Below are 115,343 nucleotides of genomic sequence, written 5' to 3'. Positions count from 1 at the left end.
GAAGGATTTCGTTAAAAACTACAACTACCTGCTGATCACCATGGTCATCAATAGTATGGAATGGCTCGCGGAGCAAGACTATGCCTTGAAGGTATTGCTGCTATCGGATTTGTCGCCGACAGAGGAAAGCTTTTTAGCGAAGCAGATCAAGGAGTATGTTTTTGGAAATATCTCGATCGTTCATTTTGAACAATTGTCGGTAGGGACGGCTCAGCTGTTGGATGAATTGAGGCGCTATGATTGCTTGATCACCACAGGCTCTTCGGAAGGAATCCCAGAAGATTATCCGGTCGTCGTGATCGATCCCTTTTTGACGACTCAAAGCACGCGGCTGATTCAAAAAATGATCGGTGAAATTGCTGAAAAAAAAGATGCAGAATTGGCGAATAAATAACAAAATAAAAGAATTGCTTATTGGAAAAATCAACGGGAAATTGCCTCCGTTGATTTTTTTGTTTTAAAACTATTCACTGGATTAGAAAAAAAGTAAAAAAAAAAATACTCTTTCTTTTTCACAAAAAGAAGAAATAAAAATAATAAAACACCGTGTTTTTCGGTTTGCTTGATTCTATTGATTTCAGTCAACTTTAAATAACTTAAGAATTGTTTTTTACGGAAATTGACGATTTGGTATGCTATAGGGGCTAAATCTGCACTAGTTGAAGGAGATGTGAGAGATGGGAAAAAGCAAAGCGTTGATCGGATCATTGTTTCTTTTAGTCATCATCATCCTGAGTATCGTCGTTCCGACTATCACCGTCTTAGGGGAGACGGTGGCAACGGCAGAGGTGACGACGAAGACGACGGAAGAAATAACGACAAGCACGATGAAAGAAAAAACGAAAGAAACGACAAAAAAAACCACGGCGAAAGCCACTGAAAAGAAAGCGACAAAAGCATCAACAAAGAAGACGTCGGATCAACCGATGGTCAATGAGGCTAAACTGCCGCAGGGGCCTCAAATACCAACCCTTGGGAAAAGCTATGAACCTATTTATACGAATAAAAAACCGGATTATCAAACAGACGAGAAGGGAACCTATCCGACATTTGCGTGGCAGCCTGAGGGTCAAACGAATGTTTTGAATCATCAAGGGGGGATCAACGAGCAGACGGGTTGGGACAAGGTGACGTCGTGGAATGTTTTGGAGAATGATTATACGCACTCGTACATCAAATACGGAGCTGATGCAACGAATCCAGATGTTCAGTTACGGAAATATGCCCAGCAGACAGACCGCGAGGAAGAATTTAAAATCAAATTGAATGTTCGCGGGAATACGACGCAAAATGCTGGGGTGGACATCGTCTTCTTATTGGACAACTCTGACTCGATGAACAATACGGAAACTGGCGAACCACAGAATCGAAAAGCCTATGCGAACGAGGCATTGGATAAGATCATCACGGAATTAAAAAATGTTTACGCTTCTTCAGGAGAATCGATCCGGATCGGCGGGCACATTTTTTCTGACTATACCAAAAATGCTTGGGGGGATAAGCAGGGGCAGATCCCAACATTTCAATTGTCTAACAATGTAGCCGATTGGGATAAATTAAAAGCGGAATACGCACGGGCTTATTCACTGGGGGCGACCTTCACCCAGCGAGGCTTGACCGTAGCGAAAGATGTTTTTGATGCAGCACCGAACTCGGAAGGACGGCGTCAATTGTTGTTTGTTTTGACGGATGGCGCGCCGAATTTGAGCTGGACGACAAAGGATAAAGGAACACCGAACAAAGATATGTTCGTCGATCGCCTGCATTTTACTGATTTTAACAAGGGAACGAAGGGAAGCTACAACCCTGGGGATGTATTAGGGACCAAAAGCTATAAGACGACGATCATTCCTGCATACAATGGCGTGATCAACAGTCATATCACCACGACGAACTCGACAGCGATGGATATAAAAAATGCCGGAGTCGAGATCCATACGATCGCGATGCAGCTGACGGTCAATGTGAATGAGACGAATAAGCGGGAGGAGCTGCTGCGGGGGCTCTATAAAATGTCGACGAAGCGGGCCAATGGGAATCAAGATGCTGAGAAGGATACGGCAGAAGACTTTTTCTACTATTATGTTGAAAAAGGGGCAGATCTGACGGAGTATTTCAAGAGCTGGTACGAAACGGTCATTCGGACGGTCGATAAAGGGAAAATCGTTGATCCTTTGGGAGACATGGTGACGCTTGTGACGGAAGAAGGAAAGGCGCCGAAAGTCACGCAGGTAGCCAACGGTGCCGCGAAGATCGAGGATCTGCCAGTGATTTCCCATACGGCAGAGCAGATCAACGTGGACAATATCAATCTAAGCGGGGATCAGGAGATCGAAGTCGAATACACGGTTCGTTTGAAGAGTGATGACCCGTCATTTGTCTCGAATCTCTGGTACCCGACCAATAAGGAGACGACCCTACAGCCGCTGCCTGAACGGACGAATGATTTGCTGGAATTTGGGAGTCCATCTGTCAAATTACCAAAAGCGGAATTTCGCATTCCGGTGATGAAGGTCTGGAAGGATGACCTTCAAGGGGTAGAAAATTACTGGAAACTACGGCCAGATTCGATCACAGCGGTCCTCCAGCACTTGGAGGGGACGGATTGGAAAGAGGTCGAAAGGGTAGAATTAACTGAAGCAAATGACTGGAAAGCCCAATTTTCCCCTGTAGAAGGGGATGCCGACCAGCACTATCGGGTCATTGAGCCGACGCGAACCTCCGGGTACAAGCAAGCCGTTCTCAGTCAGGAGCAGTTTACTTCAGAGGACTTGAAGGCAGAGGGCCTCACGGTCACGAATGAGCTGTTACGTGGAAGCTACCGTTTTTGGAAATTCATGGAGGATGGGAAGACGCCTTTTACAAAGGACTTGCCGACATTTCAGGTGAAAACGGCGGCGGGGCGCCTCGTTGCGGAAAACCTGACACCTGATAAAAACGGCGCCGTTACGATCGAAGAACTTGCGCTTGGAGAGTATCTCGTGGAAGAGACGCATGTGCCCCAAGGATTCCAAAAGATGGCGCCTTTTACGCTCCATGTAACTGAAGATAAAACAGCGGAATCTTTGATCATCCAGGTCAATAATCAAACCGAAGAATACCACGCCATCAATGCGTTGGAAAATTTTGCATTACGTGTTGAAAAGATGGATGATGAGGGGAAATCACTTGCGGGAGCGAGCTTCAAGCTCACCGGTGAGGCCTATGAAGAAACGATTGTTGGCGGACCGGCATTTGATTTTTCTGACTTGCGTCCAGGGGATTATACGTTAACAGAAACGGTCTCTCCCGAAGGATACGAGGCCATAACGGAACCCATCCTGTTCACGATCCAGGTGGACGGTCGCGTGACTATCAAGGAACATCCGAATGTCGCTGGATCAGGAGGGATCAAGGAGACAGGCAATACGATCGCTCTAGAGGTAACAAATAAAAAGATCCGGCCGGGTGCTTTACCGAATACCGGGGGGATCGGCTTGCGGAATTTCTATTTGTTGGCAGGGATTTTCGTAAGTATGGGTGTCTTCTTGAGCAGCGTATGCGTGTATCATAGTCGAAAACCTTAAATAGATAGAAACATGTTTTATAGCCGAATGGCCTTCTCATGCAGCAGTTGAGAAGATCACTCGGCTTTTTTGTGTTTAAAAGGGAGATAGAAACGTTATTTATTAAAGGTGATTTCGCAAAAAGTAGTCGTGTGAAGTTGTTTGTTGAGAGGAGGTTTGCAGGGGCGGAGAGGAGAAGATATTCAAAAGGTTTAATGTGATTATTTAAAATGAACATTAATTAACTTTAAAAGAATTAAACCAAACGAACTAAATAACAAAATGAATAAAATGAGTACAGGGCTTTGTCCTTCTAGATTTAGGTAAAATAACTTTATTTTTCAGAAAACGGCGCCATGAAAAAAATTCTTAATCTGCTATTCTAGAGGTTCTAATAAGGAATAAATAATAAAAGACTGGCGTAGGAAACAAAAAAATAATTCACTCGTTTCTTATCAAATCGCTTCAGGTTGAAGCAGTTTCGCACAGTAAACTCGGGGGTTGACGAATGGAGAAAGGGAGAGAGAGTGTATGAAAAAGACAAACATAGTTATTTTTTTAATGTTGCTTTTTTCGATTATCGCTGAGGCGGCAGTGACTGTCGTCTCGGTTCATGCAGAAGCAAAGGATATTCAGTTGGTGGATGAGAAGTGGTTGGACCTCTCATATACATATGAAAAGGAGGGAGAGAGCAATCAATGGGTCGTGTCCTATGAGCATCAAAGTGAGGAAAAGGATGCGCCGCGCCGCATGAAATTTCGGGTGACGGATGAGAAAGATCAAGTGATCGAGTATCCGAAACACGAAACGATGACAGAAAAAGAGGGGTGGCTGATCGAAGAGAACTTCTCAGAAAAAAGTGATGGGCGGTTGGTGCTGGAAGTGCCTAGAGCGATCAATGCCCTGCATTTGTATGTCCAAATGGATCAGCAGTCAGAACCGGCGAAGGACGGAGATGCACCAAAGATCCATGAAAATATCGTAGAAAGACAAGCGCCGTTTGCTCTTGAACGGACCAACAAGGCAACGAAGAAGGTAACAAAAGCATCTACCGAAACGGAGCAATCGACAGACGAACGGATCGGGCCCAAAAAGGAAAACACGCCGATGGCTGCAACGGCATCAGCAGCACAACCCTATGGGACCAGCCGTATGTACAATCAATTGTATACGAACAAAGAAACGAAGTATAAACACGATGCCGGGACCTATCCTGAATTTTCTTGGCAGCCGACGGGGCAGACGAATGTTATTAATCACCAAGGGGGCGTAGCCGGACAAACGGGGTGGGACGGCGTAAAAAACTGGAATGTCGCCAATGATACCTACAGCAATTCCTATATTAAATATGGGGGAGAGGCAACAAAACCCAATTTTCTCTTGCGGAAGTACGCGCAGGAAACCAGTGAACCCGACGAGTTTAAAATCAAATTGAATGTTCGAGGGAATACCACCTACAAGCCCGGCGTGGATATCGTCTTTCTTTTAGACAATACTGGTTCAATGGCTGGAGCTAAAAAGAAGCAGAGCGCGGATGCGATGCAGAAGATCGTCGATAAATTGCAGGAAATCTCGGGGGGCGATGCGAACTCGATCCGTGTAGGCGGACATATCTTCGCTTCCTACAATAAAAGTATTGAAGGTCAATGGGGCTGGACGAGAACCAAGACCCATCATAAATTGTCCAACAAACCCTCCGATTGGCAAAACATGGTGAAGGTGTACCGGAACTTGACGCCTGCGGGGATGACCTTTACTCAACGTGGATTGCAGGAGGCGGAAGACATTTTTAACGCATCGGGATCAAGCCTTGGTGAGGACCGGTACAAGCTGCTGTTTGTTTTGACGGATGGGGCGCCCAATATAAGCTGGAAGCCGACAAGTGCGGTACGCGAACCTTCGATGTTTTATGATCAGACCTTGATCACCGGCTTTGATAGCGGGTATGCACCGAATTACAATGGCGAGCATACCTTTGAGGGAACAGGTATCAATACGAAATTCGCCAAAAATTTCCTAGTAAACGGGCAGCCGATCACTAGTCACTTAACGACCACCAATTCAACGGCCTACAAATTAAAAAATTCCGGAATAGAGATCCATAGTTTGGCGGTCCAGATCCGATCAACAGGAGATGGGGATCATCCCGCGGCGACGCTATTAGAAGGAATGTACAAAATGGCGACGAAAAAGGCCAATGCGAAGACTGATACACAAAACGATTACTTTTTCTACCATGCGAAAAATGACACGGGGAGTTTGACCGAGTATGTCAAGTCGTGGTACGACACGATCATTCGGACGGTTGATAAGGGGATCGTACTTGACCCCTTAGGCGACATGGTCGAACTTGTCACAACAAATGGGAAAGCGCCAAAGGTCAAGCAGGTGAGCAATAGTGCACCGGTAATCGCCCAAGAGGATATGGCGAGAGTCAAATCAACCAATAATAACCGTCAAATTGAACTAGAAAACATCAACCTGACTCAAAACCAAGAGATCGAGTTGGAATACACGGTCAAATTAAAGACGAATGACAGCAACTTTGTTTCGAATCACTGGTATCCGGCCAATAACAAGACCATGCTGTACCCGACACCTGAACGGACAAATGATGAAATGGAATTCGGGCGTCCGTCTGTAAGGCTCCAAAAGGATGAATTTGTGATCCCAGTGGAGAAAATCTGGTCAGACAAGCTGGCGACAGAAACAGACAATTATTGGGGCATGCGGGGATCAAAAGTGACGGCGAAGCTTCAGCGGCTGGCGGGATCAACGTGGACCGATGTCCAATCGCTGACGTTGAATGCGGCGAACCAATGGAAAGGAACCTTCTCACCTGTCGACGGCAGTTCGGGGAATACTTACCGTGTCGTGGAACCCACACGAACGAATGGGTACAAGAAGGCCAGTCTGAATCAAGGGATCTTCACTTCTGATACTATGCCTAATGGCGGGATCAAAATCACCAATGAGCTGCTGCGAGGGGACTATTCATTCTGGAAGGTCATGGGGGACGGAAAGACACCGTTTACCACCGATCTGCCGAAATTTAAGGTGACCCGCAGCGATGGAAAAGTGCTGGCGGAAAATCTTGCTCCAGAAGCAGGAACAGGAAAAGTGACGATCAAAAACATGCCGATCGGAACTTATACGGTAGAGGAAACATATGTGCCAAAGGGCTTCCAGAAGATGGCGAAGTTTACCATTGAAGCGACAGAAAACAACAGCAGTGCACCTAGCTCGGTGGTCTTCAAGGTAAATGGCAGCACAGGGAAGCACGCGGTTCGGAATCAATTAACGGACTTTTCTCTGATCGTTGAGAAGGTCGATGACCATGATGCGTGGATCTCGGGAGCGACCTTCAAATTAACAGGTCCCAATTATAATGAAACGATCGCTGGCGGCCCGATCTTTGATTTTATGCTCTTGCAGCCAGGGAAATACACATTGACTGAAACGGATAGTCCGAACGGCTATGGAATGCTCACTACGCCGATCACATTTGAGATCAAAGAAGATGGGAAATGTGTAATCGATGACCATGGGAATGTGACGGAGTCCTCCATCACGATCAATGATGAGAATGCGATCTATTTGAAGGTACTGAACAAAAAAGTCCGCACTGGAGTATTGCCTCAAACCGGAGCATTCGGGGTTCAAGGACTCACGTTGATAGCGGGGACGCTCGTTCTTGGAGGCGTAATGCTGGGTATCTTATCCTTGTATCTTAATAGAAGTAAGAAGTAATTTTTAGCTAAATAGCTAGTTCTAAGAGCCTGACAGCGTCTGCGTTGTTAGACTCTTTTTTTTTAAACAATTTGAAAGAAAATGATTCAAATTTTTTATTTAGTTTCTTTAATTTGAGTATTTATAAAGTTTATCACTTATAAAGAAAACGAAATAAATAACGGAGTCTTATTTATAAGTTATTAAATTACGGGTCCTCTGCGCTTTATAATAACTATACACAAAAAAATAATAGAAAAGCGTCAAAAAATAAGATTCGCTATCATGTAGATATAAGGAAGAACAGTTAAATTTTTGGGTCATTCTTGATGAAAATTTGGAAAAAATAAGACAATTCCTTTTAACAGCCTAACTTTTTTAAAAATTATAAATACATCGGGTTGTTTTAGGAAAGCGCTTTAAAACGGTCATAGGGCAGGAGGGAAACGAACCAAAACAGTTCATACGATCCGAAAATTACGCGTGTGATTTTTTAGCAGAGCCACTTTGAGGTATGGGTATCTCAAGCAATGAGAATAAGCGTGCCGCAGGTAATAAAAATTCGTCCGGTGCGTGAGGGATGTGTTGGTACAAAGGCCTGATCTGATGATTTTAGGAACAGCGCTAGTTTAAGAGGGGTAAAAAAGGGGATGTAGAGATGGATTTTAGAGAGGTTTTAGGAACAAGCAGCTTACGACGTCTGCGCTTTGTTGAATTATTGTATGCAAGTCAGGTGGGCTTGCCGAGCGATCAGCTGCTTGAGGAATTGGAGTGTTCGCTGCCTATTCTATTGAAGGACGTCAAGTTGATCAATGACGATCAGGACGATTTTCATATTGAAAAGTTTAAGGGATTGTACCAAATTCAAGTAAAACCACATGTAAGCATCAATCGCTTATATGCAGATGTGCTGCAGCAGTCACCTGAGTTTCAGATCATTGAAGAATTGTTGTATGAAAAATGTTCAAGTATCAGCGATTTGGCGGATAAATTGTATTTGAGCGCGTCCAATACGCAGCGCTATTTGAAAAAAATTGAGACCGCGTTGAAAAAAGCGGGGATCAAGCTGGATTATCGGCCGTTGCGGATCGAAGGAAAAGAGAGCTGTATCCGACACTTTTATTACCGCTATTTTCTGGAAAAATCGGACCGCTTAGAGTCGTTATTTGTTGACTTGAAGGGGCATCAAATCAAAGCGATCACGGATCTGGTGGATCAATTTATCCAAGTCAATCATTTGGAAAATCGCCATATTTTTCGGAAACGTCTAAGCTATAACATTTATATCAGCTTGTGGCGGATCAAAAATGGGCGCCATTATCCAAAATGCGACTTGATCAGTCCCTTGAGTCTGCCGGATGTGGAGACGTTAGAGGCGTTTGAGCGAATGGCGGTAGAGGTATTTAGGATTCGACTGACGGATGAGGACATCAAGGATTGTCTGTGGCTGTCGTATGCGGACATGCTGATCTTCAGCGAGGATCAATGGAAATCCGCGATGAAGCAAAGCCGTACGTATCGCGACCTGTATCAAAAACATTTTGAGCTGGTGGAGGAATTCAACAACTTGATCGGCCGTTCGCTGGATGAGCTGGAGCGGAGTGAATTGGCGATCGTCTTAGTGAATGACCAGCGGATGTATTCAACCAAAGGGAAATATATCGATATTCTGTACCGGCAGCGGGGGATTTTTTTAGAAAAAATGATGGAGACGCATTACCAGGCAGTAAAAAAAGTGTTGCGGATCGCAGAAGCCTTCGTGAAGAAATACCGGATCTATCAGGAGAATGATTTTGTCTGGAACTATGCTTACCTCTTGATCACGATGGTGCCGCAAAGCTTGAATTTGCTGGCTACGAATGATCATGTGTTGAAGATCTTGTTGCTGTCTGAGCTGTCGCCGACGGAGGAATCGTTTTTGGCTGAACAGATCGAAGAAAGGATCTACGGCAATTTTAAGATCCACTTTGTTGAAGAACGAGCGCGGGATGCTCGGATCGACCGGCATGAACTGCTCAAATACGATGCGTTGATCACCTCCAGCAGTGTGGAGGAAGTCCCCTATGATTATCCGACGGTGATCATCGACCCTTTTTTGACGAGTCAAAACATCGTCCAGCTCCAACAGCTGATCAGCGACTTGTCGGGATAAGGTGCACCTGTCAAGGGAAGCTTTTTGCGAGAAAGAGAAAACCAAATGACTGTAATTAATTTAAAGAAATGAGTTTTACTATTTGAAATAAAAAATTAAATAAATGAGTATAATAACTGATTTAACAAGGGCTAATGTATAAATAATAGATTGTTAACGGATATATAATAACTAAAAAAGAGAAAAAAAGTAAAAAGCGAAGAAAAATAATATCAGTTACTATGATGATGGATCAAAAAAAGGTCAGTATCTTGAGTGGAAGGAGGAATACTTGAAATGTGAGTGTATTGAAAAATACAAACATATCAATGCTGGTGAATCAGCTATCAAAAGCGCCAATCGCCTGATAACAAGTTTTTGATACGTAAAAATCAGCAGTCACTTATTCCGCTATAGAAGGGGGGCTGGAAATGGGAAAAAGAATTTCCTTCATAGTATGTCTGCTTCTAGGAATTTGTTGTTTTGGTATGACGGGTTTTGCGGCAGATGAACCAGATGAGCAAGTGGAGTTATGGATTCATACTTGGGGAGAAGATGGAAAGCAGGTCGAAGGAACACAAGGGTTGACGTTTGATGTGTATGATGTGACTCAATGGCGGAATAAGCGTGAGGGGGACGAAAAAGAGGACATAGAATATTTGCGGAATACGCACGCGACGAAAGAGAAGATGCAAAAATTTATCCAAGACGAGGGATTTAAAAAATGGAATGACTCAGAATTGGGCGTTGACGGCAGCGGGAATGTCTCATTCGATGTTCCGCGATACCAAGCTGGGAAGGATGCCGCCTATTTGATCTTGGCGAGTGGTGAAACAGGAAAATACCACATGACGCCGATCATTTTATACCTGCCTCAGAAACATCCCGAGACAGACGAGGAGGCAAAACGGCTGCTGATCTATGGAAAATACCAAGACATCAGCAAGCCGCCGATCCTCTCTTCTTCAGAACCGGAGCCGACCTCGGAGCCGGAACCAAGTGAGAGTTCCAGTGAGCCACTAATGGCTGAAACACCAAAACCATCTGATCAAAGTTTCACCGAACGAATGGCGAAAAAGTTCCCGGCCACCAATGATACCGTTCAAAATTATACTATTTTGGGAATGTTGTTCGTTCTTGTCGGCCTAATAGGAATTAGAAAAATGCAAAAGAAAACCAAGGGGGAAAAGAGATGAAAGCAAGAGGTAAAGTAATCAGTTTAGTGACCGCTATCCTTTGTTTAGTGCCGCTGTTTGTCGGCGCACTGGGATTTGGCGATCAGGCATCTGCAGCGATCGAAATGGTCAATGTAACGTTGCACAAGAAAAAAATGGATGACTTCCCGATCGGCGGTATTCAGAATGACGGGAAAGAAATGGCGGATGAATTCGATAAATACGAACCGTTGGAAGGCGTGACATTTTCAGCGTACGATATTACAGATGATTTTTATACCGCATTGGACAAGGAATTAAAAGGCGATGAAGACCCTGATGCGTATAAAGCAGTCGTGAAAAAAGTCATGGAGGGCTTCAAATTTTCTGATATCAAAATCAAAAATAAACTAGATTCACAATCGACAGATGATAGAGGGGAAGCAAAATTTAATTTACCAGATCGTAACAATAAAGGGATCTATCGCGTGTATTTCTTCGATGAAGAAGATGTGCCAGAAAAACAAAAATTTAGTCAACCCGTTATCTTGATGTTGCCATTCGTTCACCCAGAAGATGGCGAATTGCACGACGTCCACCTTTACCCGAAAAACAAAGTAGGGGGCGAAGTGAAGAAAGAATTAGTGAATGACGATTTAAGTGTCCCTGGTGAAAACGATGAAGAGCTTTATGATTATGAAGTTGGAAAGCAAATCAAATACAAAGCAACCTTCCAAATTCCTCACCAAATCGGTGAAAATGTAAAAGAAGGTACTAAAGAAAGAACACGTTACAGTCAATTGATCTTCAAGGATGAACTTAGTGCGATCGGTACGAAATTTGCGGGGATCGAAAAGATGGTGGCTGTAAACAAAGACGGACAAAAACAGGAAATCGTCGTAAAAGATTTCTTGAACTTTGCTGATAAAAACGGAACGTTCACAAACCATGTGAGCCAAACGTACGATAAAAGCAAAAAAGCCGGCTTTGAATTGAAGATGAAATTAAATGATAAATTTGCAACATCAAGTGATTACACAACATCTAGAGCAACAGCAGATTACTTAGCTAAATACGCAGGGCAAACGCTTGAGATCTACTACGGCGTCTTGCTGACAGAAGATACGCCAGTCGATGTAGACATCAACAATGATTTCACTGTTCGTTTAAAACAAGGCAGCGGCCAAGATGAAGAAGTTCAGACAGTGACAGACAAACCAATCGTAACGACAGGTGGGAAGAAATTCTTCAAGCATGAATCAAATAAACCTGAACAAGGATTAGGCGGAGCGAAATTCATCCTGATTCGTAAAGAAGATGGCAAATACTTGAAGAAACCTGCGGGCAATGTTCGTACATGGGCAGCACCATCAGCAGGCAAATATCCTGATGCAGTAGAATTTATTTCAGGAGACGATGGGAAATTTGAGATCATCGGGGTCGAATTTGGTGAGTATCAATTAGTCGAAATCGAAGCACCAAAAGGCTTCCAAAAGTTGGATGCTCCTCATGACTTTGATATTTCAAAAGGCTCTTATGAAGGCGATTATGATTCATTAAAAGAAGACATCGAGAATGCCACTCAAGGCGGCTTCTTACCATCAACTGGTGGCGCTGGGATCGCAGCATTCCTAGTGATCGGGTTGAGCTTGATGGGTGTAGCGATCGTTCGTTACCGCAAAACACAACACGCAGCCTAACAGAATAATACAACTGATTTTAAGATGAGGTGCTCTTGCCTCATCTTTTTTTTGTGTTTAAAAAGCAGGGGAAAGGACAGGCTGTCAACCGTGACTTATCTTTGAACAAATAAGCTGAAAATCAGTGAAGACAGCGGGGAAAAGGAACGTCTTTCCCCGCTTTTTATAGGGAAAGGACCTGGAAATAAAAATTTCTAGGTTTTTTTTGTGCTTTTTTGGAATAATTCTAAACGTGAAAAAAATTTTCGACATTCAAACTTTATTATTCTTTATTTCAAATTAAGTAATTGGTTGGGATAACATTAAAAAATACAAAAAGACGTAAAACAACAATAAAATATCTATTTTGAATAACTAAAAAATATAAAAAAACATAATAAGCGAATAAAAATGATATCAGTTATTATGTTGGTACGTGGAAGGGAGAGTGGGTGAAAAATTTTTGAAAGGAGGAAATCATGTAATGAGAAAGAAACACTTACTCATGTTAATTGTTCTGCTGTTTTCTTTTATTGCTGAGACGATCCCGTCACTGGTGACCGCGCATGCTGAAACAACGAAGACGTCGCTGATCGATGAGAAATTCCTGTCGGTCGCCTATGAATGCGAGCCACAGGATGACACCAATCGTTGGCGCATCACCTTCGATAGGCGAAGCCAAGACAAAACGAGCGACCAACGTCTCAAAATGAAAGTATCCAATGAGAAAGGAAATGTGATAACCTATCCGACAATAAAAGGCATGAATGAAAAAGATGGATGGCTGATAGAAAAAGAATTTTCGTCATCCATGGAAGGACAGCTCGTTTTTGAATTGCCCAAAACGGTTCAAAAACTCTATTTAGATGTGCAAATGGATGAGCAGACCCTTTCCCAATCAACAAAAGAGCAGACGGCGAAAATACAAGAAAATATCTTGGATAGCGACGAGCCTTTTGTGTTGAAGGCAAACACCGAGAAACGTACATCGAAAAAAACAGCACAGACTTCGGAGAGCCAAAAAGAAGTCAAAGCAAGCGCGGAAGAAGTTATTGGTCCAAAACCGGAAGACACGGTGCCAGTGCCGGCAACGGCGGTCCCTGCCAACGGGCTGCTTCGAATGGACCCGCCGAAATATACCAACAAGAAACCGGTCTATATCGACGACGATGGCCTCTATCCAAATTGTTACTGGACGCCGACTGGGCAATCCAATGTCCGCAATCATCAAGGCGGGTATGAAAAGGACAGCGGCTGGGATGGTCTGACGAGCTGGGATGTTTCGTCGGATGACCGCACGAAATCGTATATCACATACGGTGTGGAAAGAACCAAGCCTAATATTTCGATGCGCAAATATGCGAGTGAAACATCTAAAGAAGACGAATTCAACGTCCGTCTGAATGTTCGCGGGAGCACCATTCCGAAGCCAGGGGTAGATGTTTGTTTTGTGCTGGATAATTCCTCATCAATGAAGGAACCAAAAGGAAATATCGGTGGCATGACGAGAAAGCGACTGGCAGTCAATTCGCTGCAAAAGCTGGTGGATAAATTCAGATCCGCAAATCCTGAAACAGACAGTCTACGGATCGGCGGAATCGTTTATTCCTCTTCTGAAGGCTATGGCTTTTCAAACGAGACGGTGCCGATGTCGAGTAACGAGAACAATTGGAACAACTTGGTAAGAACTTACAGTAATTCTGAACCTTATGGGAATACTTATACTCAAAAGGCACTGATGAATGCCCAGACAATGTTGAACAACGCCAGCGGTACCAATCGCCGGAAAGTGATTTTTCTATTGACCGATGGGACGCCTAACTACAGTGCGGTCCCCCTCAATGCAGTGTCGGATCCTTCGATCTATTATGACGGTCTGAGAATCACGAGTTACGGCAGTATCGCTACTGGAAGTGACCTGGACTCTAAGGGACCATGGGACAGTTACTCACCGACGAAGATCTCTTATGGGTATCAAATGAGGGATGGGCATTGTCTCTATAGTCATTTGACACCTGTCAATTCAACCGCGGCAGACATCAAAGAACAGGGGATGGAAATCAATACGATCGCGATCAATATCAAAGCGAACGTCATTCCCGAAGAACGTCATACGACGGATGAATTGATCACGGGGCTGTACCGCATTGCGTCGAAAAAGGCGAATGCGACAGGAAATTCCCAAAACGATTATCAATTCTATCATGCGAATACGGCAGGAGACTTTGATATTTCCTTCGATGATTGGTTCACGTCAGTCATTCAAACAGTCGATAAAGGAAAGATCGAAGACCCGATCGGTGAGATGTTTGAATTAGTGGGGACACCGACGATCAAAGAAATCAAAAAATCGGGTGTGCCTGCGATCGAAACAAACAAATTGCCGACGAATCCAAAGGTTGAGAACCGAACGATCAAGGTCAACAATATCAATCTTTACGGGCAGCAAGAGGTCCAACTGGAGTACAAGGTCCGGCTGAAAACGGATCACAAGGATTATGAAGACAACATCTGGTACCAAACAAATGGAAAAACAACACTCGAACCGACACCAGAGCGGACAAACGATGTCCTTGAATTTGGGGTGCCTTCTGTTCGGAAAAAGAGCAAAAAAATCTGTATCCCGGTCGAAAAGATCTGGTCAGATAAACAAAAGGGATCGGAAAACTATTGGGGTTATAGAGCCGGTTCTGTGAACGTGGTATTGCAACGAAAAAGTGGGAATACATGGGTAGATGTTGAGACGAAGACATTGACTGGGGCAACGAACTGGAAGGCGATGTTTGAAGCAGACGGCGGTACACGCGTCTACAGAGTTCTCGAGCTGTCACGAACATCCGGGTATGCCAAACCAGCAGCCAACGTCGATGAATTTACCGAGAAAACATTGCCGAGCAAAGGAGTTCTCATCACCAATAAATTGCTGACGGGAAAGGCAGTTATTTGCAAGTACAAAGAAGATGGCAAAACACCGTTTAGCAGCGACAAGCCGAAATTCTCGGTGCGGCGCAAGTCAGACGGCAAGGTGCTGGCGACCGATCTTGAGCCAGATACGGATGGTCAAGTAACGATCGAAGGGATTCCGATGGGGGATTTCATCGTCGAAGAGTCCTATGTACCAAAGGGCTATGCCAAGATGGAGAACATCGAACTCAAAGCGGTGGAAACCAGTGCGGGCAAGGACTTGACGATCACACTGAATGGAAAATCGTCTCCTTACAAGGTCATCAACAAATTAGCAAAAGATCTAGAGATTCCAGTGGAAAAAATCTGGTCAGACAAAGTACAAGGAACCGACAATTATTGGGGTCTGCGCCAAATGTACATCCGAGTGAATCTGCAACGGAAAAATGGCAGTTCGTGGGAACAGGTGGAGCAAAAGATCTTAACGACGCCAAATGCCTGGAAGGAAACCTTCAAGAATCTAGAAGGGGGAGCGACGGTCTATCGAGTTGTTGAAGAAACGCGGGCACCAGGGTATGCCAAGCCGACCTACAACTACACCGACAGCTTTACCGCGGCGACATTGCCGGCAGGCGGTATCAAATTAACGAACAAATTGCTGACGGGCACGGCTGTGATCAACAAGTACAAAGAAGACGGCAAGACACCGTTTAGCGGCGACAAGCCGAAATTCTCTGTGAAACGCAAATCAGACGGCAAAGTATTGGCGACTGATCTCGAACCAAACGCGAGTGGTGAGGTAACCATCAGCAACATTCCGGTGGGGGACTTCATCGTCGAAGAATCGTATGTGCCGGCAGGGTATGAAAAAATGGCAGATATCGACCTTCGCGCGGTGGAAAACACAGCGGGCACGGCGGTAACGATCACGTTAAATGGCAAAGCGTCGCCATATAAAGTCACAAACAAGCTGGCTGACTTTACCTTGAAGATCAAGAAAGTCGATCAAGCAGGGAACGTTCTTCGCGGAGCAAGCTTCAGATTGATCGGAAACAGCTATGATCAGACCAAAGCGGACGGGCCGTATTTTGACTTTACCGGATTGCGGCCAGGGGAATACAGTCTCTCGGAAACGGTCGTTCCGACGGGGTACCAAGGAATGAGCGGCACCGTGAGGATCAGTATCTCACAGACTGGAAATGTCACTGTCCAATCAAATCCGAATGTCAGCGGCACAGGCGGCATCGGCAATACCAACCTTATTCAACTGACTGTCACAAACAAGAAGCGCGGCGCAGGACCGATGCCAAGTACTGGCGGATCGGGCACGGCGATGTTCTTCAAAGTAGCAATCGGGGTTATTTCAACAGCGGGAGGACTGCTAGGCAGCCTCTACTGGCTTCACACTAAGAGGAGGGGATCGTAATGAAAAAAATGATTCTGCTCTTGGGACTGATTCTGGGGATTTGTAACATGGGGGTTACTGCTTTTGCAGAGGAAGGTCAAGTGGAAGTACAGATCAATACACGAGACGAAAAAGGCTTCGCCTATGAAGGGACCGAGGGCATCACGTTGGATGTTTACGACCTGACCGAATGGCGCAGCAAACGAGCAAGTAGTGAAAAAGATGATAAAAGATACATCTTAGATACGTATTCGTCGAAAGAAAAATTGCAGGCATTTGTGAAGGACGAGGCGCTGCGCAAAATCAATGGCGCATCACTCGGACTCGATGATGCCGGGAGCACCACGCTCCAGCTTCCGCGTTTCCAAAACGATAAAGACGCGGCGTATTTGATCCTTTCCTCTGGTGAAACAGGGAAGTATCACATGCTGCCGATCATCGTTTATCTGCCGCAGCGAATAGCTGATTCGACAGTGGAATACGGACACTTGCTCTTTAACTGCAAGTACGACGAGATACCGACGACACCAACAACAGAACCAACGACAACAGAACCAACAACGACGACACCAACGACACCGACAGAACCGCCGGTAACAGATAGCTCAGGACCAAGGAAAATACCAGTTGATCCACCAAGTGATGGAGGGGAGGGACCGAAACGTTATCCAGGAAAGGAACTTCCTTCTACAAATGAGTTGATTCGAAATTATTGCTTTCTAGGGTTGTTGCTAATGGCTGTTGGGTTGTTTGGATTAAACAAAAACAAGGGGGAAAAAAACAATGAAAAATAAGAAAAAATGGGTTGCGATCTTGACCGCATTGGTCTGCATGGTTCCGTTACTAGCAGGGGTGCTAGGCGGAGGAGACAGCGCACATGCCGCAGATTCAGTCAATGTGACGTTACACAAGAAAAAAATGGACGAGTTTCCAAATAGCAGTCTTGAAAATACCGGGAAAGAAATGAGCGAATTTGATCGCTACGAAGGCTTACAGGGCGTGACTTTCTCAGCATGGGACATCACGGAAGATTTCTACAGCGAATTAGACGCGACATTAGATGGAACAGAGACCGACGCAGAATACAATGCCAAAGCAAAATTAATCATGGATCAGTTTGACTTGACGAACGCAGCCAATGCGACCCAAGTCGGCTCTGACCAAACAACAGATGCAAATGGGGAAGCGAATTTTGCCAACCTGCCAGCGAAAAATGCTGATGGTTCGTACAAAGTTTATTACTTTGAAGAGCATGCACAAACAGGCGTTGTGATCGGTTCGTACAAACTGATCTTGATGTTGCCAATGAAAGACGGCAATACTGAATTGACGAACATCCACTTGTATCCAAAAAACAAAGTAGAAACTGAAAAACCTAAAAAAGAATTAGTAGATGAAAACGGTGATCCATTGCCGCCACGTCCAAATGGCGCTTACGACTATGAAGTAGGTCAAGAAATCTATTACCGTGCTACGTTCCAAATTCCTAGCCAAATCGGCGACATCTTGTCGAACGGTACGCCTCGCTACAGCAAATTGGCCTTCAGCGATGCTGTGGACCAAACAGGTGTGAAATTTGAAGAGATCAGTCAAATCACCATGAATGGCGCACCGATCAATGCCGCAGAATTCTTAGGAGCACCGTATGCGACAACGACCTATACAAATGATGGGGCAGATTTCTCTGGCTATGCTGGCTTCGACGTGTCAATGAACTTGGATGGTACAGCAGGTGCAGCGACGGCGAACTACTTGAGTCAATACGCTGGTCAAATGATGACGATCTACTACACGGTTTCATTCACCGAAGAAACACCTGTAGACTTGGATATCAACAATGAATTCACTGTTACGATGAACCACGACGGCGGATCAGACGAAGTGAAGACAAATGACCCAGTCGTTCCTCCAATCACAACAGGCGGGAAGAAATTCTTCAAATACACAGACGGTTCTTCAAAAGAAGCATTGCCAGGTGCTGAGTTCGTTGTGATCCGTGAAATCAACGGAGTCGATCACTACCTGACAGCCGATGCAACGTCTATGACTTGGACAGCAGTCGGTGCAAACGAAGATTACGCAACTGCAACAAAATATGTTTCCGGCGCAGATGGACGTTTCCAAGTAACAGGTCTTGAATACGGCACATACTACCTACGTGAAACAAAAGCACCAAATGGCTACTCTAAATTACAAAACGACGTAGAATTCACTGTTGCGAGAGGTTCATTCAACGCAGCAGCACAAGAAATCGAAAACGTGACAAAAGGCGGCTCGCTACCATCAACTGGTGGGATGGGGATCATTGCCTTCATCGTGATCGGTCTTGGCTTGATGGGCGCAGCGATCGTTCGCTACCGTCGTGTACAATTTGAAGCATAAGTAAAAGAAACGAGCAGAAGGCGAGGGCCCTCTGCTCGTTTTTTATTGTGGTGGGAGTTATTAGATGAGCGAGAATGATCATAAAAGAATTCGCGAGACTACGAGAAAAAAGCTGCCTACCAGCGATAGCGTAGCTTATAACTTCATAGTGGGAAAAATTATTTTTTTAAACAGCCATCTAGGTGGTCATTCACTATACCAACAGACTGCATGAAGGCATACATTGTCGTTGCTCCAAGAAATTTAAAGCCTTTTTTCTTTAGATCCTTGCTGAGTTTATCCGATAAATCTGTCGAAGTCGGGACTTTGTCTATGGTGGTCCAATGATTCATAAGAAGTTCATTGCCTACAAAAGACCAAATATACGAATCAAAACGCCCATATGCTTTTTGAGTGACCATGAAAGCCTTGGCATTGCTGATGGCGGCGTTAATTTTTAATTTATTTCGGATCACACCAGGATTGTTTAGCAATTCGTCAATTTTAGCATCTGAGTAGGTAGCAATCAAGGTGTAATCAAATTCGTCATACGCGTTACTCAATGTTGAACGTTTGGCTAAAATCATCGCCCAACTAAGCCCTGCCTATATACTCTCTAAAAGAAGAAACTCGAACAATGTACGATCATCATGCACGGGGATTCCCCATTCGGTATCGTGATATTTTTTTCTAACTCATTACTATTGGCCTAGTCACAAAGTTTTTCCATTCTGATCCCTCTTTTTTAGAATATATGTGTCACTAGATGCGAACAAATTCAATGATTTTGTATACAATGACTTGATAGCCTTCTGGGTTCGCAGGAGTAAAAGCTAAAGCAAGATGTCCATTCTTCATGTAATAAGCAAAAACTTTTGTGTCGTTGCCGTTAAAAGGAGTAAAAAAATCTAAACTGGCAGCATTCCTGGATGGCGAAAGTTTCAGTTCAGTATTTACCTTCACTTCTTTTTGAAGTCCATTTTCTGATATCTGTATTTTTTTAGTATCAATTGTTTGAGGAACAAAGACAGCTTTTTCTTCCATATGCGCTTTTGGATCAGGATAATCTTTTGGGCGTGCCCGTACTAAAATCTCTCCCGTATGTGATTGTGTACTTAAGGAATATTCCCATTCATTGCTGAATTCTCCCTTATACATATGGTCAGTATCAAACGAGACACTGTAGGGATAGTTTTCTTCTACCGACTGTTTTTCAGAAGGAGTTGTTTGCTCAGATATATTAGAGGTTGTGACTAAAGTATTTTCTCTCGAATCACTATCGCTTTGGGCATAAATATTTAGGAAAATAGATGCCAACAATAAAATGATAATTGCTAGCAAGAATAGAATCATCCATTTTAATTTTGTATTTTTCTTCATGATATAATGTTGTTTTCGTTTCATTGTGAGCCTCCGAAAAAAAATCATTTACTAAATTATACTATATTCATTGCCAATCCTGAATAGTACAACAAATAGAAGTTCAGGTTCTGCCAAAACGGTAGCTTTGTAAATCAATATTCTGTTCATAAAAAAAGAGGGATTCTATTGCTCGGTAATTGTCAGTGATAGTGCAAGTCGCTCCATATCTGCGCATTAACTGTAATTTGTGTCGCATTACTCGACATAGTTGGTTGTTTTTACAATAGTTTCTTTCGCTAAACTACTTGTAGAAACGAAACACAGTATGTAGGAGGAAATACAATGAACGAACGAAAATTATTGAATGGCCTGTCGTATATCTCGATTGTTTTTGCCCCGATCCTTTTTCCATTGATCGTATGGATCGCCAGTCAGGATCTAGATGTAAAGGGACACGCCATGAACGCATTAAAATTACATTTGATCCCCGTTCTATTGACAGCGATCGTTACGGTCATTCTTGGATTCACCGGACTTTTAACGAATGATCCGCAATCAACCGGCTATGTCGGTGTGGTTTTATTGGGCATCGTCGGTTTAGTGGATGTCAGTCTAGCTGTTTACAATATTGTAAAAGGCATCAAATGCTTCATGGGATAGTCGTGAATAGAATAGAAAAAAGAGCGGACAATTTGTCGGCTCTTTTTGTTTGGGGAAAATGAATTTCCAGCTATTTAAGTGCAACGGTGGCATCTATCTCTACCTTGAACTTGGGATTTACCAAACCTGCGACGATCACTACTGTCATCGCAGGTTTATTTTCTCCGTAAAAGGTTACTAAGGCCGTTCGAAGGGGCTCCAAAAAGGCTGCATCGGTCAAGTAAACGTTCATTTTAACGATGTTCTCCGAACGCGCGCCGTTATCGTCTATTAAGGAAGCGATTTTTCCGACAACGATTTTTAGTTGTTCGGTAATGTCTTCTGGAATGAAGGTGTCCTTTTGAGGTGTTTGCCCAGAAATAATCAGTAACGGTGAATCGGTAATAATGCTGTCAGAATAAATAGCCATAAAAACACTCCTTTTTTTCGTATCGTAAGCGGAAATCAAATAAGAGAATCATTTACGCACACGATCACGAACGATTTTTAATAAAAAAAAGTCTCATGGAAGAGACCGAAGTGACACACACTATGGTTTTTTTCGCGTGGCAACAAAGCGGGCGGCAATGTAATAAAAAAGAGTACCAAATGCCCCTGTAGCCCCAACAAGAAAATACCAATTGGATGTATATATTGAAAGTCCAAAAAAGAACAATAGAATGATCGATGTGATTGCAATGCCTAAATTTGCTTGTTTTAGACTCAAATGAATCGCCTCCTTAATTAGTTCATTAAGTATAGGACATCCGAAAAGAGGATTCAATCATTTTGCTGACCACTATTTTGTTTATCTGACCAAAAAATTACTTATCTATCCCATCAGGCAGAGAATCCTTTTCGACGCCTCGATTTTCTGAGGTATTCGTAAAGTATTCTATTTGCCAGCTTTGAGTCATGTGTGCCGTTTTATTTAGTCCCTGTTCCCATGTCGGATAAACACGTAATGCCATTTTTCCTTTTGTGTCGGGTCCTTTCAGGATTCCTTTTTCCAACAATCGTTTTTTAGGAAAAATAAAATGCCCAGAGAAGGGAGCATCAAGGACCGTAACGATCACTTTTTCGGGACTGTCTTCATAGGAGAAGGGATGGTTCGTTCCGGCGGGATCTTTTTCCCAAAAAGCGACAAAATAGCCCTTCTTCTTGGGCGTTAATTTCCCACGTCGGCTGCGGAAGGACGTTCCCTCTAGCGAAAAGGTGACACCTTCGTAGGCGTCATTTTGTTTTTCTAACTGGAGATGCTGGAGGCTGCCTTTGACCAATTGGTTATTTAAATAAGTGAGTGAAGCGTTCAAGGTTTTTCCTCCTGACGAATAAACGAGCATACCAGACACTCCTCGTACGAAGTCTCCTCTATTAATTTAGATCACTTCAAATGTCGTTCCATTGACCAGGAGTACTTCGTCATTTTTAAGCGGGATCAAATCTTTTTTATCCTGATTGCTTTCAACGATCGTCGTTGTGATCTCTGCAAAGGGTTCTTCTTTATAATGGGGCAGCGGGTAATAAGGAATCACGTTCAGCCCTTGCGTTGACTGTAAAGAAGAGGCTTTAGAGCGGTCGTCTAAAGGAGAAATATAATCGATCGCGGCGGAAGTGATCACGGCACCGGCGGATTCACCGATGTACATTTTTCCAGCCTTTATTTGTTCGATCAAGACCTCAAACGTCCCGGAGCGATACAATTGTTCCAGCAAATAGAACGTATTGCCCCCAGAGATATAGATCATCTCATTTTTTTGTAAGGTGTGTGCGATAACTTCGGGAGACTCAGAAGAAATATCCACTACATCGATCGTAAACTGAAGTCGCTTGAAAACCTCTAAGGCTTCCTCAACATAAAAATCTACCTCCTCGACGAAACTGGCGGTTGGGATAAAGGTTACGCTTTTGTTATAGGAAAATTGCTTCAAATACGCGTCAAATTTCGCTTCTACATCCGAAAAGGAAGAAGCTAAGAACATCGTCATCATAAAAAAACCTCTTTCTTATTGATAGTTGATTATATAATAGCAGTTATAACTAATTTTATCAAACGTACGTTCGGTTTTCGGGTGAAAAAATAGCCGATCGATAAAGTAGTTTTTATAGACCACTTATTTATCGGCTATTTTTATAGAATGTCGTCCCAGTTCGTCCCGCGTTCGACGAAACCGATCGTTTTGTATAAACGGTAAGCGGGGATGTTCTTGGCTGCGACAACCAAGAAGAGCTCCTGATGCTGCTTCGACTTTTTTAGTTCTTCTTTTGCCTGCTGGATCAATTGCTTCGCAAGACCGTTTCCTTGCTGCGTTGGGTGTATGGCGACGTAAAGAATCAACGGGATTCCACGAAACAACGAGGTGATCAATGTGCCGATCAGCGTTTCGCCGTGGAAGAGATTAAAGGATAAAGAAGGGAGGATTTCTCCGTATTTACCCGTCATCGTAGAAGCGACTTCGGTTTCCCATTCCTCCAGAGACTCTCCTTGATCATCGAGGGAATCTTTAAAAGAGTCATACAATAATTTTGCGAGACGTTTCTCTTTGCTGTCCAACGGTGCAAAGTGATATCCCTCAGGCAAGGCGCAAAGAGAAGGTTCTGTTGGTTGTTCCGGTAGCGTAAATGACAAAATGTTCCGCATGGATTCTTCGCTCCTTTGACTGTTACTAAGGTCTCGCTATAAAAGTGCTTGTTTAAAAGAAAGTGGTAAGCAACGTCAAGATAGCAAGTCCGCCTTGAGTAACGATTATTTTTTTATCGCTGGTCAGACTGCCATACAAGGCAACTAAAATGATATAGCAAAGGATCAATCGATTGATCTCTACTGAAGCGTTGGCTGAAAAAATACTGTAAATCAGACCAATTCCAAGTAGACCATTATAGATTCCTTGATTTTTGAAGAGGGTAGCGACAGATTTTCTATTTAGCTCGTCCTTCGACATCCGAAATACCTTGCTGGTAGCTTTTGAGGTAGTAGCAAAAGTTTCTAAATACATAATATAAAAAAATTCCAGTGCAACCAACAGCGTTAGGATTGTTGTTAGTAATGACATGATTCATTCTCCTTAAAATAAACATTGTAATTGAAATTATAGTAAATAAATAATATTCGGTCAACGAATAACTTGGAGAGAGAATCACGACTATACCAATGACATAAAAAATAAGCAGCGAAGGACTCGCTGCTTGAAGGGTCTAAAGGAGTAGGGTCAAAAATACGCCTCATTAAAAAGCATCATGAGGATGAAAAGTGAAACAAGTTCTTGCGAGAAAGATACCAAGCACGCCTTGTTCCCGTTAGAGCTGGTCAATCAGCAACACTCTTTACAGGAGGAAAAATGTTTGTCCGGAGCTTCTGTTTTGGCGATGCTCAAGGCCTCTTCATAGGTCGTGGCCTTTCCGATCAAACTCCGTTCAGAAACTTCTGGTAAGAAATCGCAAGTATCCGTATGGATTAAGTGTTCATTCGTGCGTGTGGGTGTATCGCAATAAAAAAAGAAGTTCAACTTAAATCACCTCAGTTATTTATTTATGAGAAGAGTATAACAATAAAACGATTACAAAGTAAATGCTCTTTTTATTTACTGTGCATTTATAAGCGCTATTCGTGGATTTCTTCTTATTTTTATTAAAGTTTTTACAGGGGATGCGCCTTGATTTCTATTTTTAAGCAGCACAAATAAACATGGGGTAGTTAAAAAATTGAAAAAGGCCACGTTACAGTTTGATCATCTGCAATAATTTGTCAAAGAAGGTTTTATCTGGCGACACGGGGAGCGGGGCATGATCAGATACAGAGACTGATGGATCTGCTAGGTCGTCGGCCATCTTATGCAGGTGCTCCTTGCTTGAATTGCCTATGAAGGTCTTTGAAGGAGGCGATGGCGGCAGCGTCGCTTTTTCAAGGGCGCGTTTTTTCCGATGCGCGTCATAGGTTTCTTCTTTCTCCATGACGTTGGTTGTTGTTGGGGCAGGGGTTTCTTCGACCGCTTTGTTGACGGGTACAGGGGCTTTTTTCGTTGTCGCTTTTTTGCCCGCTTTGGTCGCAGGTTCTTTCTTTTCCTCGCCAAAATGACCGAGGTGTTTCACTTCGTAAGTAACCCCCGCGACAAATTCTGCGAAACGATTGATCCCGTTGGATTCAAAAATCGATAGGGTGGTCAGAATCGTCATCAAGCCGCTGAGTGCGTCGGCTGATTTTGTCGGATCGGTATTTTTCAGTACCCATGTCTGTTTTCTTCCGGCACTGGTGCGAAAGACGGTGTGGGTATTGTAGGTGACACCAGGATCACTGGGTTCCTTCTCTGGGGCATCGATGACAAGATAGTCGATGGCGGCAGCGGCTGTTTTGGTGAGTTGGCGGTAGTGTGTTTTATCCGTGAACAGGCGTGCGCACACGGATTCCCACTCGTTTTGCTGGAAGTAGCTGCGGAAATAGGGCAGAAAGGTGCGCAAAATATCTGATTGTTTGGCAGTTAGGTAAATCGAGCGGATGAGCTCTGGGAACATCATAGAGAAGCCGCCTAGTGTGAGACTGTTGCGGACAAGAATCGCGACTGCGTATTCAATGACATTGTCGGCGTGTTGGCTTTCTTTGTAATAGGCATTCACTCGTTTTTCAAGGCTGGTTCTTTTCATGGTAAAAAGCTGTCTTCTTTCTAGTGGCTTGATGGTCATAGTGGCTTCTCCTTTGGCTGCGTAATCGCTGGATTTTTTTTCATTAGTTTTTTTTCTATACTGCTATCATACACCGAAAACCCTTTCATGAGTTTGCCTACTTTTTTCAATAAATTAATAATTTTGCATAATTATTTTTTAGGTCTCGCATCTTTTTTGTTTTTTTTTTCTAAGTTTTTTCTATAACAAGCCGATTTTTTGAGCTTTGATTTTATCCGTGTTACGGTGAATCATGTAGTAGGCAGCGGGAAAATCAGGCTGTCGAAGGAATAGAACCACTACCACACATGAGAAAATAGGAGGAAATTAGACACATGGCAAAACATCAAGGATTACCAGCAGTCGAAACACGTCTCTATATTAACGGTAAATGGGTGGAAGGCTCAGAAGGCGCGGAACCCGTGACCAATCCTGCGACGGGGGAAACCTTAGCAGAGGTTCATGTCGGCGGTGAAAAAGAAGTGCACGCAGCGATCGAAGCAGCGAACAAGGCGTTTCCTGAATGGACACGTAAATCCGCGGCAGAACGGGCTGAATTAATGAATAAAATGGCGGATCTCGTGGAAGAAGACGCGGATCGTTTAGCGACCATTATGACGATGGAACAAGGCAAACCCTTAACACAAGCAAAAGGCGAGATCCAAATAAACGTGGAGAATCTGCGATGGAATGCGGCAGAAGGACAGCGAGTGCTTGGCGAGATCGTTCCGTCACCAGCTACGAACCAATGGCAGGTGCGCAAACAAGCGGTAGGTGTCGTTGGCGCGATCACCCCATGGAACTTCCCGTCAAATATGATCATTCGGAAAATCTCTCCGGCGATCGCGGCCGGCTGTACTGTAATTTTAAAGCCATCAAAGGACACGCCGCTTTCTGCATTGGCGTTGATGGAATTGTTCGATAAGGCAGGCTTTCCTGAAGGCGTCGTGAATATCGTGATGGGGGATTCCTCCACGATCGGACAAGTATTGTCAGAATCAGACGACGTTCAAAAAATCACCTTTACCGGTTCGACTGAAGTAGGGCAAACGCTGAATGAACAAGCAGCGCCTACATTGAAGAATGTTTCAATGGAATTAGGCGGACACGCACCCTACATCATTTTCCCAGATGCGGACATCGAACGAGCGGTGGATACGCTGATCCAAACGAAATTTATCAACAACGGGCAAGTCTGCACGTCACCAAATAGAATCTTTATCCACAAAGACATTAAAGAAGACGTGACGAATCGTTTAGTGGAAGCAATCAAAGAAGTAACGGTAGGCAATGGCTTGGACGATACGACTGTTGGTCCATTGATCAATAAAGACGGCGTCGAAAAAGTCGTGGAGCAGTTGAAGGATGCGACGGACAAAGGCGCGAAGTTCTTAGCAGGTGGACACAAGCTGGAAGACGGCGAGTACGCAAATGGGAACTTCTTTGAGCCAACGATTCTAGACGGGGTCACGAAAGAAATGGACATCTTCTATAAAGAAACCTTTGGACCTGTCATTCCATTGATCACGTTTGAAGACGAAGAAGAAGTCATCAAGGATGCGAACGATACAGAATTCGGATTGGCCTCTTACTTCTTTGCGACAAATATCCATACCATCGACAATGTCAGCAACAAGCTGCAATATGGGATGGTGGGTGTGAACGATACCGATATTTCGAATTCCGCAACCCCATTCGGCGGCGTGAAGCACTCTGGCTTTGGTCGCGAGAACGGCACATACGGTGTGGAAGAATATGTCGAAGTGAAATTCGTCAACATTCGCACAGCGAAATAACCCTTTTATATAGTAGGAAACCGACAATTCCATTGGAGTTGTCGGTTTTTTTGTGGGGAGAATCAGGTCTGTTACGCAAGTAGGAAGGACAGAGAGAATTGTTTTTTGCGAGGGTTTCTTTGATTGGAAATAGCATTTGTACCTATTTGTTCGAATTAAAATAGTGAAAATTCAAACAAAACAAAAAAAATTCAACTATTAGTTTCTAAAAAAATTTATTTTAAATTTAGAAAGTGAGTTAAATAACGAATGATTTTTAAAAATACCTCTTTAGAACAAATACAATCTAATTTAAGATAACAGCCTTTTTTTAAAAGGGGCAAAAAGCAGAAATGCATTATATCAGTTACCATGAATATACAGTGAGACAACGGATAAACCGAAGCAATAAGCGAGTCCCTTTTATTGTTTGGCTTTTTCTTTTGTCACTCGTTTGATACGAAGGGGGTGGTCGCGCAATCAAAGGCGCAGGCAATAAGAGTTTTACTAAATGACGCATGTGTGAAGCTGAAGGGGTTTTGCTTCATACGCAAATGACGTGAATGTTTTAGTTACTGTTTGTGGGGTACACAGAGGAGTTAAAAAAGAGGGTGAAAGTGTGGATTTTAGAGAGATATTAGGGGTTAGTAACCTCCGACATCTGCGTTTAGTGGAGATACTATACGCCTGTCGGGTCGGTCTATCCAGTGACCAGTTATTAGAGGAGTTGGAATGCTCGTTGTCGGTTTTATTAAAGGATGTCAAACTGATCAATAGTCAGCAAGACGCCTTTCGAATCGTAAAATATAAAGGACTTTACCAGTTGCAGATCAAATCGCATGTCAGCATCAACCGATTGTATGCCGACACGATCCAGCAGTCACCAGAGTTTCAGATCATCGAAGAGCTGCTGTATGAAGAATGCGAAAACATCATTGATTTATCGAAAAAGCTCTTTTTGAGTCCGTCCAAAACACAGCGGAATCTCAAAAAGATCGAGAGCGTCTTGACCAAATCAGGCGTCACCTTGCAGTATCGACCGTTGCGTCTTGAGGGCAAGGAGAGCGTGATCCGTCACATGTATTACCGCTATTTCATCGAAAAATCAGACCGTCTGGATTCGCTGTATCGGGATTTGAAGGAATTTCAGATCAAGGCGATCACAGAGCTGGTAAATCAATTCATTCAAGTAAATAAATTAGAGGACAACTTTATCTCGCGGAAGCGGCTCGGGTACAACATGTACATCAGCTTGTGGCGAATCAAGAATGGTCATTTTTATCCAAAAGCCGAGCTGGACAGTGACTTGATGCTGCCGGAGAGACAGCTATTGGATGCCTTCAAGCGGATGGCGATGGAAGTTTTTCGCGTGAAGCTGTCTTCGGATAAAATCAAGGACTGTCTCTGGCTGTCCTATGGCGATGTGGTGGTGGCAGGCAAAGGACAGCTCCACAGCGCATTGAAAAAAGAGGACACCTACGCGGAGTATTATTACCGTCATTTGGAGCTGGTGGAGGAATTCGACAGTCTGCTGAATTTCTCATTAGGCAACGGGAAGAAGCAGGAATTGGCGGTCGTTTTGATGAATGAGCATCGGATCTATAAGCCTACTGGTCAATTGATCGAGATCTTATTCCGTCAGCGGCGGATCTTCCTTGAAAAATTATCAGAGACCCATGATCAGGCGGTAAAAAAGGTGAAGAAGATCGTGGAGTATTTTGTCAGACGCTATCAGATGTATCAGGAAGAAGACTTTATCTGGAACTACGTGTACATCCTGATCACGATGGTGCCGCAAAGCTTGACGCTCTTAGCAAGCTGTGACCGCCCGTTGAAGTTGCTGCTGTTGTCTGAGCTGTCGCCGACCGAAGAATTTTTCTTAGGCAATCAAATCGAAAATCAAATCTACGGAAATTTTGAGGTCCACTATGTCGAAAAGAAACTCAGCAACGTGAACATCAATCGCTCCGAGCTGGAAAAATATGACGCACTGATCACATCGAGCAGTGTCGAAGAAGTACCGGAGGAGTATCCAACAGTGGTGATCGACCCATTCCTGACGAATCAGGATGTCTTTCAACTGCAACAGCTCATTAGTAAACTGGCTGGTTGAAAGGGTCCGTTGCTGCCCCAGAAAGGTCAAGGGTTAGAAGATCTGATCATCCCCAGAAAAATAGGCAGTGAGAAAATCGATTGATTTTCTCGCCGCCTGTTTTTTTACGATCGAAGGATTTTTTTCCGTTTTACAGTATACATGGTCTCCTGAAGTGTCTGTCGAGGGGCTGTCAGCTGATCCAAGATCTTGTAAGCGTGGGTGAAATTCCTGGCGTCGACTTTGTCAAAAAAATTGCGACCTAATTCTTTAAAGGCTTTGGCCAATCGTTCTTCATCTGCTGGCAACTCGTATTTTGCGATCATGAGGTTCCCTCCTCCAATCAACTAAGGCTTTCTGACGAACAGCTACACGTTTATTTTACCAGAGGGCCTTCGCTGAAAGTAAAAAAATATCCTTCACGAAGACGTTTCTTCAGGAAGGATATTTTTTTGTTCAGCGTTTTGGTCGATTGGGAACGCTGGTCGTCCGAAACGGCTTTTTGAAGCGCTTAGGTAAGACTAGCGAGATCAATTCAAAAGGTGTAGCTAAAACCGTCCAGGCCACTTGGCGGGCACTTGGATGGAAATAATAAACCTGCATCATGACAAAATGAAGCAGCAATAATCCCGGCAACAATTCTAGTCCGATCTGCCACGAAGCATCCCAATGGGTAAAGTAACGGAGCAGACTCAAGCCCAACGGATACAAGTAGAACAGAGACGTCACCAGGTTCACACGCCAGCTTTTGGTCAATAAGCGCAGGTTGAATAGGAAAAACAGTGCCGATAAAACGATCCCGATTGGCGGGAACAGGCTGACTAAAAAGGAATAAAGCGCGCCGAAAAGTAAAATTCCCGGTCCTTTGAGTAAGGCTGCGACAAGGATCAAGGCACCGATCAGTAATAATTGCTGTTTAATGGTCGCGATACATAAAATAGCGAACAACGCCAAAGTAGCCCAATGCCAAAAACTGCTCACGGCTTCCTTATCAGGATACCGTTGCTTCAGGTAACGTGCAGCATTTGGAAAATCTTGTTGAAAATTAGGCATACGATCCCCTCTTTCTAAATCGTCGATAGACACGTATTGTCCGTGTATCGATCCTTAGTGCCTAGTATAGAGAGAAAGCCGAGGAGAAACATCCGACTTTCGACGGATTTTCATAAGGAATGAGAAAATTTGAGATTTGTGCTATTGTAGGGACAGTTCTACTTGAGTGAGCAAGTAGTAAAAAGAATCGTACAACAACGTTTGAGGCTTTCGCAGCGTCGAGCGTTTTATTGTTAACAGTTGGAGGAGAGGAACATGATTTTTGATTCTCATACGCATTTGAATGCGGAACAATTTGAAAATGAGATCCCGGAAACCGTCGAACGGGCACGAGCGCTTGGTGTGACGGAGATGGCTGTTGTCGGCTTTGATACGCCGACGATCGAGAAAAGTTTAGAGCTGAACCAGCAATATGAAGGGATCTATTCCATCATTGGCTGGCACCCGACAGAAGCGGGCAGCTATACGAAAGCCATCGAAGAAGACTTGATCAAAAAATTGACACTGCCGAAAGTGGTGGCATTAGGTGAGATCGGATTGGATTATCACTGGATGGAAGATCCAAAAGAAGTTCAAGACAAGGTGTTTCGTCGTCAGATCGCGATCGCCAAGGAAATGAATCTGCCCATCAGTATCCACACGCGTGAAGCGTTGGAGGATACGTACAAGATTTTGAAAGAGGAAGACATTCGCGACATCGGCGGGATCATGCACAGCTTCAGCGGCAGCGGTGAATGGGCGGAGCGCTTCTTAGATTTAGGGATGCACGTTTCTTTTTCAGGTGTGGTTTCCTTTAAGAAAGCCCTGGATGTTCAAGAAGCAGCGACAGTGGTGCCAATGGATAAATTATTGGTCGAGACCGATGCGCCGTACCTTGCGCCAATGCCGTACCGCGGCAAACGCAATGAACCAGGCTATACTCGTTACGTGGTGGAGAAAATCGCGGAATTGCGCAATTTGCCGATGGAGGAAGTCGCACATCTAACGACGCAAAATGCCCATCGCCTGTTTAGGATCACTGCCGATGACTAAAGAAAAGATTGAAGAAATCATCGTTGTTGAAGGCAAGGATGATACGAAGCGACTAAAGGAAGTCTTCGATGTCGATACCATCGAGACGCGCGGCTCAGCGATTAATGAAGCGATCTTAGAACAAATCGAGCATGCACAGGCAACACGAGGCGTGATCGTTTTTACCGATCCTGACTTTTCCGGCGAGAAGATCCGCAAGACGATCATGGAAGCGATCCCCGATGCCCAGCACGCCTTTTTATCCCGGCGAATGGCGGCTCCGCAAAAACGCGGGGCAAGTCTTGGTGTCGAGCACGCCAGTGACGAAGCGATCATTGACGCCCTTCACAAAGTCGTGACGCCAGCGGAGAGCAACGAGCCAAAAATAGCTAGACAAACACTCTTGGAGTATGGTTTAATAGCGGGAGCTCAAGCCCGTGAGCGTCGGGAACGTTTAGGGGACGAACTGAAGATCGGCTATACGAATGCCAAACAATTAGAAAAACGATTAACGATGTTTCGGATCACCGAAGCACAACTGCACGAGGCAATGAGGAAAGTAGAGGAAACTTCTTGAACGAACACAAAGATATCGCAACGCCTTCTCGAACACGAGAAATCCTGCAAACGCACGGCTTCTCCTTTAAAAAGAGCTTGGGTCAGAACTTTTTGACCGAACCCAATATTTTACAAAAAATCGTCGCCACTGCCGAGATCGACAAGCACACCAACGTGATCGAAGTCGGACCGGGAATCGGCGCATTGACTGAACACTTAGCCCGTGCGGCGCATCAAGTTCTCGCGTTTGAGATCGATGACCGTCTGATCCCTGTTTTAGTAGATACGCTAAGTCCTTATGACAACATCCGTGTCGTCCATAACGACATTTTAAAAGTCGATTTGAAAAAAGAAACGGCGTATTTTGACCAAGCTGGGCCTATCAAAGTCGTGGCGAATCTACCGTATTACATCACGACGCCGATCATGATGCACATCTTGGAATCCGAACTGGATGTCGACGAGATGGTGGTCATGATGCAACGGGAGGTCGCGGATCGCATCTCCGCAAAACCAGGCACCAAAGCCTATGGGTCCTTGTCCATTGCAGTTCAATATTATATGGAAGCAACGACAGCCTTCATTGTACCGAAGACCGTCTTCATTCCGCAGCCCAACGTCGATTCGGCGATCTTGCGGCTGGTTCGCCGTAAAACACCGGCGGTAGAAGTAACGGATGAAAGAGAATTCTTCAAGCTAACAAAGTCGGCCTTCATTTTGCGTCGCAAAACGCTATGGAACAATCTATTAAATACTTACGGCAAAGACGACGCGACCAAAGCGTGGCTAGAAACCAGCCTGCAGCAAGCGGAAATTGATCCGAAGCGACGAGGCGAAACACTCTCGCTGGAAGAGTTTGCCAGATTGTCGAATGCGCTGGAAGCGAATAAGTAAGCAAGACCTGTGACAGCAATGTGTCACAGGTTTTTTTCGATAGTCTTCGATCCCAAAAGCGAAAGAGTGGTTGCTTTCTTTTTATTTTTTCATTAAATCCACAGTAAATTTGTCAAACAAAACCCCACTCACCTATAATAGAGAACATAAATTTGTATTTTTGGAGGACACAATGAAAAAATTGATCATTGGACTATTAGTGGTATTCGTTCTGGGTGCAGGCGGCTATTACGCATATACGACATTCAGCGGAAACGAAGAAGCTTCACCTAAACAAGAAACACGCAAAGCGAGCATCAAAGCAAAAGAACCAGAAAAAGCGGGTGAAACGATCAAAGCCAGCGACTACAGTGATGCGGATAACTGGTTGTCAAAACCAACGGATATTACCAGCCAAGCAGATGTTTTCATGTTGTATCCGACAGCTTACGCACAAAAAGACAGCAATGCCTCACCAGTTGCTAAAATCGACAACGCAACGATGCGTGCGGGCGCACAAGTATTTCTAGCGACGCAAGGATCTGCCTTTGACACAAGCGGCAATATTTTCGCGCCTTACTATCGTCAATTAGATGCCAACTGGCTGTATTCAAAACAAAAAAGTGAACAAAATGAGTATGTTGATGGGATTCCAAAAGCAGACGTCATCGCCGCTTTTGACTACTATATCAAACACGAAAACAACAACCGTCCTTTCATTTTAGTTGGACACTCGCAAGGTGCCCGCATGATCAAAGCGATCATGTATGATTATTTCAAACAGCATCCTGGCGTGAGCGACCGCATGATCGCCGCGTATGTACTGGGTCAATCGGTCACACAACAAGAAATGACAGACAATCCGCAGGTCAAATTTGCGACAGGCCCGGATGATACCGGTGTCGTTGTTTCCTATAATACTGTTGCTCCAGACTTTAACGGACAATTACCAACCTGGGACGAAGGTGCCTTAGCCATCAATCCGATCAATTGGAGAACCGATGGGACGCCAGCGACCGCAAACGAAAATCTAGGCTCTTATGTTCGCAATGACAACGGCGACTATGCTAAAGTGATGAACCTCGCGGATGCGACGGTAGATGGCACTCGCGGCCTCGTCGTGTCTTCCACAGTCGACAAAGCGAAATATGAAATGCCGGAAAGCACACGAAAACTTTATCCAGCAGGCTCGTACATGAACAATGACATCAGTTTCTATTATTACAACCTGCAGCAAAATGCTGAAAACCGTGAAGCACAATATTTTGCTACACATCCGCAGCAAACAACTCAAACACCTACACCGGATGCCAACCAGCAACCGGCACAGCAAGACCCGCAAACAGTTGATCCAAATCAACAAACGGCGCAATAGTGTTTCAAACTGCCTCTCCAATTGGAGGGCAGTTTTTTTCGCTAAAAAAGATTGATCGCCTCAGAAGAAATACTTAGGCGATCAATCTTTTTGTCGTTACTCTAAACTTTTATCTAGGTCGAGCAAAGCACTGTCTCACGTAATTATATTAAGTTTATGTTATTTCCAATCTCGTATCTTTGAACCAGCAAGTCATAGAGATACAATTGCGAGATTTTGCTTGCTAATGAGACGCCGTTGAGAAATTCATCAATGATTGTTTGCAGTGCAACCTCGCTCAATTGAGAAATGGGAGAAAGTTGATAATTGGTAATGGCTAAAATCTTTGTTTGCTTCTCCTTTGCGATCGCTAAGGAATCATGAGTATCCTTTGTTCTTTCCGAAAGTGAAAAGCGGATCATCAAATCCTTCTCCGTTAATAACGACGCGACTTGTACCTGAAAATGTGGATCGATCACGTAGCGAAATTGTACCTTGCGGCTACGGCCAGATGGTCAGTCCATCAATCAATTTATTGAAGAAAGTAAAGCCAAATATCCGAATCAATTATTGATGTCGGATAGTGCCATATTTGTGGAAGGCGTCAATGCTGCGCAAGCGGGTGTCAATTTTGTGGGACGACCTTGCGAGGGTATATCGCGGCAGAAATCATGTCAAAAGCGGAGTTGGTAAATGCATTATTTGATGAAGGAATCGCGGCGATCGCAGAAGGGAAGATCTGCGTATCAGAAGAAGTACGGGAAATGCAGGCGTTGTTGATGGCGGCGAAATTAAATGACCAAAGGAGATTGTTGAACGGTTTATCCAAGCATTAACAAAAGAGGAGAATATAAATGTTTGAAAAGTTTTCACAGTACGTAGTGGAATTATATAAATTAATCCTATCATAAAAAAGACAGTGAATATTTAGGATAATTACTATATCAGTTGATTGGAAATGTTTGATTACGTCATTTTGAGTTTGAATTTGTTTGCTTATATCAATTTAATGTTTACTTATTTAAAAATCCGTGCTATACTCGCTGTAGTAAAAATGATAACTAGTGGATCGTTACTAACTTGATTAGGCGAGACTGCGAATAGTAGAGCAAAATTTCTTCGGGAAATCGTCTACTGTTTGCAGTCTCTTTTTGTTTGAAGGGAGGATAGAAATGTATCGAATCGTTAAAGTTCTAAATAATAATGTTGCTATTGTGAGAGATGCATCAAATCAGCAAGCGGTAATCATGGGCGCTGGAATCACCTTTCAAAAAAAGAAAGGTGATTTGATTGGTGAAGACTCTGTAGAAAGAACCTTTACATTGCGAAATAAAGAATCTCAAAATAACTTTTCTACGTTGCTAAAAGATATCCCATTGGATTTTATTACGACATCTTATGAAATAATCGAACGTGCCATTACTAATTATCACTACCCTGTCCAAGAGTATATTTATGTCACTTTGACTGACCATATTTATTTGAGTTATCAAAACTTGAATAAAGGAACCTATGAAAATACAGCATTGCCAAATATGAAAGCGGATTATTCAACGGAATTAAGTATTGGCAAAGATGCTCTAGTGCTAATCAAAGAAAACCTCGGTGTTGCTTTTCCTGAAGAAGAGGTTGGTCGAATCGCGTTGCATTTTATTAATGCTAAAGGGACTTCTGCAGTTGTAACGACAGATGTTCGCATTGAAAAGAAAATGATTTTATTGGTGCAAAGTGAGTTGTCTGCTTCGGGAATTCGCAGGACCGATAAAAACAAAAATTATTACGATCGCTTGATGATTCATTTGAATTATTTCCTTGAACGGATTATGAATGAGTCGAACGAAACCGAACCGTTCTCTTTGAATTTTGAAGATACCTTAAAAAAAGATTATCCACGGGCTTATCAAATAGGAAATCGAATTTATGAATTGATTGAGAGTCATCTGGGAAAGTCATTGAATGAAAACGAGCGAATCTATTTTACGATCCATGTGCAAAGACTTTTATAAAAGAGGAGAAGTGAGAATGACAGAATTAAGAAAGTTACCAGAAGATTTTTTAATGGGTGGAGCAACAGCGGCCTATCAAGTAGAAGGTGCGATTGATAAGGATGGGAAAGGACCTGTAGCTTGGGATACTTTTTTAGTAGAAAAAGGTCGTTATACAGCCGAACCGGCAAGTGATTTTTATCATCAGTATTCGGTCGATATTGAATTGTGTAAAAAATTTAAAATTGATAGTTTACGGATGTCGATCGCTTGGAGTCGTATCTTTCCCAAAGGATATGGAGAGGTCAATCAAAAAGGAGTCGAGTATTATCACAAGGTTTTTGCAGAATGTAAAAAACACGGGATCAAACCTTTTGTGACTATTCATCACTTTGATACACCAAAAGCATTGTTTGATGAGGGAGACTTTTTAAATCGCGAAAATATCGAGCATTTCGTAAATTATGCAAAATTCTGTTTTGATGAGTTTGAAGAAGTGTATTACTGGAGCACCTTCAATGAAATCTACCCAGCAGCTACTAACCAATATTTAACAGGCGCTTTTCCTCCAGAGATTCAGTTTGATTTGCAAAAAACGATTACTGCTCTGCATAACATGATGTATGCTCATGCGCGAGCTGTGAATATTTTTAAAGAAGGTAATTATGACGGAGAGATCGGTGTCGTCCACTCATTGGAGCCGAAGTATCCTGCATCTGATGCACCTGAAGATATCCATGCGGCGGAACTAGACGATGCCTTATCCGTGAAATTTTTAATGGATGCTACCTATTTGGGGTATTACTCTGATCACACTATGCAATGTATCAACGAGATTTTAGCGGTAAATGAGACAAGTATTTCGATAGATGAAAGCGATTTTATAGAAATGGAAAAGGCGGCAAATCGCAATGATTATCTGGGAATCAACAATTATGTGAGTCATTGGGTGAAAGCCTACAACGATGAAAGCCAAATGTTTTACAACACAACGGGAGAAAAAGGAACTCAAGTTTATCGTATCAAAGGAATCGGTGAACGCATCCAACGAGATGATTTGCCCCGGACAGACTGGGATTGGTTGATTTACCCTGAAGGAATCTATGATTTATTAGTTCGCATCAAAGAGGATTATCCAAATTATCAAAAGATTTATATCACAGAAAATGGCTTAGGATATAAGGATCACTTTGATGACGGCATTATTTTAGATGATGCTCGGATCGATTATCTTAGAGGTTATTTCAACTACATCTCCAAAGCAATTGATGAAGGAGTGAACGTAAAAGGTTATTTTATCTGGTCTTTGATGGATGTGTTCTCTTGGGTCAACGGCTATAACAAACGTTACGGTCTGTTCTATGTCGATTTTGAGACGCAAAAACGGTATCCAAAAGAATCAGCCTATTGGTACAAATTTGTTAGTGAAACGAAAACGATTATCTAGGATAAAGGAGATTTGGAGATGGATAAAAATGACTTACAAATGCTTGGTTTTGAAATCGTGGCTTATTCTGGTGATGCCCGCAGTTCATTACTCAGCTTATTAAAAGAAATTCGAGAGGGAAATTTTTCCAACGTAAAGAGTAAGCTGAAGGATGCTGATGAAAATCTTAAACTGGCTCATAATGCGCAAACGGAGGTACTTTCCAATGAAGCAAATGGGGAAGATTTAGAATTAGGATTTATCTTCATCCACGGACAGGACCATTTGATGACTACTCTGTTATTAAGAGATCTCGTACAAGATTTCATCGAGTTGTATCAGGAGAAATATCGTAAAGGCGAACTAGGGGGTATAAAAAATGAATGTGATCATTCAACAAATTGAAAAAAGGCAAGCTTTCTTTCAAAAAATATCTAAGAATATTTACTTAATGGCGATCAAAGACGGTTTTTTAGCCGCAATGCCAGTTATCTTGTTTTCTAGTATTTTCATTTTATGTGCAGCAATTCCACCAATATTCGGACTAACGATCCCAAGCGGGTTAGAAGGTTGGCTATGGAAAATTTATGATTTTACCATGGGAATCGTGGGAATGCTAGTAGCTGGAACAACAGCACGCTGCTTAGCCGGAAGCATGAATCGTAAAATGCCGGACGGAAAAGTTATCAACGAAACGTCTGTTATGTTGGCAGCAGCTTGTGGTTTCCTGTTATTAGCAATCACTAAGGCAGATAGCGCATTCACGGCTGACTATATGGGAACTAAAGGTATATTGTCCGCTTTTATCTCGGCCTTCATTACTGTCAATATGTATAAATTTTGTGTAATTCATGATATTACGATAAAAATGCCGAAGGAAGTACCAGGTACTATTGCACAAAATTTTCGAGATGTCTTTCCGTTTTCTTTCTCTGTTCTAGTTTGTGCGATCATTGATATTGCAGCAAGAACAGCACTCAATGTTCCATTTGGAGAGGTCTTCTCCAAACTTTTATCTCCACTATTTGAAGGGGCAGAAAGTTATTTTGGTTTAGCTTTCATTTTGTTCTTGATCCCATTATTTTGGTTTGTCGGAGTACACGGGCCATCGGTTGTTAAGCCGGGTCTGTCAGCGGCATTGTATGGTAATACTGAGGCCAACCTTAGAATTTTCACTGAAGGCGGACATCCATCACATGCTTTAACAGAAAATTTTGGGAATTTTATCGGTGAGTTGGGAGGAACAGGAGCTACATTTATCGTACCGATCATTTTCATTCTATTCATGCGTTCAAAACAGTTGAAAACAGTCGGTAAAGCATCCATCATTCCAGTAATGTTCGCAGTGAATGAGCCCTTACTTTTTGCGGCACCGATCATTTTGAATCCTTATTTCTTTATTCCGTTTTGTCTGGCTCCAATGGCGAATGTACTGATTGGAAAATTCTTTATCAGTGTTTTGGGAATGAATGGATTTATGTATGTTCTCCCTTGGGCTACCCCTGGGCCGATCGGAACAGTCATGAATACTGGATTCCAACCAATTTCAATTATCCTTTCGATTGTCCTACTGTTTGTTGATTTCGCGATATATTATCCGTTCTGTAAAGCATATGATAGAGTATTAGTAGCACAAGAAGCAGAACGTGTAGAAGAGATCGATGAGTTAGAAGAAGTTGTACCCGCCTTGTCACCAGCGAACGCAGCATCAATCATTGATCAGGATGAAACGGTTCTCGTTGAAAGTGATTCGTCCGCTTCTGTGACAACGACTGAGAAGGAATTGAAAGTTCTTGTCTTATGTGCGGGAGCAGGAACAAGTGCCATGTTAGCCAATGCCTTAGAGGAGGGCGCAAAAGAGACCGGGGAACATGTAATAGCCAAAGCTGGTGCCTATGGTTCTCATTATGATATTATGCCGAAGTTCGATTTGGTGGTCTTAGCTCCACAGGTAAATTCTTATTACGATGATATCAAGAAGGATACTGATAAATTAGGAATAAAACTAATTGCAACTAAAGGAGCAGAGTATATCAAACTGACACGCAATCCAACAGGAGCAATCAAGTTTGTAATGGATCAAGTTGGCTAGCTCGATAATTATTTGAAAAGGTTAATAGTAAAGTTGAGGGTGTAAAAATCATTACTTTTTCTACAAAAAGAATTTGACAAACGGCCCTTTGCCCGCTATCCTTAATTTACAATCATATTAAAACACGATGAGAAAGAAAGTAGAAACGATCCCTTCCCCCAGAGAGTCTCGGCAGCTGAAAAGAGATGGAAACGAATGGTTTTGAAAATGGCTTTTGAGTGGATCTTCTGACTAATTAAGAAGGTACGGGATGTTCCGTTAAACAACAAGAGTCTCCCAATCAAACATGGGGTACTTGTCGAGGCAGCCGACTGTGAGGTCGCTGCAAATCAAAGGTGGTAACGTATATCAACTATGCCCTTAGATAGCATCATGCTATCTAAGGGTTTTTATTTTATTTGAAAAGGAGAGGATTTTATGAGTACTATTCCATTTCGTTTTGATCAGGTGGGCAGTTTATTGCGCCCTGCAAGATTGAAGGACGCGCGGGAAGCATTCAAACAAGGAACGATCACGAAGGAGGCATTGACGAAAGTCGAGGATGAAGAGATCATCAAAGTGATCCAAAAACAAAAAGAGCTTGGGTTGCAGGCAGTAACAGATGGGGAGTTTCGTCGTCGCTGGTGGCATTTGGATTTTATCGCCGGTTTGAAGGGGATCACGGTGTATGATTTTGAAACAACAGCTTTTGGCGTGACTACAGAGGCGCAAGGGACGTATGTCAGCGGCACGCTTTCCTTTGACTCGGCGCATCCCTTTTTAAGTCATTTCAAATTTACAAAGGAGCAGGCTGGAGAGGTGACCGCGAAACAAACCATTCCTGGACCGAATATGATCTACCTCGATTCGTTTATTTTATCAAAGCAGTATCATGAAAATCCTGTCTATGAGGATAAAGCGGCCTTCATTCAAGATTTGATCACGACCTATCAAGCAGCGATCCAAGCATTTTATGATGCTGGCTGTCGGTATCTGCAACTGGATGATACGAGCTGGGGCGGGTTATTCGATGAACGTTTCCGCGGTTTGATCACCAACAACGGGTACGACCCCGATGAGTTGATCCAAGAGTTCGGCGATATTACCGAAGCTGTTTTGGCGGCTAAACCGGCTGACTTAGCGATAACTTTTCATTTCTGCAAAGGAAATTTCCAGTCCCATTGGCTGTACAACGGCTCTTACGACAAAATCGCTGAACGATTATTAGCCATCACCGCATTCGACGGCTTTTTCTTGGAGTTCGATGATGAGCGCTCCGGCAGCTTTGAACCCTTGAAAAATATTCGAGAGCAGCGGATCGTTTTAGGTTTAGTTACTACGAAAACACCGGAATTAGAAGACAAGGACGTTTTAAAAGCACGAATCAAAGAAGCGACACAGTATGTTCCTTTGACACAGCTTTGCTTAAGCCCGCAATGCGGCTTTTCGTCAACGCAAGAAGGAAATAAGGTTACGGATGAAGATCAGTGGGCAAAATTACAATTAGTGATCGAGACGGCAAAAGAAGTCTGGACAGAGAAGTAACCAATGACCTGCAAAACAGGGCAGGGAATAACGTTTATTAAAAAATTTTCAAAAAATCTAAAAGCAACACCTGCGCGTCTTTCTCGCAGGTGTTTTTTGCTTTTTAAGCCGACCACTGAATTTGTAAAGTATTCCACAAGCATCAAGTTAGAAAAAACACTTTTCATCTCCTATAGTAGTAAAGGATACAGAAACAGGAGGAATCATCATGGATTATCGCGTATTACTTTACTATAATTACACAACAATCGAAGACCCTGAAGCATTTGCCAAGGAACATCTGGCCTTTTGTCGCGCACTCGACATCAAGGGCCGCATTCTTGTTGCGCCAGAAGGGATCAACGGCACACTCTCTGGAACAAAAGAAGCGACCGAGCAATATATGGCAGCTATGCTGGCGGATGAACGATTCAAGGACACATATTTTAAAAGCGACGAAAGCGAAGCCCACGCCTTCAAGAAGCTTTTTGTTCGTCCACGGACAGAGCTCGTTGCACTGAATTTAGAAGAGGACATTGATCCACGTCAAATGACTGGGAATTACTTGGAACCTCAAGCCTTTCGTGAGGCATTGTTAGCGGAGGATACCGTCGTCATAGATGCCCGCAATGATTATGAATACGACTTAGGGCATTTTCGTGGAGCGATCCGTCCAGAGATCCATAATTTCCGCGAGCTGCCAGAATGGATTCGTGAGAACAAGGAACAGTTTATGGATAAAAAAATCGTCACCTATTGTACCGGCGGCATTCGCTGTGAGAAATTCTCTGGCTGGTTGTTGCGGGAAGGCTTTGAAGATGTTGCGCAGCTTCATGGCGGCATCGCGGCTTATGGGAAAGACGAAGCCACACAAGGGGAGCTTTGGGACGGAAAAATGTATGTCTTTGATGAACGAATCAGTGTCGAGATCAATCAGGTCGACAAGAAGGTCATCGGGAAAGAATGGTTCGATGGGACTCCGTGTGAACGCTACATCAACTGCAGCAACCCAGAATGCAATCGCCAAATGTTGGTTTCTGAAGAAAACGAAGAAAAATATTTGGGGGCATGTTCAATTGCATGTGCTAAAAAATCAGACAACCGCTATCTAAAAAAACACCACATCACCCCAGAAGAACGGGATGCATGCGTGGCACTGATCGAAAAATAGTGAAACTTTTCAAAAAATTCTCACTGCTACTGTCTTGACACCTGATCGTATTTGGACTACACTAAAGTACGAATTAAGTGTCTTGACACGTATAGGAGGATACAATGAAAACTCATTCTGTTAAACATATGACGATTTCAGCCTTGCTGATCGGCATGGGGATCTTGATCCCTATGATCATGCCCAAGATCGTAATAGGCCCGGCATCATTCACTTTGGCCAGTCATGTTCCGGTCTTTATAGCGATGTTCTTTTCACCCTTTGTTGCGGTGGCGGTCGTTTTAGGAACCGCATTCGGCTTCTTTATCTCCACCACGCCGATCATCGCACTGCGGGCGCTCTCCCATCTGATCTTTGCGTTTATCGGGGCGAGCTATTTACAAAAGCATCCCGAGCTTGTATTGAAAAATGGAAAATTTACCTTGGCAAATGGCCGTTTCCAATTATTTAACCTGATCATCGGGGTGATCCATGCGGCGGCAGAGATGCTCGTTGTATCCGCCTTTTATTTTATGGGAAATATGCCGGATACCTTTTATTCACAAGGATATCTGTACACGGTCTTTGTCTTGATGGGGGTCGGCGGATTGGTCCACAGCCTAATCGATTTCAACATCGCCTACTTCGTTGCAGGCGCGCTGTACAAGCAATTCAACTTACCGATCTTTGAGAAGGCGGTCAAACAGGAAAAGAAATTGAACAAGGTCGTCGCTTAAGCCGTGAGGATACTCACGGTTTTTTTTTCTTTATTCCAAATTAAAAAAAAAGAAAAAATGTAGAATGTTCATAATTTTAATTTGTATCATCTAAAAAAAGAGCTTTTATTTCCTTAGATTTAAGTTATATTCTATTCATAGTCATAATTGAGTAGAAAATGAGGTTAAATAAATGGTACGAGTTTTAGTTTTGACAAAGAATATTTTAGCAGAAGAAATAATAATCAATAAATTACAACATTTAAATTACGAAGTCTTTTGTTCCACTAGTATTTTGAATGAGATTCAAATAGAAGGACGAGTGTCTGATCTGGTACATTATTTCCCGATCATCGTCATTGGTGAGACCATTTCAAGCTACGAGATGGAGCTGATGCTGCCGAATCTGACAGAACAGGATCATAGCATTCTACGGGAAGTGGATCATGCGATCAGTGAGGAAGAGCGCGCTGCTCTTTACAAGCTTGGCGTAAGCGGCGCGGTCCAAAACAGCGAGTCGATCGAAATACTGCGGGAACAGTTAGCAGAGGTCGCTGCTCAGTATCACGGCAAAGCGTTTGAACCTGCTGCAGCCGAAAAATGTGATGGGCCTGATGCAAGTGAAGGCGAGCAAGGGATCTCAGCAATGACATTGATCAATCTGTCATCGCTTGAGCTGCAGGTGCTTGAGAAATTACGCAGCTGCCCAGGCGAGATCGTCTCTCGCGATGAGTTATGTATGACCTTGTGGGGCAACGTGTCACAATCTCGACTAGCCCAACTTTCTTCATTAGTCAAAAACATCAAATTGAAGTTGGAAATGCTGGAAGTCGATCAAGAGATCATCCAAACCATTTGGGGCAAAGGGTATCGCGTACGAAAAGATATCGCAGTCCACAACAAATAAACGCCATGCTGAGGAAAAGTGATCCTGCTTTTTCTCAGCATTTTTTTAGGCCAATTTGAATTGGTGCTCAAATTTCACAAGCTATGCTAGAATGTACTGTACGTTGAGGCTACGGGTTTTAACGAATGACAAAATAACAATTTAGGAACCGATTAGAAGGAGCAAGAACCGTGAAAAAAAATTTTTTGATTGGTTTGATGATGGTGTCCGCGGCATTTCTTTTCACTGCGTGCGGCAATGGAACGAAGGAACAGTCCACCGCGTCAACAAACAAATCCACGCAAACAACTGAAACGACAACAAAGACGACCGAAAAAGCAACGGTGAAAGATAAAATGGAGAAAAAAGTGGAAAAAACAATGGCTGATATGACGTTGGAAGAAAAAGTCGGACAGCTTTTCATGGCACGTGTGCCTGAGGAGAACCAAGTGGCAGATATCCAAAAATTTCATTTAGGCGGCTATCTATTATTTGATCGCGACATGCAAGTCAAAGGGCAAAGCGACATCAAACAAACGATCGAAAGCTACCAAGAGTCCAGCAAGGTGCCTTTATTCATTGGTTCGGACGAAGAGGGCGGAAGCGTCAGCCGTTTGAGTCGCAACCAAATCGTCTCGCCAGCTTTTGAAAGCCCGCAAGCGTTATACCAAAAAGAGGGCTGGGATGGTATCATAAAAGATAGTGATCGCAAAGCACAAGTGTTTCGCGAACTAGGCATCCAGCTAGGCATGTTTCCCGATGCAGACGTATCGACTGACCCGCAATCCTTTATTTATGATCGGACGATCGGCATGGATGCCGCAGGGACGAGTCATTATGTGAAGATAAGCGTCGAAGAAATGAAAAAACAAAAAATCGGTTCGACCTTGAAGCATTTTCCCGGATATGGGAACAATCGTGACTCTCATGTGGAGATCGTCACGGATGACCGTTCAATGGAGGATTTGCGAAAAAATGATTTTCTGCCCTTTGAAGCGGGGATCAAAGCCGGAGCCGACAGCATCATGGTTTCCCACAACATTGTAAAAGCCATCGACGGCAACCGACCTGCGTCGATCTCAAAACCTGTCCACGATGTCATCCGTAATGAGCTGGGCTTTACAGGAGTCATCATGACAGATGATATGGATATGGCGGGCTTAGCGGACTTTATCTCGCAGGAGGAAGCGGGGCTTCAGGCGCTGCAGGCAGGCAATGATATGATTTTATCATCCAGTTACAGTACACAGATCCCGTATATTTTGGAAGCAATCAAAAAAGGGACATACAGTGAGAAAGAATTAGACCAATCTGTGAAGCGTCTGCTGACATGGAAAGCGGAATTAGGACTGCTCAACTAAAAAGGAGGAATTGCGATGTGCGCATCCATGCGTTTGAGAAATAATCGAATCGCCAAATAATCAACGTTTGACGAACTTCTTGTTTGTTCAAACGGCAAACAAAGGAGCTATTATGGAAAAACAACAATGGAGAAAAAACTATTTAACGATTTTATCTGGACAAACGGTCTCTCTGATCGGAAGCTCCGCCGTTCAATTCGCCTTGATCTGGTGGCTGACCAATGAATCGAAATCGGCGATCATGCTATCTGTCGCGGGGCTGTCTTCGTATTTGCCGCAACTGTTCTTGGGGCCATTCGTCGGAGTCTGGCTAGATCGGCTGAAGCGAAAGTATGTAGTGATTTTTGCCGATTTGTTCATGGGGCTGGTGGCGATGGGATTGTCCCTTTGGTTTCTGTTCGGCAACCCCGGCTATCTAGTCGTGATCGCCGCGTTGTTCCTGCGGTCTTTAGCAAACGTCTTCCACACGCCCTCCATCCAAGCCATCGTGCCTCTGTTAGTGCCGGAGGAGGAGCTGGTCAAAGCGAATAGCTGGAACCAGTTTTTACAGTCGGGGGCCTTCATGCTGGGACCTGTTTTGGGAGCGATGATGTTTGCTGCGATGCCGTTGTGGCTGATCCTATTGACGGATCTGATCGGCGCGGTCGTTGCCTGTCTGACTTTATGGATCGTAGAGGTTCCGACGATTCCGAGAACGGAAGAAAGCATGCATCATTATTTGAAGGAATTGAAGGATGGACTCAATGTTTTTAAAGAAAATCCACCGTTGATGGTGGTCATGTTCTTCTCATTTTTCGTCATGATTTTTTACTTGCCTTTAGGGATCTTATTTCCCTTGATGACGAATGTTCACTTTGATTTGTCCGCAGGCTATGCGAGCGTGGTGGAATTTTGTTATGCGGTGGGCATGATGGTCAGTGCCTTTTTGATCGGTCTGAAGAAAGAGTGGCGTGAAAAATTAGTGATCGCGCAATTGTCGAATGTCGGGCTGGCGATCACGTTTATCGGCAGCGGATTGGCGCCGGCAAATGTGACCGGCTATTGGATGTTTGTCTTTTTCTGTATGCTGATGGGTGCCGTTGGAAATCTCTACAACATTCCCTTCACCTCCTACTTGCAGGAAACGGTCGCTCCTGAAAAACTTGGACGCGTCTTCTCACTTTTTGGAAGTGTGATGTCTGGGGCGATGCCGATCGGCTTATTGCTGGCGGGTCCTTTATCAGAAAAAATGGGGATCGCGAAATGGTTTTTGATCTCAGGGATACTCGTTCTGATTTTCAGTCTTTTGTCTCTGACCGTCTATCGTCGGGCAAAACTAAAACATTAACTAGAAAAAGGGAAGATGAGCCTTCATCTTCCCTTTTTTACTGTCTCAGAACGAGACGTGAAATAAAATAGCAAAAAAAACACCTCGAAGGAGCTACAGCAACGTGCGCCTTTGAGGTGTTTTTATAGGTATTAGCTTTTTGAAAACTGTGCTTCATACAATTTCTTATAGAAGCCGTCTTTCGCCAATAGTTCTTGATGACTGCCGACTTCAAGAATGTGTCCGTGGTCCAAGACGAGGATCTGATCCGCGTTTTGAATCGTTGACAGCCGGTGAGCGATCACGAAGCTGGTGTGATCTTTCATCATGGCAAGAAAGGCATTTTGAATTTTCTGTTCCGTTAATGTATCGACAGAACTAGTGGCTTCATCAAGGATCAGCATGGATGGACGGCTGATCATGGTTCGAGCGATCGTCAATAGCTGCCGTTGCCCGTCTGAAAGCTTGATGCCTGCTTCGCCGACGATAGTATCGAGTTTATCTGGAAGGCGCATTACGAAGTCATACATATACGCGTCCTTCAACGCGGCATAGATTTCTTCATCCGTCGCTGATTTGCGGCCATAGCGCAGGTTTGCCCGCAGGCTGCTGTCCATCAACCATGTTTCCTGCAAGACCATTCCGAATTGTTGGCGCAGACTGTCCCGTGTAAAGTGACGAATATCTGTCCCGTCGATCAGGATTCTTCCTTTGTCTACTTCGTAAAAACGCATCAAAAGATTCACGAGTGTCGATTTCCCGGCACCGGTCTTTCCGACGATGGCGATGGTTTCACCCGGTTCAACCGTCAGATTAAAGTCTTCGATCAACGGTTGGTCCTTTTGATAGGCAAAATCCACATGATCAAAAATCACGTTGCCATTTGCGCCTGAGAGTGTACGTGCATCGGCATCGTCCACTTGCTCGATCGGTTCCTTCAGCAATTCAAACGACCGGTCCAAACCAGCGATCGCCGTTTGGATCTGGATCGTGATCCCAGAAAGCTCAATGAAGGGTTTTGTAAACTGACTCGAGTAGATCGTAAAGCTGGAGATGATCCCGATCGTTACATTGCTTCCTGCTCTCAGTGCCAATAATCCTCCGACAAGTCCGACCATCAGATACGCCAAATGATCCACGAAGCGTGAGGAAGGGTTGGTCAAGGAAGAAGCGAACTGTGCTTTTTGTCCACGAACGTAGAGTTCTTGGTTTAACGCTTCAAAATTCGTCTGATTTTGGTCTTCTCGTTGGAATGCCTTCACGATTTTCTGATTTCCCACCATCTCTGTGATAAATCCAGAAATCGATCCGACTAGTTTTTGTTGGCTGGTGAAATATTTCTGAGAGGTCCGTGCGACGATATAGGTGATCAAGAAGATGATCGGTGTCGCTACCAATACCACCAGTGCCAAAATAGGGCTAAGATAAAACATAAAGACTAGCGCAACCAAGACGACGGTCATGCCGGAGAATACTTGGTTGAAGACAGCCGAGATCGCTGTAGAGATATTGTCCATGTCATTCGTGAAGCGGCTGACGATATCCCCTTGAGAGCTTTGGTCATAATAACTCAAAGGCAATTTATTCAAATGAGTGAAGGTTTCTTCCCGCAATTTCGCGACAGAATCAAAGGCAACCGTATTTCCTAGACGTTGAATGAAATACTGGCTGACGACCGTCACTAAAAAGATTCCGACAAACAACTGCAGAATATGGAAAAGCCGGGTAAAATCAACGGCGCCTTGATCCACCATTTGATCGACAGCGACCCCGATATAATAAGTCATCAGGACGGAGGTGACCCCGCTGGCGATTCCCAGGATGATCGCAGCGATCAGTTCTTTTGGATACGCTGCAAGGTAAGGCACGAATAATTTTAAGGAGTGGAAAAAATTCTTCTTCTTGATCATTCTGCAACCCCTCCTTCCTCTTGGGATTGTACCAGTTCTTGGTAAAGTTTCGATTCCCGCAATAAGGTTTCGTGGGGTCCTTGCGCCGCGATTTTGCCATTGTCCATCAACAAGATCGTTTCTGCATCTTGGATCGAACGCAGGCGTTGGGAAATAATGATCACGCCGCAATCCAAATCACGTTTCAACGCTTGACGCAGATCCAAGTCTGTTTGGTAATCCAAAGCAGAAAGAGAATCATCCAGGATCAATAATTTTGGCTTGCGGATCAGCGCGCGAGCGATCGTTAAGCGTTGGCGCTGACCGCCGGAGAAGTTTTTCCCATTTTCTAAGATGGGAGTATCCAATCCTTTAGGCAGCGTCTCGACAAATTCGCTGGCTTGTGCCGTGGCTAATGCCTGCCAACACTCCTCATCCGTCGCGTCGGCTTTCCCCCATTGGAGATTCTCGCGGATCGTTCCGCTGAATAAGACCGCTGTTTGCGGGACAAGTGCGATTTCAGAACGCAAGTTATTCAAATGCCAGTCTTTTACATCGCTGCCGGCAAAACGAACAGTGCCTTTTGAGGCATCATAGAAGCGTGGGATCAAGCTGATCAATGTAGATTTCCCGCTGCCCGTCGCCCCGGTGATCCCCAAAATTTTATTTTCCTGCAATGTGAAGGTAATGTCCTGCAACGCGAGCCCAGACTTTTCGGTATAACGGAAATCCACCGCTTGAAAGTCGATCAATGGTGCTTTTTCATCAGGCTGTGCGATCGTACCGGTATCCTCTAAGGTCGTTTCTGTTGCGAAAACTTCGTTCAATCGAGCTGCTGAAGCTGCAGCACGTGTGAATAAAACCACCAAGTTAGAAACAACGATCAACGCTAAAAGCATTTGGTTCATATAGTTGATCAGCGCCAAGACTTGCCCTTGCTCCAAGTTTCCAACATTGACTTTGAAGCCGCCAAAATAAAGCAAAGCCACCACGCCGGCGTTCATGATCAAGGTCGTGCTAGGAGAAAGAAGGGCAGAAATGTTTGCGACCCGTTGATTCAGCCGCGAAATAGCTTCTGTTTCTTCATTAAAGTGATCCGTTTCTGTTTTCGTACGAGCAAATGCCCGAATCACACGCACACCACTTAAATTTTGTGTCACTAGCTGGTTCAGCTGATCCAGCTTCTGCTGAATGACTTTATACAGCGGCACAGAGTAATGAATGATCAAAAAAAGAATCAAACAAAACAACGGCAATAGGATCAAGAAAATGATCCCCATCTGCCAATCAATATAAAAAGACATGATGACGGACCCAATACTTAAAAAGGGCGCACGGACGACCAAACGAATCAGCATCGCTAAGGCCCCTTGCATTTGGTTGATGTCATTCGTCATACGGGTGATCAATGTATCTGTACCAAAACGGTTCAATTCATTATGGGAAAAGCTGTTGATCTTTTCCATCAGTCGATTCCGCAGAACAGTCCCAAAGCCTTGAGACGCGATCGACGCGTAGTACTGACAAATCAGTGCACAAAGCAATCCGACGATGGAGAGGCCCAACATCGCGACCGCCAACTCGATCACTTTGCCCTGGTCTCTCTGGGCGATCCCTTCATCTACCAATCGAGCCATGAATAGAGGCAGGATCAGTTCGAAGACGGCTTCTAAGAATTTGAAAAATGGGCCAAGGATGATCTGTTTGCGATAATCTTTGGCGTAACGTAAAAGCTGAAACATATGACTTCCTCCAATATATATATAGTAGATCATTATCGAAAATAGGATCCCTTCCATTGTAACGTATTTGTCAAACAACTCCGACAAATATACTCTATGAAACAACGGACTTCTTCCATAATAAGGCCGTTGATCTCAGAGCCTTCTCAAATAATGACAGACCGACTATGAAAACAACGGTGGCTTCTTTCTCGTGAAACTGGCAATTTCTTTTCATCCATGGAATAATTGGAACTAGTTCTTAATAAAAAAGCTGTCATTTTACGGTGTGCAAATAAACTGACAGAATCTGAACAAGAAGGGCTGCTCTTGTGGGGCCTTTACAGAATGGAGGGGAAAAATGGAACAAATTTTTACAATCGTCGTGCTATTATTTTTTTGCTATTCCTTTATCGGTTGGCTGTGGGAGACGGTCTACTGTTCGATCAAAGCCAAACATTTCATGTATCGAGGATTCCTGCTGGGGCCGATCACGCCCATCTATGGCTTTGGGGTCGTAGGGGTCCTTTACCTGATCGAACCCTATCAGAAAAATATCGTATTACTATTTTTCTTTGCGCTGGTTTTGGTCACCGCATTGGAATACCTCACAAGCTTCCTTTTAGAGAAAATTTTTCATTTAACCTTGTGGGATTATAAAGAAGTCCCATTGAATATCAATGGTCGTGTAGCAGTTCCAGTATCGATTTTTTGGGGATTGGCCTGTGTTTTCATCGTGCGGATTCTGAATCCTTATTTGATGCAGGTAGTATTTGGCTGGCAGCAACGGTTTGGCATGTTTTTACCGATGCTCTTGTTGATGCTCACGAGCTTTGACTTAGGCTTCACCCTAGCCAACTTAGCGTCACTGCGACAAGCGATGACGAAGATGAGTGTGACGATCCAAGATAAAAAAGAGCAGCTCCGTACAGATATCGGAGATTTGAAGGTGGCGGCAGAGGGACGCCTGCAAAACCGCCAGTGGTTGTCAGAAATCAAAGAACAGCCGGAGTGGCGCAGACAGTTGCCGAAGTTGAATTTTCAGGAACGCCGCTTTTTAAACAGCTTCCCTAATATGAAATCCAAGGAACTAAAGAGTCCGTTAACAGAGATCCGTCAGTTATCTAAAGAGCTGCGGAAAAAATAATGTTACAAAAATATGACAGAAGTTTGTCCTTTCGATCCTTGAGGGGCCAAACTTTTTTTGACTTTTTAATCAAAATAAACCAAATGTTACTAAAACATGGGTCGTTTTGTAATGAAATGTAATATCGTTGACATAAAAAGTCGCCGATTATTTCGTATAATGACGAAGGGTAAATAGAAAGGTGGACTTTTTAAGTGAGAAAGAAAACGTTTGGGTTCGTCGCCACGCTATTGTTGGGTGCTAACGTACTTTTACCAGTCTTTGCACAGGCAGAGTCACTGAATGAATTAGACCAAAAAGAATCCGCGATCGCTCGTCAAAGCGACAAAATCAGCGGAGAATTACAGATCGCCTTGAGCGATGTAAATGAGAAATACCAGGAAGTAAACGATATCCGTACAAAGATCCGTCAGAATGAAGCAACACTAGAAAAGACAAAATCTGAGATCGTTGAAACGGAGAAAAAGATCGAGCAGCGGAAAGAAGCCATTGCTGAACGAATGAAGGCCGCGCAAGTGAGCGGAATGACCGATCGTTCAATCAGCGCCTTACTAGAATCAAAAGACCTTGGCGAATTCTTGAACCGTGCATTTGCGATGTCCGTGATCCAGAACGCGGAAAAAACAAAAGTCGCCAGTTTAGGCGAAGCCAAAGACACGCTGTCAGAATTAAAAACAACACAAGAAAAAACACAAGCCCAATTAAAAAAAGACAGCCAGAGTCTTGAATCGGAAACAGCGAAGCTAGACGATAAAATGGCCTACTTAAAACAAGAGTTAGCCGATAATAAGACCAGCTTAGAGAAAATCAGCCAAGACAAAGAAGTAGAAAAAGCGCGTCAAGCGGCTGAAAAAGCTCAAAAAGAAAAAGCAGAAAAAGAAGCCAAAGAAGTTGCTGCTGCAAAAGCCGCCGAAACAGAAAAAGCGGAGAAAAATGCCCAAGCCGCAGCTGCTCAGGCACAGGAAAAAGCGAAGGTAGAAGCTACTACAAAAGCAGCCCAAGCATCAACGGAAGCTTCAAAAGCCTCTGCGCCTGCATCAAGTGCACAAGTATCAACGACACAAACAAGTGAACAACCAAAACCAGAACCCGCAAAACCAGCCGCACCAAGTACGCCGACAACATCCGGCCGCACGATGCAAATGGAATCAACGGGATATTCATGTGCGGAATCTGTCAACACCTTCTTCACAGCGATGGGGATCGACTTACGTCAAAACCCGCAAGTCGTTGCCGTTGATCCAAGCGTCATTCCTTTAGGCTCAATGGTAGAAGTATCCGGCTACGGCATTGCGATCGCTGGAGATACAGGTGGCGCAATCAAAGGGAACATCATCGATTGCCATTTCCCGACCGTAGAACAATGCATCCAATGGGGCCGCCGCTCAGTAACCGTGACAGTCATCAGCTAATCAATCAACAAACAAGAACCGCTTGAAATCAAAAGATTTCAAGCGGTTCTTTTGCGAGTTCCACTTCCTGCTTTAGCAGGTTAGTGGAATCGTATGCGAACGGACAATGAAACATTTTCGGTCCTACCGAAAATGCCCCACAGAACAGGAAGTAGCGGCGAGTGCCACTTCCTGCTTCAGCAGGTTAGTGGAATCGTATGCGAAGAGACAATAAAACATTTTCAGCCCCATCGAAAATGCCCCACAGAACAGGAAGTAGCGGCGAGTGCCACTTCCTGCTTTAACAGGTTAGTGGAATCGTATGGGATATGAAAAGTGACCACGAAATCAATTTTTAAACCAATCGAAAAGGTCGCTAAAAAGAGAATTGGTGAATTTCAACTAATTTGTTTAAATAGTCTTTCTTTACTCCTTTTTAAACTAAACGGTGAGGGACGATAGAGAATCATTTTTATGAAGTTTGCGTTTTTATTGTGAATAAACAGAATGATTATCAATTGCTCTACCTGAATATCATTTATGAAGATACATTAACTATTTGTTTTTCTGCTATTAATAATAAAAAATGGGACTTTATTTCCAACAATCAACTTTTACTGGATTATAGAAATTATTGAGTAGTTGTTTCCGAGAAATGAGAGACTTGTTATGGAACTATCGATACGATAAAGACGAAAACCGCTTGGTGTCTTAGAATGATTATCGTTTAGCAGACACCCCTTCATTAGACCAAGTATCATTTTAAGTTATAAAAAGAGACAAACGAAGACGTCTAAATGTCTTTTTTTGACACTTTGAAATTTTAATTGGTTAACAGACACCAAAAAATGCTGTATCGTTATCTGTGTAGAATAACTCGTGTTACTTTAAAAAAATGATTAAGCGGAAAGGTGTATGTAAAATGATTAAATTGTATACTTCAGCAAGCTGTACTTCATGTAGAAAAGCCAAAGCATGGCTTATAGAAAATGGGTTGGATTTTGAGGAAAGAAATATTATGTCAGAGCCGTTAACCACTGAGGAGATCACAGAAATTCTAGCATTGACCGAAACTGGAACAGATGAAATTATTTCGACACGTTCCAAAGTTTATGAGAAATTAGACCTTGATTTTGATGAGTTGCCGTTGAGTGAGGTAGTGGAGATTATTGAAAAACATCCAAGCTTATTAAGACGTCCGTTGTTATTTGATGAAACCAAATTTCAAGTTGGATACAATGAAGATGAAATCCATCAATTCATTCCACGAGACATTCGCAGAATCACTTCAAAGAAAATGGCTAAGATTTTGCTTTATATGGATTTGCAGAAAGAAAGTCTTGTATAAGACATGATCATAGATAAATCCCCCCGTCGTTCCTTTGTTAGGGAAGAACGACGGGGGGATTGTTTTTTAGTTTTCTTTTTTTAAGTGTTACGGATTAAATAATCAAAGGCACCAAGAGCCGCAGTAGCCCCTGAACCCATAGAAATGATGATTTGCTTATAGGCGCTGTCGGTACAATCGCCTGCCGCAAAGATTCCTTCTACGTTAGTGGCACCGTGCTTGTCGACTAAGATCTCACCACGATCGCTTAAAGCGACAGAGCCAGTAAGCCACTCAGTATTCGGCATCAATCCGATCAAGATGAAGACGCCCTCTACTTGCAAGGTATGTTCTTCATTGGTCAGACGGTCCGTATACGTCAATGCTTCTACGTGTGAAGACCCGGTGATTTCTTTTGTGGCTGCATTGGTGATCACCGTGACATTGGTCAATGAGTAGAGCTTCTCTTGCAATACTTGGTCAGCCTTCAATTCAGGCAAGAATTCCAATACATAAATATGTTTGGCTAACCCAGCTAAGTCGATCGCCGCTTCGATCCCTGAATTTCCGCCGCCGATAACCACCACTTCTTTATCCTTAAATAGAGGGCCGTCACAGTGAGGACAATACGCGATCCCTTTGTTTTTGAACTCTTTCTCTCCGGGGACATTGATGGCGCGCCAACGTGCACCTGTTGAAAGGATGGCCGTTTTCGCGGTCAGCTGTGCACCGTTCTCCAATTCCACTTCGATCAGATCATTTTTTCGAATGGCTTTCGCCCGTTGTCCCTTCATGATGTCAACGTCGTATTGCTTCACGTGTTCTTCTACTTGACGCATCAATTGCGGGCCTTCAACGTAAGGTGTTCCGATCACGTTTTCGATTCCCAACGTTTCCAGTACTTGTCCGCCAAAGGTCTCTACGACCATTCCAGTCTTGATCCCCTTACGAGCTGCATAGATCGCCGAACTGGCACCAGCCGGTCCGCCACCAACGACTAACACGTCGAAGGTTTCCTTATCCGCAAATTCATCCGCACCCATTGGTCCGCTGACTTTTTCAAGAATTTGTTCGATCGTCATCCGACCGCTGTCGAATTCTTCACCGTTCAAGAAAACAGTCGGTACAGCCATGACTTCTTTTTCGTCCACTTCTGCCTGATACATCCCGCCTTCGATCATGGTATGCGAGATGTTGGGGTTCAGTACAGCCATAATGTTCAAGGCTTGCACGACGTCTGGGCAGTTGTGACACGTTAAGCTGACGTAGGTTTCAAAGGTCAATGCTCTTTCGATGGATTGAATCTGCTGCTTGACTGCGTCTTCAATTTTTGGTGCGCGTCCGCCAACTTGCAGCAGGGCAAGGATAAAGGACGTGAATTCATGCCCCATTGGCAATCCTGCAAAGCCGATGCCGCTCGCTTCTGCACCAACGCGATTGATCTCAAAACTAGGTGTCCGCGTTAATTTTTTTGTTTCAATCAAAATCTTGTCGTCCATCGCTGCGACTTCAGTCAAGAAATCTTCCACTTTTTTTGAGTCTTCAGATTCGTCTAAACTGGCAGAAAAAACGATTTTTGATTCTAATAACGCTAAATATTGTTTAAGCTGTTCTTTCGTTTCGTTATCTAACATAGCCGCTCCTCATTCATTTAAGTGTAGGTCCTTTTTCAATCAGAAAAAAAACGTTCGATCGCATGTATACAATGTGGAACTGGTGCTTCTAGATTTTACCAACTAAGTCAAAACTTGGTTTCAATGTTTCGCCGTCTTCTTTCCATTTCGCAGGGCACACTTCGCCTGGATGGGTACGAACATATTGCGCTGCACGAATCTTGTCGATCAAACCGCTCGCGTCACGGCCAATACCGTCCGCGTTGATTTCCATTGCTTGAACGATGCCGTCAGGATCGATGATGAAGGTTCCGCGTTGTGCCAGACCTGCTTCTTCATCTAATACGTCAAAGATGCGTGAGATATGATGGGATGGATCACCGATCATTGTGTAGTTGATTTTGCCAATGGCATCGGATGTGTCGTGCCATGCTTTATGAGTGAAATGAGTGTCAGTAGAACAAGAATAAACTTCAACGCCTAATTCTTGTAATTTTTCATATTGATCTTGTAAATCTTCTAATTCCGTCGGGCACACAAAAGTGAAATCTGCTGGATAAAAACATACGATAGACCACTTGCCTTGCAATACTTCCTCAGAAATTTCAATAAATTTCCCTTGACGATACGCTTGTGCTTGAAATGCTTCCACTTGTTTTCCAATTAATGACATGAATGAACCCTCCTGTTTGATAGTGAGAAAATTTTCTCGTAATTGATAAAAGGAAATCTGAAAAAACTCATAAAGACATCCTCTTATTTAAAATAATTATAAACAGAATCTGTTTCCATTGTAAATGGTTTTTTGCAGTTTTTTGAAATGAACGCCTCAAAAAGAAAATTTTTTCTATCGAAAATGGGTTTTATGGTTTCTTAGAGGCAATTCCATCAAATGAGAAAAATTTTCAAGTTAGCATGGACGAACGCAAACCGAAAAATGAGAATGCCGTGTTAAGAAAACTTGGTTTATTTGTTTTTTGTAAATAAATTAATTTTGTTGAACATTCTGAGTTGTATTATTTGTAAAGAGAAAATGAACATAGGATAATACGATAACTATCATTCTCATTCTATTAAAAAGGAATAAGGATTCATTAGAAAAATTTGTAAAGTAGGGATACTATGAAACGATGGGTAAGCGCCTGGATGCTGCTCAGCCTATTTGGGAGTGTTGCGTCACCAATTCTTGCGTCTGCAGTCGAAAGTACGGAGAGTTCTGCCAAAACGTCAGTGAATGAAGGAACGACCGTCCAGTCGATAACCAGCGATCCGCAGCAAACCGTACCAACGGAATCCGCACCGATTCCAGAGAAAGCAGAAAATCCAGAAAGCACAGAAGATTCTGACACGGTCACGAACCAACTAGCATTCGAGAAGACAAGTGAATTCAACGATGAGGTATCATCGAAGAATCAGACTGAACTGCAGTTGGACGGAAAAGTCACGAGCTCTGCTGAAAACACACAAGCCATTACATTTGAGATGAGCCCGTCATTCAAACTTACAGACAGCAAGCCGGAAGAGAAGGTCATCGTAAATGACCAAAAGGAACCGATCGGCCACTACACCGTCGAGACTAAGAATGCCCGCAGCAGCTATACGTTGACCTTCAATAAGCTGGTCAAAGGGGAAAATAAATTTAAGCTCATTCTGCTTGGGTCGATCACGCGTGGGCCAGATAAAACGGTCGACCTCTACCAAGCGGATCAAAAGATTTTTCAATTAGCCTTGCCGGATGAAGCAGATACGTCTAGTGAAGATACCACTGCCTCTGAGAGTACCGAAACGAGTACAACAGAATCCGCTTCGTCTTCAACGACCGCATCAAAAGAATCAACGAAAAGCAGTCAAAGCGATGCGACGAAAGAATCTACGGAAGCATCAAAAACAGAAGGAACGACTAAAAATGAAAAGAAACGTGCCGCTCCAGCAGCTGAGCCTGCACAGCCTAGAGCGCCCGGGTCAATCGACGAGTTGTTTTCTACTTATGCACCCGGTGATAATTTTGTTCAAAACATCAAGCTGAACTTCGAGCCAAATCCGCCAACCATCAATTCAACCGTCCAGTTCAATCTGGATTTTGCTATCCCAGACGCGGTTCGAACAGAGATGGTCTCAGGGGATTATTATGAGATGGATTTTCCAGAAGGCTTGGCCATCACGACACCTTCTCCTCAAGGGGATTTGAAGGACGGTGACGGGAATGTCTATGGAAGGTATATTTTCGATGCAGGGACACAAAAGCTGCGCATCACCTTCACTCAGCAAGAGGGACAAAATTTCTTACCGCCAGAAACAGGCTCGGTCACGGCCGATGTCCGCTTTGATACGAAAAAAATCACGCAGCCTGGTCCAGCGACGATCATTTATCCGAGTAAAACCAATATTCCACCATTTATTGTTCAAATCAAACCAACCGGAGGAGCGTCCATCAGTAAGGCCGGGCATACGGATACCCCGAACAACCCAAATACGGTTTATTGGGATGTCGATTTCAATAAGGACTTTTCAGAATTAGAGAAGCCGCTCTTAACAGAGAAATTTCCAGATCAAGTCACTTTTAATAAGGACGATCTTGGCGCCGTAGCAATCTATCCTTTAGAGGTTGATTTTAACGGCAATGTAACAAGTACGGGAACGACGCCGCTTGATCCGAGTACGTATACCGTTGCAGATAATGGTTCGATCCAATTCAATACCACGATCGATCGCCCGTATCGCGTCGTGTACTCGACCACGATCAAAGATGCTGTCAAGCCGACGAATGGCGGGACTGTGCCGATCACGAACAATGTGACATTGACGAGTGGAAGCACGAATCTGCCTGCTTCTGCGACGGTCCAACTCAATTATAAAAAAGCGTTAGAAAAAGTAAGAGTCGGGTACGACAGCATCAACCAAGAATACCGTTGGCTGATTCGTTACAACTACGGACAAAAGGAATTGGCAAATGACACGGTCGTTTCCGATACCTATTCTTCCAATATGGATGTTGAGCCGAATAGCTTCGACGTGTACACGGTCAATTTCGACAGTCGAGGGAATCCTGTAAACGGAGCGCCCCTTGATCCGAAAGACTACACGATCGACACGACGACGAATCCTTTTACAGTAAGCTTTAAAAATAACGTTCAAGCAGGAAAAGCAATAAACATCTCGTATAAGACACGGGTCAATAAGATTGTTTCAGGGGCATCGAATAATCAAATCACGGTTTCGAATCAAGCGAAAACGAATACGATTCCTCCGACAACAGAAGTAACCAACACCCCTACGCAGCAAGTAGTGATAAAGAACAAGCCGACCATCGATGTAGGAACAAAAACGGCGCGCTATGTGATCGATATCAATAAAAACAAATACGAGATGGAGAATGCGCTTTTTACCGATAAAATGAGCTACACCGATGAAGGTTACGCAAGCTTCCCGACCAAAGTGAAGCAAGCCACTTCAGAGGCAGATGCGGGTGTGGTAATCCGCGATGTGTCAGCGAACAATCGAGTGCTGACGAGTGCGTTTCGTTTTGTAGCGACCGATGGCGAGGTCGTAAGTACGATCGGCGATCCTGAGACAGCCGATTACGTCGTTTCTGCGAACCTGAATGAGACACGATCTGGTTATACCAATTTCACGGTGAAGTTTCAAAATGCCTATGCGAAGACGACCCACCAATTTCAAATGGAGTATTACATTACCTACAATCAATTTGATGATGCAGTAGAGAATACCAGCATTGACTACAGAAACACGATGACGGCAAATTTTGTCAATAATGGACAGCCCTATGAATCTTCCAGTACCACTGATTTCAAAACGAGTACGCAAGAAGTGAATCAAGGGATGAAATCGGGCAGCTATGATCCGGTGACGAAGGAAATCACATGGACGATCGTGACGAACTACAATAATCTAGGGGTATCGCAATTCACGGTGACTGACCCGATCACAGGAAATCAAGTCTATGAGCCGGATTCGTTGGAGGTCACGCGAGGAACGATCAATTCCAGCGGCAGGTTCCAACCGACGACAAAGAGTCCGTACCAAGGAAATCAAGTAGGTCAGGATTATTTGACCGTCACAAATCCAGTACCGACTGCCGAGGATCAGCAAGGGACATTGGCTATCCAATTAGGGAAAGACGGCAACTACATTCCCGGCTGGAACGCAGATGATGTACCGATGGTTTATCAAATCCAATTCAAAACATCTTTAAAAAACCAAATCGTGTACGATCAATCAACCTATAACAATGTCGCAACGGTGGATATTACAGGGAACAAGCAAGAATTGCCGGCATCGGTATCAATTGCCTTTGGCGGACAATCGGCATTAAAAGAAGGAAACTACAATACTCAAAATGGGAAAGTCGACTGGGCAGTTACTATCAACCCCAATCAGTCCCTCTTAGCGAATGTGAAGATCGAAGACAATCCGAGTGCCAATCAGATTATTCAAGGAGATAGCTTCAAGCTGTATACAGGGAAGTACTCAGGAACCGGGAATGCTACCACGGTCCAAAAAGATCAGCTAGTCCCTAGTGACCAATATAAAGTAACAGTCACGACGGACCCAACGACCGGGCAGCAGCGCTTTGTGTTAGACATGTCCGAGATCCAAGAGAAAAAAGATCCGAACCAAGAGGATCAATACCTCACAGGAGTCATCGAAAAACCGTATATATTGGCGTATGAGACAGAGCCGAACTTTACTTCTCGTACTGAAACGGTCGCGAATGATGCGTCGATCTCTAGTGAAGGGAAGGAATTGCCTGGGAAAGATACTCATAAGGATTTCCCAATAACGATCCAGGATTCTAGCGGAACGGCTTTCGGTTCCAAAGGAAAAGTGGTCGTTCAAAAGGTGAACGGCAACGGCGGTGTTGTTCCAGGGGCGGTTTTACAGCTGCTTCGAAAAAACACCAGCACGAATAAAACCGACGTCTTGTATGAGACTACGACAGATAATCAAGGACTGACGACTTTCGGAAATCTGATCGCCACCAGTTCTGCCTACGAGTATTACGTGAAGGAAATCGAAGCACCTGACGGTTACACGATCTCTCCAGAATTGTTGGAGGGAAAGAGGGTCTATGCAGATACGAGCAGCAACACGCCAGTGACCACGATTGAAAATGAGCCCGTCAACGTGACCTTCAAAAAGACAAACGCTGCTGGAAATGCCTTGTCTGGCGGATTGTTCAGTCTGTATGAGAACAATGGAACGGCGACCAACCCGAACTATGCGTTCTTGCGAGGTTTTATTCCGACTTCGGAAGGCTTCGATCTTTCAGGATTGGGAGATGGGCAATACCGGATTCGAGAAACTTCGGCTCCTTCAGGGTATCAGATCAATTTGACGCCTATCGACTTTGAGATCAAGAAAAACAGCGATGCTACACGCAGTGTGTTTGTCAATGATGAGGTTGTTTCCGATGGACTCTTGCAATTGAAAGACTATCGAGGCTCCGCATTATTGAAGAAAAGCGATGAATCAGGAAAAGCTTTAGGAAATGCCCGATTTAACGTGCAGCGGGCTGAATTGAACTCAGATGATTACAGTGACTACGGAGATCAAGACAGCTATGTAACGGCTAACGACGGAGAGCTGAAATTATCGGATCTGCCGCCAGGAAAATACAAAGTAAAAGAAAGCCAAGCGCCAGAGAACTACTATTTAAATAGTAAGGAATTTACATTCGTTATCGATGCCGTTTCGACAGGGGATCAGGCGCCAGCAACTGTTGAATTGAATAATGGCGACGCGTTGATCGATTATCAAGGATCTGCACGATTTAAAAAAGTCGATGGCCAAGATTATCTCACCAATCAAAAAGAGACACCTTTGTCAGGGGCGAAGTTCCAGCTTTATGATGCTGAAGGAAAAACAGCGATTGGCGATGAAGTGACCACGGGTTCAGATGGCTACCTGGTCTTTGATAATCTAAAACCCGGCACCACCTATGCCTTTAAGGAGACGAAAGCACCTTCCGGCTATTTGAAAAACGATCAGCTGGTTCGATTCACGACTCCAGTCACCAATAATCAAGGTGAATCAGCGGTGTCCATCGAATCCGGCGGCGATCAAAAGCTTGTCGTCGATGAGAAAACACCCTTCAAGAACTATAAAGAACGCGTGCATTTTCGTAAGGAAGACGAAGCAGGACGTCCATTAGCTGATGCGAAGTATCAATTATCCAAGCAAAACGATGCGAACGAATGGAAGCCTGTCACAGATCTGGGCAAGGGTGCCGGTTCAGACGGCCTCTTCACATCAGACAAATTAGACGGCAGCGTCAATGCTTTCGAACTGTCTCCAGGGAAATACAAGTTTGTTGAAAAAACCGCACCTTCCGGCTACCTGTTAAACACCAAAGAGATCCCATTCACCGTGGAGGATCAAGAAGAAGGCGAACCGCAAGTTTTGGAAATTCCGATTTCCGGCGATGCAAATGTCAATTATCAAGGATCTGCGGTACTTTACAAAGAAGCCGAAGATAAAGAGGACACTACGTTTAACAAATTAGAAGATGCTGCTTTTGACGTGTATACCGATTCAGCAACACCAGAAAAAGTGACCGAAAAGAATCTCACTTCTGATTCCGATGGAAATGTAACAGCCACAGGCTTAGCTCCGGGAAATTATTATTTCCAAGAAGTTTCAAATGGAAATCGGTATCTCGTGAACACGCAAAAAATAAAATTTACGATTCCGACTACAGCCTCCGGCAAACCAGAAACGGTCACGACGAATGTGGATGGCAAACTAAGTCTGAGAAACTATCTAGGAACGGTTGAACTGACAAAAGTCGACGCAAATGAGCAACCATTGGAGAATGCAGAATTTACGGTCTTTGATAGTAGTGAGAAAGAAGTCGGTAAAGGAAGCTCGAATCAAGAGGGAAAAGTCACTATCAATAAGCTCGCTCCTGGCGACTATACAATGAAGGAAACGAAGGCGCCCGATGGCTACTTGCTAAATGATCAAACGGTCACCTTTACTATCCCTGAATCCGCAGAAGGGCAGCCGCAAAAAGTGGTGATTCCAGACAGCTTCAAGGATTACAAAGGCGCTGTCAAATTGATCAAAACCGATGCCAATGATCAGCCGCTGGCAAATGCAGTCTTTGAATTGCTGGACAGTGACGATCAACCAGTCGGCGGGACAGCTACCTCCAACGAAAATGGGGAAGTCGTTTTCGATGATTTAGCACCAGGCGACTATACCTTTAAAGAAATAAATGCGCCCGATGGCTACGTAAAAAATACCACGCTTGTTCCTGTGATTGTGCCAGAAACTGCGAATGGTCAGCCTGAGGTCGTGACAGTGAAGGATCACTTCGTCAATTATCAAGGGACCGCGGAATTGACGAAAACAGATGGCGAAGGCAAAGCCTTACAAGGAGCAGCTTTCAAAGTTGTCCGCACAGATGGAAGCGACGTTGAAGGAAAAACCGCAACGTCAGATGAAAAGGGACTTGTTCAGGTCACTGGATTGGCTCCCGGCAGCTACCGCTTTGTCGAGACAGCTGCGCCAGATGGCAACTACGTGATGACCAGTGAAGCGTTAGACTTTACGATCCCAACAGAAACTGAGGGACAACCAGCTGTTGTTGCTGTTTCAGATAACGTACCGAATTACCGTGGAACGATCCGCGTGCATAAAGTCGGCAACGATCTAAACGACGATTCTAAAATGGTTGATCTCGCTGGAGCGGAATTCACGCTCTACACAAACGAAGACTTCAGCGATACAAAGCCTACAAAAATCGTTTCCGATTCAAAAGGAAATGTTGCTTTCAAGGATTTGGCACCAGGGACCTATTATGTGAAGGAGACCAAGGCACCCAATGGGTATTTGGTAAACACCTTCCCAATGACCTTCGTGATTCCTGATCGCGTACCAGAAACGATGCCGATGACGGATGCGCAAAATCATGAAAATCGGATCGAAGACGGCTCCTATGTTGTGGACGCGGGTGATTTCCAAAACGCACGGAAAAACATCGAGCTGAAGAAAACAGATGGTGAAAAGGATGGAAACCTAGATCTGACAAAAGTCGCCTTCTCTCTATACTTCGATGATGGAACGACCACTGGAAAACTCGTAAAAGAAAAGCTGCAGCCAGAAACAGACGGCACGATTGATTTAAGCAATCTAGCACTGGAAGACGGCAGCTACAAATTGATCGAAACACAAACATCCGAAAATTATGTTCTCAGCAGCCAGCCGATTTATTTTGTAGTAGAAAATTCGCAAGCAAAAGGCATTTCTCTTAACATCGCGAATTATCAAGCGGTGATTACAGGGAAAAAAGTTGGTGACGGCAAAGGACTCGCTGGAGCAGAATATCAATTGTTCAAAGCGAATAATCTAGATAAACCACTCGAGACGACCGATCAAAAGGGCACAAAACAAACCATCCTTAAAAGCGACAGCAAAGGAGCGTTTTATGCCAAAGGGTTGAGCGTCGGCGAGTATGTTTTGAAAGAAACGAAAGCACCAAACGGTTATATTCTCGATACGACCACACACAAATTCACGATCTATCCGCAAAATGGAAAACCCGCTGTTCGTGATTTAGGCGAGTTTGAAAATTATCAAGGCCGAGTGAGATTGACCAAAGTCGATGCAGCTGATGAGAACAATCAGTTAAGCAATGCAGAGTTCCAGCTGCTGGATGAAAATCAAAACGTTCTGCAAGAAAACTTGAAGACAGGAACTGATGGCCGATTAACAGTGACCCATTTGGCTCCAGGGACCTACTTCTTCAAAGAAACCAAGGCCCCATCAGGGTATCGATTGTCCGAAAAACAACTTGCATTCACAGTCGAAGCTTCCCACGCTGGAAAACCAGTGCAGATCGAAGTAACGGCGAAGAATGACCGGACGCCAAATAAACCAAACCATCCAAAACAGCCAAATAAACCCAATACGCCGGGATGGTGGTACTATCCAAAAACTGGAGAAACAAAAGGACCAATCCTTCTAATCGTTGGTGCACTCCTTGTTCTCGCAGTCATCGGGATAGGCTATTACAGAAAAAGAAACTAACTATTCGTGTAGCTGCAAGCAAGATCCGTAACAGGATTCATTGCTTGCAGTTTTTTTGTGCTCCTAATATATAGAAGAAAAAAAGTTCGTTCTATGTCAATAGCGAAAATTTCATCAAAAATATTTCAAGTGTGACGGAAATTAAATGATCCGATTATTTACTACAGCTAAACCTTTAATTTCAAAGCATTTATTATAAATTAAAATAAAATGAACAGTGTTATAGACGATATTCGCTTAATATAAATTATGTTCTTTTTATTTTAAGTAAATAAATAATTAAAGTTATGTTAAAATGCATTGTCAAATAAACATTGATATTAGTGTGTCAGTGAACTATAATGATAACGTCAATTGTATTTTTTAGATTATATTATTACGCTTGTTTCTAATAATGAAAGAACAAACGATGGTTTAAAAAATCACCCGATGTGTTAAATAGTTATAAATAGAAAGCTGAATGAATAAAAATGTCAGGTATTCTATAACCTCCAAAATAAAAACTCTTTTTCTTTAAAAAATCATCGAAAAAAGAAGATAAAGTTTTGGATGGACATACATTCGTGTCATTTTTTTTTGATATACTAATTCTGCTATTCAAAGGGGTTTAGGAGAGTTATAAAGCAATTACAATAAGAAAAACTTTAGGGAAGTTGAGGAACTTATGGAGCAAACGATCAGCATCAAACAATTATTTGAACTACTAAGGAAACGAATGGGATTGATTGTACTAGGAGGACTTGTAGGCCTTTTGATTTCAGGTCTATTAGCCTTTTTCATTTTGACCCCCAAATACAGTTCACAAGCGCAGCTAGTAGTGACCTTGCCGCAAACTGAAACAACGAATGCGAATGACGTCAATACCAACCTGCAAATGATCAACACATATAAGGACATCATCACCGGGGACTTAGTAACAAAAGAAGTATCCGAGAAATTGGACACTGAATATCGTCTTAAAATAAGTACGAGTGATCTGAAAGAGACCATAAAAGTCGAACAAAATCAAAATTCACAAATGTTCTCGATCATCGCGACTAGCAGAAGTCCAAGAGAAGCAACGAATATTTCAAACGTAACGGCTGAAATATTCAAGGAGAATGCAAAGGATGTATTAAATGTCGATCGAATCTCGATCATTTCACAAGCTGTCGCCAGCAGCGACCCCGTCTTTCCAAACAAGAAGCTGACGATCGCCGCCGGGTTATTAGTAGGGATCATGTTAGGAGTCTTTCTAGCTGTTCTATTAGAAATGTTGGATCGCACAGTGAAAGAAAGTAAGACATTGACCGATGAATTTGGATTGACCCTTTTAGGGAATGTTCCAGAATTAACGCAAAAAGAGTTGAATGCAAAGATTCGTCGCGAAGCCTCACCAATGTTCAGCAAAAAAGAAACACCTAAAAATAATGAGACAGACATGGCTTTTGATCGTCGCAGACGCAAAAGAGTCTAGGAGGAAACAATGGCTAAACGAAAGAAACAATCAGAGACGACTCATGCGGTGAGTCTGATTACATTAGTAGATAAAAGTTCACCGGTATCTGAACGCTATCGTACGATTCGGACTAATATCCAATTCGCATCTTCTGCGGATCGACAAATAAAAACGATGGTCATTACTTCATCTGGACCAGGAGAAGGAAAATCAACGACAGCAGCAAATCTCGCAGTTGTCTTTGCGAATTCAGGTCAAAGCGTGCTGCTCATTGATGCAGATATGCGGAAGGCCACTGTCCATAAAACCTTTCTATTGAATAACGGCGTTGGGCTGAGCAATGTGTTAAGCACCGATATGAAGGTCAGTGATGCGGTTCAACGGACAGTCGTCCCGAATTTGTATGTGATGACCAGTGGTCCCAAATCCCCGAACCCATCAGAATTATTGGGATCAACTCGGATGGACCAGCTGATCAAGGAGCTTCGCTCAGATTACGATTTCGTGATCTTTGATATGCCGCCGATCGTTGCGGTGACCGATGCACAGATCATTGCCTCAAAAGCAGACGGGACGATGCTAGTAGTTCGAGAAAATTATACCCGTAAGGATTCATTGCAAAAAGCACGGGAATTGTTATCAATGGTAAATGCCAATGTGTTAGGCGCCGTGTTCAACGGCAGTACAGATGTAACAGATCAGGGCTATTACTATTACGGAACCGAAAAATAACACAAGAAGGTGAAAACGTTGATTGATCTGCATTGTCACATTTTACCTGGCGTCGACGACGGGGCGCAAACAATGGAAGACAGCATCAAAATGGCGAAAAAAGCAGTTAGCCAAGGCATCACTCATTTGATGTGTACACCACACCATAACAATGGCAAGTATTCGAATCCAGCCAATCAAATCATAACTAAAGTTGATGAATTGCAGGAAATCCTAGATCAAAACGATATTCCTCTCACGTTACTGGAGGGGCAAGAAGTACGTATCACAGGGTCGCTTATAGAGGATATTCGAAATCAAGAAATCTTGTTCACGGATATTGAGAATACCTATCTCTTGATCGAATTTCCCTCTGGTGATGTTCCCGAGTATTCAGAGCAGCTCTTTTTCGAGCTGATGAGCCATGGTCATGTGCCAGTCATCGTGCATCCCGAGAGAAATTCTGTTTTTCGCGAAGATCCGAATCGACTGATTCCTTTTCTTCAAATGGGGGCATTGACGCAATTGACTGCTCCAAGTATCGTTGGGACCTTTGGCAAGGATATCCAAAAAACAGCCAAGCTCATGCTGAAGCACAATATGCTCTATATGGTGGCTTCAGATGCACATAACTTGAGGCATCGAACGTTTCTAATGAAAGAAGCCTATCAAGAGATTTATAAAATCGGTGGAGCAAGAATGGTTGAGGAAATGCAACAGATGGCGAAAGATCTAGTCAATGGAGACAAAGTCTGCTGTCCAGAATTTTATGCAATAAAGGAGTCACGCTTCAAATTCTTTAAATAAGGTAGTTTGTGTTTGGGGGAGCATGGAATGAAAAGTGAAAAGACTTTTGGGGATGTGAATATTTTGAGTGCGAAACCTTCATTTGAGAGGAAAGATTCCCAATTAATATGGATCGATAAAGAAAAAATCCAACGTCAAAAAGGATATGACTTCGTTAAACGAATGATCGACATTATTGCAGCAACGATCGGAATAATCTTCATTTCTCCAGTCATGCTGTGGATCGCTTATAAAATACATAAAGACGAACCCAATTCACCTATAATTTTTTCGCAAAAACGTGTGGGAAGAAACGGAAAATTATTTACGATGTACAAGTTTCGTTCCATGTGCGTAGATGCGGAAGAAAAATTAAATGGATTGGCCGATAAAAATGAAATCAAAGGTGCCATGTTCAAGATGAAGGAAGATCCTCGCGTGACGGAGTTTGGGAAATTCATTCGTCGAACAAGCTTAGATGAGTTGCCTCAATTGATCAATGTGATCAGAGGTGAAATGAGTTTAATTGGACCAAGACCACCATTGCAAAGAGAAGTTGCTGAGTATACACAATATGATATGCAGCGACTACTTGTGAAACCTGGTTGCTCTGGGTTGTGGCAGGTGAGTGGACGGAATGATGTTCATTTTGATGAGATGGTTGATTTTGATATTGAGTATATTCAGAAAAGAGGTATTAGGTACGATTTTTCTTTGATAATTAAGACAATTAAAGTAATGATTAAGCCAGATGGAGCTTATTAAGGAGTTATTTTTGTGGAAGACGGAAAACAGCATGTTTACATCATTGGTTCAAAAGGAATACCTGCTAAATATGGAGGATTTGAAACATTTGTTGAAAAACTGACAGAATATCAAGTTGATCGAAATATACAGTACCACGTAGCGTGCATGACTGAAAACTCAGCCAAATCAGGAATTACTGACAAGCACTTTGAGCATAATGGCGCAAAGTGCTTTAATATTGATGTTCCTAATATTGGACCAGCTAGAGCGATTTATTATGACATACTAGCTTTGAAGTATGCTATAGAATTATCTAAAAAGAATAATGATGAAAAACCAATTTTTTATATTTTAGCATGTCGAATTGGTCCTTTTATTCAAAGGCTTACTCAAATAGTTAAGGAAATCAATGGGAAAGTATTTATAAATCCTGATGGTCATGAGTGGCTAAGACAAAAATGGAGTTATCCAATAAAGAAATATTGGAAAATTTCAGAACGCTTAATGATTAAAAACTCAGATTTAGTTATTTGTGATAGTAAAAATATTCAAAAATATATTGATAGAGAATATAAAAACTATAATCCTAAAACAATATATATATCATATGGAATCACGTCAACTAAAACTTGCTTAACGAAGAATAGTAAAGTGGTGAGAGAATGGTTTAGACAAAAAAACATTTGTGAAAATGATTATTATTTAGTGGTTGGAAGATTTGTTCCAGAAAATAATTATGAAATCATGATTCGTGAATTTATGAAATCAATTACTACAAAAGATTTTGTCATCATTACAAATGTTCAAAAAAATAAATTCTATAAAAAATTGAAAAATAATACGAATTTTGAAAAAGACTCTCGAATCAAATTTGTTGGAACTGTTTATGATCAAGAGCTTCTAAAATATATTCGAGCAAATGCTTTTGCGTATATACATGGACATGAAGTAGGTGGCACTAACCCGTCATTACTCGAAGCCATGGAGAGTACTAGACTAAATCTGTTATTGGATGTTGGATTTAACAGAGAAGTGGGGCGGAAATCAGCTATTTATTGGAAAAAGAGTGATGAGTTAAGTAGTCTTATTACTGAGTTAGACGTAGAGGAAAATTGGAACAAGACATTAAAAGAATTAGGAGATAACAGCTTTTTAAAGAAGGATTATTCATGGGATAGAATTGTCTATTTGTATGAAAAAATTTTTTTTGAAATTTAATTTTAGTATATTTGTTTACGAAAATAATTAGGAGACAAGGTATGGAAGATAAGAGCAAATTAAGAGAACTTCAACTTTTAGAATTAGAAGCATTATTCGAATTAAGACAATTTTGTAAAAAAAATAATATGGATTTTTTTTTACGTGGGGGAAGCGTCATGGGAGCGGTAAAATATAAAGGTTTTGTTCCATGGGATGACGATGCTGATGTAGCAATACCGCGAAAAGACTATGATGATTTGATTGAGTTGGCATCAAATAGAGAATGGTCTAAAAAGTTTAATATTTTAAGTTATAAAACTAATCCCGAAATACATTGCTATTTTCCAAGAGTGCTGTTAAAAGAGGAAATACGAATTAAGATGGATTTACCTAAAAACAATAATCTAGGATTAACGGTCGTAGATATATTACCTTTAGATGGTACACCGAATTCAAAATTTGTACGTAATCTTTATTTTTTTCAAATATATATATATCGTGCTTTGGCAGGTGTATGGACGATGGGAAATAATGAAACTGTCAATATGCATAGTTCGAAAAATAAATTTATTTTAAAATTTTTGAAGCTAATTGGAATAAACAAGCTTTATACACAAGTAGGTATATACGAAAAATTAGATAAAGTATACAAAAAAAATTCTATTGAAAACTCAAAATATATAGGAACAATAACGGGTTCACTTTATAAAAAAGAAATACTTTTAAAAGAATGGTGGGGAAATGGAAAAGAAGTAATGTTTGAAGATCAAAAATTTCTAATACCCAGTAATTATGACGAATACTTAAAACAGCTTTACGGAGATAACTATTTAACTTATACACCGAATTCTGAAGAGCAGTTTAATAAGAAGCACATTAAATAGATATTTCATTCTAAAGTCGCTATTTACAATGAAGCATTCAAATATTTAATGTGGTGAAGTTAATAGGAGGCGTTATACTATATGGTTTGTTTTATAGTGTTACATTATATTGTAACGGATGAAACATTGTCATGTGTCGACAATATTCAGAACTTAACAGGAGAAAAGCGTATTATCATTGTGGATAATTCTTCACCGAATAATTCTGGTGAAGAATTGAGAAAAATTTATGACAATGTATATAATGTTGATGTGATTTTACTCTCCGAAAATGTTGGGTTTGCAAAAGGGAATAATGCAGGATATATATTTGCAAAGGAAAAGTATCAACCTAAAAATATAGTGGTATTGAATAATGATATCCAAATTAAACAAAATGACTTTATAAAAAAAATAGAAGATTTATATCTAAGTGAAAAATATGCAGTTTTGGGACCAGATGTATATGCGACTTCACTTGGGATCCATCAAAACCCTAAAAGAATAGATCACTATACTTTAAAAGAAGTTCAAGAGTTACATAATATTTATCAAAAGAAAAAAAAGCAAAGAATAGCCAACCAACTAAAGTGTTATTTAAAAAGAGTTAGAATTTTGAAACGATTTGTCTATAATAGAAGAATTAAGAACAATTTTTTGGATTATCAAAATACGTATTATAATATACCACTTCATGGTTCTTGTTTCATTTTCTCAGAGTTATTTATTAATGAAAGGGAAGTTGCCTTTTTTGAGGGAACTTTTATGTATTATGAATCAGAAATTTTAGATTACGAATGTCATAGTTTGGGAATGAAAACAATGTATTCTCCTGATATACAAGTTTTACATAATCATAATATTTCTACGAATAGAACATTTAAATCTGATATTAAAAGAACTGAGTTTATGAATGAATGCATTTTAAACTCGTTAACAGCTTTTTTAAATTTAATGGAGAATAATTGAATCTAAACGGCTTATTATTTTAATTGGAGGTAGTATGTTAATTTCTTTTTTATTCATCATAGAAGTATTTCTAATTTTTTTAATGTTAAGTATTACTAAAAACGATATTTTTAGGCCATCCCTTTTAATGTTATCAGTTTTTGCAATAAGTACCTTTTTTGCAGTGCTAAATATTTATAATTGGAATATAAAATATTCATTCAAAGCATTTGCTATAATGTTACTAGGTTTTTTAATGGCAGTTTTAGCTGATTATTTAATGTTCTTTTTCTATAAAAACTATCATAGTAAAGAACAGAAATTACAAATTATGGTTATTGATAATTGGAAAATTTTATTAGTAATTCTTTTAGATTTGATAACTATATTTTTATATTATCAAGAAATAAAAAGGTTAGCTACGCTGGGTGGTTATATCGACGGCGCAAATTTATTATGGCATTTTAGAAATGTTACTTCATATGAAGCAGAAGCATCATTAAACGGATTAGTAAGTCTATTAATTAAAATTGTTGATGCATTTGGGTATGTATTCACTTTTGCCTTTATACAAAATTTTTTAAGTAAAGAAATAAGTTTAAAAAAGTATTTTGCATATGTGATTCCAATTGTTCTGTTTGCTATTAAAGTATTAATGGGGTCAGGAAGACAGGAATTACTTAGATGGGTAGCGTTCTCATTAGTAGTGAGTTGTATTCTTTTTCAGTACCAAACAGGATGGTCAAAGAATATTTCTCTTAAATATATAAAAAGAGCCTTTGTCCTTGTTCCTGTAGTATTGGTACTTTTTTACCTTGCGACCAATGTGATTGGAAGAGAGACTACAAGAACATTTTTTCAATATATATCAACTTATGCTGGTGGCTCAATACAACATTTTAATCAATATATTATAGATCCACCTTTAGTTGTTGAAAACCATTTTGGAGCGGAAACATTTCCAGGAGTGTACTCTTTATTGAATAGGTTTGATTTGACAAACTATACTAGAAGTGTTCATCTTGAGATGAGACAATTAGGAATCACACAAGGAAACATATATACTTTTTTTAGAAGACCATATCACGATTTTGGACTTATTGTCATGTGCATGATGACCTTTTTTATAATTCTCTTTTTTTCAGGATGGTATTCATCTTTCAAAAAAAGAGTACTAAATAGAAAAACAAATTACTCAATTATTTGTTATGGTTTTTTGATTTATTGGGTAGTGTTATCATCAATTGAGAATTATACGATTGGAATTGTTTCATTAGGTACTGTAGTTACATTAATTGTAATTAAGTGTGTGTATACCTTTTTATTTGGTTTCTCAATAAAAAAAGGTGTTATTACTATAGGAGATAAAATAGAAGAATGAAGTTCGCGTATATTTTTTGAAAGCTTAATGAGGATATAAGATCCATTGGAAGAGGGAGGCCACTTGAATACTAGAGCAAAAAAAATTTTAAGAAACATTAATTATACAGTAAGTGCAAATTTCTTTGTTATGGGAATTTCAATATTGCTAAATTTATTTGTTCCTAAATTTATTGGAGTTAAAGAATATAGCTATTGGCAACTTTATGTTTTTTATTCTTCATATGTTGGCTTTTTTCACTTCGGCTGGTTAGATGGGATCTATTTAAAAATCGGCGGAAAAGATTATGCTGAACTTGATCATGCCGAGCTAGGTAGTCAGTTTTGGTATCTATTTATATTTGAGAATATCCTATCTATCATAATTATTTTTCTAGTTTTATTTTTTTCCAATTCACCAGGAAAAACAATAATTTTGGTTTTAACAGCCTTTGTGTCCGTTATAAGAAATTGTAATACTTTTATCATATACATTTTTCAATCAACAAATCGGATAAAGGAATATGCTCAAATATCTCGTAATGATAGATACTTTTATGTATTCTTCTTATGTATCTATATACTTGCTGACGGAGATAACTATATTGTAATGATTCTATTGGATATAATTTCTAGAATGATTGTTACAGTATGGGGATTCATTAAGCTTAAGGATATAATGTTTAATAAACCATTGAATATCAGTGTTATTAAAAATGAAATTTTTGACAACATTAAAATTGGTAGCAATTTAATGATAAGCAATATTGCCGGTATGCTAATTATAGGCATATCTAGGCTTTTAGTAGAATTTAAATGGGATGTTGAAACCTTTGGTAAGTTGTCATTGACACTCAGTATATCTAATATGTTTATGACTTTTATAAACGCTGTAGGAGTTGTCATGTTCCCATTGCTAAGAAGAACCAATCCAAATAAATTAATAGAGTTATATAAATATTTGAGAAATATTTTTGTACCGTTTTCATACTCATTATTGATTTTTTTCCTTCCTGTAAAAAAAATTTTAGAAATATGGTTACCATCATATAAAGAAAGTCTTATTTTTATGGGAATACTCTTTCCGATGATAATTTATGAAGGAAGGATGTCACTATTAATTACTACGTATTTAAAGACTATAAGAAAAGAGAAATTGATTTTCTATGCTAATATATTGTCATTAGTATTTTCGGTAATATTATCTTTTATATCCGCGATATTGTTTAACAATCTCCTCATGTCTGTAGGAAGTATTTTGCTAGCTCTAGCATTAAGGTGTATTATTGGAGAATTATTATTAGTTAAAACATTAGATATAAGTATAAAGAAAAAAATTCTTTTAGAATCTATCATAACGATTATTTTTGTTTTAAGCAATGTTTTGATCAATGACATCTCAGCTTTCGTTATTTATTCCATTTCCTTTGCAATATATTTAATACTTAGTGCTGAGGATTTTTTCTATAGTTTAAAAAAAATAAAAAAAATGTTTCAGTCTTAGTCAATAATAAATATATTTAATTGTCATTGTTAAACCTGCAAATAATTTGTTAATCATATTTTGAAAAGTGAGTTGATAAAATGGCTGAAAAGAAAAAGCGTAGGCGTCAAGGGGTAAAGCGTACGAGTAAAGCGAAGAAGGTTTTCTTAACCTTGTTAGGGATTCTTGTAGCGATCGTAGTTGTGATTGTGGGTGTAGGTGCGAAGATGTATTATGATGTGAAGTCGACGGCGGATGATACGTTTGAGACCGTGAAACGTAATGGGTCGGAGCAGCGTCAGGTGAATTTGTCTGAGCAAGATCCTTTTAGTGTCTTGCTTTTAGGAGTGGACACGGGAGCGCTTGGCCGGACGGAGCAGGGGCGCTCGGATACGATGATGGTGGCGACTGTCAATCCATCGACGAATGAGTCGGTGCTTGTGAGTTTGCCTCGGGACACGTATGCGGAGATCGTCGGGCATAATACGCAGGATAAGATCAATCATGCGTATGCGTTTGGCGGCGCGGCGATGTCGATGGACACGGTGGAGAAATTATTGGATATTCCGATCAACCACTATATTACTATTAATATGGAAGGAATCGAGTCGCTGGTCGATGCGGTCGGCGGGATCGAGGTCAATAATCCGTTTGAGTTTACGTATGAGGGGACGACGTTTCCTAAGGGGAAGCAAAAGCTTGATGGGGAGCTGGCGTTGAAGTATTCTCGGATGCGTTATGATGATCCTGAAGGGGATTACGGTCGTCAGGCACGGCAGCGTCAGATTATTTCTGGGATCGCGAATCAGGTTTTGAGTACGACGGGATTGACGAATTATCAATCAATTCTGACTACGATGGGTGAGAACGTGAAGACGGATTTGAGCTTTACGGATATGCGGACGTTGATGGGTGATTATCGGCCAGCGTTTGGCAACATTAAATCAGATCAGATGAAGGGGACCGGCTTTATGCAGGATGGGGTCTCTTACCAGCGTGTGGATCCAGCGGAATTAAAACGTGTACAGGATGAATTGAAGACACAATTGAAATAAACGTAACTAGAAGATCCGAGGAGGACATGAGTCATGTTCTCTTTCGGATCTTTTTCTCATTTTTATCAGTAGTGGGTGAAAAGGTGATTAACAGGCGAAAAAATTATTTTTTAATCACTATTTGCTTAAATGTACAGAAAGGCTGCAGTTGGAAACTTAATTGTTTGGTGGTTGAGGAATTGAATGCCTTCAAATAAATTAATAGTAATATGCAATTAATGTTGTAAAAGTTATGTTTTAATAGGGGTTTTTGTCTTTTAAAAATAAAATATAAAAGTTATTGTTTTTATAAATGATAAAAAGTATACTAGAGTCATCGAAAATGTTATTTTCGATGACTTTTTGTTTGTCGATTTTCAGTAAAGGAGGTATGTAGATGAAGAAAATTGTAAGTGGGTTCATTGCACTCATTGCAGTGATTTTGTTTGTTGGGCCGAGTGCTCATGCAGACGGTGCGATTACTGCGGATGAGCAAGGAATTTTGTCGGAACTAGACCAAGGTGTGACGATTGGTGGGAAGTCTTTTACTGTTCGAGACTTTGAACGTGCGCATGCAGAAAACTATTTGAAACAAAATGAGCTTTCTGCTGAGCAAGTGAACACGGTCGTTGCTCAGATCCAAAGTGCACGCGCGATCATAGCGTCTTCTGGTGTTGATGTTTCTACTATTAACTCTGTTGAACAATTGATCAAAGCATTGCCGTTGAACGTCAAGAATCAGTTAAAAGACGTAATTACTAAGGCGGCAAATGCACTTGGTTTGACTGCGACATTCTATCCAGGCGGCTACACGATCACTGGGAACAATGTCGGGTCAGCAACTGGTTCGACTGGGAAACCAGCGACGAGCACAGTGTACACATCTGGCGGGGCTGTGAAACAAACAGGCGCGACGTATGTGACTAGTGCGGTTTCCTTCGCAAGTTTACTACTCGTTGCAGCAGGTGCATTCGTAGTGGGACGTAAAAAATTTGCTTAGGTCTTCAAGATGGAAGCGGGTTGGAGTGACATTCGTCGCTCCAATCGTCTTTCTGATTTTCGGCTATTCTTTGATCTATGTAATAGGAAAACCTGTCATACAATTTGTGACGTCTTCTATCCAATTGTTCTTATTAACAGATACCCCCAATTTTGAGGCCACAGAACAGTCATTTACGGCTGTGAATAATAAAAAGATCGTGATGAACGCGAAAAACGAATTATCGTCGAGCAAGATCGATTATCCGGTGGGCGGGCAGTTATATGGCAAAGTGAAGATAGAGCGTCTGCAATTGAATGTTCCTTTATATTTTGGAGATACCGAAGAAATTTTGCGTGAAGGGGCGGGACAGTTTATGGGCTCCGTTTATCCTGGCGAAGTGGGCACTACCTTGATCGGCGGGCATAATGTCGATGATTTCGGAAAATTGGGTGCGGCACAGGTCGGCGATGAGATTACGCTTCAAACAACGTATGGAAATTATACGTACCGCATCAATCAGCTTGATGTGCGGAATAAAAAAGACAAGGTCATTGATGAGATGATCTATCAGCGAGAGGATCGGCGTCTGATTCTTTATACGTGCTATCCGATCGACAGTCTGGGATTGACGGATGACCGATTGTTTGCGATCGGGGAATTTGTTTCAGGACCTAAGATCGATGGCGAGGACTAAGGATAGACTACGGCAACTGTGAGGAGGGAAGGCTAGTAATGACTCATTTAAAACGAAATATTCCCCGATGGCTGTTGGCCTTTATCGGGTCTTTGCTCCTATTTGCATCGCTTGCGCTGATTTGTATTCGCATGACTTTGTTCAATCAGAATTTTATGATCCAGCAGGTTCGTCGCACGGGCTATGTGGAGACGATTCGCAAGGATATGACGGAAAGCATCCAGGATCTAGGGCGGGGAAGCAATATTCCGCCGGAGGTTTTGTCGGATGTGGTACCGAAGAAAGTCGTTTCTGCCAATGTAGAGAATTACATTCGCAGCATCTACCAAGAGGTCCCTTTTGAGATCCAGGGGGAGGCGCAGATCAAAAAGAATATTTTGAACAATGTGCAGCAGTACGCGCAGCAGAAAAATATTCCGATCGATGAGACGACGCAAAAGAATGTGACGCATTTGGCGGATAGAGCAACGGAGAATTATGCGGCCTTTATCGAGATCCCGTATCTGCTGCAATACGGCAGAAAAGTCATGGGGTTCCGTTCGTCGTTGACGCTTATTTCTGTCTTAGTGACAGTTGCGTTTTTATTGTTGCTGACGGGGCTGTTGCTGATGGTGAAAATGAAGCATCGGCGGATTCGCTGGAGCAGTATCGTCTTTTTTGGCGCAGGATTGATGTTGATCGTGCTGCCGATGGCGATTTATTTTAGCGGTGTGATCGATCGTTTAGGGATCGCATCGGAAGGGTTGTACAAATTTGTGACAACGTATGTGACTGCGTTTGATCTGAGTTTTGTATTTGTTGGGCTGGCATCCACTGTTCTGGCGATCTTGCTTGTCTTGATCAGTGAAGGGATTCGCCAAAAGAAATTGTTTAAGGCGCAATAGTGGAGGGGAAAAGATGGAAGAGACAATCAGCGTAGTAGAATTATTTCAAATTTTGAAAAAGAAAGCACTGTTGATCATTATGATGACGATCACGGGGATCGGTTTGGCGGCTGGCGTCACCTTTTTCCTGATCACTCCGATCTATGATTCGGCGGCGCAATTAATCGTCCAGAATAAGCAGGCAGAAGGGGCCAACATCAACCTGCAAAACGATATCAACGGCAACGTGCTGCTGATCAATACATACAAAGACATGATCAAGGGCGACATCGTTATCGATGCCGTCCAAAAGGAATTGCAGAATGAGTATCAGTATACTTACAGCAATAACGAGCTGAAAAAAATCATCGAAGTGGAGCAGGCGCAGAATTCGCAAATGTTCCGCATTATCGCGACCTCGCCAGAGCCGCGTAAGGCTGCTCGGATCGCGAATGTGACCGCGGCGAACTTCCAAAAAAAGGCCGAGGGTGTGTTGGAGGTCAGTAAAGTGACGGTCACATCGAAGGGCGTCGTCCCCTCAAAGGCGATCTTTCCAAACAATCAATTGAATTTACTGATCGGGGCGGTCGTTGGCATGATGTTGGGTGTCGGTTTGGCTTTCTTGATCGAGCTTTTGGACAAAACCGTCAAGGATGAGCGCTTCATTGATGAGTCGCTGGGGCTGCCGATTCTTGGGCAAGTGTCCCAGATCAGCAAAAAGGATCTAGTGGTAAACCGCGGCGTGATCGTGAAGACGCAAGAAGAGGTCAATCGTCCGATCAGCAATCGCACAGTGACGTCACGTAAGCGGAAACGAGTTTAGCATCTTGGCAAGAAAAAATTCAGGACAGTAGGAGAAGACGGTAAATGGCGAAAAAGAAACAGACAGTTGCACCCGTTGATTTGATCGCAGCGATCAATCCTTTTTCCACAACGGCGGAACAATATCGAAAAATTCGGACCAATATCGAATTTTCTTCAGCAGATAAAAAAATAAAATCCTTGGTGATCACTTCTTCTGGACCTTCAGAAGGAAAATCGACCACCGCGGCGAATCTGGCGATCGTTTTTGCCAACACAGGCAGTCGTGTGTTGCTGGTGGATGCGGATCTGAGAAAACCCAGTGTCGCCTTGAGCTTTAAGATTCCGAATGTGAATGGGTTAAGCAATTATTTGACAGAAGGGAATTCAGTAAGCGGGAGCTTCACTAGCGAGAGCGTGTACATGACGCAAGGGAGTTCAGCAATCGACAATCGACTGATTGAAACCAACACTGAAAATCTGTACCTCATGCCTAGTGGACCAACGCCCCCCAATCCTTCCGAGCTTTTACGTTCGCAGCGGATGCAGGAGCTGGTCAAAATATTAGAAGACTCATTTGATTTGGTGATTTTTGATATGCCGCCGGTCGTTACAGTGACGGACGCGCAAATTTTATCTGCCTATGTGGATGGGACGATTTTAGTGATTCGCGAACGTGCGACAAAAAAACAAGCGATTATTGAAGCGAAGAAATTGCTGGATATGGTCCAGGCGAAGATCATCGGTGTGATCTATAACGGGAAAAAACAAGGCGAAGATTCGTATTATTATTACGGAACGGAAGGAAGCAAGTGAGTAGCGCATGATTGATTTGCATAGTCATATTTTGCCAGGGGTAGATGATGGCGCGGAAAACTTAGAAGAAAGTCTGAAAATGGTTCGTAAAGCAATCAGTCAGGGAATCACTCATTTGATGTGCACGCCCCACCACAATAATGGAAAATACAACAACCCCGCAGAGGAGATCATTCAAAATGTGGCGTTTTTGCAACAGGAGATCGATCGCCGGGGACTGCGATTGACGTTATTGGAGGGGCAAGAAGTTCGGCTGACGGAGTATTTGCTGATGAAAATCAAAAAAGGCGAGCTGCTGTTTACGGACTTGAACGATACCTATCTTTTAGTGGAGCTGCCGACGCATGAGGTGCCGATATATACGGAGGAAGTTTTTTATTCGCTGTTGAATCGAGGGCATATTCCAGTCATCGTTCACCCTGAGCGGAATTCGGTGTTTCGTCAGGATCCGAACCGCTTGCTGCCGTTTCTTGAGATGGGGGCGCTGACGCAGTTGACTGCGCCGAGTATCGTGGGGGTATTTGGCAGTGACATCCAGAAGACGGCAAGACAGATGCTGGAGCATCGAATGCTGTATATGGTCGCTTCAGATGCCCACAGTTTGAAAAATAGAAATTTTTTTATGAAAGAAGCGTATAGAGAGATTCAGAAAATCGGCGGGAAACAGATGGTCGGGGACATGCAGCAGATGGCGAAGGACCTAGTGAATGGCGATCCTGTCGTTCGACCCAATTATCAGGCAGTGCGAATGGCGCGGTTCAAGTTGTTTTAAGGATCAGTTTGTTGGAGGAATGAGTAATGAAGGCAGAAAAGTCGCTTTGGGACAGTGGGCACACAAAGAATGAAGCTTATGACGATCCGGCGTTTTTAGAGCGGACTTGGATCGATAAGAAGAAGCTCAAACGCCAAAAAGGATATGCTTTCGTAAAACGAGCAATGGATCTTTTTTTGAGTTGCTTCGGGCTTGTTTTGATTTCTCCAGTGATGATCTGGGTCGCATATCGCATACATAAAGAAGAACCGCGCGCATCTGTGATTTTCGCACAGGAGCGTATCGGTAGGAATGGCAGACCCTTCAGGATGTATAAATTCCGTTCGATGTGTGTCAACGCGGAAGAGCAATTAACGGATCTTTTGATCAAAAATGAGGTCAAAGGAGCGATGTTCAAGATCAAGGAAGACCCTAGAGTCACGCCCTTTGGCAAATTTATTCGACGGACCAGCTTAGACGAACTGCCTCAATTGATCAATGTGATCAAGGGGGAAATGAGTCTGATCGGTCCAAGACCGCCGCTGCAAAGAGAGGTTGCGGAATACAGTCAGTATGACAAACAGCGACTGCTAGTGAAGCCGGGTTGTTCGGGAGCGTGGCAAGTCTCTGGACGCAGCGACATCCATTTTGAGGAAATGGTAGAATTGGATGTTCACTATATCAAGACACGCACGACGCGCGCCGATCTTTTGCTGATCGTCAAGACGCTTAAAGTCATGCTTACCTCAAGCGGCGCGTATTGAGTGAGTCAATTGAATCAATCGGATTTTTCTGCCTGCGAGGGTCATGATCGCAGGCAGCTTTTTGTGCCTATGGGATCAGCCATCCGGCTCTTCTGCAGAGGGCTTCGGGTCGTTTTTATTTTGTGAACGATGGAATAGACGCGCCAAGCTTCTTCTTCGCGGGTTCGTTTTCTTGATTGGTTTTGCTGCCGCCTGTTTGGAAGTATTTGGCTTTTCCGAATCCTTCTGTAAGGATCGGCTCTTTATAGATGAGGCCAAAGCAACCGTTGGCAGGGATGGCCGTTCTTTCGGTCTTATTGAAGGTGTGGGGCTTTTTTCTGATGCGGCTTCGAGAATTTTCTGCGGCAGTTCTGTTTCTTTTTCCAGAGGAGAATCTTCGTCTGGATCGGTCTCTCTATCGAAAATCGGGGTTTCTTTGATCGTCACCAAAATTCCTACAACGATAGAATCAAACAGCTTTATGCCATCTTTTTCAAAAAGATCAAGGCTGGTCAGTAGTTGGCAAGCGTCTTTCATTTCTTGCGGAGTTAGGCTGGTGTCGACTTCTTTGTAGGTCCAGTCGTGTGTGCGGCCAGCACCATCTTTGAAGGTCGTCACTAAATGGGTCGTTTCAGTCATTGTTAGGCACATCCTTTCCTTTTATTTTTCTTCCATTTCAAGGTTCATTGGTTTCTTCGGGGCGTATGTGTGACAGTAGAGAGTGGAAAAAGGTCTGGGCTTTTTCAATGTATGTGGTAACGGAGAAGACGCGGACGCGTAATGCCCGCCACTCGGGCGCCAGGAAATAGTCTTGGAAATAGTAGAAAAAGCGTTTCATGGTGCGGGTCGCTTTGGTGTTCATAAAAAGGTAACGGACAAGGTCTTTCAATACGTAGGCGAATTCTTTTGCGCCAAGCTGATACCGAACGCGCAGGGCTAAGATATATTTGATCGTTGTGGTGCTGTTTTGTGTTAATTGGTAATACCAGATGATGCGGTTTTCTAAGGTGGCTACTTTTAAATGGAAAAGCTGATAGTGGTTGAGGGATAGATCTTGCATCCTCATGTGTATCGCTCCCTTTCTTTTTAAGAATTGTTCCGGCCGTTGCTTAAAAGGTAAAGGAGCGAGAAAAATTTGGCAAATCGCAAAATGACCGCAGGACCCTCAAAATGACCTGTTTTGGGGTGAAAAACGGCTATTTTGGGCAAAAACCGGTCAAATTGGGGGGAGGGGAAGTCATTTTGCGATTTGAAATGGAAAGCGGATTCTTATATAATAGAAGGTTCGCGATAAAACAAATCGAAGAAAACGAGTGAAGCGAGGCAGCGTTTCTTTAAGCTTTTCTTGGGATACGTCCTTTTTAATGAAGCCGCTGCGAGGTTTCGCTATACTTATTTGTTATAGGATAGGAGGGGATCAGGTGAAGAAGATCATTGCAGGCGTGGTTTCTCTGCTGCTGAGCTACGGGATGGTTTATACCTTGGTCATGCCGACGTTGCAGAATTATCCTCGTTTGGCCCGAATGGCGCAGCGCTTTGAATACACGGATGAGGCACTGTGGCTCTTTATTTTTTTGAGTTTGTGGCTCTTTTATTGGCAATGGGAGCAGCGAAAGCTATGGAGTATCTACCTGTATCTTTTTTATAGCTGCTATTTTTTACTGTTGTTCATCATGCTTTTTACGAAAGCACGAGCCTATCATTCGTTTAATTTGAATCCTTTTGAATTGTATTTGAATAATGGGCAGCAGATCATCGAGCTGTTGCTGAACATCGGGTATTTTATTCCGTTGGGCTGCTTGTATGGCCTTCGCGCCAGCAAAGTGGAGGCGGCGGTCATTGCATTGACGACGATCATCGGAATCGAGACGATCCAATATGTATTCTATATCGGGACCTTCGATATTTGGGATATTTTTTCGAACGCTGTCGGCTGCGGGATCGGGTATTTCTTATGTATAAAATTTAAAGAGCGACTGGCTTAAAAAAACAAACGGTTAGGGATTTTCCCTGATCGTTTTTTTGTTGTATTTCTTTAAATACATTCTTTTTGCTATTAAAATTGAAAAAATCAAGAAGAAAGGCGTCAACTAATTGAGAAAACAATTAATAAAATTAAAAAAATTAGGATATAGAAAGAATTGTTATTTAACAATAAGTAAGATTGATCGTTAATCCTCTCTTTTTTCTCTCTGTTTTATCATAAATACTGTTTAAAATAAAAAAATAGTTTTATCTCATTACATGTATAGTTATTTTAATACGTGAGGTCTACCTGATTTTCTATAAAAAAGAGACTTATAAGGAACATGTGGTTTCTTTTTTGTTTATTCTATTTCGTTAATATTAATAAAAGATTTGAATTAGCATAGTTTGTATATTATAATAATTAAAAAGTAACTCAAATAAATTTATATTAAAAATAAAACTGTGATTATCCCGAGAGGCTATTGGAAATATAAATAGAAATTCATCGGTTATGTACAAGTAAATAAATAAATCTATTAAGTTTGTATTTCTTGAATCAAGATTTCCTTAGTAAATAGGTTCTCTTTTTTATGCAAAAAGTAAACAACGTTATTTTAATTGCTTATCTTAGTATTCATTGGAGAAATTAAAAGGAAAGTAAGGATTTTGTTCTTACATTGAACTTTTTGAATCATTTACCTAGCTCATTTTTTCACAAAAAGGTGTCCATTAAACGAAAGGAGGAATACAGATGAAAAAGATAAGCTGTTTTTTTGCTGTGCTTATGCTGCTTTTATCTGTCATTGTCTCCCAATTGATCCCTGTATTTGCTGAAACAATCCCAGAATCCACTACGGAAACGACGATGGATTTGTTGCAGAAATCCGACGATACGTTAGAGACATCCGCGGATCGGCTGCTTCCTGAAGCAGAGGATTCCAACAGGGGTAAGGATGAAACACTCGTAGAAGAAACGGCGGATGAATCAGAAGAAACACAAACGACTCCATCAACTAGCGAGACAGAATCCCGTGAACCGGCCAAAGCGGCTGCACGCCAAGCAAGAACGAATCTCTCCAATCAAATCGAGGTGCTTGAGTGGCGGATCAGCAACGCGAAAGGAGAAGAAGTCTCCGAAACTGTCGCGGCAGTATCCAATCAAGCCCATGACTTTTCATTCAAAGTCCAACTTGATCAAATGATCAAGGGAGATACGTTCGCCCTCGACATTCCTCAAATAGGCGGGGCGTCTAAGGAAAATGATCATTGGTACATGCAAAGTACGGACTGGATAGAGGTTACAGATGATCAGGAAACGGTCTTTTACCGGTACCGTATCCAGCAAAAGACGGGTACCCACACCCAAGAGATTCAATTTGAAGCGATGGAAACATCGCTGACACCCCTTGAGTTAGAACTGGATTTCCCAGGCATGCTCTCAAATTTTGTGAAAACGGCCGGCGTGTTTCCCGTGACCTTCGGAAAAGACGACAACGATGATCCAATCACAAAAGCCATCAAATTTGACGTCACTGATTTGAACGCGTCTAACGGGTTCTCGTTTAAGTACAATACGTCCACATCTAAAAACTCGGTAAAATGGGGGATTCGCTTTAATGAAGCGGCAAATATCGAGCTTTCAGGAGATGAGGTCGATTACAAAGTCAATGGAGGAAAAGACAATCCATACCAAGGCTTCTATCGCGACAATCCCTTACGGAAACCAGAAAATTGGCACGAATGGGGAAAAAATTATACCGACATTTGGTCACCAGACATCAGCAGCCAAGGCAACGAAGCGAGCTATGGTGGATATATCGAAGACGAATTGCCAGCGGGAGCAGAAGTTACCGAGCTGACGATCGGCGGACTGATCAACTTGCCGATGGGCTTGTCGGCGTCAGACTTGGAGGCGCAAACGGGTGGAATCCCATCAAGTACGATCGCGTATCAATCCTATGTGCTGGCCGATTATGGCAAAGGACCTGTTTACCGAAATGCTGGAGATACGGGGACACTGCGGCCAAAAGCAGAAACGGGATTTACACTGCTGAAGCAAAAGGCGGGAGAAAGCAAGTCGGACTTTAAGGACCGTGTGCAGTCTCAGCCCTATCAATATGGGATCTATCAAGACGGTGCGGGTCGGAAAACAGTGATGCTGCATTTTGGAAACATGAAGCGTACCGGCAATCAGCAGGAACGGCTGCAGGATCAGACCGATCAGGAATATTCAGGGAAAAACTTTACAGATAAGGATGGGGCAACGCACCAGATTCCGCAATTTGCGGTAGAGGCGGCCTCGGCGACGATCGGTGATCAGCGAAGCGGCTATACTGAAAACGAACGAGACTTGTTGGAGCGCTATTTCACATTAACCTATGGGGAGAGCAATGCGATCGGCGGCTCGATCGCTGCCTACAACATTACCTTGAATGTGCGTTATCCGCCGGAAACAGCGGGAGAAGTCAGCAACAACGCGGATATTTACACCCACAGTGCGTTGACGCTCAATCGAACGACACCGGAACGAATGCCGAAATCCAATCCATCAAAAGCGACGTTGAAAAACCCGAATGCGCATATTCAATTGTCGAAAACAGAAGTGATGCTGCAAAAATTAGACGCAGATTTGTTCGCAGAGAACGGGGATTACATCGGGATCAACGGTGCCGAGTTCAAGCTGCAGAAAAAAGTCGGGACAGCGTGGGAAGATGTTGGAAATCCCGTAAAGAAATTCACGACTGCGGATTATACGTATAGAGACGAGGAAGGGGACAAGCTCCTTCCCGGCATCATCAAGATCGATGTTGCTGAAATTTTAGGTGTCTCTGGGAACACATTGAAGGACACCTTCCGTTTTGTTGAAACCAAGGCACCTGCCGGATTCAGTGAGCGAGACTCGCCAAACTGGAACAACCAGGCCCAAGCGATCGTGTCCGACGAATTCACACTTGCCTCATCGACGAGTCAAGGCGCTACCGTGGTCGTCTGGAACTGCCACAAGGAAGTCACCTATAAAGTCGAGCATTGGGTACAAAAAGAAGGCTTCGACGGGTCAAATATCAGTCATTTTGAGCGCATCGTTACAGAGGAAAAACCAGGACTGGTCGGAGATAAAGTTTACGGACAGCCGTTGGACCATTTGCAAGTGACGCATTATTATAATGCCAACTTCACCGCACAGCACGGAAAACCGAATGGCAACGTAACGGACACCGCTGCAGGAGAGCCAGAACTGGTGTTGAAGCTTTACTATACAAAGGATAAAGATGTTCCGTTTACGCTTTATAAATTAGGAATGGATGGTCAGCCGCTGCGAAGGACAGAGAGTGCCCATGTGACATTCAAGGTGTATCGTTTCATGTATAAATCAGGTACAGATCGCGCGACGCATCCGCCTACACCAGAAAATATCGCGGCTGATTATTGGCGGCGTGTCGTAGTAAATTCGGATAATTCACTTAAGTCAACGACAGTCAATGACCCGTTGCCTGATCTGGAATTGACTACCGATGAGCTCGGACGGATACGGGATGAGCGATTGGTTTTTAGTACCGTTTTTGGGGCGCAACTGGCGTTGGTCGAGGTTGAAAATACCCATCCAGATTACCAAGTACCTCCTGTTGAGGAGAACTATTGGGTCGTTCAGATCAAAAATCCAAGCGGTTTTGACTGGGTAGAAGGGTATGGGACCAAAAAAACAGGTCGGGTGAAATACCGACCGGAAGGCACCGCCGTTGATTATTGGGCGATCCCGAACCGGTTTGATGTTGAACCCACTATTTATAAAGTAGATGAAAACAATGATCCGATGCCTTCAGACGATGAAAAATCAGTTGAATTCGACGTATATGAGTACATTGGACCAGAAGCTGATCGTCCGGATAAGGTAACGGATGCAAAAAAAGACCATAACAATCCATTAGCAACTGGTTACAAAAATAATTGGAACAAGCTGACTGGCTCACCTTACACGACAAATGCGGAGGGGAAATTGGTTGATGCAGGTGGTACGCCAATAAATCTGGCACCGGATAAAGTATACAGTTTTATTGAAAGAAAAACCTATGACGGGTATCAATTGCCGAACAATCATTCCTTTAGTACCAATCGTACGAGTCATTGGTTAGTGAGTCCGTCTGGAAATCTGCAGTCTGGTTTTTCTGGCTATGTCGATTCAAGACCTGCTCAGTGGTTGGATTCCTTTTACGAAAATGCTGCCGGATCTGATGTTCGCCCTGAGGGAATCTATCTGAAAAACAAGAAATTGACGAAGATCCCGATTTTTAAAGTAGATGGAGATCTGAATCCGATCACGCAGCATTCAGCAGACAGTTTCAAATTTGAAACCTTTTTATACCAAGGGTCCAGCGGGTATGAAACGGCTGAACTTGGCACGGGTTCTTGGAAAAAAATCTCAGGAAACACCTTAGCGGATTCTTTCGACAGTTCGGGTTCGGGGCGTCTCTTCACGGAGGATGATTCGTTGGAGACGAAGGTTGGACGGACGGAGGTAGTCAAGGAGCAGATCGTTGGTGTCCGTGAAGTCAAAGGAATGCATGATTATGTGACTCACGATGGGCACTGGGTCGTGAAGCTGGTCTGGGACCCGGTCGCGAAGGTCAACAAGGTAACGAGTATCGAATATTTTGAGAACGGGGAACTGATTACTGGGGCGGATAGCACCATCTATCATGAGCGATTGAATGGCGAGGCGTACCTTAAGAACCAAAAAGTCCCAACGTATGATTTTTCCTTCATTAAAGAAAACGAGCGGCAGCAGCCGTTAGGAAATGTGGCGTTTGCTTTATATAAAGAAAGAAATACAACTGGGAGCGAAGATCCGAATGTTGCGGATACGCGGTGGGATCTATCGGAGGAGCCGTACCGTGAAGCGGTCAGCAGTTTGGACATCGGCGATTTAGGAAGGGTTTCCTTCAAGGCGCTGATCGAAGGCAGCTACCTGTTGGTTGAGACCAAAACGGTCGACGGGTACCACTTGCCGCAGGGCTATTGGATTCTTACGGTCAACGATCAAGGGAAAGTAACGATTCGAGGAAGTACCGATCCACCGCCGCCAGCCTTTTACAAAAGAGACGAGGAGCTGTATTTGCCAAACTACAGAGAGACCATTATGCCAAAAGCAGGAGGGATCGGCCTTCATACTGTGGTGAGTATAGGGATCGTATTACTTGGGTTATCAGCACTTGTATTTTTGGAGATTTACAAGCGTCAGCTTACAGAAGGAATCAGGTTTGTCTCAGACAAATTGAAAAAATAAAATCACTGAAAGAAAGAAGATGAGAAAAATGAAGAAATTAACGAAATTAATAGCCGCTGTATTAATGGTTTCATCAATAGTATTGGGAGGCTTCAATGCATTCGCGGCACCTGACGCCCCCATCGCTCCCGCGCAAGGGGATTTGACGATCCATAAATATTTACTGACTGACGATGCCGCAGGACCGGCAGGAACCGGGGATGCCAGTGATGCGAACACTGTACCTGACTCAGCCATTAAATTGCAGGGTGTTAAATTTACGGTCTATAAAGTGGGCGCTCCTGCTGAACCGACTCCGAATGCGCCAAAAGTCATTCCTGGCGGAGAGGGCTGGACGTATGTTTTAAATGAAGATGATATGGAAGTAACGGCTAAGAAGGGGTCGGAATCCTATGTTTACGCCGTTGGTACCGGGATTGAAAAAACTACCGCTGTAGATGGCACAGCCAAATGGGAAGACTTAGACAAAGGGCAATACCTAGTCGTTGAATCAGATATTTCAGGAGCTAAAAATCCTACTGGTGAAGAAGTGAAAATCGAAGTGAAGACACCGAACTTTGTGGTGGCTGTCCCAATGTCGATCAAAAATAGTTCAGGCCACATCACAGGCTGGAACGATGACGTTCACGTTTTTCCTAAAAACGAAGCTATCGAAGCCGTTAAGGAAGTCGAACAGACCAACGATGTGAGTATCGGTGATATCTTAGATTTTAAGATCACCGCAACAGTACCCGAAAAAATCGACGAATACATCAAGTTCAATATTTCAGATACATTAGATGAAGCGTTGGATCTAGTACCAGGCAGCGTGAAAGTTTACGGAGCGAAAGGGACGCCTTTAGTGGAAACAGAACTTATTAATCCTGGCTCTCCAGATGAATATTACACGATCGAACCAATCGATTCAGGTGATCCGACACGCGGCTTCAAAGTCGTCTTTACAGAAAAAGGTAGGAAGCACCTAGCTGTCACCGACTACAAAAAGGTCATCGTCAAATTCCAAGCGAAGATCAATGAAAAAGCGGTCTTCAATCCAGTAACAGATGATCATGGCAACGTCATTCCCAATAAGGGGAAATTAGAATACACGAACGAAAATAACGATGAAAAAGACAAAGACACTAACGAAACAGAAACGCCTGTCGGTCAAATCGAGCTAGAAAAAGTAGACAAAGACGGAAATGCGATCAAGACAGACACAGCTAAATTCAAAATCAGTAATACCGAGGCAAACGCCAGAGCGGAACGATTCATCAAAGTGAAAAAAGATGCTGGTGGAAACGTGATCGAAGTAGCATATCCAAACAAAAATGGAGATGGTACTTATGACAAACCGGACCTTACAGGATTCGTTGATTACGAAGTGGAAACAGATATAGCTGATGGAAAAGCCCGCTTTGTCGGGTTGAAGGTGCCGATCGACTACTGGCTGGTGGAAACGAAAGCACCAGATGGCTACAACCTGTTGGGTGATCCGTTCAACGTGAAATTTGATACGGATGAAGCAGAAAAGAATGCGAAATACGTTTTAGAAAAAGATGTGATCAACTCAAATGGCTTTAAGCTTCCTGAAACAGGGGGCATGGGCGTGATCGCGTTGGTAGTTGCCGGGATCGTATTGATTGGGCTGGCAATCATGCTTGTTTTACCTAAGAAACGCCATTCATAAAAACCGAGCAGCGAAGGCTATTCTTCGCTGCTGTACATAAAAAAACTGTTGGAAGGACGGGTGGAATGAAACGAATAATGGTCGCTGTTTGTCTTCTTTTAGCAGGCGCTGGCGTTTTGGGGTACCCCGTCGTTAGTAAGTATCTTTCGGATAAAAACAGCAGTTACGTGATGGACAACTATGAAAAAAACGTGGCAAAGCTCGATCAGGCGACCTTGGACAAGGAATGGGAGAAGGCGGTCGCGTTTAACGACTCATTGGCAGGAAATCCTGTGCGTGATCCTTTTGTAAAGGGATCGGGCTATGCGATGCAGTCCAACTACTATGATTTATTGAAGATCGAGGACATGATGGGAACGCTGGAGGTACCAAAGATTCGTGTGAAAATGCCGATCTATCACGGAACGAAATCATCGACCCTGCGAAAGGGGATCGGCCATTTGGAGGGGTCCTCGCTGCCGGTGGGCGGAGGGAATACCCACGCGGTATTGACGGGACACACTGGGGTGACTGCTGGCAAGATGTTGACGGATTTGACGGAGGTGAAGAAGGGGGATCTGTTCTTTCTCACCGTGTTGAATCGGACGCTGGCCTATCAAGTCGATCAGATCCAAGTTGTTTTACCGGAACAGACCGAGGCGCTGAAAATGATCCCCGGGGAAGACCACGTGACACTTTTGACGTGTACACCCTATGGAGTGAACTCCCATCGTTTACTGGTGCGGGGTGTGCGCACAACCTATGTGCCCGAGGAAAAGAACGCGATCAAGCCCGTCAAAAGCTCGAAGGAACATCGGAAGATCCTCTTGGCTGCGGCGACCACCGGAACTGTCATGCTGCTTTTGATCGGCATTCGAATCTATTATCTGCGTAAAAAATCTTGAATGGGAAAGGAGCCAGCCGACAATGAAAAAGAAGAAATTGATTTTTAGCGCGCTTCTCTGTTTGCTGGCTTCGGTGCTGCTGTCGGTTGTTCAGGCGGTCGAAGTTTTGGCAGCCCCGCAGGATGAAGTCACGATCGTTTTGCATAAGCGCGCTTTGCGTGAGGCGGATATGGAGGCCTTTGATCCCCATCAGAATGATGGAAACAAAGCAGAGGATGCGGCGGCGATCTATACAAAAACGACACCTTTAGAAGGGGCGATCTTTGATGTCTATGACGTGACCCAGCTCTATATCGAAAGTGAATTAGGCGAGAATGATTTCTTGGACCGTATCAATGACATGAGCTGCCAGCAGGCGATCGCCTACTTGAAAAAACGACAGATGGAACCCATCGTCAAGCAACATGCGGCAGCAGGAAAAACGGATGCGGAAGGCGTGACTCAGTTTACCCTTCCAAGTTACAATCAGCAGCTCAAAAAGGACGCCGCCTACGTGATCGTGGAAACGGGGGTAGATCCCGCCGCTGGAGTGACGGTGGATATCTCCCGCGCGCGGCCTTTTGCGGTCGTCTTGCCCTTGAAGGACCCGATCACCCACGAGTCGATGGCGACGATCCACTTGTACCCGAAAAATTTGAGCTATTTGCGGAATCCGTATTTTTATAAAATTGGGAAAAAGCAGGACGCGACGGAGGTGGCTTTGGCCGGTGCAGTCTTCGGCTTGTATCGTTACAATGATCGTGGCGAGAAAGAGTATCTCCACAAGGACCCAACGGCGGAACTGAAAAATAAATGGCTGGTGCTTGAGAACCCCTCCACTGAATCGGACATTGCCCGTTTTGTTTCCGACAAGGAGGGCTTAGTGGAGATGACTCAGCATTATTTGCCCGCAGGAACCTATTACTTTGATGAATTGCAGGGCGTAGCAGGCTATGCTGTTTCGAAGGAAGCGCGAGCGATCGAGGTAGTCATCCCGGATACGTCGAGAGATGAGGCCGGAAAACTCCAGCCAATCACCGTCAACGGCTATAGGATGGAAGAAGACGACAATGGCACTATCACCGCTGCTGCCAAAGAGAAAAAGGAGCCGCGCGTCTATAATAACGAACGAAGCAAGCTGCCAGATACGCTAGACGAAACACCTGACGGAAAAGAAAAATTACGTCGGCTCCTACCAAAGACAGGCGAAGTCGCGGCACCCTACTTGATGATCGCCGGGGCCGTCTTGCTCGTAGGATCGCTGCTTATTCGACAACGGAGAAAGCACTCGTGAGGAAGCGGGCGCTTTTCTAACTAGCGAGTCTTTTACAAACAAAAAAGTTGTCTCCATGAGGTGATTCGTGTTAACTTACAATTAGTAAGTGAGGTGCGTGGAAATGGACTATCTTTATCAAGAAGGACAACCAAAGGGGAAAAAATTTATTTTGCTGCACGGAACAGGCGGCGATGAAACGTCTTTAGTGGATCTGGCAAAGGTTTTAGACGCGAATAGTACGATTTTATCCTTTCGCGGCACAGTCGAAGAAGAAGGCATGAATCGTTTCTTTAAACGGAACGGTTTGAATCAGTTTGATTTTGACAGTCTCGAGAAGGAGACGGACAATCTGCAGGAAGTCATCGAACAGCTCAGTGAAGAAAAAGGGATTCCTTTAGACGAATGGGTCTTGGTTGGTTATTCGAATGGTGCGAATATTGCAGCACATCTTTTACTGGAGCGTCAGACGGCATTGGCAAAAGGTATTTTCTTCCACCCGATGTCATTGGAAGTACACACCCAGACATTCGATCTCGGGGACAAGAAGATCTGGGTTTCTTATGGCGGGGATCGCGACCCGATCGTTAGCGAAGCGTCATTTTCAGAATTGGTCGCGGCTTTTCGGGAGCGACAGGCGGCAGTTACTGTCGCAGAAACGGCTCACGGTCACCAAGTGAGCATGGAAGAAGTGCAGCAAGCCCGCGAGTGGTTGCATCAATGAGTCCTTCATTAAACAGAAGCAAGCAGCAGTTGGAGAATCCCTCTTCGACTGCTTTTTTTTAGACAAATGAGTTGGTAAGAAGGGATTTTCTTTCTTCTATATTAATAGAAGGGGAATCGGAAACCCTAAAGGCGGAAAAGGGCAAGGACTATGCTACCTTATTGACCTGTACGCCTTATGGGGTGAATTCTCACCGATTGCTAGTACGGGGCGAACGAATTCCCTATAAACCAAATACTGTCAAAAAAGTAAAAAAATTGACCAAAGAAGAAAATTTGATGCTGAAAACGGCGCTCATCACGACAAGTATCATGCTGCTGCAGATTCTCATCAATCACCTGCGGAATAAAAGATAGTGACACGATTTTCCGTTATGGTAAAATGAGTCGAAGGGGTGGCATGATGACAGATTCATTTGAGTATAAGGGCTTGACCTTGACGTCGACAGATTTGACATTCAATGATGAAGAGCTGCAAAAATTATTGACCTTTGAAGGGGCGATCACACACGAGCGCTTAAAAGGGTTCAATTTCCATTATTTTTTGATGCCCGAATATGATTTGAATGGCTTATTAGACAAATTAGGCGAGGCGGAGCGTAAAGCAAAACGAATTTATTACATCACCGGGCAATTGGTTTCCAGTGATTTGAAAGATATGGCAGTTGACGGGTACTATATGCCCACCAACTGGGGCTTCATGCATGTGGAAAGCTATGGGAAAGGGTTGGAAGAGTGATCTTTCAGCTCTTTTTTTATCGCTGAGAAAAAAGCAGCGGCATTAGTGGTACATTTTAAGCGTTCTGTGATAAAATTCAAACGAATCGAATGAACGCTGGGAGATAGGCCATGTATACAAAAGAAGTTTTCAACAATAAGATGAACAGTTGGGTAAACATCGAGGCAGAAAATGAAGATGAATTGAAGAATTTGTATCGCGATTATGGGATCGACAGCGAATTCGTCGATTATTCATTGGACCGAAACGAACGGGCCCATCTGGATTACGACAAGGCGACGGATGTATTGTTGCTGATCTTTAACGCGCCGAATCGGCGAAAGATCGACAATCACTACGAAACGGTGCCTATGACATTCATCGTGGTGAATCGCACGCTGATCACTGTCACGAACCAACAAAGCAAATATCTATATTTTGAGATCAAGAGTTACTTAGAAAAAAATCCCCAAAGTACGCTGTTTGAGCTGCTGTTTGGCAGTCTCTTCATTATATCCGATCAATTTTTCCCTTTTGTAGAGGGCATGGATCGTGACCGAAAACGCATCAGTAATCTATTGAAGGACAAGACGACAAAGCAAAACCTCTTGCTGTTATCGGATCTGGAAACAGGGATCGTTTATTTCGTGACCGCCTCTCGTCAAAATGTGTTATTAGTGCAACAAATCAAAACCCACGGGATCTATCGGCGGTTGAGCGATCAGGAAAAAGAAAGCCTGGATGATGTATTGATCGAGGCGCAGCAATTAGTGGAAATGACACAGCTTTCCTCGCAAATCTTGCAGCAATTATCAGGTACCTATAATAACGTGCTGAACAATAATTTGAATGATACGATGCGGATCTTGACCGTGCTGTCTGTTCTGCTGACGATTCCTACGATCGTTTCAGGATTTTTCGGGATGAATGTCCCGCTGCCATTCGAGCACAATGCTTCGGGGTGGATCATCGTGATCGTGATCAGTTTGTTTCTCTGGTTCGGTTTATCCTATGTCCTGCGAAAAATGATGAAATAACAAAGACCATGCCAACGCGGCATGGTCTTTTGCTATAGCAAGGAAAGAAAGGTGAGCAGCCCTGCGAGATTGAAAAAAAGAACCAAATATTTTGTATAGGGTAAATAGAAGGTTTCCTGATAAAGGATCAGCGAGAGATACAGGATACATACATAGAAAATGAAAAATGTACGGAAGTCAGACGACCAGATCGCGGGGGTGAACCCGATCAAAACACGCATGATGAAGCCTGTCAGAAAAAGAAAGCTCAAGAAAATCCCTTTTTTTATGCTTTTTACGGAATGGATCAGCGCCCATAACGTACAAAGAAACAATAGTGCAAAGAGAATCTCGTCGTAAGGAAAGAGCTGCGTGTTGACGCTTTTCAGTGTGCGTGCCACCATGCTTTGCGCTCGCCAATGACTGAGGGAGCGTTGGATCACGGAACCAAACAGGATGACTGTCGGCATACAGGCAGAAAACCGCGTGAAATGGGACGACTGGTTACGAAGGACCCCTAAAAGAATCAAAGAAAAGAAGAAAAGGACCAAGAGATTGCTGCTGAAGAAAAATTCATAGCAGGTAGAAGAGAAGCCTAGATCAAGCTTATGAAACAAACTAACCTGTTGAAAATCATTGAAAGTCACTTTTGCTTCCTGCATTATTCTCGCCATACTGCCGGGAGCGTGGAGAGCAAAAAGAATACTGCAGTAACTGATCAGCACTGGGAAAACCAGCAGCTTAGGGAATTTTCCATCCTTGATGTAGGAATAGCTGATCAACCCCAGCAGCAACAGCAATAGAAATAGCGCCACGACCTCTGAATTGCAGGCAAAGAGCAGTAAAAAGTTGCAAAAGATCTGAGTGGTCGCACCGCTGCGAGCGCCGTTCTTATACCATTTCAGAATAGGAAAGATACCGATCAGACCCACGGTCACAGGCCACAAATAATTTAAACTAGTGGTCAGCCAGCCGGCAGTCTGCAAGGTTTTCAAAGGGATCGTAAAAAAGAAAAGCAGCGCTAAATACAGATGAACAACTTTTCGCTGAGACGTCGTGTAGAGTGCTAAAAAAAGAGCAAACAGAATCATCATCACACTGTTGCAAAGCCGCCATAGAAAAAGATGGTGGGCGAAAAAGAGCAACAGGCCTTCAATCAGCAGACGAGAGGTCCACGTTTCATAACGCTCAGCCAAGGTCAGCATCAACAATTGCTGATCCGATTGGATAAAAAACAAATCATCTGCGAAAAAACTGATTTTATTGAAATTCAAGAACAAAATCATGGCTATTCCGCTAGTCAGCAGCAAGAACCGTTTGAGTGTAGGCCATGCTGGCAAGGCGGATTTTTTTGTAGGTAAAAAATTTTCGTTGAGCATCGAAGTCTCCTTTCGTCATACAGTCAACAGATAATGTATCACAGCTCGGCGGCTGGAAAATGAATTTGTGAAAAAAATTCAATGATTATTTGTAGTTTTTTTTAATGTGATTATTATTGTTTTCGCAAGGATCGATTGATAATAGAAGTTATTTAAACGGGGGGTTCTATCAAAGATTTTAATAAGAAAAAAAGTTTTTGAATAATGCGTTACAGAAGATCTTGAAGATGCTACTTTAAGAAAGGCTTAGTGCAATCGTTTTGCAGAGAATGACTGCGTATTGGGCAGTATTTTTTAATAGACGCTGCAAAGAGCCACTAAATATCCGATGAGATGTGAATTTGTTGCACTAGAGTAAGTGCAACCATTTCATATTGTTACGGGAAACACAAATCACTATAGTAATAGGTGTAAGGAGAGAGCAGCATGCAGCAGATAACGAAACGACAAATACAGGTTTTGTTTCAATTACTTGAGAATACGGAGCCAATGACGACCAAGGAGCTAGCAGATCAGCGGAATGTAAGCGTACGCACGATCAAATATGATCTGGACAGCATCCGTGCTTGGCTGAAGGAACGAAATCACGACCTGACGAGCAAGAGGAGTCAGGGGGTCTGGCTAGTCTTGAGTGATTCCGAAAGGATCAAGCTGAAAAGTGAGTTGATGGGCGTCGATCGATTGGAGCTGTTTGCGGATCAGACGCTGCGGCTGGATCGGTTAAGTATCCATTTGATGCTGACGAACCAAGCGATCACTTCTTTGGAATTAGCGGATCGGCTGATGGTCAGCAAGGACACGATCCTAAATGATCTGGAGGTTTTAGAAGTACGCTTGGAGTCTCTAGGACTGACCTTGGCGCGTGTCCCCCGCAAAGGGTTTCTGATCACAGGACCGGAGCATCAGGTTCGGCTATTGATCGAGGAGGTTTTGCAAAAGGACCTGACGGATTACGACATCTATAAAATCATGGATCTGCTTTTGCAAAGTGAAAAGCAGGAAGGCTATGAGCTGTATTCAGCGAAGGAAACGGCTTTTCAAAAAGTCTTCAATCAAGTTTTGGGAGATATGAGGCAATTGCTGAAGCAAATCGACACGTCGGAGCTGAATTATGCAGAGCTGCTGAATATGTTGATACGCGTCGCGATCGCTACGGTGCGTTTGCAAAATGAATACACGATCGGGCGGTATCAACTGTTGAATGATCCTAAAGAACAACAGGAACTCTCTTACTTATTGATGCAGCAAGTCTTCGATCAGTATCAATTGCCGTTGTTTGAAGACGAATACCGCTACATTTACAGCGATACCTTCGAGAATGATCCGCAGCAGGATGTTATGACCTTGACGGAGAATTTGATCTTAAAGGTAAGTAAAAAAATCAATTATTCATTCTTTAATGATCCGCAGCTCTTGACGAATCTCTACGCACACTTATCGATGCGGCTGTCTCGCAAACAAAAATTTGTGAATGAGTACAACCCCTTCAAAGAGGACATCAAAGCCAAGTATCCCGAACTCTTTGAAGCCATCGAAACGGTCGTACGACGGGAGATCCAAGGGAAAAGCCTGTTGATCAATGATTCGTTTATCGCCTACATCGCGCTTCATTTTCTCGTTTCTTATGAAAAAGCGGCCGACCTCAGGAGTGTCCGTGCCGTTTACGTTTGCTCGACGGGGTTAGGAGTGACAAGTCTGATCAAGCAGAAAATCTCGGAGGAGCTATCGAATATCGAGATCGCTGCATTTGCGTCTGTGTTGAATGCCCAGGAGATCATTAAGCAAAAGGAACCAGAATTGGTCATCAGCATTTTTCCGATCGAAGGAATGGATTGCGAATTTATCAAGGTGCATCCGCTGCCGACGAAACAGGATCTGGAGAAGATCCAACAGGCAGTCAAAAAAATCCTGCAGCAGTCTCCGCAAAAAGGCACTCGAAAGTTACGACTGGAGCCGGCAGGAAATCGGACATCGCTAGAGGATTTCAGCAAAGAGCTGATTTTACAGGCATACACGATCTATGAAAAATTATTGCTCGTCTTTCAAGAGCAGCTCAATCAAGAATACCGCGAAGCATTCTTGCTGCATGTATTTTTGATGGTCCACCGTATCACCTTTGACCAGCAATACACAATGGAAGGCAGCAAGGTAGAAGAAGCGAATACCGTGGCAGCGTCATACACCAAACAGATCGCGCACTTATTCACTGAACACAACCTGGCTATCAATCAATCAGAGATCAATGCACTGTTTGCGTATATCAAAGCATGAATTTCTAAATAAGCATTCGCCTTGTCGACGCGTGTTAATAGAAGAGTATGCGGCTTGAAGAAAAATAATTACAGTAATACGAAAAAGGAGGAAGTGAACGACCGTGACTGGAGAGGCGCTACAAATCATTGCAACGAGTGAGTACCAAAAGGAATTAAAAGAATTGTTGGATTGGCTCGGAAGTGAGCTGAAGGCAGCAAGGATAGAACCGACAGAATTGCAATGGACGATTTTGATCAACCATCTGGATGCGATGCTGAAGCGTTCTAAAGAACAGGAGGCGATTCCTGAAGTCGATCCGACGATGTTCAGCGAAGTCTCGCAAGAAGCATTGCAGTTAGCAGAAGGAGTTGTGAAGAAGATCAACAACCCTTCACAGGATGAGATGTATGTATTATCGATCCACTTTGAAACAGCCAAACAAAATTAATTTAGGGGGAAAAATAAATGATCACAGTAGTAATCGCAGACCGTATGGGTAAAGGACAAAATGTAGCAAAAGGTGTAGAAGCAGCAGGCGGAAGAGCCGTCGTGGTACCGGGCATGGGCGCAGATATGCGTTTAGGCGATGTGATGCAGCAGGAAAAAGCAGATATGGGCATCTCTTTTTGCGGAAGCGGGGGCGCAGGCGCACTGACCGCGGCAACAAAATACGGGTATCCAGAGCGTCACGGGATGCGTTCGGTCGAAGAGGGGATCACGGCGATCAATGATGGCAAGACCGTTTTAGGCTTTGGCTTTATGGATCAAGAAGAGTTAGGCAAACGATTGGTTGAAGCCTTTGAGAAGAAGCACAATTAGGGAGATGAGCAAATGAGTATTCAAGAATGCCAACAAGTCATCGTGTCAGTGGAAGGCAAAGGCGATACCAAGCAGCATGCATTCGCAAGTGCACTGGGAGATATCCAAAAGAAAATGATGCAGGAATCGGAAGTCATTTTACGGATCGAGCCAGTAGAGGTGGAAGTGGTAAAAGCGGTCGAAAAAACCTACAAGGAACGCTTTCTCTTTTTCTTCTTTCCGCGAAAAAGAACCAGCTTTCATGTGGTGCTTGAAGTGACAGTCAACGTGACGACTTTGCAGGCCAATGACGTCGTCTTTACGCAAGAGAGGACAAGTGATCCAGACGGCGTTCCTATCCCGGTCATTTCCAAAAAAATCAGAACATAGAAGGGAAGTTATGAAGTGGAATTTACAATAATTTTGATCAAATCAATCATCATTGGCGGTTTGTTGGGCTTTTCTGCCTCGATGGGGGCCGCACGGATGTTTCATGCACCAAGTACGCAGGGATTAGGGGCCTTCCGTACATTAGGAGAAATGAATGCCTGTATGGGTGATCCGGCATCGCATTTCTCATTCGGATTAGGCTTTTTCTTCAATGCCTGGGCATCAACGGTGGGAGCCGGCGCCTTCACACAGGATGTGACGCATCGGATCATTCCAAACTGGGCAGCTTCGGTCTTATTAGCTAAAAATAAAAATGTGGCAGAATCCATGCACGATCCTCGGAAAATGGGCTTTGTTGGTGCAGTGGTGGGGGCGATCGTCGTTGCCTTTCTGAATTCAACGGCAGCAGCGATTCCTGAAGCACTGCAAGTAACTGCGGTGGCGGTATTGGTACCCGCAGCAACGACTTTGATCAACATCGTTATGCCCGTCATCTTCTGGCTGGCAGCGTTGGATGCTGGAAAACGGACAGGCTTCTGGGGCACACTCTTCGGCGGGATCGCCCAATTGATCATGGGCAACGCGGTACCGGGTGTGGTACTGGGTATCTTGATCGGTAAAGGGGTCGATGAGATCGGCTGGTCGAAAGTAACGAAGATGATGATGGTGGCGATCGTGGCACTCTTCATTCTTAGCGGATTCTTCCGCGGCTTTGATCTGCAAGTCTTGGAAAGCTTCAAGCTGCAGGCGCCAAATTGGTTGGAAAACATCCATAAAATGCTTGGGTTGAGTTAGAAAATAGAAGGATAACTAGATAAGCAGCGACACACAAATACGCTGAGGAGGAAAATAAATGGACAACACAGAAGAATTGAGCAAAGAGCAACTCGCACTTTCTGAAGAGAAGAAGGCGAAAAGTTTCTGGTATGCGGATTGGGCGTTTCCCATCACTGTAGGAATCATGGCCGCGGCTGTTTTTGCCGGCACACATATGTATGTGGTGCACGGAGTTGGGGCCTTTAACGAAGTATCGATCGTGGCGATGCTGAAGGCGGGACTTGATGGCGGCTCGTATGGCGCTGCCGCAGCCTTTGGAGCAAGCTTCTTGTTTGCACGTATTTTAGAGGGATCGTTGGTTGGGATCTTGGACTTGGGTGGTTCGATCTTGACCGGTATCGGTATCGGGATTCCGGCGATCTTCTTGAGTATGGGTATCCGCGCACCGATCGACAACTTTGCTTTGTCCTTGATGACAGGGGCTGTTTTAGGATTGCTGGTGGGCGGCGTGATCATTTTGATCCGTAAGTTCACGATCAATCAGGCAAATTCGACTTTTGGGGCAGATGTCATGATGGGTGCCGGAAACTCTTCTGGCCGTTTCTTAGGGCCATTGATCATTTTGAGTGCTTGCGGGGCATCGATTCCGATCGGGATTGGCGCGACTTTAGGTGCACTGGGCTTTTATGCTTGGAAAAAACCGATCGCTGGCGGCGCGATCCTGGGTGCAATGATCCTTGGGACGATCTTCCCAGTAGCGCTCCAATAGAAAGAAGGCAGAAGGATGTTTGATGTATTAATCAAAAACGGCAAACGGATGGACGGAGAAAAAGTAGAAGTTGCGATAAAAGATGGCGTGATCTTAAACGTGGACACACAGATCGAATCCTCTGCAAAAGAGGTGATCGACTTAGCCGGTGCACATTATGTTTCTGCTGGTTGGATCGATGATCACGTACATTGCTACGAAAAAATGAGCCTCTATTATGATTACCCAGATGAGATCGGTGTAACAAAAGGTGTTACGACCGTGATCGATGCGGGAACGACTGGCGCGGAAAATATCGGTGATTTCTATGAGCTTGCGAAGAAGGTGAAAACCAATGTCTACGCGCTAATGAATATCTCTAAGTGGGGGATCGTCGAGCAGGACGAATTAGCGGATCTGTCGAAGATCCAAGCAGACTTGGTAAAAGCACGGATCGCTGAGCTTCCCCAGTTCGTCATTGGCTTGAAGGCACGCATGAGCAAGACGGTCGTGGGAGAGAATGGAATCACACCGTTAGAGCTGGCAAAGGAGATCCAACAAGAAAACGACGACCTGCCATTAATGATCCACATTGGATCGGCACCGCCGGAACTGCGAGACGTATTGGCGCTCCTCGATGAAGGCGATGTGCTGACGCATTGCTTCAATGGCAAGCCGAACGGGATCTTAGATCAAGAGACCGATCAGATCAAGGATTTTGCGAGAGCTGCCTATGAAAAAGGGATCGTCTTTGACATTGGGCATGGGACGGACAGCTTTAATTTCCATGTTGCAGAGAGGGCGTTAAAAGAAGGCATCAAAGCAACGACTATCAGTACAGATATTTATCACCGCAATCGTGAGAATGGACCGGTGTATGATTTGGCGACCACGATGGAAAAGCTGCGGGTCTTAGGCTATTCATGGGAAGAGATTCTTGAGAAGGTGACCGTTGTTCCGGCGAGCTGTTTCCATTTAGAGAAAAAAGGGCGTTTAGCAGCAGGCTTTGACGCGGACATCACGATCTTTGATGTGGAAGACGGTGAAAAAGTACTGACGGATTCAAACGGCTTCACACGTGTAGCAAAAGAAGTGATCAAACCAGTGAAAACAATTATTGGAGGCGCCATTTATGACAATGAGCTATGACAAATTTGGCTTGAAGGAGGTCATCAACGCCTCAGGAAAGATGACGATCTTAGGCGTATCAAAAGTGTCAGAATCAGTTCTCGCGGCACAGCGCTTCGGCGGCGAACACTTCTTTGAAATGAGTGACTTGTTGATCCAGACAGGCGCTTATCTCGCAGAGCTTCTTAAGGTGGAGGACGCGCAGATCGTGTCCTCGGCCTCCGCTGGGATCGCACAATCCGTCGCGGCGGTGATCGGTGAGGGCAGTCTTTATCACGCCTACCATCCCTACACGACGCGGATCACGAAGCGGGAGATCCTTTTGCCGAAGGGGCACAATGTCGACTATGGGACCCCCGTTGAAGTGATGGTGAACCAAGGAGGCGGTCACGTCATTGAAGCCGGCTATGCCAATGGCTGTTCACCAGAACAAATGGAAATGATGATCACAGAAAACACCGCAGCGCTGCTCTATATCAAAAGCCATCATACGGTACAAAAAAGCATGCTGACAGTGACTGAGGCAGCTGCGGTGGCTGAAAAGCATCACTTGCCTTTGATCGTAGATGCCGCAGCGGAAGAAGACCTGTTTAAATACAGTCAAGCCGGTGCGGATCTGGTGATCTACTCTGGAGCGAAGGCTCTTGAAGGTCCCAGCAGCGGATTAGTGCTCGGCAAAGCTTCATATATTGAGTGGGTACGTATGCAGGGGAAAGGCATTGGTCGGGCCATGAAGATCGGGAAAGACACTATTCTGGGTCTAACACAAGCCGTGGAAGATCGACTAAAGATGGGCGCTGAGACTGGCGAGTCGATGAAGAGGCGATTGACTCCTTTTTTCGAAGCACTCAATCAGATCGATGGTTTGACGGCATCGGTGGTTCAGGATGGGGCAGGTCGCGACATTTATCGTGCCAGTGTGAAAATAGAAAAGGGATCAGCGAAAGCCGTGATCGCGGCTTTGAAGGCGGAAGATCCTGCTATTTATACCCGCGAATACCAAGCCAACAACGGCATAATCGAATTCGATATTCGTGCCGTAAAAGAAGAGGAAATGGCGAAGATCGTGAGCCGGCTGAAGGAGATTTTGTAAATCAGCGGAACCAATTGCAGCAAGAGGAAATTAAATCAATCGAAATGGGGAACAAGCAATTATGTCATTGACACCAAAATATTATAAAGATCGCGTGTGTCTGAATGTTTTAGCGAATTCAGTCGAAAACGCGCGTGAATGTTACGAAGCGGCAGAAGGGCACGTCGTTTTAGGTGTGCTATCAAAGAACTACACCAGTGATGAGGCCGCCATCACAGATATGAAGAACTATCAGGAGGCGACGGAAAACGCGTTGTCTGTTGGCTTGGGTGCCGGTAATCCCAACCAAAGCCAAATGGTCTCGCGGATCTCTGGCGAATTGCAGCCGCATCACGTCAATCAAGTATTTACAGGTGTGGGAACCTCGCGTGCGCTGTTAGGACAAAAGGAGACAGTGATCAACGGACTGGTCTCTCCTTGCGGCAAAGTGGGGTACGTCAATATTGCCACAGGTCCTTTGAGCGCCCAAACAATAGAGGCGATCGTACCTATTGAGACTGCCATCGCGCTTTTGAAGGATATGGGGGGGAGTTCCCTTAAGTATTTCCCGATGAAGGGCTTGACCTGCAAAGAGGAATACCAGGCAGTAGCAAAGGCGTGCGCAGAAAATGATTTTTATCTTGAGCCAACGGGCGGCATCGATTTGGAGAACTTCCAAGAAATCCTTCAAATCGCTTTGGATGCGGGGGTTGAAAAGGTGATTCCTCATATTTACAGCTCGATCATTGATTCAGCGACAGGGAATACACGCCCTGAGGACGTTGAAAAATTGTTAGCTATGGTAAAAGAAGTTCTTTAGTCTACTCTAGGAGCCTTTGACGGATGTCGTGGGCTTCTTTTTCTTGTTCATAAAAATATTTTGTGAAATAAAACACAAATCGTTGACAGCTTTTTTAAAATGCTGTAGGTTAAAGGGGAGCTAATAAAATGGAGACTTTATTGTAAAGGAAGAACAACATAGAGTGGGCAATAAAAATTTTGTTATTATTAGTGAAAATATGCACAATAATAAGACACAAGGAGGAAACGAAATGATCGAAACATTTGTCTTTTCAAGCGAGACGATTTTTTTAAAGAAAGAAGATCAGACGAAAATCCACCAACTCTTGGATTATCTGAAAAGCCGCGGGCAACAAATCGGTGTAGTTTTCTATGATCAAGCAACGATGAACGACGTATTACTGGAACAGCATTTAGCAGATTATTTAGATTTTTCTATCAATGGGGAAGAAACCGAAACGATCCCTCATGGCCTAGTCGATTTCCTGCAGGTAGAGCTGGCCCATCAAAAGGTCAATTTTATCTCAAAATCGCTGGAGCAGCTTGAAAAAGCAAAAACACTCGGATTCAAACCGATCTACTTGGCGGAAAATTGTGACAAGGAGTCCTTTCCGTGCCTGTCGTTTAGGGATTTTGACGCCTTGCATCTGGGGATCATCGAGAGTCGCTTCGAGAACTTCATGTAACTGCTAGTCCAATAGAAAAACAAGAGCCTTCGACAGTTTTTAAAAGAAAACTGTCGAAGGTTCTTTTTTGTTATTTGTAGGTTCTTGAAAGTGTCATTAAAAGAAGAAAAATAAAATACAGTTTTTTTAAATCTTTGTCACTCAGAATAATTTAATAATAAATTGAATGTTTTTGGGTTTAGTGCAATGAGAGGTGATATCACTGAGTTTCTAAAAAAGGTGCTTAAAACTTTATATTGACAATCTTTCTTCAACTGGTATAATCAAAAAATAAAATATTTTTACGATATATTGAGCAAAAGAAATGAAAAAAGCCAATTTTAAAATGAGAGACTATAGTTATTTTTTAATCTTTAATTAAAAATAAAAAGGTAGGGAGTTAATTATTTTATGGAGAAAGAACTACTGCGGGTCGAAGGACTGACGGTCAAATTTCGGACCTATAACGGAGAAGTAACTGCCGTAAATAATTTAGAGCTTCTATTAAATGAAAATGAAACGTTAGGAATCGTTGGCGAAAGCGGCAGCGGGAAAAGTGTGACGTCTTTGAGCATCATGGGCTTATTGGATGAATCCACGAGCAGTGTGTCGGGACGAGCGCTCTTCAAGGGAACGGATCTCGTAGCAATGAAGGAAAAAGAGAAGCAGCAGTTTCGCGGCAATCACTTGGCGATGATTTTCCAAGAGCCGATGACTTCATTGAATCCGCTCCATAAATGCGGGAATCAGATCATCGAGTCTATGCTGATCCATACCGACTGTTCAAAGGCGGAGGCGAAGGAAAAGGCGATCGAGCTGTTGAAGCTCGTCGGCATCCCTGCGCCGGAACAACGCTTCAATGAATACCCCCATCAGATGTCCGGTGGGATGCGCCAACGGGTGATGATTGCCATGGCGCTTGCTTGCGATCCGCAGCTCTTGATCGCCGATGAACCGACGACTGCTCTCGACGTAACGATCCAAGCGCAAATTCTGGAAGTGCTGAAGGAGCTGAGGGACCGTCTCAAAATGGGGATCATTCTCATCACACATGACTTAGGAGTCGTGTCAGAAGTTTGTGACCGCGTGATCGTGATGTATACCGGAAAAGTCGTGGAGGAAGGGTTGATCCGTGAGATCCTTGATGATCCGAAGCATCCTTATACGGAAGGCTTGATCGCGGCTATCCCTGCGATCAACGATCAAAAGGGGGAATTGAGCAGCATCGAAGGGGTCGTTCCCCAATTGGACGACATGCCGAAGGGTTGCAGCTTCCATCCCCGTTGTCCTTACGCGATGCCTATCTGCAAGGAGAAACGTCCGGCGATCACGACGATCGAGCATGGGCGCAAGGTTCGCTGCTTTAAGTATTCGACGGAAGAAGAGATCGAGGTGACGACATAGATGAGGACGCAAGAACCGATTATTGAAATGACACATGTGAAGCAATATTTTGAGATCCGCGACAGTAAAGGAAAAAAAGGCACGCTGAAGGCAGTGGACGATGTGTCGATCACGGTATTCAAGGGAGAAACATTCGGCATCGTAGGAGAAAGCGGCTGTGGCAAGAGCACGCTAGGAAAGACGATGTTGAACCTAGGGGCAATGACGGACGGAACGATCATTATTGATGGTCAAGATGTCAGCGCCTTCAAGAATCGAAAAGAAAAAATCGCCTTTGGATCGAAAGTCCAGCTTGTTTTTCAAGACCCGTCTGCTTGTCTGAATCCTCGGAACAAGATCCGGGACATTTTGGCGGAGCCTTTTCAGATCCATCATAAGAAGGACATGACGAAAGCAGAGATCGAGACAGAAATCGATCGGCTGCTGACCATGGTAGGGTTGGCGACCAATTACAAAAAACGATACCCTCATGAAATGTCAGGAGGGCAAAAGCAGCGGATCGGAATCGCCCGCGCATTGGCGTTGCGGCCGGAGATCGTCATTTGCGATGAGCCTGTATCGGCGTTGGATGTATCGATTCAGGCACAGGTCATTAATTTGCTGGTGGAATTGCAAAAGCAATTGGACCTTACGTATATGTTTATATCTCATGATTTAGGTGTGGTCTATCATTTATGTGATCGTATCGCGGTGATGTATTTAGGCAATATCGTGGAGTTGGCAGATCGGGATGCGCTGTATAACGACACGCTTCATCCTTATACAAAGGCCTTGATCTCCGCAGCACCGACGATCAGTAAGACGAAGACGGAACGAATCGTGCTGACCGGAGACGTACCGAGTCCAGCAAATCCGCCAACGGGCTGTAAGTTCCATACGCGTTGCCCATTCGCGATGGCGGTATGCAAAACTGACGTTCCTGAACTGACAGAAGTAAAAGACGATCACTTTGTGGCTTGTCATTTACATAAAAAAGAGGGGTAGCTTTTGTGCCTCAGCGGCGTGTTAATCAGACTTAATTTTTCCTAGGAAAAATTAAATACATTTAGCAAACATAAGGAGGAGTACAAGGTATGAAAAAAGGAAAGATGTTGTGGAGCGTCATTTGTTTAGTGATGTTGACACTCGCTGGCTGCGGCGGCGGTGGCGGCAGCACAGACGGGTCAAACGATGGTGGCGGCAGCGGGGATGGCGACAAGACATTGGTAGTTGGGATGGCTTCTGATCTGAAAACTTTGGACCCTCATCATGGGTATGAAGTCTATGGGAACATGGTTTATTATGCGTTGTATGACTATTTGTATCGCACGTATGAATCCTCGACTCCAGAGCCTTCATTAGCGGAATCTCATGAATTAGATGATTCGCAAAAGGTGCATACCTTCAAAATCAAAGAAGGCGTGAAATTCTCAAGCGGAAACGAATTGACTTCAAAAGACGTGAAATTTAGTGTGATGCGGACCAAAAACCTGAAGAGTAATACGACGCATCATACAGAAAATGTGGAAAACATCGAAACACCGGATGACTACACGGTGAAATTCACATTGAAGGAGCCGGATGCTGCCTTCTTAGTGAAGCTGGCGAACAACTCTTTTGCGATCGTGGATTCTGAAGTGGTGAAAGAACACGGCGGAACGGATGCAGAAGACGCGTCTTCTAAAGATACGGCTGAAAAATGGCTGAATGCAAATTCTGCCGGTTCTGGGGCGTACACGTTGGACAAATGGAAACAAAACGAAGAATTGAGCTTGGTCAAGAACAAGGAATACTGGGGCGAAGTGAAGAATGACAAAGTGATCTGTAAAGAGATCCCAGATGTGAATACTCAGATCCAAATGTTGAAGCAAGGCGATATTGATATTGCGTTAGGGATCGGTGTCGACAACGTATCGCAATTGAAGGATCAAGAAGGCGTGAAGATCAAAAACTACGTCGGCTCGACAACGACCTTCTTATTAATGAACCAAGATGAAAAAATCGGTGGACCGATGGCGAATCCAAAAGTACAAGAAGCAGTTCGTAAAGCGATCAATTACAAAGAGCTGTTGAAAATCTCAGGCGATAAATCTGTCTTGCCGTTAGATATCGTACCAAAAGGATTTACCGGCGCGTTAGAAAAAGAAGAAGATTATCAAGATTTAGACGAAGCGAAGAAATTGATGGAGGAAGCCGGCTACAAGGACGGCTTTGAAGTGAAATTCACCGTGGCGAACTTTGATACAGAGGGAATGTCATGGACGACCTTAGGACAAAAGATCAAAGACGATTTAGAAAAAATCGGGATCAATGCCAAGATCGAAACTTCTGAGATCGGGGTCGTTATCGATTCGTATCGCGAAGGGAAAGAAGCCTTCTTGCTGATGCATTGGCATCCAGACTATATGGAGATCAATAACCAGTTAGTCTTTTTACCAGGCGACACAGTCGGCGAACGGGCGAAATGGATGGATACTTCGAATACGAAGATGGAGGAATTGAAGAAAACGATCCAAACAGAATCTGATGAAGACAAACGAGTGGCCGCATCAGAGGAATTACAAAAACTATTGGCGAACGATATGCCATACGCGTTCTTAGTTCAACATCCGAAAGTATTGGCCTACCGTGACAACTTAAAAGGCGTGAACTACTTCGAAGTACAAAAAATCAATTTCCAAGATGTTGAGATCAACTAACCAAAAGGCAAGGGGCAAAAGTGTATGAGGAATATGGCTAGATTTTTATTACGGCGCTTCGTGTTTGTCTGTTTTTTGATCATTGGGGTGACGTTTTTGGTATTCATGATCTCCCACCTCGTTCCCAGTGATCCGATCGCATCAAACATGAGTCCAAATGCGATGAGCGATCCTGCAGCAGTAGCGGCGTATAAAGCCCGTTGGGGATTGGACAAACCGCTAATGGAACAATATTTTATCTACCTGAGCAATTTGCTGCGGGGGGATTTAGGGATTTCGATTCGTACTGGTAATCCGGTTATCAGTGATTTAAAACAGTTTTTCCCTGCAACTTTGGAACTCTCCATCATGGCGATGCTGATCGCTGTTTTATTCGGGATCACGTTTGGGATCATCTCTGCCGTTTACCGCAACAAGCCGTTTGATTATCTAGTTCGTACGATCTCAATCAGCGGGGTCTCGATCCCGAACTTCTGGTTCGCATTAGTCATGCTGCTGCTGTTTTATTCAAAATGGCGCTTGTTCCCAGGGGGCGGGCGAGTCAGTTCGCGGGTGTCCGCACCCACTGGGGGGACCGGCCTGTATGTGCTGGATGCATTGACGAGCGGAAATTGGACACTGTTGAATGACGCGCTGTCTCATTTGATCTTGCCGGCGATCGTCCTTGGATTCTTCACGATGGGACTGATCTCGCGGCAGACGCGTTCGAATTTGTTGGAGGTTTCTTCGCTGGACTACATTCGAACAGCGAAAGCAAAGGGATTGTCGCAGCGCCAGATCGTGTTGCGGCACGCGTTGGGAAATGCCTTGATCCCAGTCATCACCGTGATGGGGATGGGCTTTAGCAATCTGTTAGGCGGGATGGTGTTCGTTGAGAAGATCTTCTCGTGGCCGGGAATCGGACAATATGCGTATCTTTCAGCGACCACACTAGACTTTCCAGCGATCTGCGGGGTCTCATTGCTGATCGCGATGATCAATGTGGTATTGAATCTCTTCATTGATATTCTTTATGGGGTCATTGATCCGAGAGTGAGGTACAGCTGATGAAACGACTACTAAAGCAAAAAAACTTTTTATTCAAATTAGGGATCGTCATCTGTGCTTTGTGGGTGCTCGTCGCTGTGCTCGCACCCGTGATCGTTCCGAAAAATCCATTGGCACAGGATATGATGGGCCGCTTTTTAGCACCGGGTTCAGCGGGGCATTTATTAGGTACTGATGAATTGGGCCGAGACGTGTTCTCTCGGGTATTGATGGGAAGCCGTGTGTCCATCACGGCAGGCTTAGTGACGGTCTGTATCACGATCGTCATCGGAACTATCTATGGCGGGATCGCCGGTTATGTCGGTGGGATCGTGGATGACATCATGATGCGGTTTGCAGAGCTGATCGCGGCTTTTCCGCCGCTGATCTTGGCGATGGTCATCGCAGCCGCATTAGGCCCGAGTATTTTTAATTCGGTCTTGGCGATGACGATCATCTGGTGGCCCAACTATGCACGGCTGATGCGCAGTCTCGTGATCACCTTGAAAGAAAATGAGTACATCGTCGCGTCGAAGGTCTTGGGCGCAAGTCATCTCAGAATCTTAGTCAAAGAGATCGTTCCGAATGCGCTAGGTTCACTTTTAGTAATGGCGACCTTGGACATCGGGAATGCGATCGTGACCTTTTCCGGTCTAAGTTTCTTAGGCTTGGGAACGCAGCCACCGACACCTGAATGGGGCTCGATGGTCTCTGACGGCGTCAACAATATGAACTATTGGTGGATCTCTACCTTTCCGGGGATCGCGATCTTCTCGATGTCGATCGGTGCCAATTTTGTGGGTGATGGGATGCGGGATTATCTCGATCCGAAAATAAAAAATAAGTAACGTCAAAGGTTAAAAACAAATACGGCCTTCCGCTAATTAAACGAGCAGCATTGAGGAAGTCAGTCTGTTAAACTAAGTTTTGTGAGTCGGAGGGCAATCATTGCTGGATAAGATATTTCTTATCCAGCTTTTTTTGTACCCAAAATTGGAGGGATAGATACATGGCAATCAAAGTAGAAGCCTATCAGGCAAATAAAGAATCGGCGATCAAGCAATTGGATCAATACACGGTCAAAAAAGTTCCCACGTTGACAAATCATGCGTTTAAAGAGGTCAGCTTTGTTTACGAAGAAGCGGGGGACATTTTAGGCAGGATCGTAGGGGAGATCCATTGGAATTACTTACGGATCGAGCTGTTTTATGTTGGAGATGAAACTCGCGGCAAAGGGGTCGGCAGCCAGCTGTTGGCGCAAATCGAAGCCGTTGCTCGAGAAGAACACTGCACGCTGATTTTGTTGGAGACGATGAGCTTCAACGCCCCGAATTTCTATTTGAAGCACGGCTACGAGATCAATGGACAGATTGATGATCATCCGCTGAAAAGTGAAACGCACTATTTTATGACTAAAAGATTGTAACAATAAAAGGAAGAACAGCTTGTTGCTTAATTATAAAAAACAAGCTGTTTTTTATTTTTTTATGAAATGTCGCGGTATCCAAGCCAACGATTTAAACAATATTTATAAATTATATATTCTTTTTTAAAAGGAATTATTTTGATAATGAAATATGATAAACTTATTATCGAGAACATTCGAAACTAAGCGATGGAGAGAAGGCGAGAGCTTTGGGAAGACATACCGATCCAAATGAGAAGCATCTAGGAAAATACATCGTGCTTGGGGCGGCCACATTGCTGCTGGCAGGAGGCGCTGTTTTTGGCGTGACACGTGTATTCAATAAACCAGAGGAGACTCCGCAGCAAAGGGTGACTGCTAAAGAAAGTCAAGCCTCTTCAAAGGAAAAAGAGACGTCACAGTCTACGAAGCAAGCCACGAAGAAGTCTTCTGAGAAGAAAAAACCAGTGAAGAAAACGTCCGAGTCCTCAAAGAAGAAAAAAACGCAGGAATCCAGCAAGAAAAAGGAAGCAAAAAAGAAAACAGCAACGAAAACAACGAAGCAGGCTGCCGTTAAAATAGACGCGGAGAAGCTGACGCAAAGTGCCGGTAAAGTCTATTACGGGGTGCATTATTTTAAGAGCAAGCAAGAGGTTTCCAGCAATAATTCCGAGCCGACGATCGCCGCTAATGTCATCGAATTATTCATCATGGATTACGCTTTGGCGCAGCCAGAAGGCAGCAACCAAGTCATCCAGGACAAGAAACTGACCGAGTGGCTGACACCAATGATCCAGCAGCACGACATCAACGCGACCAATGTATTGATCGATCATTATGGCATGGATAAATTGAACGACTATTTCAAGGCGCAAGGATATACGGACACGACACTGAATCGTCGGATGGTGGATATCAATGTTCGCATCACAGATGAGGACAATTACACTTCGTTGAACGATTGCATGAAATTACTGAGAAAACTGTATGACGAACGTGAAAAAGAACCGCAGAAAACGATGCTGGAGATTTTGAAGGGTCAGAAGATCCGCACCAAGATTCCTAAGGAACTGCCGAAAGACACCACGGTAGCCAATCTTACTGGCGAGCAGCAAAGCGTCGAAAATGATATCGGGCTTGTTCTGACAGACGATCAGCCGTTTGCGATCGTCGTATTGACCAATGAGGTCTCAGATATCGTAAAGACCAGAACAGCGATCGCTGACTTTAGTTTAGCGGCGACGAAGGTGAACTAAAAAACGCGTACTCCTCTTGGAGTGCGCGTTTTTATTTGGACTATACAGAATCGGCGTTGCATGGTACGTTTGTTTTATATTATGAAAGCGTACGCTTATAGAATGGAGTGCAGCAGATGAAAAAAGAAGAATTTTTAGCAAAAATCAACGGCGGCTTGATCGTTTCATGCCAAGCGCTGCCTGGAGAACCCTTATATACGGAAGCCGGAGGAATCATGCCGTTGCTTGCTTTAGCAGCTAAGGAAGCTGGTGCAGCAGCGATCCGAGCCAATTCTGTAAGAGATATCCAAGAAATCAAAGCAAAGGTAGCTTTGCCGCTGATCGGGCTGATAAAAAAACAATACCCGCCAGAAGAACCTTTCATCACGGCAAGCATGCAAGAGGTCGATGAATTGGCGGCGACGGGGGTAGAGGTGATTGCGTTGGATTGCACCTTGCGGAAACGACACGATGGCTTGACGATCGCCCAGTTTATCCAGCAAATCAAAGAAAAGTATCCAGAGCAATTGTTGATGGCAGATATCGCAACGATCGAAGAAGGAAAAAATGCCTATGAAGCAGGCGTTGAATTTGTAGGAACGACCTTGAGCGGCTACACGGCTGAGACGGCTTCTCGCAGCGGCAAGGGTCCAGATTATGCGTTGATGGAGCAGTTGATTGCGCTGGAGATCCCCGTCATAGCAGAAGGGCAGATCCATACGCCGGCGCAAGCCAAAAAAATCCAAGAAATGGGCGTCAGCGGAATCGTAGTCGGCGGAGCGATCACACGTCCCAAAGAGATCGCGGAACGATTTATAGCAGAATTAAAATAACAAAAATCAAGAACTCGTAAAGGGTTCTTCTTTTTTTGCTCAAATTTCTTCAAATGCTCTCTTGCAGGTACAATGTGACTAAAAATATCGTTTTCTTTATTTGTAATAAATACGTTTTCATTTTTGAAAATTTTATTTAAAAATAGTTTTAATAAAAGAACATCTGCTATAAAAAAGGAGACGATTCCTGAATGGTCTTTATTCAAAATATTTGGCTATAAATAACGAAAAATAAAATTAACTTCAAAAACAGTGATTATTTTATATTTTTCATTTTATTGGAATTGTTTTATATAAATAATCGTTCTATATTAGATATAAATGCAAAATAATAGTTTACGGAGTAGATAATCATGAATATAAGGGTAATGTTGGTTATATTTCTCTCTTCTTTGGTATGCACGTCTCCTATGTTCGCCGCAGATACAGCTTATGCAGACACACTTTCCAGTGCACAGACTGGAGAATCAGTCAGCGTAGCGGATCGCAGCGAGCCTCTTTCTTCGACTACAGAAACACAGCAGATCACCGAAACGTCTGCTGCGCCCACCGCGGAGTCTTCCACTTCAGAGCAGAATTCTGAGCCGAAATCAACGGTCCCTGCCTCCGAAGCAGAGACAAAACAACAAGCCTACGATGGCGAGTGGAAGCTGGTCAGTAGCTTCGCGGAGTTGAAGGCTGCTTTAGATGCGAAAGAGCCGCTGATCAAATTGGCTCCTTCTACGGAGGTATTTGATCTAGGGACTTCAGGCCTTCAAATCAGCGGAAATGTCACGATCGACGGAAACAATCGTCAGCTTTCCTACAACGGGAACAGAGGCTTTTATTCAAATACAAACGGGTTGACCATCACCTTGCAGAATATGACGTTTGGTTCGCCGGATTATACAGTGAACGCAGTTGGCTTATATGGGATCATGCAGACCAGTTCTGTGACAGATCTGTATGTCAACAACGTCAACTACTACTCGAACAAAACGGCGCAGCCCTTTTATGTTCGAGGTGCAGCCAGCAAGATTCATTTTCAAGGAGTCAATCGGTTTATGCAGCAGAATCCCGATGGGTCGGTTGCCAGCGGGGAAGAATTCGCGGAGTGCAACAATCTGATTTTTGAAGCTGGGACTCAGACGACGATCGTTCAAAACACCAATGGTGCGTTAGGGTTTATGTGGATGTTCAGCAATCCTGGAAATATTACAGTCAATGATGGCGCGGACGTTTCCATCACGACCAACCACAATCTGATCTACTCAGATGGCAGCAACAACGGCACGATCGCTTTAGGTAAGAAGGCTAAGTTGTCCATCAAAGGAACCAATAATTCTATGGGGAATTTCTACTATGCGACACGACCAGCCTTTTGGACGATCGGAGAAGGTTCCGAGCTGTCGATCGACTATCCCAATAGTATTAAGCTGGCGAATAACAGCACGATCCTTTTTTCACCAGATGCGATCGGCGATCTGTCTGTTTCCAACAGTGAATCCTTCTTTGGTCCCGGCGTGGGCGCTGCTTCGACCTTTACGATCGACAATGCCAAGCGGATCAGCTTTCAAGGAAAAGCGGGAACTACGAACAATCCGATCGGGTTTTCTGGGGGAACAAATGCCTTTACCTTCGGCGCGTTTCAGGAAAATACGCCCGGCTATGAGGTGATCGCGAACAATGCGTCGTTGACCTCTCAATTAGACGCGGGGTCATGGACCGTCGCGGCTGGGACGATCTCACGTCAGGCGCTGCCGAATACGCCAGACTTTACCAGTGGAGAGAAGACCGCCCTCCAGCAAGCAAACAGCTTGGTCCTTCAGCGGCTGAATCCGCCAGTTCAATTAACGGGTGTCGGAAAGGACATCGCGGTGAATGATGCGACCTTCCATTTGACGGATTACCAGTTGAACGGCAATGACGCCAGGGTCCAAAAAGTGGCTTATAAATTGTATTCCAAACAAACCGATGATCCAGAGACAGCGACGGATGGATTGATTGAAGAACAGAATAAGAACAACTTAACGGAATCGGCACACTACTCAAATTTGAAGGAAAAGACAAATTATTGGCTGTATGTACGAATCATTTGTGATCTAGACAGTCAATCAAGCAAGTGGCTGGAGGTACCCTTCACGACACAGCAGGAAATGATCAATGTAGATTTTCCGATCGAAGTCGCTTTTTATTC

Annotated in this window: 93 protein-coding genes, 3 pseudogenes and 1 other annotated feature (2 of these 97 running past the window's edge); of the genes and pseudogenes, 77 read left to right on the top strand and 19 right to left on the bottom strand. The window is 43.5% G+C overall.

Annotated features, from left to right (window positions below):
- From I592_RS13215 to I592_RS13175, 9 genes are all read left to right on the top strand, one after another.
- Window positions 1–394 carry the 3' end of an AcpB/EbpR/MafR family transcriptional regulator gene (locus I592_RS13215; RefSeq protein ID WP_010779692.1) on the top strand. Its footprint begins 1,130 nt before the window's first position, so only the last 394 of its 1,524 coding nucleotides appear in the window; the start codon falls outside the window, past its left edge; its stop codon occupies window positions 392–394.
- Window positions 395–677: 283 nt separating this feature from the next.
- Window positions 678–3,566: a vWA domain-containing protein gene (locus I592_RS13210; protein WP_010779693.1), complete on the top strand. Its 2,889-nt coding sequence runs from the start codon at window positions 678–680 to the stop codon at window positions 3,564–3,566.
- 510 nt (window positions 3,567–4,076) lie between these two features.
- On the top strand, window positions 4,077–7,295 hold the full coding sequence (locus I592_RS13205; RefSeq protein WP_010779694.1) for a SpaA isopeptide-forming pilin-related protein: 3,219 nt from the start codon (window positions 4,077–4,079) through the stop codon (window positions 7,293–7,295).
- A gap of 637 nt (window positions 7,296–7,932) precedes the next feature.
- Complete coding sequence (locus tag I592_RS13200) at window positions 7,933–9,426, top strand: AcpB/EbpR/MafR family transcriptional regulator (RefSeq protein ID WP_010779695.1); 1,494 nt, start codon at window positions 7,933–7,935, stop codon at window positions 9,424–9,426.
- 410 nt (window positions 9,427–9,836) lie between these two features.
- On the top strand, window positions 9,837–10,601 hold the full coding sequence (locus I592_RS13195; protein WP_010779696.1) for a pilin N-terminal domain-containing protein: 765 nt from the start codon (window positions 9,837–9,839) through the stop codon (window positions 10,599–10,601).
- Complete coding sequence (locus I592_RS13190; RefSeq protein ID WP_010779697.1) at window positions 10,598–12,259, top strand: SpaH/EbpB family LPXTG-anchored major pilin; 1,662 nt, start codon at window positions 10,598–10,600, stop codon at window positions 12,257–12,259. The genes I592_RS13195 and I592_RS13190 overlap by 4 nt, the downstream gene beginning before the upstream one ends.
- Window positions 12,260–12,722: 463 nt before the next feature.
- On the top strand, window positions 12,723–16,568 hold the full coding sequence (locus I592_RS13185) for a SpaA isopeptide-forming pilin-related protein (RefSeq protein ID WP_010779698.1): 3,846 nt from the start codon (window positions 12,723–12,725) through the stop codon (window positions 16,566–16,568).
- The gene (locus tag I592_RS13180; RefSeq protein WP_010779699.1) at window positions 16,568–17,341 is read left to right on the top strand and encodes a hypothetical protein; all 774 of its coding nucleotides are present in this window, start codon (window positions 16,568–16,570) and stop codon (window positions 17,339–17,341) included. Before I592_RS13185 ends, I592_RS13180 begins: the two co-directional genes overlap by 1 nt.
- A complete protein-coding gene (locus tag I592_RS13175; RefSeq protein ID WP_010779700.1) occupies window positions 17,331–18,929 on the top strand; it encodes a SpaH/EbpB family LPXTG-anchored major pilin in 1,599 nt (532 codons plus the stop codon). Before I592_RS13180 ends, I592_RS13175 begins: the two co-directional genes overlap by 11 nt.
- Before the next feature lie 158 nt (window positions 18,930–19,087).
- Here I592_RS13175 and I592_RS13170 read toward each other — a convergent pair.
- Window positions 19,088–19,570, bottom strand: a pseudogene (locus I592_RS13170) (DNA-3-methyladenine glycosylase I).
- A 100-nt stretch (window positions 19,571–19,670) separates the two neighbouring features.
- A complete protein-coding gene (locus I592_RS13165) occupies window positions 19,671–20,312 on the bottom strand; it encodes a hypothetical protein (protein WP_010779702.1) in 642 nt (213 codons plus the stop codon).
- A gap of 300 nt (window positions 20,313–20,612) precedes the next feature.
- On the opposite strand from I592_RS13165, the gene I592_RS13160 reads away from it, so the two are divergent.
- On the top strand, window positions 20,613–20,930 hold the full coding sequence (locus I592_RS13160) for a magnetosome magnetite crystal formation protein family (protein WP_010779703.1): 318 nt from the start codon (window positions 20,613–20,615) through the stop codon (window positions 20,928–20,930).
- A 70-nt stretch (window positions 20,931–21,000) separates the two neighbouring features.
- On the opposite strand, the gene I592_RS13155 is transcribed toward I592_RS13160, so the two are convergent.
- The 7 genes from I592_RS13155 to I592_RS20755 all read right to left on the bottom strand — a co-directional run bounded on the left by I592_RS13155 (window position 21,001) and on the right by I592_RS20755 (window position 25,586).
- Window positions 21,001–21,339, bottom strand: a complete 339-nt coding sequence (locus I592_RS13155; RefSeq protein WP_010779704.1) for a RidA family protein — start codon at window positions 21,337–21,339, stop codon at window positions 21,001–21,003.
- Between the two features lie 120 nt (window positions 21,340–21,459).
- Window positions 21,460–21,636: a hypothetical protein gene (locus I592_RS21435; RefSeq protein WP_155857542.1), complete on the bottom strand. Its 177-nt coding sequence runs from the start codon at window positions 21,634–21,636 to the stop codon at window positions 21,460–21,462.
- A 97-nt stretch (window positions 21,637–21,733) separates the two neighbouring features.
- Window positions 21,734–22,222, bottom strand: a complete 489-nt coding sequence (locus I592_RS13150) for a MepB family protein (RefSeq protein WP_244265179.1) — start codon at window positions 22,220–22,222, stop codon at window positions 21,734–21,736.
- Between the two features lie 66 nt (window positions 22,223–22,288).
- Window positions 22,289–22,900 (bottom strand): Type 1 glutamine amidotransferase-like domain-containing protein, encoded by a 612-nt coding sequence (locus I592_RS13145; protein WP_044926296.1) that lies wholly within the window; start codon window positions 22,898–22,900, stop codon window positions 22,289–22,291.
- Between the two features lie 140 nt (window positions 22,901–23,040).
- Window positions 23,041–23,550, bottom strand: coding sequence for a GNAT family N-acetyltransferase (locus tag I592_RS13140; RefSeq protein WP_010779707.1), 510 nt, complete (start codon window positions 23,548–23,550; stop codon window positions 23,041–23,043).
- A gap of 52 nt (window positions 23,551–23,602) precedes the next feature.
- Window positions 23,603–23,962 carry a DUF1304 domain-containing protein gene (locus I592_RS13135; RefSeq protein ID WP_010779708.1) on the bottom strand — a complete coding sequence of 120 codons (360 nt, stop codon included), beginning with the start codon at window positions 23,960–23,962 and terminating at the stop codon, window positions 23,603–23,605.
- Between the two features lie 664 nt (window positions 23,963–24,626).
- A complete protein-coding gene (locus I592_RS20755) occupies window positions 24,627–25,586 on the bottom strand; it encodes a hypothetical protein (protein WP_010779710.1) in 960 nt (319 codons plus the stop codon).
- Between the two features lie 314 nt (window positions 25,587–25,900).
- On the opposite strand from I592_RS20755, the gene I592_RS13125 reads away from it, so the two are divergent.
- Window positions 25,901–27,361, top strand: coding sequence for an NAD-dependent succinate-semialdehyde dehydrogenase (locus I592_RS13125; protein WP_010779712.1), 1,461 nt, complete (start codon window positions 25,901–25,903; stop codon window positions 27,359–27,361).
- A 598-nt stretch (window positions 27,362–27,959) separates the two neighbouring features.
- Window positions 27,960–29,453 carry an AcpB/EbpR/MafR family transcriptional regulator gene (locus I592_RS13120; RefSeq protein WP_010779713.1) on the top strand — a complete coding sequence of 498 codons (1,494 nt, stop codon included), beginning with the start codon at window positions 27,960–27,962 and terminating at the stop codon, window positions 29,451–29,453.
- A gap of 104 nt (window positions 29,454–29,557) precedes the next feature.
- Here the strand turns inward: I592_RS13120 and I592_RS13115 are convergent, their stop codons facing one another.
- Together I592_RS13115 and I592_RS13110 are read right to left on the bottom strand one after the other, a co-directional pair.
- Window positions 29,558–29,758, bottom strand: coding sequence for a hypothetical protein (locus I592_RS13115; protein ID WP_010779714.1), 201 nt, complete (start codon window positions 29,756–29,758; stop codon window positions 29,558–29,560).
- 130 nt (window positions 29,759–29,888) lie between these two features.
- Window positions 29,889–30,485 carry a hypothetical protein gene (locus tag I592_RS13110; protein ID WP_010779715.1) on the bottom strand — a complete coding sequence of 199 codons (597 nt, stop codon included), beginning with the start codon at window positions 30,483–30,485 and terminating at the stop codon, window positions 29,889–29,891.
- A 255-nt stretch (window positions 30,486–30,740) separates the two neighbouring features.
- On the opposite strand from I592_RS13110, the gene I592_RS13105 reads away from it, so the two are divergent.
- From I592_RS13105 to I592_RS13090, 4 genes are all read left to right on the top strand, one after another.
- Window positions 30,741–31,517, top strand: a complete 777-nt coding sequence (locus I592_RS13105) for a TatD family hydrolase (RefSeq protein WP_010779716.1) — start codon at window positions 30,741–30,743, stop codon at window positions 31,515–31,517.
- The gene (rnmV, locus tag I592_RS13100; RefSeq protein WP_010779717.1) at window positions 31,510–32,073 is read left to right on the top strand and encodes a ribonuclease M5; all 564 of its coding nucleotides are present in this window, start codon (window positions 31,510–31,512) and stop codon (window positions 32,071–32,073) included. The genes I592_RS13105 and rnmV overlap by 8 nt, the downstream gene beginning before the upstream one ends.
- A complete protein-coding gene (rsmA, locus tag I592_RS13095; RefSeq protein ID WP_010779718.1) occupies window positions 32,070–32,948 on the top strand; it encodes a 16S rRNA (adenine(1518)-N(6)/adenine(1519)-N(6))-dimethyltransferase RsmA in 879 nt (292 codons plus the stop codon). Before rnmV ends, rsmA begins: the two co-directional genes overlap by 4 nt.
- Before the next feature lie 172 nt (window positions 32,949–33,120).
- Window positions 33,121–34,302: a DUF3089 domain-containing protein gene (locus tag I592_RS13090; protein WP_010779719.1), complete on the top strand. Its 1,182-nt coding sequence runs from the start codon at window positions 33,121–33,123 to the stop codon at window positions 34,300–34,302.
- Window positions 34,303–34,445: 143 nt separating this feature from the next.
- Here the strand turns inward: I592_RS13090 and I592_RS13085 are convergent.
- Window positions 34,446–34,775: pseudogene (locus I592_RS13085) on the bottom strand (SIS domain-containing protein); the annotation flags it as partial.
- Window position 34,776: 1 nt separating this feature from the next.
- Between I592_RS13085 and I592_RS22015 the strand changes: the two are divergent.
- The 12 genes from I592_RS22015 to I592_RS13030 all read left to right on the top strand — a co-directional run bounded on the left by I592_RS22015 (window position 34,777) and on the right by I592_RS13030 (window position 46,727).
- On the top strand, window positions 34,777–34,974 hold the full coding sequence (locus I592_RS22015) for a beta/alpha barrel domain-containing protein (protein ID WP_071875855.1): 198 nt from the start codon (window positions 34,777–34,779) through the stop codon (window positions 34,972–34,974).
- A complete protein-coding gene (locus I592_RS20750; protein WP_049944381.1) occupies window positions 34,926–35,117 on the top strand; it encodes a hypothetical protein in 192 nt (63 codons plus the stop codon). The genes I592_RS22015 and I592_RS20750 overlap by 49 nt, the downstream gene beginning before the upstream one ends.
- Window positions 35,118–35,453: 336 nt before the next feature.
- A complete protein-coding gene (locus tag I592_RS13075; protein WP_010779721.1) occupies window positions 35,454–36,287 on the top strand; it encodes a PRD domain-containing protein in 834 nt (277 codons plus the stop codon).
- 16 nt (window positions 36,288–36,303) lie between these two features.
- A complete protein-coding gene (gene lacG / locus I592_RS13070) occupies window positions 36,304–37,713 on the top strand; it encodes a 6-phospho-beta-galactosidase (protein ID WP_010779722.1) in 1,410 nt (469 codons plus the stop codon).
- Window positions 37,714–37,731: 18 nt separating this feature from the next.
- On the top strand, window positions 37,732–38,097 hold the full coding sequence (locus I592_RS13065) for a PTS sugar transporter subunit IIA (RefSeq protein WP_010779723.1): 366 nt from the start codon (window positions 37,732–37,734) through the stop codon (window positions 38,095–38,097).
- Window positions 38,072–39,784, top strand: a complete 1,713-nt coding sequence (locus I592_RS13060) for a PTS lactose transporter subunit IIBC (RefSeq protein WP_010779724.1) — start codon at window positions 38,072–38,074, stop codon at window positions 39,782–39,784. Before I592_RS13065 ends, I592_RS13060 begins: the two co-directional genes overlap by 26 nt.
- A 118-nt stretch (window positions 39,785–39,902) precedes the next feature.
- Window positions 39,903–40,149, top strand: a binding site (T-box leader).
- 52 nt (window positions 40,150–40,201) lie between these two features.
- A complete protein-coding gene (locus I592_RS13055; RefSeq protein ID WP_010779725.1) occupies window positions 40,202–41,308 on the top strand; it encodes a 5-methyltetrahydropteroyltriglutamate--homocysteine S-methyltransferase in 1,107 nt (368 codons plus the stop codon).
- A 208-nt stretch (window positions 41,309–41,516) separates the two neighbouring features.
- A complete protein-coding gene (gene trhO, locus I592_RS13050) occupies window positions 41,517–42,458 on the top strand; it encodes an oxygen-dependent tRNA uridine(34) hydroxylase TrhO (protein WP_010779726.1) in 942 nt (313 codons plus the stop codon).
- Window positions 42,459–42,562: 104 nt separating this feature from the next.
- Window positions 42,563–43,174, top strand: a complete 612-nt coding sequence (locus I592_RS13045) for a hypothetical protein (protein WP_010779727.1) — start codon at window positions 42,563–42,565, stop codon at window positions 43,172–43,174.
- 172 nt (window positions 43,175–43,346) lie between these two features.
- The gene (locus I592_RS13040; RefSeq protein WP_010779728.1) at window positions 43,347–44,060 is read left to right on the top strand and encodes a helix-turn-helix domain-containing protein; all 714 of its coding nucleotides are present in this window, start codon (window positions 43,347–43,349) and stop codon (window positions 44,058–44,060) included.
- Between the two features lie 170 nt (window positions 44,061–44,230).
- Window positions 44,231–45,400 carry a glycoside hydrolase family 3 protein gene (locus I592_RS13035; protein ID WP_010779729.1) on the top strand — a complete coding sequence of 390 codons (1,170 nt, stop codon included), beginning with the start codon at window positions 44,231–44,233 and terminating at the stop codon, window positions 45,398–45,400.
- Window positions 45,401–45,512: 112 nt separating this feature from the next.
- Window positions 45,513–46,727, top strand: a complete 1,215-nt coding sequence (locus I592_RS13030; protein ID WP_010779730.1) for an MFS transporter — start codon at window positions 45,513–45,515, stop codon at window positions 46,725–46,727.
- A 131-nt stretch (window positions 46,728–46,858) separates the two neighbouring features.
- On the opposite strand, the gene I592_RS13025 is transcribed toward I592_RS13030, so the two are convergent.
- On the bottom strand, window positions 46,859–48,616 hold the full coding sequence (locus I592_RS13025) for an ABC transporter ATP-binding protein (protein ID WP_010779731.1): 1,758 nt from the start codon (window positions 48,614–48,616) through the stop codon (window positions 46,859–46,861).
- A complete protein-coding gene (locus I592_RS13020) occupies window positions 48,613–50,337 on the bottom strand; it encodes an ABC transporter ATP-binding protein (protein WP_010779732.1) in 1,725 nt (574 codons plus the stop codon). Before I592_RS13020 ends, I592_RS13025 begins: the two co-directional genes overlap by 4 nt.
- Window positions 50,338–50,677: 340 nt before the next feature.
- Between I592_RS13020 and I592_RS13015 the strand changes: the two genes are divergently transcribed.
- From I592_RS13015 to spx, 3 genes are all read left to right on the top strand, one after another.
- The gene (locus I592_RS13015; protein ID WP_010779733.1) at window positions 50,678–51,463 is read left to right on the top strand and encodes a putative ABC transporter permease; all 786 of its coding nucleotides are present in this window, start codon (window positions 50,678–50,680) and stop codon (window positions 51,461–51,463) included.
- 194 nt (window positions 51,464–51,657) lie between these two features.
- A complete protein-coding gene (locus tag I592_RS13010) occupies window positions 51,658–52,875 on the top strand; it encodes a 3D domain-containing protein (protein WP_010779734.1) in 1,218 nt (405 codons plus the stop codon).
- Between the two features lie 901 nt (window positions 52,876–53,776).
- Window positions 53,777–54,202, top strand: coding sequence for a transcriptional regulator Spx (gene spx / locus I592_RS13005; RefSeq protein ID WP_010779735.1), 426 nt, complete (start codon window positions 53,777–53,779; stop codon window positions 54,200–54,202).
- An 80-nt stretch (window positions 54,203–54,282) separates the two neighbouring features.
- Here spx and ahpF read toward each other — a convergent pair whose 3' ends face one another.
- Together ahpF and ahpC are read right to left on the bottom strand one after the other, a co-directional pair.
- Window positions 54,283–55,815, bottom strand: a complete 1,533-nt coding sequence (ahpF, locus tag I592_RS13000) for an alkyl hydroperoxide reductase subunit F (RefSeq protein ID WP_010779736.1) — start codon at window positions 55,813–55,815, stop codon at window positions 54,283–54,285.
- A gap of 88 nt (window positions 55,816–55,903) precedes the next feature.
- Window positions 55,904–56,467: an alkyl hydroperoxide reductase subunit C gene (gene ahpC, locus I592_RS12995; RefSeq protein ID WP_010779737.1), complete on the bottom strand. Its 564-nt coding sequence runs from the start codon at window positions 56,465–56,467 to the stop codon at window positions 55,904–55,906.
- Window positions 56,468–56,916: 449 nt separating this feature from the next.
- Here ahpC and I592_RS21045 point away from each other — a divergent pair, with 449 nt between their 5' ends.
- The 18 genes from I592_RS21045 (at window position 56,917) to I592_RS12905 (ending at window position 81,085) form a co-directional block, all read left to right on the top strand.
- A complete protein-coding gene (locus tag I592_RS21045) occupies window positions 56,917–64,845 on the top strand; it encodes a SpaA isopeptide-forming pilin-related protein (RefSeq protein ID WP_010779738.1) in 7,929 nt (2,642 codons plus the stop codon).
- Window positions 64,846–65,509: 664 nt separating this feature from the next.
- A complete protein-coding gene (locus I592_RS12985; RefSeq protein WP_010779739.1) occupies window positions 65,510–66,301 on the top strand; it encodes a YveK family protein in 792 nt (263 codons plus the stop codon).
- A 9-nt stretch (window positions 66,302–66,310) separates the two neighbouring features.
- Entirely contained in the window at window positions 66,311–67,015 is a 705-nt protein-coding gene (locus tag I592_RS12980; RefSeq protein WP_010779740.1) for a CpsD/CapB family tyrosine-protein kinase, read from the top strand.
- 18 nt (window positions 67,016–67,033) lie between these two features.
- Complete coding sequence (locus I592_RS12975; RefSeq protein ID WP_010779741.1) at window positions 67,034–67,801, top strand: tyrosine-protein phosphatase; 768 nt, start codon at window positions 67,034–67,036, stop codon at window positions 67,799–67,801.
- A 27-nt stretch (window positions 67,802–67,828) separates the two neighbouring features.
- Window positions 67,829–68,545, top strand: a complete 717-nt coding sequence (locus I592_RS12970) for a sugar transferase (protein ID WP_010779742.1) — start codon at window positions 67,829–67,831, stop codon at window positions 68,543–68,545.
- Window positions 68,546–68,557: 12 nt separating this feature from the next.
- Window positions 68,558–69,745 (top strand): beta 1-4 rhamnosyltransferase Cps2T, encoded by a 1,188-nt coding sequence (gene cps2T, locus I592_RS12965; RefSeq protein WP_010779743.1) that lies wholly within the window; start codon window positions 68,558–68,560, stop codon window positions 69,743–69,745.
- A gap of 41 nt (window positions 69,746–69,786) precedes the next feature.
- Complete coding sequence (locus tag I592_RS12960; RefSeq protein WP_010779744.1) at window positions 69,787–70,611, top strand: LicD family protein; 825 nt, start codon at window positions 69,787–69,789, stop codon at window positions 70,609–70,611.
- Between the two features lie 81 nt (window positions 70,612–70,692).
- Entirely contained in the window at window positions 70,693–71,559 is an 867-nt protein-coding gene (locus I592_RS12955) for a glycosyltransferase (RefSeq protein ID WP_010779745.1), read from the top strand.
- A 34-nt stretch (window positions 71,560–71,593) separates the two neighbouring features.
- On the top strand, window positions 71,594–72,919 hold the full coding sequence (locus I592_RS12950) for an O-antigen polymerase (protein WP_010779746.1): 1,326 nt from the start codon (window positions 71,594–71,596) through the stop codon (window positions 72,917–72,919).
- A gap of 63 nt (window positions 72,920–72,982) precedes the next feature.
- Complete coding sequence (locus tag I592_RS12945; RefSeq protein ID WP_010779747.1) at window positions 72,983–74,401, top strand: MATE family efflux transporter; 1,419 nt, start codon at window positions 72,983–72,985, stop codon at window positions 74,399–74,401.
- Window positions 74,402–74,481: 80 nt separating this feature from the next.
- Window positions 74,482–75,435, top strand: coding sequence for an LCP family glycopolymer transferase (locus I592_RS12940; protein ID WP_010779748.1), 954 nt, complete (start codon window positions 74,482–74,484; stop codon window positions 75,433–75,435).
- Window positions 75,436–75,811: 376 nt separating this feature from the next.
- Window positions 75,812–76,414, top strand: coding sequence for a hypothetical protein (locus I592_RS12935; RefSeq protein ID WP_010779750.1), 603 nt, complete (start codon window positions 75,812–75,814; stop codon window positions 76,412–76,414).
- Between the two features lie 25 nt (window positions 76,415–76,439).
- Entirely contained in the window at window positions 76,440–77,090 is a 651-nt protein-coding gene (locus I592_RS12930; protein WP_010779751.1) for a class D sortase, read from the top strand.
- Window positions 77,091–77,128: 38 nt separating this feature from the next.
- Entirely contained in the window at window positions 77,129–77,974 is an 846-nt protein-coding gene (locus I592_RS12925) for a hypothetical protein (RefSeq protein WP_010779752.1), read from the top strand.
- 13 nt (window positions 77,975–77,987) lie between these two features.
- Window positions 77,988–78,776 (top strand): YveK family protein, encoded by a 789-nt coding sequence (locus I592_RS12920; protein WP_010779753.1) that lies wholly within the window; start codon window positions 77,988–77,990, stop codon window positions 78,774–78,776.
- 44 nt (window positions 78,777–78,820) lie between these two features.
- The gene (locus I592_RS12915) at window positions 78,821–79,570 is read left to right on the top strand and encodes a CpsD/CapB family tyrosine-protein kinase (protein WP_010779754.1); all 750 of its coding nucleotides are present in this window, start codon (window positions 78,821–78,823) and stop codon (window positions 79,568–79,570) included.
- A gap of 7 nt (window positions 79,571–79,577) precedes the next feature.
- On the top strand, window positions 79,578–80,342 hold the full coding sequence (locus I592_RS12910) for a tyrosine-protein phosphatase (RefSeq protein WP_010779755.1): 765 nt from the start codon (window positions 79,578–79,580) through the stop codon (window positions 80,340–80,342).
- A 26-nt stretch (window positions 80,343–80,368) separates the two neighbouring features.
- The gene (locus tag I592_RS12905) at window positions 80,369–81,085 is read left to right on the top strand and encodes a sugar transferase (RefSeq protein WP_010779756.1); all 717 of its coding nucleotides are present in this window, start codon (window positions 80,369–80,371) and stop codon (window positions 81,083–81,085) included.
- A gap of 75 nt (window positions 81,086–81,160) precedes the next feature.
- Here I592_RS12905 and I592_RS12900 read toward each other — a convergent pair whose 3' ends face one another.
- Both I592_RS12900 and I592_RS12895 read right to left on the bottom strand, forming a co-directional pair.
- On the bottom strand, window positions 81,161–81,703 hold the full coding sequence (locus tag I592_RS12900) for a DUF2922 family protein (protein WP_010779757.1): 543 nt from the start codon (window positions 81,701–81,703) through the stop codon (window positions 81,161–81,163).
- A gap of 37 nt (window positions 81,704–81,740) precedes the next feature.
- Window positions 81,741–82,124 carry a hypothetical protein gene (locus tag I592_RS12895; RefSeq protein WP_044926574.1) on the bottom strand — a complete coding sequence of 128 codons (384 nt, stop codon included), beginning with the start codon at window positions 82,122–82,124 and terminating at the stop codon, window positions 81,741–81,743.
- Window positions 82,125–82,485: 361 nt separating this feature from the next.
- Here I592_RS12895 and I592_RS12890 point away from each other — a divergent pair, with 361 nt between their 5' ends.
- The 9 genes and pseudogenes from I592_RS12890 to I592_RS12855 all read left to right on the top strand — a co-directional run bounded on the left by I592_RS12890 (window position 82,486) and on the right by I592_RS12855 (window position 94,596).
- Window positions 82,486–83,049, top strand: a complete 564-nt coding sequence (locus I592_RS12890) for a VanZ family protein (RefSeq protein WP_010779760.1) — start codon at window positions 82,486–82,488, stop codon at window positions 83,047–83,049.
- Window positions 83,050–83,783: 734 nt separating this feature from the next.
- The gene (locus I592_RS12885; protein WP_010779761.1) at window positions 83,784–88,313 is read left to right on the top strand and encodes a prealbumin-like fold domain-containing protein; all 4,530 of its coding nucleotides are present in this window, start codon (window positions 83,784–83,786) and stop codon (window positions 88,311–88,313) included.
- A 28-nt stretch (window positions 88,314–88,341) separates the two neighbouring features.
- Window positions 88,342–89,982 carry a SpaH/EbpB family LPXTG-anchored major pilin gene (locus I592_RS12880; protein ID WP_010779762.1) on the top strand — a complete coding sequence of 547 codons (1,641 nt, stop codon included), beginning with the start codon at window positions 88,342–88,344 and terminating at the stop codon, window positions 89,980–89,982.
- Window positions 89,983–90,047: 65 nt separating this feature from the next.
- Window positions 90,048–90,866, top strand: a complete 819-nt coding sequence (locus I592_RS12875) for a class C sortase (RefSeq protein WP_010779763.1) — start codon at window positions 90,048–90,050, stop codon at window positions 90,864–90,866.
- A 22-nt stretch (window positions 90,867–90,888) separates the two neighbouring features.
- A complete protein-coding gene (locus I592_RS12870; RefSeq protein ID WP_010779764.1) occupies window positions 90,889–92,139 on the top strand; it encodes a pilin N-terminal domain-containing protein in 1,251 nt (416 codons plus the stop codon).
- Window positions 92,140–92,242: 103 nt separating this feature from the next.
- Window positions 92,243–92,842 carry an alpha/beta hydrolase gene (locus I592_RS12865; RefSeq protein ID WP_010779765.1) on the top strand — a complete coding sequence of 200 codons (600 nt, stop codon included), beginning with the start codon at window positions 92,243–92,245 and terminating at the stop codon, window positions 92,840–92,842.
- 119 nt (window positions 92,843–92,961) lie between these two features.
- Window positions 92,962–93,198: pseudogene (locus I592_RS21040) on the top strand (sortase); the annotation flags it as partial.
- Between the two features lie 46 nt (window positions 93,199–93,244).
- Complete coding sequence (locus I592_RS12860) at window positions 93,245–93,580, top strand: hypothetical protein (RefSeq protein WP_244265178.1); 336 nt, start codon at window positions 93,245–93,247, stop codon at window positions 93,578–93,580.
- 110 nt (window positions 93,581–93,690) lie between these two features.
- Window positions 93,691–94,596 (top strand): magnesium transporter CorA family protein, encoded by a 906-nt coding sequence (locus I592_RS12855; RefSeq protein ID WP_010779767.1) that lies wholly within the window; start codon window positions 93,691–93,693, stop codon window positions 94,594–94,596.
- Window positions 94,597–94,628: 32 nt separating this feature from the next.
- Here I592_RS12855 and I592_RS12850 read toward each other — a convergent pair whose 3' ends face one another.
- Window positions 94,629–95,954, bottom strand: a complete 1,326-nt coding sequence (locus I592_RS12850) for a DUF6056 family protein (RefSeq protein ID WP_010779768.1) — start codon at window positions 95,952–95,954, stop codon at window positions 94,629–94,631.
- 426 nt (window positions 95,955–96,380) lie between these two features.
- On the opposite strand from I592_RS12850, the gene I592_RS12845 reads away from it, so the two are divergent.
- From I592_RS12845 to I592_RS12755, 19 genes are all read left to right on the top strand, one after another.
- Window positions 96,381–98,225 carry a BglG family transcription antiterminator gene (locus tag I592_RS12845; RefSeq protein WP_010779769.1) on the top strand — a complete coding sequence of 615 codons (1,845 nt, stop codon included), beginning with the start codon at window positions 96,381–96,383 and terminating at the stop codon, window positions 98,223–98,225.
- A 103-nt stretch (window positions 98,226–98,328) separates the two neighbouring features.
- Window positions 98,329–98,655 carry a PRD domain-containing protein gene (locus I592_RS12840; RefSeq protein ID WP_010779770.1) on the top strand — a complete coding sequence of 109 codons (327 nt, stop codon included), beginning with the start codon at window positions 98,329–98,331 and terminating at the stop codon, window positions 98,653–98,655.
- A gap of 17 nt (window positions 98,656–98,672) precedes the next feature.
- A complete protein-coding gene (locus I592_RS12835; protein ID WP_010779771.1) occupies window positions 98,673–99,026 on the top strand; it encodes a glycine-rich SFCGS family protein in 354 nt (117 codons plus the stop codon).
- A 12-nt stretch (window positions 99,027–99,038) separates the two neighbouring features.
- A complete protein-coding gene (locus I592_RS12830) occupies window positions 99,039–99,395 on the top strand; it encodes a DUF4312 family protein (protein WP_010779772.1) in 357 nt (118 codons plus the stop codon).
- A gap of 15 nt (window positions 99,396–99,410) precedes the next feature.
- Entirely contained in the window at window positions 99,411–100,190 is a 780-nt protein-coding gene (locus I592_RS12825) for a DUF4311 domain-containing protein (RefSeq protein WP_010779773.1), read from the top strand.
- A gap of 58 nt (window positions 100,191–100,248) precedes the next feature.
- Complete coding sequence (locus tag I592_RS12820) at window positions 100,249–100,941, top strand: DUF4310 family protein (RefSeq protein ID WP_010779774.1); 693 nt, start codon at window positions 100,249–100,251, stop codon at window positions 100,939–100,941.
- 15 nt (window positions 100,942–100,956) lie between these two features.
- Entirely contained in the window at window positions 100,957–102,069 is a 1,113-nt protein-coding gene (locus I592_RS12815; RefSeq protein ID WP_010779775.1) for an amidohydrolase/deacetylase family metallohydrolase, read from the top strand.
- Entirely contained in the window at window positions 102,053–103,141 is a 1,089-nt protein-coding gene (locus I592_RS12810) for a DgaE family pyridoxal phosphate-dependent ammonia lyase (protein ID WP_010779776.1), read from the top strand. Before I592_RS12815 ends, I592_RS12810 begins: the two co-directional genes overlap by 17 nt.
- 61 nt (window positions 103,142–103,202) lie before the next feature.
- Window positions 103,203–103,940, top strand: a complete 738-nt coding sequence (dagF, locus tag I592_RS12805) for a 2-dehydro-3-deoxy-phosphogluconate aldolase (protein WP_010779777.1) — start codon at window positions 103,203–103,205, stop codon at window positions 103,938–103,940.
- 232 nt (window positions 103,941–104,172) lie between these two features.
- On the top strand, window positions 104,173–104,607 hold the full coding sequence (locus I592_RS12800) for a hypothetical protein (protein ID WP_010779778.1): 435 nt from the start codon (window positions 104,173–104,175) through the stop codon (window positions 104,605–104,607).
- A gap of 390 nt (window positions 104,608–104,997) precedes the next feature.
- Window positions 104,998–105,990 carry an ABC transporter ATP-binding protein gene (locus I592_RS12795; protein WP_010779779.1) on the top strand — a complete coding sequence of 331 codons (993 nt, stop codon included), beginning with the start codon at window positions 104,998–105,000 and terminating at the stop codon, window positions 105,988–105,990.
- Window positions 105,991–106,974 carry an ABC transporter ATP-binding protein gene (locus I592_RS12790; protein ID WP_010779780.1) on the top strand — a complete coding sequence of 328 codons (984 nt, stop codon included), beginning with the start codon at window positions 105,991–105,993 and terminating at the stop codon, window positions 106,972–106,974.
- A gap of 89 nt (window positions 106,975–107,063) precedes the next feature.
- Window positions 107,064–108,668 (top strand): ABC transporter substrate-binding protein, encoded by a 1,605-nt coding sequence (locus I592_RS12785; protein ID WP_010779781.1) that lies wholly within the window; start codon window positions 107,064–107,066, stop codon window positions 108,666–108,668.
- 24 nt (window positions 108,669–108,692) lie between these two features.
- On the top strand, window positions 108,693–109,715 hold the full coding sequence (locus I592_RS12780) for an ABC transporter permease (protein ID WP_010779782.1): 1,023 nt from the start codon (window positions 108,693–108,695) through the stop codon (window positions 109,713–109,715).
- Window positions 109,715–110,542 carry an ABC transporter permease gene (locus I592_RS12775; RefSeq protein ID WP_010779783.1) on the top strand — a complete coding sequence of 276 codons (828 nt, stop codon included), beginning with the start codon at window positions 109,715–109,717 and terminating at the stop codon, window positions 110,540–110,542. The genes I592_RS12780 and I592_RS12775 overlap by 1 nt, the downstream gene beginning before the upstream one ends.
- 161 nt (window positions 110,543–110,703) lie before the next feature.
- The gene (locus I592_RS12770) at window positions 110,704–111,120 is read left to right on the top strand and encodes a GNAT family N-acetyltransferase (protein ID WP_010779784.1); all 417 of its coding nucleotides are present in this window, start codon (window positions 110,704–110,706) and stop codon (window positions 111,118–111,120) included.
- Between the two features lie 209 nt (window positions 111,121–111,329).
- A complete protein-coding gene (locus I592_RS12765) occupies window positions 111,330–112,355 on the top strand; it encodes a serine hydrolase (RefSeq protein WP_010779785.1) in 1,026 nt (341 codons plus the stop codon).
- 116 nt (window positions 112,356–112,471) lie between these two features.
- Window positions 112,472–113,167: an N-acetylmannosamine-6-phosphate 2-epimerase gene (locus I592_RS12760; protein ID WP_010779786.1), complete on the top strand. Its 696-nt coding sequence runs from the start codon at window positions 112,472–112,474 to the stop codon at window positions 113,165–113,167.
- 410 nt (window positions 113,168–113,577) lie between these two features.
- Window positions 113,578–115,343, top strand: the 5' portion of a protein-coding gene (locus I592_RS12755; RefSeq protein ID WP_244265177.1) for a pectate lyase-like adhesive domain-containing protein. The gene runs 361 nt beyond the window's last position; 1,766 of the gene's 2,127 nt are visible here — the first part of the coding sequence; it begins with the start codon at window positions 113,578–113,580; its stop codon lies off the right edge, out of view.

Source organism: Enterococcus gilvus ATCC BAA-350, from assembly GCF_000407545.1.
Lineage (GTDB): Bacteria > Bacillota > Bacilli > Lactobacillales > Enterococcaceae > Enterococcus_A > Enterococcus_A gilvus.
This window is presented reverse-complemented; position numbering and strand designations above follow the sequence as displayed.

Bases quoted from the DNA above. Each gene is read 5' to 3' on its own strand.
- I592_RS13210 (WP_010779693.1), top strand. From the start codon at position 678: ATGGGAAAAAGCAAAGCGTTGATCGGATCATTGTTTCTTTTAGTCATC.
- I592_RS13205 (WP_010779694.1), top strand. From the start codon at position 4,077: ATGAAAAAGACAAACATAGTTATTTTTTTAATGTTGCTTTTTTCGATT.
- I592_RS13200 (WP_010779695.1), top strand. From the start codon at position 7,933: ATGGATTTTAGAGAGGTTTTAGGAACAAGCAGCTTACGACGTCTGCGC.
- I592_RS13195 (WP_010779696.1), top strand. From the start codon at position 9,837: ATGGGAAAAAGAATTTCCTTCATAGTATGTCTGCTTCTAGGAATTTGT.
- I592_RS13190 (WP_010779697.1), top strand. From the start codon at position 10,598: ATGAAAGCAAGAGGTAAAGTAATCAGTTTAGTGACCGCTATCCTTTGT.
- I592_RS13185 (WP_010779698.1), top strand. From the start codon at position 12,723: ATGAGAAAGAAACACTTACTCATGTTAATTGTTCTGCTGTTTTCTTTT.
- I592_RS13180 (WP_010779699.1), top strand. From the start codon at position 16,568: ATGAAAAAAATGATTCTGCTCTTGGGACTGATTCTGGGGATTTGTAAC.
- I592_RS13175 (WP_010779700.1), top strand. From the start codon at position 17,331: ATGAAAAATAAGAAAAAATGGGTTGCGATCTTGACCGCATTGGTCTGC.
- I592_RS13165 (WP_010779702.1), bottom strand. From the start codon at position 20,312: ATGAAACGAAAACAACATTATATCATGAAGAAAAATACAAAATTAAAA.
- I592_RS13160 (WP_010779703.1), top strand. From the start codon at position 20,613: ATGAACGAACGAAAATTATTGAATGGCCTGTCGTATATCTCGATTGTT.
- I592_RS13155 (WP_010779704.1), bottom strand. From the start codon at position 21,339: ATGGCTATTTATTCTGACAGCATTATTACCGATTCACCGTTACTGATT.
- I592_RS13145 (WP_044926296.1), bottom strand. From the start codon at position 22,900: ATGATGACGATGTTCTTAGCTTCTTCCTTTTCGGATGTAGAAGCGAAA.
- I592_RS13140 (WP_010779707.1), bottom strand. From the start codon at position 23,550: ATGCGGAACATTTTGTCATTTACGCTACCGGAACAACCAACAGAACCT.
- I592_RS13135 (WP_010779708.1), bottom strand. From the start codon at position 23,962: ATGTCATTACTAACAACAATCCTAACGCTGTTGGTTGCACTGGAATTT.
- I592_RS20755 (WP_010779710.1), bottom strand. From the start codon at position 25,586: ATGACCATCAAGCCACTAGAAAGAAGACAGCTTTTTACCATGAAAAGA.
- I592_RS13125 (WP_010779712.1), top strand. From the start codon at position 25,901: ATGGCAAAACATCAAGGATTACCAGCAGTCGAAACACGTCTCTATATT.
- I592_RS13115 (WP_010779714.1), bottom strand. From the start codon at position 29,758: ATGATCGCAAAATACGAGTTGCCAGCAGATGAAGAACGATTGGCCAAA.
- I592_RS13110 (WP_010779715.1), bottom strand. From the start codon at position 30,485: ATGCCTAATTTTCAACAAGATTTTCCAAATGCTGCACGTTACCTGAAG.
- I592_RS13105 (WP_010779716.1), top strand. From the start codon at position 30,741: ATGATTTTTGATTCTCATACGCATTTGAATGCGGAACAATTTGAAAAT.
- rnmV (WP_010779717.1), top strand. From the start codon at position 31,510: ATGACTAAAGAAAAGATTGAAGAAATCATCGTTGTTGAAGGCAAGGAT.
- I592_RS13090 (WP_010779719.1), top strand. From the start codon at position 33,121: ATGAAAAAATTGATCATTGGACTATTAGTGGTATTCGTTCTGGGTGCA.
- I592_RS13075 (WP_010779721.1), top strand. From the start codon at position 35,454: ATGTATCGAATCGTTAAAGTTCTAAATAATAATGTTGCTATTGTGAGA.
- lacG (WP_010779722.1), top strand. From the start codon at position 36,304: ATGACAGAATTAAGAAAGTTACCAGAAGATTTTTTAATGGGTGGAGCA.
- I592_RS13065 (WP_010779723.1), top strand. From the start codon at position 37,732: ATGGATAAAAATGACTTACAAATGCTTGGTTTTGAAATCGTGGCTTAT.
- I592_RS13060 (WP_010779724.1), top strand. From the start codon at position 38,072: ATGAATGTGATCATTCAACAAATTGAAAAAAGGCAAGCTTTCTTTCAA.
- I592_RS13055 (WP_010779725.1), top strand. From the start codon at position 40,202: ATGAGTACTATTCCATTTCGTTTTGATCAGGTGGGCAGTTTATTGCGC.
- trhO (WP_010779726.1), top strand. From the start codon at position 41,517: ATGGATTATCGCGTATTACTTTACTATAATTACACAACAATCGAAGAC.
- I592_RS13045 (WP_010779727.1), top strand. From the start codon at position 42,563: ATGAAAACTCATTCTGTTAAACATATGACGATTTCAGCCTTGCTGATC.
- I592_RS13040 (WP_010779728.1), top strand. From the start codon at position 43,347: ATGGTACGAGTTTTAGTTTTGACAAAGAATATTTTAGCAGAAGAAATA.
- I592_RS13030 (WP_010779730.1), top strand. From the start codon at position 45,513: ATGGAAAAACAACAATGGAGAAAAAACTATTTAACGATTTTATCTGGA.
- I592_RS13025 (WP_010779731.1), bottom strand. From the start codon at position 48,616: ATGATCAAGAAGAAGAATTTTTTCCACTCCTTAAAATTATTCGTGCCT.
- I592_RS13020 (WP_010779732.1), bottom strand. From the start codon at position 50,337: ATGTTTCAGCTTTTACGTTACGCCAAAGATTATCGCAAACAGATCATC.
- I592_RS13015 (WP_010779733.1), top strand. From the start codon at position 50,678: ATGGAACAAATTTTTACAATCGTCGTGCTATTATTTTTTTGCTATTCC.
- spx (WP_010779735.1), top strand. From the start codon at position 53,777: ATGATTAAATTGTATACTTCAGCAAGCTGTACTTCATGTAGAAAAGCC.
- ahpF (WP_010779736.1), bottom strand. From the start codon at position 55,815: ATGTTAGATAACGAAACGAAAGAACAGCTTAAACAATATTTAGCGTTA.
- ahpC (WP_010779737.1), bottom strand. From the start codon at position 56,467: ATGTCATTAATTGGAAAACAAGTGGAAGCATTTCAAGCACAAGCGTAT.
- I592_RS21045 (WP_010779738.1), top strand. From the start codon at position 56,917: ATGAAACGATGGGTAAGCGCCTGGATGCTGCTCAGCCTATTTGGGAGT.
- I592_RS12985 (WP_010779739.1), top strand. From the start codon at position 65,510: ATGGAGCAAACGATCAGCATCAAACAATTATTTGAACTACTAAGGAAA.
- I592_RS12980 (WP_010779740.1), top strand. From the start codon at position 66,311: ATGGCTAAACGAAAGAAACAATCAGAGACGACTCATGCGGTGAGTCTG.
- I592_RS12970 (WP_010779742.1), top strand. From the start codon at position 67,829: ATGAAAAGTGAAAAGACTTTTGGGGATGTGAATATTTTGAGTGCGAAA.
- I592_RS12960 (WP_010779744.1), top strand. From the start codon at position 69,787: ATGGAAGATAAGAGCAAATTAAGAGAACTTCAACTTTTAGAATTAGAA.
- I592_RS12955 (WP_010779745.1), top strand. From the start codon at position 70,693: ATGGTTTGTTTTATAGTGTTACATTATATTGTAACGGATGAAACATTG.
- I592_RS12950 (WP_010779746.1), top strand. From the start codon at position 71,594: ATGTTAATTTCTTTTTTATTCATCATAGAAGTATTTCTAATTTTTTTA.
- I592_RS12940 (WP_010779748.1), top strand. From the start codon at position 74,482: ATGGCTGAAAAGAAAAAGCGTAGGCGTCAAGGGGTAAAGCGTACGAGT.
- I592_RS12935 (WP_010779750.1), top strand. From the start codon at position 75,812: ATGAAGAAAATTGTAAGTGGGTTCATTGCACTCATTGCAGTGATTTTG.
- I592_RS12925 (WP_010779752.1), top strand. From the start codon at position 77,129: ATGACTCATTTAAAACGAAATATTCCCCGATGGCTGTTGGCCTTTATC.
- I592_RS12920 (WP_010779753.1), top strand. From the start codon at position 77,988: ATGGAAGAGACAATCAGCGTAGTAGAATTATTTCAAATTTTGAAAAAG.
- I592_RS12915 (WP_010779754.1), top strand. From the start codon at position 78,821: ATGGCGAAAAAGAAACAGACAGTTGCACCCGTTGATTTGATCGCAGCG.
- I592_RS12910 (WP_010779755.1), top strand. From the start codon at position 79,578: ATGATTGATTTGCATAGTCATATTTTGCCAGGGGTAGATGATGGCGCG.
- I592_RS12905 (WP_010779756.1), top strand. From the start codon at position 80,369: ATGAAGGCAGAAAAGTCGCTTTGGGACAGTGGGCACACAAAGAATGAA.
- I592_RS12900 (WP_010779757.1), bottom strand. From the start codon at position 81,703: ATGACTGAAACGACCCATTTAGTGACGACCTTCAAAGATGGTGCTGGC.
- I592_RS12895 (WP_044926574.1), bottom strand. From the start codon at position 82,124: ATGCAAGATCTATCCCTCAACCACTATCAGCTTTTCCATTTAAAAGTA.
- I592_RS12885 (WP_010779761.1), top strand. From the start codon at position 83,784: ATGAAAAAGATAAGCTGTTTTTTTGCTGTGCTTATGCTGCTTTTATCT.
- I592_RS12880 (WP_010779762.1), top strand. From the start codon at position 88,342: ATGAAGAAATTAACGAAATTAATAGCCGCTGTATTAATGGTTTCATCA.
- I592_RS12875 (WP_010779763.1), top strand. From the start codon at position 90,048: ATGAAACGAATAATGGTCGCTGTTTGTCTTCTTTTAGCAGGCGCTGGC.
- I592_RS12870 (WP_010779764.1), top strand. From the start codon at position 90,889: ATGAAAAAGAAGAAATTGATTTTTAGCGCGCTTCTCTGTTTGCTGGCT.
- I592_RS12865 (WP_010779765.1), top strand. From the start codon at position 92,243: ATGGACTATCTTTATCAAGAAGGACAACCAAAGGGGAAAAAATTTATT.
- I592_RS12860 (WP_244265178.1), top strand. From the start codon at position 93,245: ATGACAGATTCATTTGAGTATAAGGGCTTGACCTTGACGTCGACAGAT.
- I592_RS12855 (WP_010779767.1), top strand. From the start codon at position 93,691: ATGTATACAAAAGAAGTTTTCAACAATAAGATGAACAGTTGGGTAAAC.
- I592_RS12850 (WP_010779768.1), bottom strand. From the start codon at position 95,954: ATGCTCAACGAAAATTTTTTACCTACAAAAAAATCCGCCTTGCCAGCA.
- I592_RS12845 (WP_010779769.1), top strand. From the start codon at position 96,381: ATGCAGCAGATAACGAAACGACAAATACAGGTTTTGTTTCAATTACTT.
- I592_RS12835 (WP_010779771.1), top strand. From the start codon at position 98,673: ATGATCACAGTAGTAATCGCAGACCGTATGGGTAAAGGACAAAATGTA.
- I592_RS12830 (WP_010779772.1), top strand. From the start codon at position 99,039: ATGAGTATTCAAGAATGCCAACAAGTCATCGTGTCAGTGGAAGGCAAA.
- I592_RS12820 (WP_010779774.1), top strand. From the start codon at position 100,249: ATGGACAACACAGAAGAATTGAGCAAAGAGCAACTCGCACTTTCTGAA.
- I592_RS12815 (WP_010779775.1), top strand. From the start codon at position 100,957: ATGTTTGATGTATTAATCAAAAACGGCAAACGGATGGACGGAGAAAAA.
- I592_RS12810 (WP_010779776.1), top strand. From the start codon at position 102,053: ATGACAATGAGCTATGACAAATTTGGCTTGAAGGAGGTCATCAACGCC.
- dagF (WP_010779777.1), top strand. From the start codon at position 103,203: ATGTCATTGACACCAAAATATTATAAAGATCGCGTGTGTCTGAATGTT.
- I592_RS12800 (WP_010779778.1), top strand. From the start codon at position 104,173: ATGATCGAAACATTTGTCTTTTCAAGCGAGACGATTTTTTTAAAGAAA.
- I592_RS12795 (WP_010779779.1), top strand. From the start codon at position 104,998: ATGGAGAAAGAACTACTGCGGGTCGAAGGACTGACGGTCAAATTTCGG.
- I592_RS12790 (WP_010779780.1), top strand. From the start codon at position 105,991: ATGAGGACGCAAGAACCGATTATTGAAATGACACATGTGAAGCAATAT.
- I592_RS12785 (WP_010779781.1), top strand. From the start codon at position 107,064: ATGAAAAAAGGAAAGATGTTGTGGAGCGTCATTTGTTTAGTGATGTTG.
- I592_RS12780 (WP_010779782.1), top strand. From the start codon at position 108,693: ATGAGGAATATGGCTAGATTTTTATTACGGCGCTTCGTGTTTGTCTGT.
- I592_RS12775 (WP_010779783.1), top strand. From the start codon at position 109,715: ATGAAACGACTACTAAAGCAAAAAAACTTTTTATTCAAATTAGGGATC.
- I592_RS12770 (WP_010779784.1), top strand. From the start codon at position 110,704: ATGGCAATCAAAGTAGAAGCCTATCAGGCAAATAAAGAATCGGCGATC.
- I592_RS12760 (WP_010779786.1), top strand. From the start codon at position 112,472: ATGAAAAAAGAAGAATTTTTAGCAAAAATCAACGGCGGCTTGATCGTT.